Genomic DNA, 115,343 nt, shown 5'->3' on the forward strand with positions numbered 1-115,343 from the left:
CAGATGAAGATGAACGCGATCAGCGTGCTCGACGACAAATGCTCACCAAACAGCAGCACCGCCTGCAGCAATACTAGCGTTGGTGCCAGGTACTGCAGGAAGCCGATGGTGGTGTAGGGCAAGTGGCGAGTAGCGGCGTTGAAGCACACCAGCGGCACCAGCGTCACCGGGCCGGCAGCCACCAGCCACCAGGCTTGGGAGGTGGTCCAGAATTCCGGTTGTGCGCTGGTCGCGGTCTGGTTGAACAGCAACCAGGCGAAGGCGATCGGCACCAGCATCCACGTTTCCACCACCAGCCCCGGCAAGGCCTTGACCGGCGCCTGTTTGCGGATCAAGCCGTAAAAACCGAAGGTCAGCGCCAGCACCAGCGACACCCACGGCAGACTGCCGACCTGCCACACCTGCTGCGCCACGCCGATGGCCGCCAGGCCCACCGCGACCCACTGCATGCGCCGCAGACGTTCGCCGAGAATCAGCATCCCCAGCAGCACGTTGACCAGCGGGTTGATGTAGTAACCAAGGCTCGCTTCGAGCATGCGTCCGTTGTTTACCGACCACACATAGGTCAGCCAGTTGGCCGCAATCAAGGTGCCACTCAGGGCCAGAATCGCCAGGCGCTTGGGGTTGTCCAGCAGCTCGCGCAACCAGCCGGGATGCTTCCACACCATCAGCAACAAGGCGCCGAACAGTGCCGACCACAGCACGCGGTGAATGATGATCTCGACAGCGGGGACTTCGGCGATGGCTTTGAAGTAGATCGGGAACAGGCCCCAGATGATGTAGGCACTCAGGCCCAGAATGTACCCGCGACGCGGGTTGGCGGCTTGCATGCAGAATCCTTGCTTAGGCAGCTGACAAAGCAGGGATTGTAAGGAGATTTGGTGGCGAATGAGTTTTGAATTTGTGAACACTGGCCAAATGTGGGAGCGGGCTTGCTCGCGAATGCGGTGTATCAGCAGCAGAATAATTGCCTGACACACCGCCTTCGGGAGCAAGCCCCCTCCCACAATGGTTTGTGGTGAATCAGAACAGTTTCAGGGGTTCTTCATTCAGCGCCGAAAGCTGTTCGCGCAACGCCAACACCTGATCGCCCCAATAGCGTTCGGTGCCGAACCACGGAAAGCTGTGCGGGAACGCCGGGTCGTCCCAGCGCCGCGCCAGCCAGGCGCTGTAGTGCATCAGGCGCAGGGCGCGCAGCGGTTCGATCAGCGCCAGTTCACGCGGATCGAAGTCGTGGAATTCGTTGTAGCCGTCCATCAGTTCCGAGAGCTGGCCCAGGCATTCCTGACGGTCGCCGGCGAGCATCATCCAAATGTCCTGCACGGCCGGGCCCATGCGACAGTCGTCGAGGTCGACGATGTGGAACATTTCATCGCGGCACATCATGTTGCCGGGGTGGCAGTCGCCGTGCATCCGAATGTTCTGGTGCGGCGTGGCGGCGTAGACGTCTTCGACACGCTTGAGCAAGTCGCGGGCCACGGACTCGTAGGCTGGCAGCAAGCTCTTGGGGATGAAGTTGCCTTCAAGCAATGTTGCCAGCGAGGCATGGCCGAAGTTCTGCACGCCGAGTGCTTCACGGTGTTCGAACGGCTTGGTCGCGCCGACCGCATGAATGCGCCCGAGCAACTGGCCGAGGCGGTATAGCTGATCAAGGTTGCCCGGCTCCGGCGCGCGACCGCCACGACGGGGGAACAGGGTGAAGCGGAAACCCGCGTGTTCGTGCAGGGTCTGGCCGTTGTGGATCAGCGGCGCCACCACCGGGATTTCGACGTCGGCCAGTTCGAAGGTGAACTGGTGTTCTTCGAGGATGGCTTCGTTGGTCCAGCGCTGCGGGCGATAGAACTTGGCGATCAGCGGTTCGGAGTCTTCGATACCGACCTGGTAGACGCGGTTCTCATAGCTGTTGAGCGCGAGAATGCGCGCATCACTGAGAAACCCGATGCTTTCGACGGCATCGAGTACAAGGTCGGGGGTAAGGGTTTCAAACGGGTGGGCCATGCTGACTCCTGCGCGCAGCAGGCTGCCGCGTCCGGCCCAGCATGGTAGCGCAGACTGTGGAGGTTGAGGGTTTTGCCTTGAATAGTGGGCTGCCTGGAAGGGCCTCTTCGGGAGCAAGCCCCCTCCCACAGTGGATCTCCGGTGTGCCGACCATCTCATGCACTCAGCCGATCCAATGTGGGAGCGGGCTTGCTCGCGAAAGCGGTTTATCAGGCGCCGACTATTCCGCCATCCTCGCGAGTAATCGCCATCACCGAAGACCGCGGCTTGCCATTCGGCAGATGCTCGGGGAAGGTTGAACCGCCGTTTTCGCCCGGGTGCTGAATCCCGACAAACAGGGTTTTCTGGTCCGGCGAGAAGCTGATCCCGGTGACTTCGCAACCAATCGGCCCGACCATGAACCGGCGAATCTCGCCGGTCTTGGGATCGGCACAGAGCATCTGGTTGTTGCCCATCCCGGCAAAGTCCCCGGCGTTGCTCGAGTCGCCGTCAGTCAGAATCCACAAGCGCCCGGCCTTGTCGAAGCCCAGACCGTCCGGGCTGTTGAACATGTTCTGCGGGGTGATGTTCGACGAGCCGCCCTTCGGCGTGCCGGCATGCACACCCGGATTGCCGGCGACCACAAACAGATCCCAGGCAAACGTCTTCGACGCATGATCGTCGCGGTCGGTTCGCCAGCGCAGGATCTGCCCGTAGACGTTCTTCGCGCGCGGGTTAGGCCCGCCCACCGGCTGCCCGTCTTCGCCGCGCTTGGCGTTGTTGGTCAGGGTGCAATAAACCTGGCCGTCCTTCGGGCTGACCACGATCCACTCCGGGCGGTCCATGCGCGTAGCGCCGACGACACTGGCGGCGAGGCGGGCGTGGATCAGCACTTCGGCCTGATCGGCGAAACCGCTGCTGGCGTCGATGCCGTTCTTGCCGTGGGTCAGTTCGATCCACTGGCCCTGGCCCTTCGGGTGATCCGGGTTGCCGTCACCGGCGTCGAACTTGGCCACGTACAGCGTGCCGTGGTCGAGAATGTCGCGGTTGGCTTTCGGGTTGCGATGGTTGATGCGGTCGCGGCTGACGAACTTGTAGATGAACTCGCCGCGTTCGTCGTCGCCCATGTACACCACGGCGCGACCGTCATCGGTCTCGGCGAGGGCGGCGTTTTCATGCTTGAAGCGACCCAGCGCGGTGCGTTTGACCGGGGTCGATTGCGGATCGAACGGATCGATCTCGACCACCCAGCCGTGACGGTTGAGTTCGTTGGGATTCTTCGCCATGTCGAAACGCGGGTCGAACGGGTGCCAGTTGATTTCGCGACTGGCGGCCGACACGCCGTAGCGCTTTTGCGCCGGGTCGAACTGCTGCTGCGCGTTGCTGCTGCCGAAGCAGTCGGTGAAGTTCTCTTCGCAGGTCAGGTAGGTGCCCCACGGCGTCTTGCCGTTGGCGCAGTTCTGGAAGGTGCCGAGGACTTTCTTGCCGTGCTTGTCGGCGGCCGTCTTCATCAGCTCATGACCGGCCGCCGGGCCGCTGATGCGCAGCGGCGAGTTGCCATGGATGCGGCGGTTGTAGCGCGAGCCCTGGACGAACTGCCATTGGCCGTTCCTGCGCTGCACTTCGATCACCGACACCCCTTCGCAGGCCAGCGCCTTGCGCACGTCTTCGGCCGATTGCGGCATGCCGCCGTGCGGGTAGAGGTAGCGGTAGTTGGTGTATTCGTTGTTGATCGCCAGCAACGCACGGTTTCGGTCGTCGGGGAATTCGAACAGGCTCATGCCGTCGTTGTTGTCGCCGAACTGCACTTCCTGGGCGGCGGCGGTGCCATTGCCGCTTGGATCGAACGCCGGGCCGTTCTTGTGCAATGGCTGACCCCAACTGATCAGCACCGAGGACTTGTAGCCCTTGGGCAGGCTGATGACGTCGGTGGTCGCGGCGGGAATGCTCTCGAAACCGAGCAGGCGGCTGTTGCCGGCGCTGATGCCGGTGGCCAGCGCGCTGCGGCTCAGCAGGTTGCCGCCGAGGAACATGGCGGCGCCGCACAGTGCCCCGGCGCTGATGAAACCGCGACGGCTGAGGCCGACCATTTTTTCCAGATCAGTCGATTGGTTTTCTTCTAATAGGCTCACATCAGGCTCCCTGCTTGGTTTTGGCAGCAACCTTAATGGGGGGCGATGAAGCTTTTGTTGCAGAAAGTCCGTTACAGCGGCGTGCCGATCAGCACATTGGACGGCGAGAATTGCACCTGCACCGGTTGCTCGACACTCAGCTTGCGGGTGCGAAGCTGCAGCGGCTCCGCCAGAGCGCAGAGCGTCTGGCCGTTGGGCAGGGTGATGCGCACTTCGCTGGGGCCGTCCTCGGCATCGAGAATGGCTTCAATGCTGCCCTGCAGAAGATTGTGTCCAGATGTTGCAACTTGCTCCGGGGCCAGCAATTCAAGCCAGCCGGCCTTGATCAGTGCCACCACTTCGGTGCCCGGTTGCAGTTCCAGATGCACGGTGCTGTCGTGGGTGATCTGCGCGTTGATCCACAGGCCTTCGGCCAGTTCTAGGCGAATCAGGTCGTTGCGGCCCTGACCTTCGATGGCGACGACTTTGCCGTGCAACTGGTTGCGCGCGCTGGTGCGCAGCATCAGGCGCCCGAGCAGGTCCAGATCGCTGGCGTCTTCGGCGGCTTCCAGCACCTGCGCCTGCAACGCCTGCAGCTTTTGATAAAGACGCAACACCCGTTCGCCTTCGCTGGACAGTTTGGCGCCACCGCCGCCCTTGCCACCGACCGCGCGTTCCACCAGCGGTTTCTGCGCCAGGTTGTTCAACTCGTCGATTGCATCCCAAGCGGCTTTGTAACTGAGCCCGGCGCTTTTCGCGGCGCGGGTGATCGAGCCCTGTTCGGCAATGTGTTGCAGCAGGGCGATGCGCTGCGGACGGCGGACGATGTGCTGGGACAACAGGGTGGGCAGGGACATGGATGGGTGCTTTTAACGGTGGCGGTGGAAAGTGAAGTTGGCGGCTTGCACCACAAGAGTCAAGCCACACGCTGTCCCCCGGTGGGAGCGGGCTTGCTCGCGAAGGCGGTGTGTCAGTCGCCATGGATGCTGAATGTACAGGCCCCTTCGCGAGCAAGCCCGCTCCTACAATGGGATTGTGCCGATTCTCAAGTCCCCGGTTTTGGCGTGCGCGCCAGGCAATACATGTCAACCCGCGCTGCACCGGCATCTTTTAACAGTCGCGCCAGTGCCTGGGCCGTGGCGCCGGTGGTCAGCACGTCATCGATCAATGCGAAGTGCCGACCTTTCACCTCTGCGTCCGGGGCCAGGGCGAAGGCGTGACGCAAGTTGCGCTTGCGTGCCTTGGCGTCGAGATCCTGTTGGGCGCTGGTGTCGTGAATCCGCCGTAGAGCCTGTTCCTCAAAAGGCAGATCCAGCTGTTGGCTCAACCATCGCCCCAGCATTGCCGCTTGATTGAACCCACGTTGACGCAGACGTTTGCTGGCCAGTGGCACCGGCACCAACACGTCGGGTCGCGGCAAACCTTCATCGAAGCGATGTTGCAGGTATTGTCCGGCAACGTCGGCGAGCAGGTGACCAAACGGCCATTTCGCGTTGTGTTTAAAACGCGTAATCAAACTGTCCACCGGGAAGTCATAGCGCCAGGGCACGACCACCTGTTCGAACGCCGGCGGCTCTAGCAGGCACCCGCCGCAGGTCAGGCCAGTGCTGGGTAGCGGCAGGGCGCAGGTCTGGCAGTGGTCGCCGAGCCAGGGCAAATCGGTTTCGCAGGCGACGCAGATTGGCATTTCTGCTTCTGCGGGCTCATCGCACAGCAAGCAGGTCTGTACGTTTTTTAAACAGATGTAAACCTGTTGTTCGTGTCGTGGTTGACAGCGCATGACTCTTCCTTAAATATGCCGAACATCCGTGTCGCGCCTGTGGGTATTCCGTTCCCGCAGCCGCCAGCCAAGCATAACCAAGGAACTGCCCATGAGCGCCAGCACCTCTGCCACCCTGCGTCACGACTGGTCTTTAGCCGAAGTCAAAGCGCTCTTCGTACAGCCATTCAACGACTTGCTGTTCCAGGCGCAGACGGTGCACCGCGCCCATTTCAACGCCAACCGCGTGCAGGTTTCCACGCTGCTGTCGATCAAGACCGGTGCCTGCCCGGAAGATTGCAAGTACTGCCCGCAGTCCGGTCACTACAACACCGGCCTGGAAAAAGAAAAGCTGATGGAAGTGCAGAAAGTCCTCGAAGAGGCTGCCCGCGCCAAAGCCATCGGCTCGACCCGTTTCTGCATGGGCGCGGCGTGGAAGCACCCGTCGGCCAAAGACATGCCGTATGTGCTGAAGATGGTCGAAGGTGTGAAAGCCATGGGCCTGGAAACCTGCATGACCCTCGGTCGTCTCGATCAGGAGCAGACCGAGGCGCTGGCCAAGGCTGGCCTCGATTACTACAACCACAACCTCGACACTTCGCCGGAGTTCTACGGCAGCATCATCACCACCCGCACCTACAGCGAACGCTTGCAGACGCTGGCCTACGTGCGTGAGTCGGGGATGAAGATCTGCTCCGGTGGCATTCTCGGCATGGGCGAGTCGCTGGACGACCGCGCCAACCTGCTGATCCAGTTGGCCAACCTGCCGGAGCATCCGGAGTCGGTGCCGATCAACATGCTGGTGAAAGTCGCCGGCACGCCGCTGGAAAACGCCGATGACGTCGATCCGTTCGACTTCATCCGCATGCTCGCCGTGGCGCGCATCCTCATGCCGCAATCCCACGTACGCCTGTCCGCCGGCCGCGAGGCGATGAATGAGCAGATGCAGGCGTTGGCATTCCTTGCCGGTGCCAACTCGATTTTCTACGGCGACAAACTGCTGACCACCGCCAACCCGCAGGCCGACAAGGACATGCAACTGTTCGCGCGCCTGGGCATTCAACCGGAAGCGCGCGAAGAGCATTCCGACGAGGTGCATCAGGCCGCGATCGAGCAGGCGTTGGTGGAGCAGAAGAGCAGCGAGCAGTTCTATAACGCTGCGGTCTGATCTTCGCTCGAAACGCAAAACCCTGTAGGAGTGAGCCTGCTCGCGATAGCGGTCTGACATTCACCAATAATGTCGACTGATACACCGCCATCGCGAGCAGGCTCACTCCTACAGGAGATCTGTGTCACTTGAAAGTCGAGGCCTGCATGTATTTCGATCTCGCCGCACGCCTTGCTGCCCGCCGTGCCGAAAATCTCTATCGTCAGCGCCCGCTGCTCGAGTCCCCGCAGGGGCCTGAAGTGGTGGTCGACGGCCAGCCGTTGCTGGCGTTCTGTAACAACGATTACCTTGGCCTGGCCAATCATCCGCAGGTGATCGAAGCCTGGCGCGCCGGTGCCGAGCGCTGGGGCGTGGGCGGCGGCGCGTCGCATCTGGTGATCGGTCACAGCGGCCCGCATCACGCACTGGAAGACGCCCTCGCCGATCTCACCGGCCGGCCGCGCGCGCTGCTGTTCACCACCGGCTACATGGCCAACCTCGGTGCGGTCACGGCGCTGGTCGGGCAGGGCGATACGGTGCTGGAAGACCGGCTCAACCATGCGTCGTTGCTGGATGCCGGTCTGTTGTCCGGCGCGCGTTTCAATCGTTACCTGCACAACGACGCCGACAGCCTCGCCAAGCGGCTGGAGAAAGCCACCGGCAATACGCTGGTGGTGACTGACGGAGTGTTCAGCATGGACGGCGATCTCGCCGATCTGCCGGCGCTGGCGCGTGAGGCCAAGGCCAAAGGCGCGTGGTTGATGGTCGACGATGCCCATGGCTTCGGCCCGCTCGGCGCCAATGGCGGCGGGATCGTCGAGCATTTTGGTCTGAGTCAGGAGGATGTGCCGGTGCTGGTCGGCACCCTTGGCAAGGCGTTCGGTACTGCTGGCGCTTTTGTCGCTGGCAGTGAAGAGCTGATCGAAAGCCTGATCCAGTTCGCCCGGCCCTACATCTACACCACCAGCCAGCCGCCGGCGCTAGCCTGCGCGACCCTGAAAAGTCTGGAATTACTGCGCAGCGAGCATTGGCGGCGTGAGCACCTTAACCTGCTGATCCGCCAATTTCGTCGAGGGGCCGAGCAGATCGGTCTGCAACTGATGGACAGCTTCACCCCGATCCAGCCGATTCTGATCGGCGATGCCGGTCGCGCCGTGCGTCTGTCGCAGATGTTGCGCGAGCGCGGCTTGATGGTCACGGCCATCCGTCCGCCTACCGTTCCGGCGGGAAGTGCACGCCTGCGCGTGACCCTGACCGCTGCCCACAGCGAGGCGCAGGTGCAGCTATTGTTAGAAGGACTGGCCGATTGCTTTGCCCAACTGTCGTCGGAGCCAAGCCATGCGTGATCGCCTGATTCTGCTGCCCGGCTGGGGCCTCGGCGTTTCGCCGCTGGAGCCTCTGGCCGCGGCATTGCAGGGGCTCGACGAGCACCTGCATGTCGAGATCGAACCGTTGCCGGAACTCGATTCTTGCGACTTGCAGGATTGGCTCGACGAACTCGATGAGCGGATCCCTCAGAACGTGTGGCTGGGCGGCTGGTCGCTTGGCGGCATGCTTGCCGGCGAGTTGGCGGCGCGGCGTGGAGAACATTGCTGCGGACTGCTGACACTGGCGAGCAATCCTTCATTTGTCGCCCATGAACAATGGCCGAGCGCGATGGCGGCTGAGACGTTCGACGCTTTTTTGGCCGGTTGCAGCGCCGACCCGCGCATGACCCTCAAGCGTTTCTCGCTGCTGTGTGCCCAAGGCGCGCAAGATCCGCGCGGCTTGTCGCGGCTGATGCTGGGCGGGGCGCCGAATGCAGCCCCCGAGACCTTGATGGTCGGCCTGGAATTGCTCGCACAACTGGATACCCGTGAAGCGTTGCAGGCCTTTCGCGGCCCGCAGTTGCATCTGTTCACCGGGCAGGACGGCCTGGTGCCGGCAGAAGCAGCAGGGGCGTTGTTCGCGTTGTTGCCGGATATCGAAATTGGTCTGATCGAACAGGCCAGTCATGCATTTCTTCTGGAAGACCCCCATGGCGTGGCGGGTGCGATCCAGGCTTTTCTACACGAGTGCGGTGATGACTGATTTGTCTCTTGTTGCGCTGCCTGGCGGCTTGCCTGACAAGCGCCAGGTCGCGGCGTCTTTCTCACGTGCGGCGGCCAGCTACGACAGCGTTGCCGAGCTGCAGCGTGATGTCGGTTCGCAGTTGCTCGCACGCTTGCCAGCGGGTTTTGTGCCGGCGCGGTGGCTGGATCTGGGCTGCGGCACCGGGTATTTCACTCGCGCAATGGCCGAGCGATTTGTCGAGGGTCATGGTCTGGCACTGGATATCGCCGAAGGCATGCTCAATCACGCCCGTCCTTTGGGTGGTGCGCAGCATTTCATCGCTGGCGATGCGGAACGTCTGCCGTTGCAGGATTCGACCTGTGAGCTGATCTTTTCCAGCCTTGCGGTGCAGTGGTGTGCGGACTTCGAATCGGTGCTCAGTGAGGCTTTTCGTGTACTGAAACCCGGTGGGATTTTTGCGTTTGCTAGTCTTTGTGTAGGGACGTTGTACGAGTTGCGGGACAGCTGGCGGCAGGTCGATGGTCTGGTGCACGTCAACCGCTTTCGCGAGTTCGCCCGGTATGAGCAGTTGTGTGCCGCCAGTGGCTTGCGTACGGTGAGTCTGCAGAATCAGGCGCATGTGCTGCACTACCCGGATGTGCGCAGCCTGACCCATGAACTCAAGGCGCTCGGCGCGCACAATCTGAACCCTGGTCGGCCGGGGGGCTTGACCGGGCGCGCGCGGATCCTCGGCTTGATCGAGGCTTACGAGCAGTTCCGTGAGGCGCAGGGATTGCCGGCGACTTACCAGGTGGTCTACGCCGTTTTGGAGAAACCCTTATGAGCGCAGCCTATTTCATCACCGGGACTGACACCGATGTCGGCAAGACCACCGTGGCTGCCGGGTTGCTGCATGCTGCGCGCTCGGCAGGGCTGAGTACGGCGGCGGGGAAACCGGTTGCTTCGGGCTGCGAGGTCACCCCCAAGGGGTTGCGCAATGCCGATGCGCTGGCGCTGCTGGCTGAATGTTCGGTGCCGCTGACCTATCAACAGGTCAATCCGGTGGCATTCGAACCGGCTATCGCGCCGCATCTGGCAGCGCGTGAGGCCGGCGTCGCGCTGACCGTGCAATCGTTGCTGGCGCCGATGCGCGAAATTCTGGCGCTGAATGCCGATTTCACGTTGATCGAAGGGGCGGGTGGCTGGCGGGTGCCGTTGGCCGATCAGGACAATCTGTCGGATCTGGCCATCGCGTTGAAGCTGCCGGTGATTCTGGTGGTGGGTGTGCGCCTGGGCTGCATCAGCCATGCGTTGCTGACGGCCGAGGCAATTGCTCGCGATGGCCTGCAACTGGCGGGTTGGGTGGCGAATATCATCGATCCGAAGACGTCACGGCTGGAGGAGAATCTGGCGACGTTGGCCGAGCGGCTTCCGGCGCCGTGTCTGGGGCGGGTACCGAAACTGAAGTCTCTCAGCGCCGAGGCTGTGGCCGATCATCTGCAACTCGATCTGCTGGATTAATGTTTTTGGCTATGACAGGGCACTGTGCCATCAGTATTTTTGACGGGTGTTTTTCTGGCGCCTCTGCTTCAATGACCACCATTGATCCTTCCCAAGGATGAGAGCGCTATGGAAATCTCCGGTAACACAGCTTTTTATGCAGGTTTGAGCACTATTCAGACCGGGCAGAACCGTGTCGACCAGGCCGCGAGCCAGATCGCCAACAACACCATCGAGCGTTCGGTTACCAGCCAGTCTTCCGAGGCTCAGGTCGATCGTCTGCGTGGTATCGACCGCAGTCAGCAAATGGATCCGGGCAGCGCCATGGCCGAGATGGCCCAAGGCAAGTTTCAGGTAGAGCTGGGCACCAAGGTCGCGAAGGCTTCCGATGAAATGCTCGGTACGATCATCGATACGTTTGCCTGATTTTTCGCGTCTCTCGCCTGCTGAGCGCCGCGCCTTGTCGCGGCGTTTTTCTTTGTAAGTCCTTCTCCCTCAACTAATCTTTTTTTATGGCCCGTGGCTCTGTGCAGTCCATGGCGGTTTGCTGTGTCCGGCGTTTGAAAAAAGTGATGACGAACGGCAAAAGATCGACGCTTGACAAGATTTCGGCGTAAACGTATGTTTCAAACAACTGTTTGACCGTCACAACAAATCAACACGGTCGTTCATTCCCGGTTACATCAGCAGAGGTTTATCGCTATGCCTGACTACAAGGCCCCCTTGCGTGATATTCGCTTCGTTCGTGACGAACTGCTCGGCTACGAAGCGCACTATCAGAGCCTTCCGGCTTGCGCCGACGCAACGCCAGACATGGTTGACGCCATTCTCGAAGAAGGCGCCAAGTTTTGTGAGCAGGTACTGGCACCGCTGAACCGCGTGGGCGACCTCGAAGGCTGCACCTGGAGCGAGTCCGGCGTGAAGACCCCGACTGGCTTCAAAGAAGCCTACAAGCAATTCGTCGAAGGCGGCTGGCCTAGCCTGGCGCACGACGTCGAGCACGGCGGTCAAGGCCTGCCGGAGTCGCTGGGTCTGGCCGTCAGCGAAATGGTCGGTGAAGCCAACTGGTCGTGGGGCATGTACCCAGGCCTGTCGCACGGCGCGATGAACACCATCTCCGAGCACGGCACCCCTGAGCAGCAAGAAGCCTATTTGACCAAACTGGTTTCCGGCGAGTGGACCGGCACCATGTGCCTGACCGAACCGCACTGCGGCACCGACCTGGGCATGCTGCGCACCAAGGCCGAGCCTCAGGCTGATGGTTCCTACAAAGTTTCCGGTACCAAGATCTTCATCTCGGCCGGTGAACACGACATGGCCGACAACATCGTCCACATCGTACTGGCTCGTCTGCCGGACGCACCGGCTGGCACCAAAGGCATTTCCCTGTTCATCGTTCCAAAGTTCCTGCCGAACGCCGATGGCACCCTCGGTGCGCGCAACGCCGTGAGCTGCGGTTCGCTGGAACACAAGATGGGCATTCACGGCAACGCCACTTGCGTGATGAACTTCGACGGCGCGACCGGTTTCCTGATCGGCCCGGCGAACAAAGGCCTGAACTGCATGTTCACCTTCATGAACACCGCACGTCTGGGTACCGCGCTGCAAGGTCTGGCCCACGCCGAAATCGGCTTCCAGGGTGGCCTGAAATACGCTCGCGATCGTCTGCAAATGCGCTCCCTGACTGGCCCGAAAGCGCCGGACAAGGCTGCTGACCCGATCATCGTGCACCCTGACGTACGTCGCATGCTGTTGACCATGAAGGCCTTCGCCGAAGGCAACCGCGCGATGGTGTACTTCACCGCCAAGCAGGTCGACATCGTCAAATATGGCGTCGACGAAGAAGAGAAGAAGAAGGCCGACGCTCTGCTGGCGTTCATGACGCCGATCGCCAAAGCGTTCATGACCGAAGTCGGTTTCGAAGCCGCCAACCACGGCGTGCAGATCTACGGTGGCCACGGTTTCATCGCCGAGTGGGGCATGGAGCAGAACGTTCGCGACAGCCGTATTTCGATGCTGTACGAAGGCACCACCGGCATCCAGGCACTCGACCTGCTGGGCCGTAAAGTGCTGATGACCCAAGGCGAGGCTCTGAAAGGCTTCACCAAGATCGTCCACAAGTTCTGCCAGAACAACGAAGGCAACGAAGCCGTCAAAGAATTCGTTGCACCGCTGGCTGCACTGAACAAGGAATGGGGCGAGCTGACCATGAAGGTCGGTATGGCGGCCATGAAAGATCGCGAAGAAGTCGGCGCGGCCTCCGTGGACTACCTGATGTACTCCGGTTACGCCTGCCTGGCCTACTTCTGGGCCGACATGGCACGTGTGGCGGCCGAGAAGCTGGCAGAAGGCACCGGCGACGCAGCGTTCTACACCGCCAAGCTGCAAACCGCGCGCTTCTACTTCCAGCGCATCCTGCCACGTACCCGTACTCACGTGGCCACCATGCTGTCGGGCGCCAACAACCTGATGGACATGAAAGAAGAAGACTTCGCACTGGGCTACTAAGCCTCAACGCGGTCTGACGAAAACCGCTGCTCCCATGGGGCAGCGGTTTTTTTGTTTCTGAATCGCTCAGAAACCCGAGTTTTCTGCCGTTAAAGAGACTGCGTGTGATCTGGATCACATTGTGTGTGCTTAACTGGCCACATTGCAGGCACAATGCCATCTCTTTGATATGACGGGTCGGAGCTTTACCCTTGCCGCGTTCTTCTGCTGTACGTTTCAGCCATTTCCTACCCTCACTGCTGTTGTTACTTGCGGGGTTGGCGGCTGCGTACGTCAAAGACCTCAACGTATTCTTCACTTCACTGTTCAACGTGTTACCGACCCTGGTGCTGCTGTTGGGCGGCGCTTACTGTGCGGTTTACCGACGTCAGCGCGAACTGTTTCTGATGCTCACGGTGTACATCGCCTACTTTTTGCTCGACACCCAGACTGACTATTACCGCGACAATGGCAAAGTGCGCGAAGACGCCGCCGTGGTATTCCACCTTGTCTGTCTGCTGTTGCCGCTGCTGTTCGGGCTGTTCGCCGCGTGGCAGGAACGTACCCATCTGTTTCAGGACATGGTGGCGCGGTTCGCCGTGTTGCTGGCCTTCGGCAGCGTCGCCCTCGGCCTTGAGCAGAGTTATCCCCAGGCTCTGCTCATGTGGCTCTCGGAAATCCGCTGGCCGGCGCTGCATGGCGCCTGGATGAGCCTGATCCAGATGTCCTATCCGGTATTCCTCTCGGCGTTCCTGCTGCTGGCCTGGCAGTACTGGCGCAACCCGCGCCCGCTGCATGCGGCGCAACTGGTCGGCTTGCTCGGTTTGTTCTGGATGCTGCCGAAAACCTTCATCCTGCCATTCACCCTGAACATCATGTGCAGTCAGGTGATGCTGATGGTTGCGGCTGCCGTGGCGCATGAGGCCTATCAAATGGCCTTCCGCGATGAACTCACCGGTCTGCCGGGGCGCCGCGCGCTCAATGAGCGGATGCAGCGCCTGGGGCGCAACTATGTGCTGGCGATGAGCGACGTCGATCACTTCAAGAAATTCAACGACACCCACGGTCACGATGTTGGTGACCAAGTGCTGCGACTGGTCGCCAGCAAACTGTCGAAAATCAGCGGCGGAGGTAGGGCATATCGCTATGGTGGTGAGGAATTCGCCCTGGTGTTTGCGGGCAAAACCCTCGAGGAATGCATGCCGCACCTGGAAGTGATCCGCGAGTCGATTGCCTCCTACAACATCCAGTTGCGCAATCAGGAGAACCGCCCGCAGGACGACCAGCAAGGTCGCCAGCGCCGTAGCGGCAGCGGTGCTTCCAGTGTCTCGGTCACGGTCAGTATCGGCGTTGCCGAACGGGTCGAGCAGCGGACGCCGGAAGAAGTCCTCAAGTCCGCCGACCAGGCGTTGTACAGCGCCAAGGGCGCCGGGCGTAACTGCGTCATGGCGTTCGGACAGAACCGTCGCGGCGCGGTGCGCATGGACAGCGCCGCTGGCTGAATCACGCCACAACCATCACTAAAAAGCCCGCTGATTGCGGGCTTTGTTTTATCGCTGAATGCTGGTGACCAAAAATAACAAATCAGTCACCGGTTGACCCTATGTGTCGCAAAAGTTGTTGAGGTACACTCGGCCTCACGAGAACACTCTTCCACGAATCACCTGTTTAGATCTTGCGAGGTTTGCCATGGCTGACTACAAAGCGCCGCTGCGCGATATGCGCTTCGTCCTCAATGAAGTATTCGAAGTCGCCAAACTCTGGGCTGAACTGCCGGCCTTGGCCGAGACCGTCGATGCAGAAACCGTAGAAGCCATTCTCGAAGAAGCCGGCAAGGTCACCAGCAAAAGCATTGCACCCCTGAGCCGCGCAGCCGACGAAGAAGGCTGCCACTGGAAGGACGGCGCTGTCAGCACTCCGGCCGGTTTCCCACAGGCCTATCAGACTTACGCAGAGGGCGGTTGGGTCGGCGTCGGTGGCGATCCGGCCTACGGCGGCATGGGCATGCCCAAGGCTGTCTCGGCGCAGGTCGAAGAAATGGTCAACTCCGCCAGCCTGTCGTTCGGTCTGTACCCGATGCTGACCGCCGGCGCCTGCCTGTCGATCAACGCCCACGCCAGCGAGGAGCTGAAGGCCGCGTACCTGCCGAACATGTACGCCGGCGTCTGGGCCGGTTCCATGTGCCTGACCGAGCCGCACGCCGGCACCGACCTGGGGATCATTCGCACCAAGGCCGAACCGCAGGCCGACGGTTCCTACAAGGTCAGCGGCACCAAGATCTTCATCACCGGCGGTGAGCACGACCTGACCGAGAACATCATTCACCTGGTGCTGGCGAAACTGCCGGACGCCCCGGCCGGCCCGAAAGGCATTTCGCTGTTCCTGGTACCGAAGTTCATGGTCAATGCCGATGGCAGCCTGGGCGCGCGCAACCCGGCGAACTGCGGTTCGATCGAGCACAAGATGGGCATCCAGGCGTCCGCGACCTGCGTGATGAACTTCGACGAAGCCGTGGGTTATCTGGTCGGCGAGCCGAACAAGGGCTTGGCGGCGATGTTCACCATGATGAACTACGAGCGTCTGGGCGTCGGTATTCAAGGTCTGGCCAGCGGCGAGCGCTCTTATCAGAACGCCGTCGAATATGCGCGTGATCGTCTGCAGAGCCGTTCGCCGACCGGCGCGCAGAACAAGGACAAGGTTGCCGACCCGATCATCGTCCACCCGGACGTGCGTCGCATGCTGCTGACCATGAAAGCCTCGAACGAGGGCGGTCGCGCCTTCTCCACCTACGTGGCGATGCAACTCGACACCGCCAAGTTCAGCGAAGACGCGACCACCCGCAAGCGCGCAGAAGACCTGGTCGCGCTGCTGACCCCGGTGGCCAAGGCATTCCTCACGGACCTGGGCCTGGAAACCACCGTGCACGGCCAGCAGATTTTCGGCGGCCACGGCTACATCCGCGAGTGGGGTCAGGAGCAACTGGTGCGTGACGTGCGCATCACCCAGATCTACGAAGGCACCAACGGCATTCAGGCGCTGGACCTGGTCGGGCGCAAGATCGTCGGCAGCGGCGGCGCGTTCTACAAGCTGTTCGCTGACGAGATCCGCCACTTCACCGCAACGGCCAGCGCTGACCTCGGCGAATTCACCAAGCCGCTGAACGATGCCGTCAGCACCCTCGATGAACTGACTGCATGGCTGCTGGATCGGGCGAAAACCAATCCGAACGAAATCGGCGCAGCCTCGGTCGAATACTTGCAAGCGTTTGGCTACACCGCTTATGCCTACATGTGGGCACTGATGGCGAAAGCCGCGCTGGGTAAAGAAGCCCAGGACGATTTCTACGCCAGCAAGCTGGGCACCGCGCGCTTCTATTTCGCCCGTCTGCTGCCGCGTATCCACTCACTGAGTGCATCGGTAAAGGCTGGCAGCGAGTCGTTGTTCCTGCTGAACGCTGAACAGTTTTGATGATGTAACGTCATGTAAGCATTCTCTTACATGACGTGCTGCTGTTCTCCCATAGGCGCGGATTGGATCCACAGCTAATCTACAACTCATGGACGTCGCGCAGGAAGCGCAAAGCAACAACACGGACACGTAGGATTCTGCCAGGGTGGCGGAGTGAAATGGATGTCAGGGAAACAGTCTGCAAAGCCCCGCTTCGGCGGGGTTTTCTTTTGCCTGCAGAAAAGTTTTCAGGCCAGCGGATCCAGTGGCGGCGCAGCTTTAAGCGGTTTGTCCTCACGCTGAATCACCTCTTCCAGCAACGTACGCAGCAACGCCAAAGACGCCTGCTGGCGCTGCACGTCGCGGCACACCAGCCCAACCTTCAGCGGCACCCGTGGTTCGCTCAACGGCTTCCACAGCAGATCCTGTTCGTCGTATTCCCTCTGTGAGCGCCCGGGCAACACCGTCGCCAGTTTGGTGTGCGGCAGACTGTCGAGAATCCCTAGCATATTGTTCAGCTCGGCCTGTACTTGCGGGCGCCGCCCCAGGCTGGTCAGCTGCGCCTGCCAGATCTGCCGGATCTGAAATTCTTCGCCCAGCAGCAACATGGGCAATTCCGCAGCCTGGCGCATCGAGACTTTCTTGAATTCACGCAGCGGGTGATCCGCCGGGATCACCAGCGTCAGCTCGTCTTCGTACAGCAGCACGCCATGCAGCCCCGGTTGGCGCGGCGGCAGGTAGCTGATGCCGATGTCCAGAGAGCCGTTGAGCAAACGGCGCTCGATCTCCAGCCCCGTCAGTTCATAGATCTGCACCACAAGATGCGGCTGCGCCTTGCGCACCCGTTCGAGCATTTGCGGCACAAGGCTGGTGTGCACGGTTTGCAGTACGCCGATCGCCAGCGTGCGCAGGGCTTGTCCCTTGAAGTTGCCCAGCGCTTCCCGTGCCCGCTGCAGACCGTCGAGCAGCGGCAGGGCGTGGTTGTACAGCGTGTGTGCGGCGAGTGTCGGCAACAGACGTTTGCTGCTGCGTTCGAACAGGGTGACGTCGAGGTTCTGTTCAAGCTGGCGAATCTGCTGCGACAGCGCCGGTTGCGAGATCGACAGGCGCTCGGCAGCGCGGCCGACATGGCCCTCTTCGTAGACCGCGACGAAATAACGCAGTTGTTTGAAATCCATAAGTAGCGCTTATCGAAAATGCTGGTAAATCGAAATGGCCCGAAGCCGTCAGTGAGCCTAGTCTAACCGCAATCACAAGGCTTACAGGGCCAGAGAGCGCGATGAATAGCGTTTGCTTCGACAGTGTTTGCATAGGCAGTTCAAAAAACCTCAACCGAGGTTTTTTTCAATGAATCTGTTCAGTTTGCGGCGCCAGGCGCCGAGTCTTGATGACCTCGCTTTCGAGGCCGCTTCACCCCAGGCAGGCGACAGCCTGAATGCCGAGCGCCTGATGCCCAGTGTCGAACGGCCGCAGCAGGTGTTCGTTCGCGGTCAGGGCTCTTGGCTGTGGGACAGCAATGACCGCGCCTACCTCGACTTTTCCCAGGCCGGCGGTGCCAACAGCCTCGGCCACAGCCCTTCGGCACTGGTCAAAGCCATCGCCGGCCAAGCCCAGGCGCTGATCAACCCCGGTTTCAATCTGCACAATCGCGGCATGCTCAGCCTTGCCGAGCGCCTGTGCGCCAGCACCTCCAGCGATCAGGCTTACCTGCTCAACAGCGGCAGCGAGGCCTGTGAAGCGGCGATCAAACTGGCGCGCAAATGGGGCCAGCTGCATCGTGGCGGCGCCTCGCGGATCATTGTTGCCAGACAAGGCTGTCACGGCCGTAGTCTGGCGACGATTTCCGCGTCGGACAGTTGCAACCTGCACAACCGTTTCGCACCCTTGTTGCCGGGTTTCGATCGGGTGCCCTTCAACGATTTGCCGGCGCTGCATGCCGCCGTCGATGCGCAAACCGTGGCGATCATGCTCGAACCGATCCAGAGCGATGCCGGGGTGATTCCGGCCACCGAGCATTACCTAAAAGGCGTCGAGCGCTTATGCCGCGAGCTGGGCATTCTGCTGATCCTCGACGAAGTGCAGACCGGCATCGGCCGCTGCGGCACTTTGCTCGCGGAAGAGTCCTACGGTGTGCGCGCCGATATCGTCGTACTCGGCAAGGGCCTTGGTGGCGGCGTTCCTCTGGCGGCGTTATTGGCCCGAGGCAAGGCCTGCTGCTTTGATGCGGGGGAACTGGGCGGCACTCATCACGGCAATGCACTGATGACCGCGGCCGGTCTGGTGGTGCTCGACAGCGTGCAGGACCGGGCATTTCTCGAGCAGATCAAAGACCACGGCCAGCACTTGCGCGAGGGACTAGCGCGACTGGCGCACCGTTACGGACATGGCGAGTTGCGCGGGCAAGGCCTGTTCTGGGGACTGAGTCTGTCAGAGGATTCCGCCGATGCCGTAGTCAAAGCCGCCTTGCATGAAGGCCTGCTGCTCAACGCGCCGCAAGCCAACTGCCTGCGTTTCACCCCGGCACTCACCGTCAGCAAGGCCAACATCGACGAAATGCTCCTGCGCTTGACCCGCGCCTTCTCACGAGTGCGCACCGCCCAACTGCAATGCCGTAAAGGGATTGCCGTCTGAGCTGAAGTTTCCTACCCGATTTCAAGAACCGTCTCGCGGTATAACGCACGCCCCACGCCTGATTCTTTTGGCGTGGGGCGTTTTTTTGTGCCCGGGTTTTGCCAAGTGCTTTCTGGCACTTGAGAACTTATCGGACGAATGCTCTTTTAGAAGGTGCCGACAGGGAGTGCGGTGTCACCAAGACTGGCTTTGTAATATGTACCACCAGGTGGTATGTTTTTTGGAAGGGATACCGATGTCATTCAGATTGTTCAAGGCCAAAGGCTTTGCGGTACAGGCCAGCAAGGCATGGATCACGGATGAGGAATTACTGGAGGCATTCGCCGAGATGCTCGATGGACAGGCTGACAATCTTGGCGGTGGGGTCTGGAAGAAACGTCTGAATGCCAATCGCCACCGCTCGATTGTTCTGGCGAAGGGCGGTCGTTACTGGATTTATCAAGTGCTGTTCGCCAAGAAGGACCGGAGCAATATCAGTACCGCAGAGCTAAAGGATTTACGCAAATTGGCCAAGGCTTATGCGCAACTGTCGCATGAGCAGCTTCAGGGATTGCTGGCGATGAAGGAGTTTGTGGAGATTTCCCATGAGTAAGAAATACAAAAGTGAAGTTTTTCAGTCGGTACATGAGTCGGCCAAGGCTTTGCTCTCGGTCGGAGCCATCAGCAAGGCGACGATGCGTGAGTTTGACGAGTCCTGCCTGGCGACGGTGCCTGACGCGATCCCGGCGGAACAGATCAAGGCGCTGCGCGAGCGTAATAACGTCAGCCAGCCGGTATTTGCACGCTACTTGAATACCAGTGCATCGACAGTCAAGCAATGGGAGTCGGGAGATAAACATCCCAGCGGAATGGCGCTGAAACTGCTGAGCATCGTGCAGAAGCATGGGCTGCAAATTCTTGCCTGAGCCATCAATTTGGCACTGAGACTTTGATTGGCAGTGAACCCTGAAGAACGGCGCAGGTCGATTAGCTTGTATGGCTCATGTGAGCCAACCCCCATTCAGGAGCTGACCCATGGACTTCATTCGTATCATCATCGCCATTCTGTTGCCGCCACTGGGTGTGTTTCTGCAGGTCGGGTTCGGCGGGGCGTTCTGGCTGAACATTCTGCTGACGCTGTGCGGCTACATTCCCGGGATCGTGCATGCGGTGTACATCATCGCCAAGCGTTGAGTATTGCCGAGTCAGATAAAAAGCCATCGCGAGCAGGCTCACTCCTACCGGAGATTTGTGTTGTGAACACGGTCAACTGTAGGAGTGAGCCTGCTCGCGATAGAGGCATCGATATTTTGAATTGTGAATGCCGGTGTCAGTCCGCCAACCCCATCACCCGCCGATAAAACTTCCACTCCTGTTCCAGCGCATGCGCCTGGTTCACCGCCCGGCGGAAGCCATGGCGCTCCTCGGCGTAGTAATGCGCCTCGACCGGGATGCCGTTGTGCTCCAGCGCCACGACCATGTCGCGCGTCTGTTGCGGCACCACCACCGCATCCAGTTCACCCTGAAAGAAAATCACTGGCACACGGATGTTGCTCGCGTGCAGTAGCGGCGTGCGGGCGGCGTAGCGCTCGGCATCCTGTTCGGGATCGCCGATCAGCCAGTCGAGATAATCACCTTCGAATTTGTGGGTCGCCCGGGCCAGTGCCACCGGGTCGCTGACGCCGTAGAGGCTGGCGCCGGCGCGGAACACTTGCTGAAACGCCAGCGCGCACAGCGTGGTGTAACCCCCGGCGCTGCCACCGCGAATAAATGCCCGCTCGCCATCGATCAGACCTTTTTCGGCCAGATACGCCACCACCGCGCAGGCGTCCTCGACATCCACCTCACCCCAACTCAGATGCAACGCCTGACGATATTCGCGACCATAACCGCTGCTGCCGCGATAGTTGAGGTCGGCGACGGCGAAACCACGCTGCGTCCAGTACTGAATGCGCGGGTCGAGCATCGGGTAGCAGGCCGAGGTCGGGCCGCCGTGGATGAACACCACCAGTGGCGGTCGCGCTTCGTCGTTCATCGCCGGATAAAAGAAGCCGTGAGCCTCACCGCTGCCACTCGGGTAGCGCAAGGTCTGCGGACGGCTGATGCGCTCCGCCGGCAAAGGCGCCACACCGCCGGCCAGCACATTCACTTCGCGGGTAGCGCGATCAATGGCGATCACCGCCGAAGGGCTGATCGGCGAAGCGGCGATGCAGTAGATGAACTGCTGATCCAGCGCCAGATGCCGGAAGCGGCTGTAGTCGCCAGTAAAGTCCTCGCCGTCGAGCGCCAGGCGAGCAAAACCGCCTTCGCTCCAGCTCGCCAGAAACGAATCGCCCACCGGCAACCAGGTGCAGCCACCCATCTGCCACGGGGCGGGCGCATGATCGGCTTCGGCACAGGGCAGTCGATGCAAACCGTCGGACGTTTCGCGCCACGGCTGCCAGAAACCGCCGCGATCAGTCAGGCACAACAAGCGTCCTTTCGCGTCGAACCGCGGTTGCTGGATCGACTCTTCAAGGTCAGCCCCCGCCACGCAACGCGGTGCGCCAAAGCCACCCTCAGCCAGACGCTCGGCCACCATCAATCGCGTGGAGGTCCAAGGCTGATGCGGCCGACTCCACTCGATCCACGCCAACCGCGAACCGTCCGGGCTGATCACCGGTGCTGCATAGAAATCTGCACCTTCAGCCAGCAAATGCCGGGTGCCTTCAGCCAGATCAATTGCTACCAGTCGATGCTGGTCGCGCAGCTCCTCAACCGTCAGCACCTGGCCGAAAGCAAAATGCAGATCGCCATAACGACACTCGCCAGACGTCAGCGCTTCAGGCGCGCCATCCAGCGCTTGCCGATACAACTGCTGATCCGCCTCATTGACGAAAACCACTCCGTCAGGCGTCAGACAAAACGCGCCACCGCCATATTCGTACACCCGGCTACGCACACTGAAACCGTCCGGCGTCAGACATTTCGCCACGCCGTCGCGCCACTGCCAGATTCGGCACGCGGCGTCTTGCGGGCGATATTCATTCCAGAACAAACCGTGGGCGCCGAGTTGCAGCTCGGCGAAATCCATTCCGGCGGCGACGGCTTGGGCGGCGCTGAAAGGCTCAGCCCTTGGCGATGAGGCGTGAGTTTCGTTCATTACGGAAGGCCAGTTGTTCGATGGTCTGGGTGGCGGTCTCGGCTTCTTCGCGGGCCTTGAGAATCACGCCGTGATGTTCGGACTTGCTGCACACCGGGTCGGCATTGCTCGCGTCCCCCGTGAGCATGAACGCCTGACAGCGGCAGCCGCCGAAATCCTGTTCCTTCTCGTCGCACGAGCGGCACGGCTCGGGCATCCAGTCGTAACCGCGAAAGCGGTTGAAGCCGAACGAGTCGTACCAGATGTGCTGCATGCTGTGGTCGCGCACGTTGGGAAATTGTACCGGCAGCTGTCGGGCGCCATGACAGGGCAGGGCAGTGCCGTCCGGAGTAACCGTCAGAAAGATGCTGCCCCAGCCGTTCATGCAGGCTTTCGGGCGTTCTTCGTAGTAGTCCGGGGTGACGAATATCAGCTTGCACGGATGCCCTTCGGCTTCCAGTTTGGCGCGGTATTCGTTGGTGATGCGTTCGGCACGCACCAGTTGTTCCTTGGTCGGTAACAGGCCGACACGATTGAGCTGCGCCCAGCCGTAGAACTGGCAGGTGGCGAGTTCGACGAAGTCTGCTTCGAGCGCAATACACAGCTCGATGATGCGGTCGATCTTGTCGATGTTGTGCCGGTGGGTGACGAAGTTCAGCACCATCGGATAGCCGTGGGCCTTCACCGCCCGGGCCATTTCCAGCTTCTGCGCGAAGGCCTTTTTCGAGCCGGCGAGCAGGTTGTTTACCTGTTCGTCACTGGCCTGAAAACTGATCTGGATGTGATCGAGACCAGCCCTCTTAAAGTCACTGATCTTCTGCTCGGTCAGACCGATGCCGGAAGTGATCAGGTTGGTGTAGAAACCCAACTGCCGCGCTTCACGGATCAGTTCGGCGAGGTCCTGGCGCACCAGCGGCTCACCACCGGAAAAGCCCAGTTGCGCCGCGCCCATCTCCCGCGCTTCGCGGAACACCTTGATCCACTGCTCGGTGCTCAGTTCTTTGCCCTGCTCGGCGAAATCCAGCGGATTGGAGCAGTACGGGCATTGCAGCGGGCAGCGGTAAGTCAGCTCGGCGAGCAGCCACAGCGGCAGGCCGACTTCAGGTTTAGGCGGTACTTGCACCGATGCTTCAGGCAAGTTCGATCCAGTGCTGCGCACGGGCAACCTCCATGAATTGCTCGATGTCTTCACCGAGCTCAGGCACGCCGGGGAACTGCTCGTCGAGTTTGGCGATGATCGCCGCGACATCACGTTCACCGTCGATCAAACCGCCGATCAGCGCGGCGCTGTCGTTGAGCTTGATCATGCCCTCGGGGTAGAGCAGCACGTGGCCTTTTTGCGCCGGTTCATACTGGAAACGGTAGCCGGGACGCCAGGTCGGGATCTTGCTGCGATCAAAACTCATAAGGTGATTCCTTTGTGCCAGACCCGCTGCTCGGTGACGCTGTGATAGGGCGGGCGGTTCAGTTCGTAAGCCATGCTCATGGCATCGAGCATGCTCCAAAGAATGTCCAGTTTGAACTGGAGAATTTCCAGCATGCGCTCCTGACCCTCGCGGGTCTTGTAGTGCTCAAGCGTGATCGCCAGACCATGCTCGACATCGCGCCGCGCCTGACCCAGGCGAGTGCGGAAATATTCGTAACCGGCCGGGTCGATCCACGGGTAATGCTGCGGCCAGCTGTCGAGGCGCGACTGGTGGATCTGCGGCGCGAACAGTTCGGTCAACGAGCTGCTGGCGGCTTCCTGCCAACTGGCACGGCGGGCGAAGTTGACGTAGGCGTCGACGGCGAAACGCACGCCGGGCAGCACCAGTTCCTGGGAGCGCAGCTGATCCGGGTCGAGGCCGACCGCCTGACCGAGACGCAGCCAGGCTTCGATCCCGCCGTCCTCACCCGGGGCACCGTCGTGATCGAGCAGGCGTTGAATCCACTCGCGACGGATCTCGCGATCCGGGCAGTTGGCGAGGATCGCCGCGTCTTTCAGGGGGATGTTTACCTGATAGTAGAAACGGTTGGCGACCCAGCCCTGAATCTGCTCGCGGGTGGCACGACCCTCGTACATCGCCACGTGATACGGGTGGTAGATGTGGTAATAGGCGCCTTTGGCGCGCAGGGCCGCTTCGAATTCGGTGGGGGACAGCGGGGTGTCGGTCATTGCGGTTCTCCGGGGGAACAACCGTTGGAATTCTGGGTGTCTGTTCGGACGTCTTCGCGAGCAAGCCCGCTCCCACAGGGTTTGTGAACGCCACAGATCCAATGTGGGAGCGGGCTTGCTCGCGAAGAGGCCATCCGCTACAGCACAATACTCATGCCGTCATAAGCCACTTCAACATTACGCCGCGCCAGCTCCGCGCGCTCAGCCGAATCCTCATCGAGAATCGGGTTGGTGTTGTTGATGTGGATAAGCACCTTGCGCTGTTCGGGCAATTGCTCCAGCACTTCGAGCATGCCGCCGGGGCCGTTCTGCGCCAGGTGGCCCATCTCGCGACCGGTGCGGGTGCCGACGCCACGGCGCTGCATTTCATCGTCATCCCACATTGTGCCGTCAACCAGCAGGCAATCGCTGCCGGCCATGATCTCCAGCAGCGGCGCGTCGACCTTGCCCAGACCCGGGGCGTAAAACAGTTTGCCGCCGGTGTTGAGGTCTTCGACGATCAGGCCGATGTTGTCGCCCGGGTGCGGGTCGAAACGGTGCGGCGAATACGGTGGCGCGGCGCTGCGCAACGGCAGCGGGGTGAAACGCAGGTTCGGGCAGGCAGCGACGGTGAAGCTCTGGTCGAGCTCGATGCGGTTCCAGTTCAGTCCGCCGTTCCAGTGGGTGAGCATCTTGAACAGCGGGAAACCGGTGATCAAATCTTCGTGAACCATGTCCGTGCACCAGACCTGATGCGGGCAGCCTTCGCGCAGGCTGAGCAGGCCGGTGGTGTGGTCGATCTGGCTGTCCATCAGGATGATCGCGCTGATGCCGGTGTCGCGCAGGGCTCGGCCCGGTTGCATCGGGGCGAAGCTCTGCAGTTGCGCGCGGATGTCCGGCGAAGCGTTGCACAGCACCCAGTTCACGCCGTCATCGGAAATCGCGATGGACGATTGGGTACGGGCCTTGGCATTCAGGCTGCCGTCGCGAAAGCCTGCGCAATTGACGCAGTTGCAGTTCCACTGCGGAAATCCGCCACCGGCGGCCGAACCCAGAATCTGGACGAACATGAACGCTCCCATCTTTCAACGCTGAAAATAAAACGCCCCGGCGAGCCGAGGCGTTGCACTGCAAGTCTGCGTAGGCAGAACTCAGCGGCTGGCGAAGTACATGGTGACTTCGAAGCCGATACGCAGGTCGGTGTAAGCCGGTTTTGTCCAGGACATAAGGTGACTCCTCATTGGGTGGGTGGGATAGCGCTATCCATAGGTATAGTCCATGGCCGCGCCGGGATGTTCCAAATAGTTAGGCTGCTATGTTACTCAAAATTTCAGCACGATTGCCCGTGAATCTTTGAGAAAGCTCCTTGCAGCCTTGGTAATGATCATTTTGTCGCTTGCCAAGGCGCGCCGGGTACCGATTCGCTGGCCAGGCACAGCCGGCCGCCCTCGGCGTTGAGCAAGCGCTGCGCTGCCGCCAGCAATGCCGAGCGCTCCAGTTGACCAATGGCTGTGTGCAGTTGCGCCAGATAATCCGACGAGTGGCCGGCGAGCTTGGCCTGCCACAGCAACTCGGCGGCGTCTTTGCCGGACAGATGACTCTCATCGAACTGATCCGCGAGTGACTGGCGTTGCTGGTTGAAGTCCTCTTCATCGAGGTTTTCGATCAGCGCAGGAATGCCCTCGAGGAACTGCTGGATATGCCCAAGCAGTTCAACTGGCGCAGTATTTGGCGACTGCACACCGAACAGCAATCCACTCTGGCCATGCATCTGCCGCAGGGCGCTGAACACCGCGTAGCCCAATTGCAATTCGACCCGCAGACGCTGATAGAACGGGGTCTGGCACAGTTGCGCGAGCAGTCGCCACGCGGCCTCATCGGCAATCTTGTGGCTGGCGGTCGGGCAGAACAGCAGCAAGGCGTGTTCGCTGGACGCGGTGTCGATGTGGCTCCATAGATGTTGCGTGTTGATCGCAGGCGTTGCCGGCAATTGATTGTCCGGTGTGCCAGGGATGCGGCTCAGGGCCAGGCCCATGGACGATTGCGTCTGCGCGTTGAGGCCAAGAGCCAGTCCGTCCCAGCGCGAACTTGTCCACAGCAGTTTGGCGTCGTTCGACTCAACGGCTGATGGCAGACAGCGTTCAGGCAATGCCTTGAGCAAATGGCGGATCGGTATCAGCGGTGGTTCTGGCTCTGCGTTGGCGGAATCGACGTCAATTTGCGTCAGGCATTTCAGCGCGTGTTCGAGGACACTGGGCATCGGCTCCTGCAGGCCGGTCAGTTTCAGTAGCCACTGCGTACCGTTGGCACTGAACGCCAACTCGAGGCCGGCCTGCCGCGCATCTTCCTGCGTTTCCCGCAGACTGCGTTGCAGCTTGGCTTGCAGTTTTACACTGGCCACCGCTTCGGTTTGCCAGCGCAGGTAAATCGTGCCGAGATCACTGTTGTCCGGCAACGCCTGGCTGAATTGCATCGGTGAACGCTCACGCCGCCCGCGGGAGCGATCCTGAGCGAAAGTACGCAAACCACGGTGAGCGCTGGTCTGGCCGCGAATCAGGCCGGCGTTGGCCAGCGGTTCGCTGGAGCGCAGGAAAGGGTTGGCGGCAGGCAGGTGCCAATGGTCGCTGAAGTTATCCACAACACCGAGGTCGCGCAGGATCTGTTTGAGCGCAACGACGCCGTTTTCCGACAGACCGCTTTCGCGTTGTTCACTGTCGAGCCGCGCCAGTTGCAGGGCGCCGCTGATATGCTGCTGACGTTCAAGCAGGCAGGCGTATTCCTCGCGCAACGCTGCCCAGTCCTGTTGCGCGGCGAAGAAACTCAACCAGTCCAGCAGCTGTTCACGAATGGCGCTGAGGGATTCGGCGGGGGCGGTGAATTGCAGATGCAGCAACGCTTGCCCGGCGAACTGATACAGCGGCACGGCTTTCAAACCGTCCGCGAGGCGTTGTTGCTGCAAATGGGCGAGCAGCCCGCCGGGCTTGGCGCTGTTCAGCCAATGGCAGAGAAACGCCAGTGCTTCGGCGGACGAGTCGGGCAGTGCTTCGAAAGCGAACAACAGATTGCTGCTTCGCTCGCCGACCTGTTGATAACTTTTCACCGTCAACGGCAGCGGCGCAGCCTGCTGGACTTTATCCCCAACCGGCAGCGCGGCGGCGAACTGCTGCGCAAGGACGCGCAATTCCTCAACGCTCTGCGGCCCGACCAGGCTCAGCGTCATTTGCCCGGTGCGATAAAACTGCTGATGGAAATCCTTCAGTGCCTGCTGAAACGCTGGTAACTCAACTTTCAGGCTATCGCGATTCCCCGCATGAAACCCGCGCAGCGGATGTGTGGCCGGCAATCCCTCGTACAGCGCCAGTTCCTGCTGAGCCGTCGGATCTTGCGACCACGCGACGAATTCCGCGTCCAGCACTTCCCGTTCGCGCAACTGATCGTGCGGATTCATACGCGGGTGGGCGAGCATGTCAGACAGACGCTCAAGCCCGGCGCTGAAGGCCGAGGTCGGCAATTCGAAGAAGAAGTCGGTGCTGCGTTCACGGGTACTGGCATTTACTTGCCCACCGTGACTTTGCACGTAGGCCATCAGCGCCTGACTCGCAGGAAAACGCTCAGTGCCGAGAAACAGCAGATGCTCAAGGAAATGCGCCAGCCCCGGCCACTGGAGTGGCACATCATGACTACCGGCCGCCACCCGCAACGCAGCGGCGCTGCGCTTCAAGCCGGGCACCTGACGCAGGGTCACGCGCAAGCCGTTGGCCAGGGTTTCAGTGTGGGGGCGAGGGGGAGTTGGCGCAGGCATGGGCACTTCCAGAACAGTGAAGTGCCAATGCTAGCGGATTGCGTGGGGTCAGCGCTTGTTCAGCGCGTGGTAAAGTTCGGGACGACGGTCGTTGAGGTAGCGATTGGCGGCGCGGGAGTCGGCCATCAACTGGCGATCCAGCTCACCGACGATCAATGCCTCATCGAGGCCAGCCTGGGCGATACGGCTGCCGTCCGGCGCGGCGATGCTGCTTTGCCCGCAATAGTGGATCTCGCCTTCATGCCCGCAATAGTTGGCGTACGCCACGTAGCACTGGTTTTCGAAGGCGCGGGAGCGCACGGTGACATCAGCGACGAAATCGAACGGAATCATGTTCGCCGTCGGCACCACAATCAGCTCGGCGCCGGCCAGCGCCAGACGCCGCGCGTTCTCGGGAAACTCCAGGTCGTAGCAGATCAGGAAACCGAGCTTCCAGCCGTTGAGCTCGACCAGCGGAAACGCATCTTCGCCGGGGCTGAACATCGAACGATCCAGGTCGCCGAACAGATGGGTCTTGCGGTAGTTGCACAGGCGCTCGCCGTGCGCGTCGATCAACTGCACGGCGTTGTAGATCTGCCCGTCGGCCGTGCGCTCGGGGTACCCGTAAGCAATTGCCAGTCCGGCGGCTTTGGCGATTCGACCGATCTGTTGCGCCCATTCGCCGTTGTAGACCTCGGCCAAGGTGCTGACCGCTTCCTTGCCGATGTTGTAGCCGGTCAGAAACATTTCCGGCAGCACCAGCAGGTCGGCACCCTTGGCCTCCATCGCCAGTTGCTGCAGGCGATGCAGGTTGGCGGCGGGGTCCAGGGGCAGCGGTGGGCATTGGTAAAGGGCTACGCGCATCGGGGATTCCTCTTACTCGGGCAGGGCGATAGGGCCGATGTCTTTGAACACATCACCCGGGCCCGGGTTCGCTTTATGTGTCGACCCGCCGAAGTGTTTCATGATGCCCCACACCGCGTTGAGCGAGGTTTGCACCGCGCCTTCGACCCATGCCGGCGTCCACGATACGTCATCGCCGGCGATGAAAATCCCGCGCTGTTCGGCTGGCATGTCGTCCTGCATGAAGTGCGCGTACATCCGCTGGTTGTAGCGATAGTGGCCCGGCAGGGCGCCTTTGAATGCGCCGAGGAAGTGCGGGTCAGCTTCCCACGACACGGTGATCGGATCGCCGATGATCCGCGCGGCGATGTCGACTTTCGGGTAGATCTTCTTCAGCGCGTTCAACGCCAGTTCCACGCGTTTCTCGACCGGGTGCGGCAGCATCTTCAGCGCGTCGCTCATCCACGAGTACGACAGGCAGATCACGCCCGGCTTGTCGTCACCGTTATCGAACAGATAAGTGCCACGGGTCAGGCGATCGGTGAGGGTCATGCTCATCAGGTCGCGACCGGTGTCCGGATCCTTGTCCTTCCAGAATGGCCGGTCGACCATCACGAAGGTCTTCGACGATTGCATGTAGCGCGTGCGGTCCAGCGCCATCCACATCTTCTGCGAGAACAGGGTTTCGTCGCATTCGATCTGGGTGGTCAGCAGCCAGCTCTGGCAGGTGGTCAGCACGGCGGCGTATTCGCGGGTGTCGCCGTTGTTGTCGGTGACGGCGAAACGGCCGTCCGGCGCGTGGGCGATTTTCTTCACCCCGGAACGCGGCGCGCCACGGTGCAGGGATTTCAGGCTGGTGCCTTCCGGCCAGTGCACGCAGCGCTCCGGCACATGCCGCCAGATGCCTTGCGGCACTTGCTCCACACCGCCGACCACCAGATGCTGGTGATCATCGCAGTTGGTCATCACCACGCGGAAGATTTCCAGCATCGAGTTGGGGAAGTCCGAGTCCCAGCCGCCAGTGCCGAAACCGACCTGACCGAACACTTCGCGGTGATGAAACGAGAGTTTGGCGAAGGCCTTGGAGGTGGCAACGAAGTCGTAGAAGGTGCGGTCGTCCCACAGCGGAACGAGTTTGTTCCACAGTTCTTTGAGGCGTGGTACGTCGCGGTCACGGATCGCTTGCTGGATATCGGCGAACTGCGAGCCAGCCTCCAGTGCATCCGCCCAGGCGTCAGCCACTTCCTGGAACAGTGCAGGAAGATCCTTCAGGCTTTGTGCGTAATGGGTTTTGCCTTCGAGATCGATCACCGTGCTGCCGGAGGCCGGCGTCAGTGGGTTCGGGAAAGGTTTGGTCTCGAGGCCGAGCTTGTCGACGTAGTGATAGAACGCCGTGGAGGACACCGGAAAACGCATGCCGCCCAGTTCCGCGACGATGCCATCGGTGCCGTTGAACGCTTGCGAACGCAGACGGCCACCCAGTTTCGAGGCCTCGTACACCACCGGTTTCAAACCGAGCTTCATCAGTTCGTAAGCGGCCACCAGGCCAGCGATACCCGCGCCGACAATCGCCACTTCAGCGCCATGGTGCTGTTCAGGAATACTGCCGAGACCGGCCGGGTGTTCGATCCAGTCGTCGAAGGCGAACGGAAAGTCCGGGCCGAAAATGGTGACTGGTTTCTTACCGTCTGCAGGATGGCGATTGTTCTTGTTCATGGCTGACCTTGCTGGCGACCCGACGCAGGATGCGCGTCTGAGTATAGGAAAAGATGCCAGCCATTCTAGGGAGCGTAGAACACGTTAATAAGACGCAAAGTGTCGTCGTTTTGCCATTCTATTGATCAAAGTGACAATCTCCGACTTCACTTCGATCATTGTGGGAGCGAAGGCTATATTCCTTCCACTAAAGAAGGCGGCTGACAGACCGCTTTCGCGAGCAAGCCCGCTCTCACAGTGGATTTGTGTCTGGCGCAGATTCTGCGCTCAACCCGGTCAAATGTGGGAGCGGGCTTGCTCGCGAAGAGGCCCTATTTGCCAACCGAAAGGTTATTGCCATTACTCAAACCGGCTGTCCTCGATCAATCTTGCTACTCAAAATGATCGACGTCGTGGTCTTCTCCACCCCGTCCACACTGCCGATCTGATCCAGCAACTGATCCAGTTGCTCCGGCGAGTCCGTGCGCAGCCACGCCACATAATCAAATTCGCCACTCACCGCACACAACTGCTGCACCTGTGCCATCGCACTCAAGCGACGCAGCACGTCCTTGCCAGAACGCGGCTGCACCTTGATCCCGACATACGCCTGCAACCCGCCATCGACCACGCGCTGCCCCAGGCGCACGCCATAACCGGTGATCACCTTGGCCTTCTCCAGCCGCGCCAACCGCGATGTGACGGTGGTCCGCGCAATACCCAACTGCCGGGCAAGCATGGCCACGCTTTCGCGGGCGTTGATTTGCAGGGCGGCGATCAGCTGGCGGTCGATTTCGTCGAGAACAGGAGGGCGAATGTCGGGCAACGGTTGGCTCCAGAGGTGCGGGTCAATGGTTCTGCATGTTACAGGCTCGTTTGACCGGACGCTTGTGGCCGAGAGATGGGCAGATGTCGAAGCGGTTGCGGGGTGTGCAGGCATTCCTTCGTTACGTGGCTGGACGTTTCACTGTAATGATGCTGTTCACTGCTGAACGGGGCAGCGCATTATTTGCATGCAAGCATCGCGTCTTGCACCAAAGGTAACAGGGCATCAGTCGTCGCTAACAGCTCAGCCAGAAGCGTCTCGTCCACGTCCATATACCCTTCGTACTCGGCCAGATTACGCCGCTCGTGACAAAGTGCGAAAAGACGAACCTGGACTTTGTTCAGGCCGAGAGTGTGCACAAGGCACTGAAAAACCAGATAGCGACGGTCGGAGCGAAAACCTTTCAGACGCATGGCAGTCAGTGCCAAGGCATGTGCGGCGTTGTAGGCGAGGTCGAAGCGACTCGCAAAGGACAAGGCGCAACTGTGTGCATCTTTCAAACGATCTGTGGCTGATTGCAGCAGCCCTTCACATTCCTTGCGATCTAGTGGCTCGTCTTTGAGGCAGCCGCTGCGCACCAAGTTTTCCAGACTGTCATTGCTGCCCATCGGTAATCTCCGCTGGGTTGCGGCCAATCAAATCAATTTTGTCTTGTTGTTCAACGCGCACTACAAAGCTGTTGTCAGCCGCTCTCCTGGCCTGCCAGTCGACCAATGTAAAGAGCGTAGGGTTGATGGTGCGGCCAAGATATTCCTCTACGGGAAGTAGTCGTTCCATCAAGTCGCTGTAACTGAGGTTTTCGCCAATCAGCATCAGGTCGATGTCACTGCCGGCATGCTCGCTACCCTTGGCGACGGAACCGTAGATAAATGCCCATACCAATTGATCGCTCACTGGAGCCAACGCCGCACGTACCTGCTCTGCAATACCAAAAGTCTTGCGCACGATCCCCAGCAGTTCTGTATAGATGGGGCATTCGGGGTTGGCTTGATAGTGCGTCTGGTTACCCCGGCGACTCATGGTAAGAATGCCTGCACCGTGCATACGCTCCAATTCACGCATGAGGCTGCCCTTGCCGACCTGGGCCCAGCGGGATATTTCATTGGCGTAGAAGCTCTGACCCGGTTTGCCATACAACATGGCCAACACCTTCTGCTGGGTCGCGGTAAAGAGTGCATCGCTGATTGGTATAGCCGGCATGGTTGACTCTGGAGGTGTCCCAAAAAGGGAACGATAGGTCCCTTTTTGGGAACTTTCAACTCTGCTTATTTGACTGTAGATGGATTTGCTTCCTTTTTCTTGAGTCGCTTAACCCCACCGCTGATAAGCAGCAACACCTTGAGAGTATCCCGTCAAAGAAAAGCCCAATAGATAGCAAAGCGCTTCAAATCACAGCATCGGAACATTCCTACAGCCTTCGCGGAGGTCTTCCGAACATTGCGCTCGCAAAGATTGTCCCCTCAACCGATCGCCCAAGAAAAAGCCGCGCATATAGCGCGGCTTTCAAATGTGGTGGGCCCACACGGACTTGAACCGTGGACCAAAGGATTATGAGTCCTCTGCTCTAACCAACTGAGCTATAGGCCCTCAGTAGGCCGCGGATTATAGCGACGGTTTGGCGGCTGTGCTATCCGAATAATCCGATACGGTTACACGAAGAAACGTTGCGGCGAATTCATCCGGGGGTAGTGGCAGGCTGACGATGTAGCCCTGAATCTGTTCGCAGCCTTCGGCGGCGAGGAATTGTTGCTGGGCCTGGGTTTCCACGCCTTCGGCAATCACGGTGAATTGCATGCTCCGGCCCAAGGCGATGATCGCTCGGACAATCGCCGCATCGTGCGGGTCATCGGGCAGTCCGCGGACAAATGACTGGTCAATCTTGAGGATGTCCAGCGGCAGGCGTTTCAGGTAACTGAGCGAAGAATAACCGGTGCCGAAGTCGTCGATCGCCAGTTGAACGCCCAGATGTTTGAGCTGGTGCAGCACCGCCAGTGCTTCTTCGGCCTGGCTCATGATGAAGTTTTCGGTAATTTCCAGTTGCAGTAAATCCGGCTGCAGACGGTTGTCCCGGAGCAGTTGTTCGATGCGCCCGAGCAGATTCGGCTGCCGCAGTTGCGCGCCGGCCAGGTTGACCGACAGCGGGCCAAGGCTGTCGTAGATCTGATTCCACTCGAACATCTGCCGGCAGGCGGTCTCGAGCACCCAATCGCCGATCTGCAGGATCATGCCGTTCTCTTCGGCCAACGGGATGAAGTGCTCCGGCGGCACTTCGCCGAAGGTCGGGTGGCGCCAGCGGATCAGCGCTTCGGCACCGACCAGGCGATGGTCGTCGAGGCTGATTTTCGGTTGGTAGTAGAGGAACAACTCTTCGCGCTCGATGGCCCGGCGCAGTTCGTGCTCCAGTGCCACGCGCTCGCTGGCCTGGGCGGTGAGGTCACGGGTGTAGCTTTCGACGCGGTTGCGGCCCTTGGCCTTGGAGCGGTACATCGCCGCGTCGGCGTTTTTCACCAGGGTGGCGACATCACAGCCGTCCCGTGGATACAGGCTGGTACCGATGCTGGCGCTGATAAAAAACTCGTGCTCACCAGCCTGAAACGGTGCGCTAAAGCAGTTGAGCAGTTTGATTGCGATGTTGTCGGCATCGCTGACTTGTTGCAGGCCCGGCAGCAGGATGATGAACTCGTCGCCCCCCAGCCGCGCGACGGTGTCGATATCGCGCAGTTGTTCTTTCAGGCGCACGGCAATGCCCTTGAGCAGCAGGTCGCCGACCGGGTGGCCGAGGCTGTCGTTGATGTGTTTGAAACGGTCGAGATCAAGGAACAGCACGGCGCCCTGACCACCGTTTTCCTGCTGACTGTTCAGCGCGGTCAGCAGGCGGCTTTCGAACAGCGTGCGATTCGGCAGGCCGGTGAGCGGGTCATGGTGCGCTTGATAGTCGAGCTTGGCTTGCGCGTGTTTGAGGCTGGAGATGTCAGCAAATACCGCGACGAAGTGGGTGATGAACTTGTCGCGGTTGCGCACGGCGCTGATGGTCAGCCAGCTCGGGTACAGTTCGCCGTTCTTGCGCCGGTTGGAAATCTCGCCCTGCCAGTGTCCCTCGTCGGTCAACTGGTGCCACATCGCCGCGTAGAACGCGCTGTCGTGCAGGCCGGAGGCGAGCAGGCGCGGGGTGTGGCCGAGGGCTTCACTTTCGCTATAACCGGTGATTTCGGTGAACGCGCGGTTGACCGCGCTGATGTGCTGCTGGGTGTCAGTGATCAATACGCCTTCGGCAGTGCTCTCGAATACGGTGGCGGCCTGCTGCAGTTTTTCCTGCATCAAATGGCGCTCGGTGATGTCCCGGGCGATGGTCAGCATGCAGTCTTCGTCGCCGATTGGCAGGGGGCGGCTGGACACTTCGCACAGACGGATCTGCCCGTCGCTGCGACGGATATGGCAGGTAAAGTCGCGTACGAAGCCATCGCGGTGCAGCAGATCGAGCATCTGCTTGCGTTCGTTGAGGTTGACCCAGATCCCCAGGTCCAGCGCCGAGCGATCCACCGACATCGCGCTGTTGAAGCCGGTGATGCGGCTGAAGCCCTCGTTGACCTCCAGTAACAGGCCATCGCTTTGCCGCGACAACAGTAATCCATCCGGCGAGGCGTGGAAGGCCTTGGCGAACTTCTCTTCGGAAGTTTGCAGTTGCTGTTGGGTTTCCTTGAGCTGGGTGATGTCGCGCACTACGACCACCAGCGCCGGAGTGGTGTCGAGATCGAACGGCTCGGCGGAAATCAGGCCGGTGAACACATGGCCATTGTTGCGGCGAAAAGGCATCTCCAGGTTGCGGATGCTGCCGGCCTGCAAGCGCTGCAACAGTCCCGGGCCAACCCCGGGAATGCCCCAGATGTTGAGTTCAGTGGCGGTCTGGCCGACGACTTCTTCCGCTTTCAGGCCTATCTGTTCTTCAAAGGCTTCGTTGACTTCCAGCAGGCAGCCATCGGAGAGTCGCGCGATCACCAGAATGTCGGGGCATTGCTGGAATACCGAGGCGAACTTCTGTTCCGACAGGCGCAGCGCTTCTTCGGTCCGTTTGGTTTCGCTGATGTCGATCATCAAGCCGCGCATCACCGGCTCATGGCCATGTTCAATCAGACTGACAATGTCGCGTACCCACAGACAGCGCCCGTCTGCGGTGATTACCCGATAGTCGAGGGTGTGATCGCGTCCTTCACGTACCGCGTCATCACAGAAGGCCTGGGCGCGGGTCAGGTCGGCGGGGTGAATGATGTTGCGCCAGAAGCCCGGAATCAGCCAGTGCGCCTGTGGATAACCGAGCAGATCCTCGGCATGGGGCGACACATAGCTGTAGGTGAAGTCGCTTATGCGCGCTTCCCAGGCGATGGCCGACAGGCTTTCCACCAGCCCGCGGTAGTGGTATTCGCTGCTGCGCAATTCCTGTTCGAGGTCGACACGTCGGGCAATTTCCGAACTCAAGCGGCGATTGATGCGAATGACCACCGCCAGAATGATCACCAGCAGCGACAGACCGGGTAAACCATAAATCAGCAGGTCCGACCAGAATGTCCGATGGTCGAGAACGTTGCCGACCCAATGTTCCTGAATGCTGCTGATCTCGTCCGGGGTCATGTCGGCGAGGACTTTGTCCAGAATCTCCACCAGCATTTTGTTGTCACGCGGTACAGCCATCGCCAACTGGTAGCGGTACGGTGTTTCGCCGCTGACGTACAAGCCTTCGAGCTTGAGTTGGCGCAGGCTCCAGACACTGGAAGCGAGATCGCCGACAACCGCGTCGACCTGGCCGGTGGCCAATGCCTGCAAGGTCGAGCTGACATTGGGCATGGCCACCAGATTCAGATCCGGGTGATGTGTACGCAGCAGCTCATGGGGGGCGTAGTTTTCCACGACCGCAATTTTCAAACCGTACAAATCCTCTATCTTGCGTGGCTGGGCGCCGCCGACGTGGGCGAGGATGACAATGGGGAAGTCGAGGTAGGGGCGAGTGAATGACAGATAGTTTTGCCGCTCCGGGGTGGACATGATGCCCGGCAGCAGATCGATCTTGCCGTGTTTGACCTGCTCCAGTAGTTCGGTCCAGCTCGAGGGTTCGACGGGGGTGAGATTGATCGCCAGTCGCTGGCGTATCACGCCGATATAGTCGGCGGCCAGGCCCTGATAGCGGTTTTCATCATCGCGGAACTCGAAAGGCGGCCACGAAGCATCGACACCCAGGCGTAAGTCCGGGTGAGCCGCCAGCCAGCTACGTTCTTCATCGGTCAGAGTCAGCGCGTCAGCCGTTGCGGTCCAGATCATCAGTGACAGCAAGAAAAGCAAGGGCGCCAGTCTGGGCATAACCGTCTCGTTATGGCACGGGATTCATTGTTTTCGAGTGTAGACGGGGTATGCAGGGGAGGGGCGGTGAGAGGGATTTAATCTGCCCATAAACAAAACCCCCGGCCTGGGCCGGGGGTTCTGGTATCACTCGTCGAGGAAGGAGCGCAGATGCTCGCTTCGCGTCGGGTGGCGCAGCTTGCGCAGCGCCTTGGCTTCAATCTGACGGATCCGCTCACGCGTTACGTCAAACTGTTTGCCCACTTCTTCGAGTGTGTGGTCGGTGTTCATGTCGATACCGAAGCGCATGCGCAGTACCTTGGCTTCACGGGCAGTGAGGCCGGACAGCACTTCGCGGGTCGCTTCTTTCAGGCTTTCAACGGTTGCAACATCGATTGGCGACTGCATGGTCGAGTCTTCGATGAAGTCACCCAGATGAGAGTCTTCGTCATCACCGATCGGGGTTTCCATGGAGATCGGCTCTTTAGCGATCTTCAATACCTTGCGGATCTTGTCCTCAGGCATTTCCATGCGTTCGCCCAGCTCTTCCGGGGTCGGTTCGCGACCCATTTCCTGCAGCATCTGGCGGGAAATGCGGTTGAGCTTGTTGATCGTCTCGATCATGTGCACCGGAATACGGATGGTGCGGGCCTGGTCGGCGATCGAGCGAGTGATCGCCTGACGGATCCACCAGGTGGCATAAGTCGAGAACTTGTAACCACGACGGTATTCGAACTTGTCCACCGCTTTCATCAGGCCGATGTTGCCTTCCTGGATCAGATCGAGGAATTGCAGGCCGCGGTTGGTGTACTTCTTGGCGATCGAGATCACCAGACGCAAGTTGGCTTCAACCATCTCTTTCTTCGCGCGGCGGGCCTTGGCCTCACCGATCGACATGCGACGGTTGATGTCCTTGATTTCAGCGATGGTCAGACCGGTCTCGGTTTCCAGCGCGGTCAGCTTCTGCTGGCAACGAATGATATCCGGCTGTACGCGACCAATGGCTTCGGCGTATTTGCTCTTGCCTTTGGCCAAGGCGTCGGACCAGCTTTCGTCGACTTCATTGCCTGGGAACTGACGCAGGAAATCGGCGCGTGGCATACGTGCATCACGTACGCACAGTTGCATGATCGCGCGCTCTTGCTGACGCAGACGATCCAGGGCACTGCGAACACGCTCGACCAGGGCTTCGAATTGCTTCGGTACCAGTTTGATCGGCATGAACAGCTCGGCCAGGACCAGCAACTCGGCAACCGCTGCCTTGTTGTGACGACCGTGCTTTTTCAGGGCCTTGCGGGTGATTTCCATCTGATCGGCCACAGCGCCGAAACGCTGGGCAGCGATGACCGGATCCGGACCGCTTTCGGCTTCTTCTTCGTCATCCGAAGCTTCGGCGTCATCGTCGTCGGTATCGTCGTCAGCCTTGGCGGCTTTCGCGTCGATCGGCGGTGGCACTTCGGCAGCCGGCGGCGCAATGCCGTCGTCCGGGTCGATGTAACCGCTCAGAACGTCGGACAGGCGACCACCTTCGGTGGTGACGCGAGTGTACTCGGAGAGAATGTGGTCAACCGTGCCAGGGAAGTGCGCGATTGCGCTCATCACTTCACGGATGCCTTCTTCGATACGTTTGGCGATTTCGATTTCGCCTTCACGAGTCAGAAGCTCGACCGTACCCATCTCACGCATATACATGCGCACAGGGTCAGTGGTGCGACCGATATCGGTCTCCACCGCTGCCAACGCGGCGGCTGCTTCTTCCGCAGCGGCCTCGTCGGTATCGGCGTCGGCCAACATAAGGGCGTCCGCATCCGGAGCACTCTCGTGTACGGGGATCCCCATGTCGTTAATCATGCGGATGATGTCTTCCACCTGCTCCGGATCTGAAATATCCTCGGGCAGGTGGTCGTTGACCTCGGCGTAAGTCAGATACTTCTGCTCACGACCCAGTTTGATCAACTCAATAATACGAGACTGCTGTTGCGCTTTTCCGGACATAACACCCTATCCACTGAAGGTCTTGGCGGGCAAAAAACAAGCCGAGGATTATACCTGAGCTATGACCTCACGCGCCAGTTGAGGTCGGGTTTGATGCGGAAACATTGCGACTTAGAAGGTCGCGCAGTTGATTTTTCTCTTCGGCGCTCAGTTCGCTTTGACGCGCTTTCCTGAGCAACTGTTCCAGATTTCGCTCGCGTTGGCGGGCTGACAAGCTAGTAATGGTGTCGAAAAACTGTTGTTCAAGGTTTTCTCCGTCAATCAGCCACTCCTTTTCCGCCAGTGCCTTGAGCAACCGACCTTGTTCAGTGCCGTGCCATCGCGCGATCAACTGAAATGAGTTTAGCTTGGGATTCTTCTGTACGGCCTCGAGCAGCGCCACAAGTAACTGTGCGTTGGTCTGATTTTCGTCCGCAATGTGTCCGGCGTCTTCAACGCGTTTGGCCAGTTGCGGGTGGTGCAGCAATGTACGCAGGGCGGTCAGGGTTGGCGACTCGACGCCAATCGGCGTGCGTGGGCGCTGTTGATCGCGCTCACCGCCGCGCTTGCCGTTCTTGTCCCAGGGTTTCTTGTCCCATTTCTTGCCGCCGGCGCCGGGTTTCTTTGGCGTCCACTCTTGCTGCGGCACGTACATATCCTGTGCCTGCGGCTGATGGTAGTCGCTGTAGTCCGGCATTGCGTCGTAATCGATGCCCGGATCGTAGGCGGGCGGCGCTTCCTGTGGTGCGCTTTGTGCCAGCTGACTGACGGTTTCGCTGCTCAGACCGGTGATTTCGGTCAGGCGCTGACGCATCAGGATGCGCAGGTTGGCGCCCGGCACTTTGTCGATCAACGGTGCGGCGAGGGTGGCCATGTGAGCCTTGCCTTCGAGCGAGCGCGGATCGGCTTCCTCGGTCAGTTGCTGGAAGAAATAGTCTGCCAGCGGCTGCGCATGCTGATTGATGCGTGCCTTGAAAGCGTCAGTGCCTTCGGCGCGAACCAGGGTGTCCGGGTCTTCGCCTTCCGGAAGAAACAGGAAGCGCGCGCGGCGTCCATCCTGCAGGCACGGAAGCGTCGCTTCCAGGGCGCGCCATGCGGCGTTGCGTCCGGCCTGGTCGCCGTCGAAACAGAACAGAACGTTCGGCACGACGCGAAACAGGCGCTTGAGGTGTTCTTCGCTGGTCGCTGTGCCCAGGGTCGCGACGGCATTGCGCAAGCCTTGCTGGGCCAGAGCGATGACGTCCATGTAACCCTCGACGACGATGATTTCATCGAGATTGCGGTTGTTCTTGCGTGCTTCATAGAGGCCGTAGAGTTCCTGGCCTTTATGGAATACCGGGGTTTCCGGCGAGTTCAGGTATTTCGGCTTGTCGTCACCCAGTACCCGGCCGCCGAAAGCGATGATCCGGCCACGGGTATCACGGATCGGGAACATCACGCGATCGCGAAAGCGGTCATAGCGTTTGCCGGTTTCAGCGTTCTCGATCAGCAGGCCGGCGTCGATCATGGCTTTCTGCTGCAACGTGTCGCTGCTCAAATGCTTGAACAGATTGTCCCAGCCCGGCGGTGCGAAACCCAGGCCGAAGTCCCGGGCGATCTCGCCAGTCAGGCCACGGCCCTTGAGGTAATCCACGGCGGCTTTGCGTGCGGGATGGCTCTTGAGCGCCTGCCGGTAAAAATCGGCGGCGGCGGTGAGCAGCGGATACAGTGGCGAATCGGTCGGTTGCCGCGGTTTGTGCGGGCGACCGCTTTCCTCGCGGGGGATTTCCATGCCGGCGGCTTTGGCCAGGTCCTCGACGGCCTGTGGGAAATCCAGGTTGTCGTGGTCCATGAGAAAGCCGAGGGCGTTGCCGCCGGCGCCGCAGCCGAAGCAGTAATAGAACTGCTTGTCGGGGCTGACGCTGAACGACGGGGTTTTCTCTTTATGAAACGGGCAGCAGGCGGTGTAGTTCTTGCCGGCCTTTTTCAGTTGCACACGCGAGCTGACCACGTCGACGATGTCGGTGCGGTTCAGGAGGTCGTCAATAAAGCTCTGGGGAATCAGCCCGGCCATGGCGTTCTCGTCTGTGCTTGTAATGAGTCCGATGCGAAGGGCGGCCGGACGCAGGTCTTGAGTGAGGCGCACAAAATGGGCTGCTCGACCGGTGTCGTTTGCGTGATCGCTGTCGGGAAGTGTATCTGCCGAAAATCCACTGACGTTAGTGCCTATCAGTCTTCGACTATTTGAAAGTGTTGCGCTGAATCCGCTGACGGCCGATAAATGGCCTCGGATAGCTCAATAAAACGGGCACGCATGCAGGTGCCTTGGGCTGATCGTCGTGAGAGGAATCAGTGGGTGTGCTCGTCAGTAGCCTTGAAAGGCTCGTCAGAAAAGACGTGCACCGCTGGCAAAAGAGCCAGGCCTGACGCGGTGAAGCGGTTTTGTCTCGATCGCATGTGCGGCTTCGACGGTGAAGCATCAAGCGTTTTACGCAAATGCCATTAGCCCGGCTGAGGGCCGGGCTTAGGCAAGAAGCTTGCTACGATCGTCTGTGTATTAGTACAGACGAACGGCGCGGCGCTGTTCGCGCTGAACTTTCTTGGCGTGACGCTTAACAGCGGCTGCTGCTTTGCGCTTACGCTCAGAAGTTGGCTTCTCGTAAAATTCGCGGCTACGAACTTCAGCCAGTACACCGGCTTTTTCGCAGGAGCGCTTGAAACGACGCAGAGCTACGTCGAAGGGTTCGTTCTCTTTAACTTTGACGGCTGGCATCCAGAGCTACCTTCATTCATTACCGGGGTCAACATCCTCGCGGCAAAAGAGCACTTGAAGACGTCGGTTTTTAAGGGTTGCGGATGTTAACCCCTCATCGCTCGGAATGCAAAGCCTCTGATCGAAAACCGCTAGTCGGGGCATCGCATGGCGACTATTATGCGCGCCTTCGAATTCAGCCTAAACAAGGCGCAAACCCATGCTAGTACTGGGATTAGAAACTTCCTGCGACGAAACCGGCGTCGCATTATACGACAGCGAACGCGGCCTGCTGGCCGACGCGCTGTTCAGTCAGATCGACCTGCACCGCATTTATGGCGGTGTGGTGCCGGAGCTGGCCTCGCGTGACCACGTAAAGCGCATGCTGCCCTTGATTCGTCAGGTGTTGGCCGAGGCTGACTGCGTGCCGACCGAGATCGACGCGATCGCCTACACCGCGGGCCCGGGCCTGGTCGGAGCGCTGCTGGTCGGTGCCTCATGCGCGCAGGCGCTGGCGTTTGCCTGGGGTATTCCGGCACTCGGAGTGCACCATATGGAAGGCCACTTGCTGGCGCCAATGCTGGAGCCAAAACCGCCGGAATTCCCGTTCGTCGCTTTGTTGGTTTCCGGTGGTCATACGCAGCTGGTTCAGGTCGATGGCATTGGCCAATACAGCCTGCTCGGCGAGACGCTCGACGATGCTGCCGGCGAAGCGTTCGACAAGACTGCGAAAATGATGGGCCTCAATTATCCGGGCGGGCCGGAAATCGCCAAGCTGGCCGAGAAGGGCGTCGCAGGGCGTTTCACCTTCCCGCGTCCGATGTGTGATCGCCCGGGTCTGGATTTCAGCTTCAGCGGTCTGAAAACCTTTGCCCTCAACACCTGGCAGCAATGCGTCAGCGTCGGGGACGACAGCGAGCAAGCCCGTTGCGACATCGCGCTGGCGTTCCAGCAGGCCGTGGTGGAGACTTTGACCATCAAGTGCAAGCGCGCGCTGAAACATGCGGGAATGAAGCGTCTGGTGATCGCTGGCGGCGTCAGCGCCAACAAGGCGTTGCGCGCATCGCTGGAAAAGATGCTCGGCGACATGCAGGGCGAGGTGTTCTATGCCCGTCCCGAGTTCTGCACCGACAATGGCGCGATGATCGCGTTTGCCGGTTGCCAGCGTTTGCAGGCCGGTCAGCAGGAAAGTCTGGCGATCAGCGTGCAGGCGCGCTGGCCGATGGAGCAGTTGTCGGCACTGTGATGGGCGGTGTGGCTGAGGGGTATTTAAAAATGCCGTTCGCGCCCGGCAAACAGGTCGCGTAGATTGCCGCGGTGGCGCCAGACGATCAGTAGCGTCAACGCGCTCATCGGCAGTAGCGCCTCCGGTTCTTGCCACGCAAGCAAGGGCAGGGTCAGGGGCGTGGCAATCAGCGCCGCCAGCGAGCTGGTGCGGGTCAGGTAGAACGTCAGCAGCCAGGCACACACCGCCAGCAGTGCGGCGGGCGGATACAGGCCCAGCAACATGCCGGCAGCCGTGGCGACGCCTTTGCCGCCGCGAAAACGGAAATACAGCGGGAACAGGTGACCGATCACGGCGCACACGCCGATCCAGGCCTGATCCTGCAGCGAAAGGCCTATGGCCGCTGCGATCAGCACCGGTACCAAGCCTTTGCACAGATCACCCAGCAGGGTCAGGATCGCCAGTTTGCGACCGGCCAGGCGCAGCATGTTGGTGGCGCCGGCATTACCCGAGCCACTCATTCGCGGATCCGGATTTCCGGTCAGGCGGCTGAGCAAAATGGCGAAGGACAGAGAGCCGAGCAGGTAGGCGAGGATCGCCACTAACCAAAACATGCTAACCATTCCGGGCGAGGACGCCCTGATTCTAACGGCGCATTGCGCCCTTGTCGTGCAGCGGAGAAAAGTGCTTGGACAGAGTGTTTATCGAGGGCCTGGAAGTTGACACCGTGATCGGTGCCTACGACTGGGAGCGCGGCATCCGACAGTGCTTGCGTCTTGATCTGAGCTTCGCCTGGGACAATCGCCCGGCAGCGGCCGGTGACGACCTGACCCTGGCGCTCGATTACGCCAGCGTTTCCACGCGCATCCAGGCCTTTGCCGAGCAGGCGCAGTATCAACTGGTCGAGACCTTTGCCGAGCGTCTGGTCGAAGTGCTGATGGCCGAATTCAAGATCACCTGGGTTCGTCTGAAGCTGACTAAACCTGGCGCCGTGCCGGCCGCCAAGGGTGGCGTGGGTGTGGAGATCGAGCGCGGATGTCGCTGACTCAGGTGTACCTCGGGCTCGGTAGCAATATCGAGCGCGAAACCCATTTGCGCGCCGGACTCGACGCATTGGCGACGTTTCTGGTGGATATCCGCTGTTCGGCGGTGTTCGAGAGTCAGCCGGTGGGGATCAAGAGCGGGCCGTTCTACAATTTCGTGGTCTCGGCGCTGACCGATCTGCCGTTGATGGAGCTGGATCGGCGCCTGAAATTCATCGAAGCCGATAACGGTCGCTACGCGCCGGATCGCAAGGGGCTACCGCTGGATATCGACGTGCTGTTATACGGCGATCTGACCGGTAACTTCGACGGCTTGATTCTGCCGCGTGCCGAAATCCTGAAAAACGCCTTTGTGCTGTGGCCGCTGTCGCTGATTGCGCCGGATCGGGTACATCCAGGTGGGGGAAAAAGCTTCGCGACGTTGTGGGCCGAGGCGCAGATTGATCAGGTGTTGGCGCCGGTGGGATTTGAATGGCGAGGCGAGCAGCTCACGCCTTCGGATTTGCGTTGATCTGACGGACGCCTTCGCGAGCAGGCCCGCTCCCACATTTGGAATGCATTCTCCTTGTGGGAGCGGGCTTGCTCGCGAAGCTTTTCAGGCTGACGCCTCGTCTTTGTAGGCTTTTAGCGCCTTCAGTCGTTCTCGCTTCAGCGCTTCGCCCAGTTCCGGGCCTTTGAATCCCTTCTCCAGCAACGGCTGCACCGCGACTTCCCGTGCAGCCTTGGCAGCGCCGCGCAGATAATCCGCCTGTGGGTAACTGCGTTGCTCCAGGCCCTTGCGTCCACGGGCATCCATCTCGCAGGCGACGATGAATTCCTCAAAACGCTGCGGGCGGCGATACACGTCAAAGCTCTGCAGCAGCTCCAGCAAGGTCGACGCCTTCAGCTCCAGGGCGCGGTGGCCATGGGTGTGGTACTCGCCGACTAGCAACGCCAGTTCCTGGCAGTCCTTCGGTGCCTTGAAGCGTTCGTTGACCGCTTTGATCAGCTTCAGCCCGGTGTGTTCATGGGCGATATGTCGTGGCCACTCTTCTTCCGGCGTCAGGCCTTTGCCGAGGTCATGCAGCAGACAAGCCCAGCGTACCGTTAGCGGTTGTTCGTGCAGCGCTGATTGCTCCAGAACGCTGAGAGTGTGCAGGCCGGTATCGATTTCCGGGTGATGCGCTTCCGGTTGCGGTACGCCGAACAGCGCGTCGACTTCCGGCATCAATACTTTCAAGGCGCCACAGTCGCGCAGCACCTGGATGAATACCTGCGGCTGATCTTCCATCAGTGCGCGGGAGATTTCTTTCCAGCTGCGTTCGGCGGTCAGCGCCTGCAGTTCACCGGACTCACTGAGCTGGCGCATCAGTTCCAGTGTTTCTGGTGCGACAGTGAAGCCAAGACTGGCATATCGGGCAGCAAAGCGCGCAACGCGCAGCACACGGAGCGGATCTTCGGCGAATGCGGGGGAAACGTGGCGCAGGATGCGCGCTTCGAGATCGCGCTGGCCATGATACGGATCGGTCAGGTTTTGCTGGTCGTCCTCGGCGATCGCGTTGATCGTCAGATCACGGCGGATCAGGTCTTCTTCGAGGGTGACTTCGGGGCTGGCGTGAAAGGTGAAGCCGCCATAACCGCGACCGCTTTTGCGTTCGGTGCGGGCGAGGGCGTATTCCTCGCCGGTCTTGGGGTGAAGGAATACCGGAAAATCCGCTCCAACCGGGCGATAACCCTTGGCGAGCATCTCGTCTGCCGTGGCGCCGACCACCACCCAATCAATATCGGTTACCGGTAAGCCGAGCAAGCGATCGCGCACCGCACCGCCAACCTTGAAAATCTGCATAAAAAACCTCCGTTAGCCCGACAGGATAACCCTTGCGCCGGACTTTCGGAGGTCAGAGCCGCATCTAAAGATGAATCACGGCCAGGTCGAGCCGACCGTAATCGCCTTCGCTGTGTTCACTTCGCGGTGGTACATGGTGGGTTTTCATGATCTGGTCACCCTGCAGGGTTTCCAGATGAATATCGAAGCCCCACAAGCGGTGCAGATGTTTCAGTACCTCGTCGGTGGAGTCGCCCAAGGGTTTGCGGTCATGTTGCTGGTGACGCAGGGTCAGCGAGCGGTCGCCGCGCCGGTCGATGCTGTAGATCTGCACGTTGGGCTCGCGGTTGCCGAGGTTGTACTGCGCAGCCAGGGTTTCGCGGATGATCCGGTAGCCGGTTTCGTCATGGATCGCCGGTACCAGCAAATCGTCCTTCTGATCGTCATCAAGAATGCTGAACAGTTTCAGGTCACGGATCACCTTCGGTGACAGGTATTGCAGGATGAAACTCTCATCCTTGAAGCTGCTCATGGCGAACTTGATGCTCGACAGCCAGTCGGAACCGGCGATGTCCGGGAACCAGCGCCGGTCTTCCTCGGTGGGGTTTTCGCACATGCGGCGGATGTCGCGATACATCGCGAAACCCAGTGCGTAGGGGTTGATCCCGTTGTAGTAAGGACTGTCGAAGCCGGGCTGGAACACCACGCTGGTGTGCGAGGTGAGGAATTCCATCATGAAGCCGTCGGTCACCAGGCCCTCGTCGTACAGGTCGTTCATCAGCGTGTAGTGCCAGAACGTGGCCCAGCCTTCGTTCATCACCTGAGTCTGGCGCTGTGGATAAAAATACTGGGCGATCTTGCGTACGATCCGCACGATCTCCCGTTGCCACGGCTCCAGTAGCGGCGCGTGTTTCTCGATGAAGTACAGGATGTTTTCCTGAGGCTCGGCCGGGAAGCGCGCGTTGTCCTTGTCGCTGTATTTGTCCGCGCCTTTGGGGATGGTGCGCCATAGATCGTTGATCTGCTTCTGCATGTGCTCTTCGCGATCCTTCTGCCGCCGGCGTTCTTCCTCGGCGGAAATCGGATACGGGCGCTTGTAGCGGTCGACCCCGTAGTTCATCAGCGCATGGCAGGAGTCGAGCAGGTCCTCCACCGCGTCGATACCGTGGCGCTCTTCGCATTGCATGATGTACTGCTTGGCGAACACCAGGTAATCGATGATCGAGCTGGCGTCAGTCCAGGTGCGGAACAGGTAGTTGCCCTTGAAGAAACTGTTGTGCCCGTAGCACGCGTGAGCGACCACCAGCGCCTGCATGCAGATGGTGTTTTCCTCCATCAGGTAGGCGATGCACGGGTCCGAGTTGATCACGATTTCGTAGGCCAGCCCCATCTGGCCGCGGCTGTAGGATTTCTCGGTACTGAGGAAGTGTTTGCCGTAGGACCAGTGGTGATAGCCCAGTGGCATGCCGACCGAGGCATAGGCATCCATCATCTGCTCGGCGGTGATCACTTCGATCTGGTTGGGATAGGTATCCAGCGCGTAGCCGGCCGCAATCCGGGCGATTTCGCGGTCGTAGGCCTGGATCAGCTCGAACGTCCATTCGGAGCCGGTGGAGATGGGTTGGCGTTTCTGCTCTTTGGCGGTCATGTCACTAACCTGCGCTGGAAGAGTTCACGGAAGACCGGATAGATATCCCCGGCCGAGACCAGCTGCTGCTGGGCAAACGTGTCGGAAAAGGCTTCGGCAATGCGTTCGTATTCGTACCAGAGGGCCTGATGCTCGCGCGGAGTGATCTCCACATAAGTGTAGTACTGCACAAACGGCATGATCTGGTTGATCAGGATGTCGCGGCAGATTGGCGAGTCATCGTTCCAGTTGTCGCCGTCGGAAGCCTGCGCGGCATAGATGTTCCATTCGTTGCTCGGGTAGCGCTCGGCCATGATCTCCTGCATCAGCTTCAGCGCGCTGGAGACGATGGTGCCGCCGGTTTCCCGTGAATAGAAGAACTCTTCCTCGTCCACTTCCCGGGCGCTGGTGTGGTGGCGGATGAACACGACGTCGATCTTGTCGTAGTTACGCTTGAGGAACAGGTACAACAGGATGAAAAAGCGTTTGGCGATGTCTTTGGTCGCCTGGGTCATCGAGCCGGAAACGTCCATCAGGCAGAACATCACCGCTTTCGAGCTGGGGTTGGGTTGCTTGATCAGCAGGTTGTACTTGAGGTCGAAGGTGTCGAGGAACGGCACGCGATGAATGCGCGCACTGAGTTTTTCGATTTCTGCTTCGAGATCCTGAATATCGCCGAAGTTATCCGGCTCTTCACGCTTTAATCGCGCCAGTTCCTCTTTGGCCTCGCGCAGTTTGGCACGGCTGCTGCCGGACAGCGCAATGCGCCTGGCATGAGCCGAGCGCAGGGTGCGGATGATGTTGATCCGCGACGGGTTACCCTCGTTGCTGATCCCGGCGCGCACAGTCTTGAACGTGTCGGTACCACTGAGGTTGCGTTTCACCAGATTCGGCAGTTCGAGGTCTTCGAACATGAATTCGAGGAATTCTTCCTGGGTGATCTGGAAGACGAACTCGTCCATGCCCTCGCCGGAATTGCCGGCCTTGCCCGGACCGCGTCCGCCGCCACCCCCCGGTGGACGGGCGATATGTTCGCCGGCAGTGAATTCCTTGTTGCCGGGATGAACCACGGTCTGCTTGCCGCCGCGACCGTGGTGAAGCACCGGTTCGTCGATGTCGCGACCGGGAATGCTGATCTGTTCGCCGTGTTCCATATCGGTGATGGAACGCCGGCTGACCGCCTCTTCGACAGCCTTCTTGATGTGATCACGGTAACGCCGCAGGAAGCGCTGGCGATTCACCGTGCTCTTGTTCTTGCCATTGAGACGTCGGTCGATCACATAACTCATAGGAAGCCCTCCGGGCAGCTTCAAGTTGTGAGCTTCAAGCTGCAAGTAAAAGCAGGTTCCCGGGCATCTGTGGGTTACGCGCTTTGTTCTTGCAGCTGATAGCTAGAAGCTTGCAACTGCTTCACTGCGACTTCCGGACCCGCAGGTACCACTCGGACAGCAGTCGTACCTGTTTGTCGGTGTAGCCGCGTTCGACCATTCGAGTAACGAAGTCGTTGTGTTTCTGTTGATCCTCTTTGCTGGCCTTGGCATTGAAGCTGATGACTGGCAGCAGGTCTTCGGTGTTCGAGAACATTTTCTTCTCGATGACCACCCGCAGTTTTTCGTAGCTGAGCCAGGTCGGGTTCTTGCCGTTGTTGTTGGCTCGGGCGCGCAATACGAAGTTGACGATCTCGTTGCGGAAATCCTTCGGATTGCTGATGCCGGCCGGTTTCTCGATTTTCTCCAGTTCTTCGTTCAGGGCGACACGGTTGAGAATCTCGCCGGTTTCCGGGTCGCGGTATTCCTGATCCTGAATCCAGAAGTCCGCATACAGCACGTAGCGGTCGAAGATGTTTTGCCCGTATTCGCTGTAAGACTCCAGGTACGCGGTCTGGATCTCCTTGCCGATGAATTCGATATAACGCGGCGCCAGGTATTCCTTGAGGTAGCGCAGGTAGCGTTCGCGGGTCTCGGCCTGGAACTGTTCCTGTTCGATCTGCTGTTCCAGCACATACAGCAGGTGCACCGGGTTGGCGGCGATTTCATGCGGATCGAAGTTGAACACCTTGGACAGGATCTTGAATGCAAACCGGGTCGACAGGCCGTTCATGCCCTCGTCGACGCCGGCCGAGTCGCGGTACTCCTGAATCGACTTGGCCTTTGGATCGGTGTCCTTGAGGTTTTCCCCGTCGTAGACGCGCATCTTCGAATAGATGTTGGAGTTTTCCGGCTCCTTGAGGCGCGACAGCACGGTGAACTGCGCCAGCATCTTCAAGGTGTCCGGTGCGCAATGCGCCTTGGCCAGCGAACTGTTGAACAGCAACTTGTCGTAGATCTTCACCTCGTCGCTGACGCGCAGGCAGTACGGCACTTTGACGATGTAGATCCGGTCGATGAAGGCTTCGTTGTTCTTGTTGTTGCGGAAGGTGTGCCACTCCGATTCGTTGGAGTGTGCGAGCAGGATCCCGGTGAACGGAATCGCCCCCAGTCCTTCGGTACTGTTGTAGTTGCCTTCCTGGGTAGCGGTCAGCAATGGGTGCAGCACCTTGATCGGTGCCTTGAACATTTCGACGAACTCCATCAGGCCCTGGTTGGCCCGGCACAGCGCACCGGAGTAGCTGTAGGCGTCGGCGTCGTTCTGTGGGTATTCCTCGAGTTTGCGAATGTCGACCTTACCCACCAGCGCCGAGATGTCCTGGTTGTTCTCGTCGCCCGGTTCGGTTTTCGCCACGGCGATCTGATTGAGGATCGACGGGTACAACTTGACCACGCGGAACTGGCTGATGTCGCCGCCGAATTCGGCCAGGCGTTTGGTCGCCCAGGGCGACATGATGGTGTTCAGGTAGCGCCGTGGGATGCCGAAGTCTTCCTCGAGGATCGCGCCATCTTCGGTGGCGTTGAACAGACCCAAGGGCGATTCGAATACCGGCGAACCCTTGATCGCGTAGAAGGGCACCTTTTCCATCAGCTGTTTCAGCTTCTCGGCCAGGGACGATTTACCGCCACCGACGGGGCCGAGCAGATAGAGGATCTGTTTCTTCTCTTCCAGGCCTTGGGCGGCATGGCGGAAATACGAGACGATCTGGTCGATGCATTCTTCCATCCCGTGGAAGTCTTCAAAGGCCGGATAGCGACGGATCACCTTGTTGGAGAAGATGCGCGACAGCCTCGAATTGGTCGATGTGTCGAGCAGTTCCGGTTCGCCGATGGCCATCAATAGACGCTCGGCTGCGGAAACGTAGGCGCTCCGGTCTTTCTTGCACAGCTCCAGGTACTCTTGCAGCGAGAGTTCTTCCTGGCGTGTGGACTCGAAGCGTTGTTGGAAGTGGCTAAAGATACTCATGACGTCACCTCGCTCGATACGTGGAGCCGACGCCGGATCACTCAGTCGATGCTGGCAAGCAGCCGCTGTGGCCACTTGTTTACCCCCCAGAACACTTTCGCGGTCGACAACCTTGAAAGTCACTCCCGATGACCCGTGCGCCGGTGTACCGGCTCTCCCCTGTTTTGGATGGCCTGGGCTTAAGGATAGTTGGGAATTCGAGAGGTAAAGGCGAGATACGTAATTAGTTGTGGCAGACCGTTCGTCTGCCCCGCGCAGGCCCACGGCAGCCGGGGCCTGCGCGTGACAAAAAAAATTATTCGGGCGTGCCTTGCGCGGTTTCTGCAGGATAAGTCGTACGCCACAACTCGAAACCGCCGTCCATGCTGTAGACGTCGGAGAAGCCCTGGCTGATCAGATACGCGGCGGCACCCTGGCTGGAATTGCCGTGATAGCAAACGACGACAGTCGGTGCATCAAGGTCGGCGCCCTGGATAAAAGCGTGCAAGGAATGGTTGTCCAAATGCTTCGAGCCACTGATATGCAGTGCGGCAAAGGTGGCGGGATCACGGACATCAACCACGACTGCGCCTTGTTCACGCAGGGCCTGGGCCTGTTCCGGGGGGATTCGTTTGAATTCGCTCATGGCGGGTTCCTGTTGCTCGGCAGAATGCGCAGTCTAACGCGGCGCGCTGACTGGCGACGTTTCGGGGATAAGTGGTGCGACTGATGGTGCAAGGCCGCCGTGTTCATCGCACTTGCAGGACACGCGTTCGCCGCTGTCGACGTTCATCAGGGTCAGGCTGCCGCCCCAGACACAACCGGTGTCCAGTGCCGAGATGCCCGGTTCGTGGACATCGCCTTCCAGCGCAGCCCAGTGACCGAAGATGATCCGCAGGCCGCGGGTCTTGCGCTCCTTGTGCTGGAACCACGGTTTGTAGCCGGGCGGGGCGGTATCGAGGCCTTCCTTGCTCTTGAGGTCGAGCTTGCCCTCGGCGGTGCAGAAGCGCATGCGGGTGAAATAGTTGGTGATGACGCGCAGGCGGGTCACGCCCGTGAGCTCGCTGTCCCATTTCGCCGGCTCATTGCCGTACATGCCGTCCAGGTAAAGCGGAAACAGGTTGTCGTCACGCAGTGCCGCTTCGGCCTCGGCCGCGTACTTCAGGGCCTTGCGCAAGGACCACTGCGGAGGGATGCCCGCATGCACCATGGCAATTTCGCGTTGCTCGTCGTAGTGCATGAGCTTTTGCTGGCGCAGCCACTCGAGCAGATCGGCCGCGTCGGGGGCTTCAATGATCTCGCGCAGGGTATCGGACTTCTTCAGGCGCTCAATGTTGTTGGCCGCAGCGAGCAGGTGCAGGTCATGGTTACCCAGTACGCAAACCAGCGAGTCGCGCATGCCGTAGAGAAAACGCAGGGTCTCCAGCGATTGCGGGCCGCGGTTGACCAGGTCGCCGACCAGCCACAGCCGATCGAGCTTCGGGTCGAAAGCCACTTGCTTGAGCAGACATTTGAGCGGTTCGAGGCAGCCTTGCAGGTCGCCGACGGCGTACGTCGTCATCAGTGCAAGGCTCCGGGTACGGCGAGGCGGAAAGGCTTGATGATCGCGTCGAAATGCTTGCCGTCGTCGGCGACCATTTCATAAGAGCCCTGCATGGTGCCGACCTTGGTGGTCATCACTGTGCCGCTGCTGTAAGTGTGGCTCTTGCCTGTGTCGATCAGCGGTTGCTGGCCGACGACACCGGCGCCGCGCACTTCTTCGACATGCCCGTCACCGTCGGTGATCACCCAATGCCGCGACAACAGCTTGGCCGGGAGCGCGCCATTGTTTTGCACGGTGATGGTGTAGGCGAAGGCGAAGCGGTTGTGCTCGGGTTGCGATTGGTCTGCCAGATAGTGGGTGACGACACTGACATCGACCTGATAGCGAGAATCGGACATGCAAAAGGGCCTTAAGCAAAGCGGAACGCGAGGCGTAGCTGATGGGGAATCAGTCTAGGCAAGTATCGGGCAGTAAACCAGAGTGGCGTCCTGCCCGATAGCGTTCATCGCCGGTCAGTCGGCGGCGGGGGCTTGCGGGGCTTGTTCGCTGAGCTTGTCGGCCAGGCGCACGAATGCGGCCAGGTCCAGTTGCTCGGGGCGCAGGCTGCCATCGACGCCGGCGGCTTCGATCTCGGCAGCGGTCATCAATTGCTTGAGGGTGTTGCGCAGGGTCTTGCGGCGCTGGTTGAACGCTTCGCGTACCACGCGCTCGAGCAGGCGATGATCCTTGGCCGGGTGCGGCAATACGGCGTGCGGCACCAGACGGACGATGGCCGAGTCGACCTTCGGCGGCGGGTTGAACGCGCCCGGGCCGACGTTGAACAGGTGTTCCACGCGGCAATGGTACTGAACCATGATCGACAGACGACCCCAGTCACCGCCACCCGGGCCAGCGGCCAGACGTTCGACCACTTCTTTCTGCAGCATGAAGTGCATGTCGCGAATGATGCCGGCGTTATTCAGCAGGTGGAAAATCAGCGGCGTGGAGATGTTATACGGCAGGTTGCCGACCACGCGCAGGCTGTTCGGCGCGGCGTTCAGTGTATTGAAGTCGAACTTCAGCGCATCGCCCTGATGCAGGTTGAAGTTGCTCTTGCCGGCAAACTGCTGGTTGAGGATCGGGATCAGGTCCTTGTCCAGTTCCACCACGTCGAGTTGCGCGCCGGAGTTGAGCAGGCCAGCCGTCAGTGCGCCCTGGCCCGGGCCGATTTCCAGCATGCGGTCGCCGGATTTGGCGCTGATGGAGCGCAGGATGCGGTCGATGACGCCGGCATCGTGCAGGAAGTTCTGGCCAAAGCGTTTGCGCGCCTTGTGTTGGTATTGCTCGGTCATAAACGGGTCTCGGCCATCTGGTAGGCGGTTTCCAGGGCGACCTGCAGGCTGCCGGTGTCGATCTTGCCGCTGCCGGCCAGATCCAGGGCGGTGCCATGATCGACCGAGGTGCGGATGATCGGCAGGCCAAGGGTAATGTTGACCGCGGCGCCGAAGCCTTTGTACTTCAGCACGGGCAGGCCCTGGTCGTGGTACATCGCCAGCACTGCATCGCAGTGCTCCAGATATTTGGGGGTAAACAGAGTGTCGGCAGGCAGCGGGCCACGAAGGTCCATGCCCTCGCCGCGCAGGCGCTCTAATGTAGGTTCGATGATGTCGATTTCTTCATGGCCCAGGTGTCCGCCTTCACCGGCGTGCGGGTTGAGCCCGCAGACCAGGATGCGTGGCTGGGCGATGCCGAATTTGTCTTGCAGGTCGGCGTGCAGAATCCGTGTGACCCGCTCCAGCCGATCAGGGGTGATTGCATCGGCAATCTCGCGCAGCGGCAGGTGGGTGGTGACCAGCGCCACGCGCAAACCGCGAGTGGCGAGCATCATCACCACTTGTGCGGTATGGGTCAGGTCGGCGAGGAATTCCGTATGCCCGGAGAACGGGATGCCTGATTCGTTGATCACGCCTTTGTGTACCGGAGCGGTGATCATCCCGGCGAAATCGCCGTTCAGACAGCCGTTGCCGGCGCGGGTCAGGGTTTCCAGAACGAATGCAGCGTTAGCCTTGTCCAGTTGCCCGGCAACCACGGGGGCGCTGAGCGGGGTATCCCAGACGTACAGGCTGCCGGCGGGTGCCGGTACATCCGGCCAGTGATCTGGCGCCACCTCCAGCAAAGTGACGGCCAGCCCCAGCTGCGCGGCCCGCTCGAGGAGCAGGTCGCGGCTGGTGATGGCAATCAGGGGGTGTGGCTGGGCTTGCGAGGCGAGCAGCAGGCACAGGTCGGGACCGATGCCGGCTGGTTCGCCGGGTGTCAGCGCGAAACGCTTGGGTTTCACTGCGCTGCCTGGTCTGCACCAGGGAGTTTGATTTCTACGTAGGCTTCTTCACGAATCTGACGCAGCCAGTTTTGCAGCTCTTCATCGTATTTTTTGTTACGCAGAACGGTCATTGCCTGTTGCTCGCGGGCCTGCTCGGTGCTGTCGGTGGCGCGGCGGCCAAGGACTTCCAGAACGTGCCAGCCGTACTGAGTCTGGAACGGCTTGGACAGCTGACCTTGTGGGGTCTTGGCCATCACTTCGCGGAATTCCGGTACCAGTGCGTTCGGGTCGATCCAGTTCAAGTCGCCGCCGTTGAGCGCCGAACCCGGGTCTTCGGAGTAGTTCTTCGCCAGTTCAGCGAAGTCTTCGCCAGCCAGGATACGGTCGTACAGCGATTGCACCAGGGCTTTGGTCTTGGCTTCGTCGCGGATCGGGCTTGGCTTGACCAGGATGTGGCGCACGTGCACCTCATCGCGCATCTGGGTTTCACCGCCACGCTTGCCGAGCACTTTCAGGATGATGAAGCCACCTGGTGTGCGTGCCGGTTGGGTGATATCACCCACCGCCATGTTGCTCAGCTCGCGATCGAACGGAGGTGGCAGTTGAGCGGCTTTACGCCAGCCCATGTCGCCGCCTTCCAGAGCGTTGTCGCTGCCGGACTTGGCAACGGCCAGTTGACCGAAGTCAGCGCCTTGCTTGAGTTGCTGGTAAACGTCCATGGCCTGACGATAAGCGCTCTGAATCGCTTCAGAGTTGGCACTTTCCGGCGTTGGAATCAGGATGTTCGCCAGGTGCAGCTCTTCGGACAGTTGCATCTTGCCCAGGTCGGAGGCGAGGAAGTTCTTCACTTCCTGTTCCGAGACCTGGATGCGTTCTGCCACGCGGCGCTGACGCACACGGCTGATGATCATCTCGCGCTTGATCTGGTCACGGGCGTCGTCGTAGGACAAGCCGTCGTGAGCCAGAGCAGCGCGGAATTGATCCACGGTCATGTTGTTGCGCTGAGCGATAGTGCCGACCGCCTGGTTCAGCTCTTCATCGGTGATGCGGATACCAGAACGTTCGCCGATCTGCAGTTGCAGGTTTTCGACGATCAGACGCTCGAGCACCTGCTGATCCAGCACGCCGGGAGGCGGCATGCCGCCCCCGCGCTTGGCGATGGTCTGCTGAACTTCGTGGACACGCTGGTCCAGTTGGCTCTGCATGACCACGTCGTTATCAACGATCGCGACCACTTTATCGATGGACTGAACTGCGGCATTGGCCGCAGTACCCAGGAACAGCGCGCCCAGCAGCAGCGGGCGCAGACAATCAGAAAGCTTGGTCTTCACGTTGACGATAACCTTGGATGCCTTTGTCGAGGAAGGTTTCAGTCTTGGCGCCGGTAAGGCCGCCGAGTCCCTTCAGAACAATTTGGAGGAAGACGCCGTGGTCGCCTTTTTCGTTTTGCGGAGCTTCCTGACTGAATTCGTCGTAGGAAACCCAGTAACGGTTGATCAGGCGAAGTTTCCAGCAGCAGTTGTCGTACTCGAAACCACCGAAGGCTTCCAGCGTACGGTTGCGGTTGTAGTCGTACTGCCAGCGGCTGATCGCGCTCCACTGTGGAACGATCGGCCAGATGACCGAGAAGTCATGCTGCTGGATCTTGTAGTAGTCCTTCACGTAGCCAGGCTGGCCCGGGGTGCCGTAGTCGCCACCGCCCACCGTCCATTTGCCGGTGGTCTGGTCGTAGCGAACCTGGTCGTTACGATAGCGATAGCCGACGTTGACGATCTTGTTCGGGTTGTCCTCAGGCTGGTAATGGAACATCGCACTGCCGGAACGTGGGCTGCGGCTGTCCGGGTCCCAGTTGTAGTCGGCAGTGGTGCGCCAGTCGCGGTTCCAGCGGTATTCGTATTCCAGTGCGTATGGCGATACGTCGGACTGGGCATCTTTGCGATCCTTGAACGCGATGCCTGGCAGTTGTACTTCACGATCCTTGAAGTAGTAAGCCTGGCCGACGCTGATGCGCTGACGCTCGAAACCGTTGTCTTCGATCCAGCGGCTGGTCACACCCAACGACAGCTTGTTCTCGTCGCCGACGCGGTCGGAGCCGGAGAAGCGGTTGTCGCGGAACAACGACGCGTAGTTGAAGGTGTATTCACTGGTGTCGAATACTGGAATGTCTTCCTGATCAACCTTGGGTACATAGAGGTAGAACAGACGCGGTTCCAGGGTCTGGCGATAGTTCGTGCCGAAGTACGACGTGTTGCGGTCGAAATACAGGCCGCTGTCGACGCTGGCAATCGGTACGCCACGGTTCTGGTTGCTGTCGAAGGTGCCGTTGAGTTTGTTCTGCTCAGCGGTTTGATTTGCGATCTGGCCTTTGCCAATACTGTCCAGATCCAGCTGGTACTGGGTGTACTGGTATTTGAGCGATGGCTTCAGGAAACCGTAGGTCCAGTTCATCGGCAGGCTGACGCCTGGCTTCAGATTCAGACGGTCGCCGTTAGCGCGCGCCAAGCCTTGGACGTTTGTATCCAGGCGTGGCGAGATGGTGCCATCTTCATCGGTAAAGTTACCGTTTTGCAGGTCACGATCGAACCGAACAATTTCGGTCTCGTAATCGAAATTCAAACCTTCCGGGTGATACGGCAGCTGACCATTGAAGGTGATCTGCGGCAGACGGCCGTAAGGCGTGATGTTCGAAACGGTTGCCAATTGGTACTGCTGCGCATTCAGGCGAGCGGTGTAGCTGTCGCCACGATAGGTCACCGAACCTTGCTGATTCACGAAGTCCTGGCTCTTCACACCGATCTGATCGGTGGTCAGATCCTGGAAGTAGTACGGATCGCTGATCTTGGTGTAGTCAACCTGGGTATACACACGGGAGTCGAGACCACCCTTGTGTTGCCAGTTGTACATGTAGCGATTTTTTTCGTAATCAGACTGTTTGCTGCGATCGGTATCTTCATCGTTCAGATACGCCGCGCCGAACTGACCTTCGCTGGACTTGGTCAGGTAGCGGAACTCGCCTTCCATCAACAGGCCACGCTTGCTCATGTAGCGCGGATACAACGTGGCATCGTAGTTCGGTGCCAGGTTGAAGTAGTACGGGGTGACCAGCATGAAGCCGGTGTCGCTGCCGGTGCCGATGGTCGGCGGCAGGAAGCCCGACTGACGACGGTCGTCGATCGGGAAGTAGATGTACGGCGTGTACAGGATCGGAATGTCCTTGACCCGCAGTGTCACGTTGGTCGCGGTACCGAAGCCGGTGGCCGGGTTCAGGGTGATGTTGTTGCCCTTGAGCTGCCACGCGTTGCTGTTCGGTTCGCACGTGGTGTACGTGCCGTCCTTCAAGCGGATGATCGCGTTTTCGGCACGTTTGGCGTACAGCGCGTTACCGCGGATGCGCGATTTGTGCAGCACGTATTCGGCGTTGTCGACCTTGGCTTCACCGGTATCGAGCTGCACATCGGCGTGGTCGCCGACGATCAGTGCACCGTTGTCGCGAATGCGCACGTCGCCGTTGAGTTCGGCGCGGCTCTCGGCCTGGTACAGGCTGGCCTCGTCGGACTCGACCTGCATGCTGCCCTGACGCAGGACCACGTCGCCGGCCAGCGTACCCACCTGATCTTCGGTGTTGTAGCGCGAGGCTTTGGCGCCGATAAAGGTCGGTGCGTCACTTTTATTCGTCTTGTCATTCATGCCAGGACGAATCGGTTCGATATAGGAACCAGAGCAGTAAGGACCGGTCTCGGCCAATTGGGCGGCGGTGAGCTTCTCGCGCGGAACCCAGTCGAGGTGACTGTAGTCTTCGCTACGGGATTTCAGGCCGCGGCCTTTGGCTTCGGTGACCAGCACAGGCTTGGCGCCGGTGTCGGAAGTGGAACCGTTCTGGGCCGGGGCTTCGCCAGCGGCGCTGACGGCACTGCCGTCATGCACCGGACGCGGCGGCAATGCAGCTGCCGGCGTCTTGGGCGCACAAGCCCAGCCACCCGTTGCCGAGACGGCGCAGTCATACTGCTCGGCGGCGACAACGAATTGACTGGCCAGAGGTTGCATAGCCAGCAGACTGCCGGTTACCAACAACGGAAATTTTTTACGAAACGCGGGGGATTTCAATGCCATCTTATTAGTCCGGGCTTCCTGCGTGCCATCTGCCCGCGGTGTGGGCCGCACGCCTCTCGATGGTCTGAAAAAGATGCTGGATAATAAAGCATGACCCGCTTGACGGCTAGCGCCGTCGGAGACCCTTGCAATGCCTGACCAAGATGTACGCTTGCAACACCTGAAAGTTTGGCTCGATGAACAGTTGGCAATCCTTTTTGCAGATCAGGGCTGGGGCGTCGTACCCCCGGCCACGTTGACCGCGGCCAGCAGCGACGCGAGTTTCCGGCGGTATTTCCGCTGGGAAGGAGCGGGCCGCAGCTTCGTCGTGATGGATGCTCCGCCACCCCAGGAAAACTGCAAACCGTTCGTGGATATCGCCTTTTTGCTGGCGAAATCCGGAATTAATGTGCCGAAAATTTATGCAGAAGACCTCGAACGCGGATTTCTTTTGCTCAATGACCTGGGCAACAAGACCTATCTCGACGTAATCGACAGTGAAAATGCCGACGCTTTGTTCAGCGATGCCTTGCAATCTCTGCTGGCTTTTCAGCAATTGCCGATGGTCGCACCACTGCCGAGTTACGACGTGGCACTGCTGCGCCGCGAGCTGGAACTGTTCCCCGAGTGGTACGTGAAGCGCGAACTCGGCATCGAGTTTGATGCAGCACAGCAGCAACAGTGGCAAGCCGTCAGCGATCTGCTGATTGACAGCGCCCTGGCCCAGCCGAAAGTGTTGGTGCACCGCGACTACATGCCGCGCAATCTGATGCTCAGCGCACCGAATCCCGGTGTGCTCGACTTTCAGGACGCGGTCTACGGCCCGGTCACCTACGACGTCACCTGCCTGTTCAAGGATGCCTTCCTCAGTTGGCCTGAAGAGCGTGTGCGTGGCTGGCTGGAAAGTTACTGGCAGCAAGCCGCTGCGCTGAACATCCCGGTGCAGGCCGATTTCGAAGACTTCCTGCGCGCCAGCGACCTGATGGGCGTACAGCGTCACCTGAAAGTCATCGGCATCTTCGCTCGCATCTGCCATCGCGATGGCAAGCCGCGCTATCTGGCCGACGTGCCGCGTTTCTTCGCCTATATAGAAGCGGTGATCGCTCGTCGTCCTGAACTGGCGGATCTGCAGGCGTTGCTCGCCAGTCTGCGTGGCGGAGTGACTGCATGAAGGCCATGATTCTGGCGGCAGGCAAAGGCGAGCGCATGCGCCCGCTGACCCTGACCACCCCCAAACCGCTGGTGCGTGCCGGCGGCGTACCGTTGATCGAATATCACCTGCGCGCGCTGGCAGCGGCCGGTTTCAGCGAGATCGTGATCAACCATGCCTGGCTCGGTCAGCAGATCGAGGATTACCTGGGCGACGGTTCGCAGTTCGGCGTGAGCATCCAGTATTCGCCGGAAGGCGAGCCGCTGGAGACCGGCGGCGGGATTTTTCGCGCCTTGCCGTTGCTCGGTGATGATGCGTTTCTGGTGGTCAACGGTGACATCTGGACCGATTACGACTTCAGCGTGCTGCATCAACCGATCAATGGTCTGGCGCATCTCGTACTGGCGGACAACCCGGCTCATCATCCCACGGGCGATTTCACCCTGACTGACGGTCGGGTGAGCGATGGCCAGGCGGGTGCGCAAACCCTGACCTACAGCGGCATCGCCGTGCTCCATCCGCAGTTGTTCGATGGCTGCGCGGACGGCGCGTTCAAGCTCGCACCATTGCTGCGCAAAGCCATGGCCGATGGACAGGTCACGGGCGAGCGTCTGAAAGGCCATTGGGTGGATGTCGGTACGCATGAGCGTCTGGCCGAAGCTGAAGCATTGATAGAAGCGAGTCGTTGATATGTTGTGGCCAGGGACTCTGATTGGAGCCGGAGCAGGTTTTGCGATTGCCAGCATTCCGGGGGCCATGCTTGGGGCATTGTTGGGACAGGCGCTGGATCGGCGTCTGCACTTGCAGAGCTGGGGGCACTTGCGGGAAAAACTCGGCGGCCGGCCGATGTTGCGCAACGACGAATTGCTGTTCGTGTTGCTCGGGCGTCTGGCCAAGAGTGACGGGCGGGTGACGGACGGTCATATCCAGCAGGCGCGCAATGAAATGAACGCCCTGGAAATGAGCGAACCGGCGCGGCGGCGGGCGATTGCCGCGTTCAATCGCGGCAAGTCCGGCGGCGACCGCCTGCGCGGTTATCTGCGACGCCTGAGTGCTCAGCCGCATGCCGCCGAAGGCGTGTTGCGCGCCTGCTGGCGGATGGTCTGGGCCGACGGTCGCGCGGGCGTCAGTGAGCGTGAATTATTGGCGCAGTGGGGCAAGTGGCTGGGGTGGACAACGCACCAGATCCAGGCACTGGCCAATGATTACGAGCCGAACAAACGGCCGATTGTCAGTGCGGCGATGAGTTATCAGGAAGCGATGCGCCTGCTCGGCGTGTCGGCGACCAGCGAGCCGGCGCAGATCAAGCGCGCCTATCGACGACTGCTCAGCCGTCATCACCCGGACAAGATCGCCGGCAGCGGCGCGACGCCGGAGCAGGTGCGTGACGCGACCGAGAAAACCCGCGAGCTGCACAACGCGTTTACCCTGATTCGGGCGCGACGGGATTTTCGCTGATCGTTAGAGTTGAGTTGTTGATGAGGGCCTCTTCGCGAGCAGGCTCGCTCCCACACTGATCGCATTCCTACAGATGGAATGCATTCAAATGTGGGAGCGAGCCTGCTCGCGAATGGGGCGACTCGGTCTATCAGTCAGTCTTCTGCGGATTCAACCAGCCACGCACCCGCCGGAACAACTGTTCCTGCTCAGCCTTTTTATCCGGCAACGCCTTGAGCGCCACCTGGCTGAACGCTGAAGTCTTCAAGCGCTTGCTGGCCTGCATGCGCTCAAGCGCCGCGGTGCGATCCAGCGCCTTGTCCATGTAGAAAATATCCGCCGTCGGCAACTTCAGGGTCGGCGTCAGCTCGGCCAGTGGCGGCTTGGCCTTGCTTGGTGTTTGCGCATCGACCATCACCAGCTTCTCGACCTGCGAACTCTGCCGCTCGCTGAGGAAACGCGCCGCCCAGTAGGCGCCCGTGCCGTGACCGAGGACGACGACCCGGCGTGCGCTTTGTTGCTCGGCGTAGGCAATCGCCGCGTCGATCCGCGCGAAGATGCGCTCGGCATCCGCCTTGGACTGTTCTTCAGTCGTTTCGGCAACCACCTGATCCGCCACTTCCGCTTCACCGCCCGCTGCCTGTTCGATCGGTTGCGCGGTGGTGGAATCCTTGCTGCCACTTTCCGGGGCTTTCGGCGCGGCGGCGGGCGCAATCACCCGCGGGGCGATGACATCGCTTTGCAGATCCGGCAGGGTGATGCTCAGGCTGCTCCACTCGACGTCGGGCAATTTGTTGCGCAGCGGGCCGATCACTTGCGGCCAGTCAGCGGTTTCGCCGGCGCCCGGGACGATAATCACCGCACCTTTCGGGTCGGCGGTGTTGGCCGGTTTCCACAGGGCGAGGAAAGTGTCGGCGCCGGCCTGCAGTTGCTGCTGTTCTTGCGCCGGGACTTTGCGTTCGAGTGCCGCGGCTTCTTCCTGACTACGCTCAAGCAGTGGCTGGCGTTCGGCCGGTTTTTCGGTGGCCGGTTGCTCGGCGGTGGAGGCGGGCGCCGGATCGGCGGCCTCGACGGAAAACGCACAAGGCAGGATCAGCGACAGGCACAATGCTGGCATTGCCAGGCGGTAGACAGAGGGCATCGGTTATTCCAGGCCAGAAAAGTATCCCGGCAGCCTAATGGGTTGGTCAGAATTTGTCAGTGTACGAGACTTCAATGATGCGTTTTTGCTGCCTGTGGGTTATCGGCTGGTTGTGTTTTCCCTTGATGGGCTGGGCGGCGTCTGCGCCGGCCGCGCACGCGGCGCTGTTGACGCCCGGCGAGCAGCAATGGCTGGCGCAGCACCGAGAGCTGCGCGTCGGTCTGGTGTTGCAGGCACCGTACGCGCAGTACGACCGGCGTCTGCAGCGCTTGTCCGGGGCCAATGTCGAATTGATGAAGTCACTGGCCAAAACCCTGAATGTCGATCTGAGCTGGCGCAATTTTCAGGATCTGACGCAACTGGAGGAGGCCGCTCGCGAAGGTGAAATCGACATCGCCCCGGGCCTGACCCAGACCCCGGAGGCACTGCGCCTGTGGCTGTTTTCCGATCCTTACATGCGTGTGCCGCAACTGGTGGTCAGCGACCAGAAGAGCGGCGGCGTGGTCGAGCTGGAAAAGCTCGACAGCCTGTCCCGCGTCGCCGTGCGCATGCCCAGCGTCACCGCCGATTATTTGCGCAGTAATTATCCGCACCTGAATCTGCAAGGCGTGCCGTTGGAGCGTCAGGCGTTGCAACTGTTGTTGACTCAGCAAGCGTCCTACGCCGTGGTGGACGAAGCGCAACTCGGGCGATTGTCCGCCGAGCCGGAGTTCGCCGGGCTGGTGGTGGTCGGCGATATCGGCTTGCCGCAGCTGTTGCGAGTCGCCACGCGTCGCGACTGGCCACAGTTGGCCGGGATTATCGAAAGCGCCTTGCGGGCGATCCCGGCCAAGGAGCTGGAGCGCCTGCACAACCAATGGCTGCAACCCAAGTACCCGCGGCTCACCGAATCGCCGGGGTTCTGGCAGAACCTCAGTCTGCTGTTTGCCGTTTTGCTGCTCAGTTGTGTGGCCATCGTGGTCTGGCAGCGACGCCAGCAACATAGCCTCGAACAGCGCTTGCTGGCGGCCCGGGAAGATATTGCCCTGCGCGCGGCCAGCGAAGAAGCCTTGCGCCTGACCCAGTTTTCCATCGATCAAAGCACCGTCGGCATTCTCTGGGTCAACTGGGACAGCCATGTGCGCTACGCGAACCGCGCGGCGGAACACATGCTCGGTTATCCACAGGGCGCGCTGATCGAGCGGCCGCTGATCGACTTCGAACCCGGTCTGCACATGGACCGCTGGCTCAACCTGTGGAAACGCGCGCGGGCCAGTGAAGAAGGGCCGCTGAGCTTTGAAACCAGTTGCGTGCGCGCTGATGGCAGCATCCTGCCGGCGGACGTCTCGCTGAGTTTCCTGCGCTTTCGCGACAGCGAGTATCTGGTGGTTTACCTCACCGACGTCACCGAGCGTCGTCGTGCCTTGGCCGCGTTGCAGGAAAGTGAAGCGCGCCTGCAAGGCATCGCCGCCAACGTGCCGGGGCTGGTGTTCCGTCTGGAGCGGGCGGCGGTGACCGGGCAGATTGATTTCGCCTACATCAGTGAGGGCAGCGAGAGTCTGGTCGGTTACGCGCCGGCCGCCATCGCGCACCGTGACATGGGCTTGCGCAGTCTGGTGCATCCCGACGACAGGGCCAGTTACCACCAGACCCAGGATCAGGCGCTGGACACCGACAGTGACTGGTCGTGGCAGGGCCGCATCCTCACTCGCCAGGGCGAACAGCGCTGGGCCGAGATCAAGGCGATCACCCGCCAACTGGAGGATGGCGCCTATGTCTGGGACGGTATCGTCTGGGACATCAGCGAAAGCAAGCGCATTGAACTGGAGCTGGCCGCGTCCCGCGAGCAACTGCGCGAATTGTCGGCGCACCTGGAAAGCGTGCGCGAAGAAGAGAAGGCGCGAATCGCCCGCGAAGTGCACGATGAGCTGGGGCAGATGCTCACGGTGCTGAAACTGGAAACCTCGATGTGCGAGCTGGCCTATGCGCAGCTCGACCCGGGGCTGAACGAGCGCTTGAACAGCATGAAACGCCTGATCGCCCAGTTGTTCCAGTTGGTGCGCGATGTGGCGACGGCGCTGCGCCCGCCGATCCTCGATGCCGGGATCGCCTCGGCGATCGAGTGGCAGGCGCGGCGCTTCGAGGCGCGTACGCAGATTCCGTGTCTGGTGCAGGTGCCGGACAATCTGCCGGCGCTCAGCGATGCCAAGGCCATTGGCCTGTTCCGTATCCTGCAGGAGGCGCTGACCAACGTCATGCGCCATGCCCAGGCGCATACTGTGGAGCTGACGCTGGTGCTGGAAGGCGATGAGTTGTGTCTGACGGTCAGCGATGATGGCGTAGGCTTTGTCGCCACTGCGGATCGGCCGACTTCCTTTGGCCTGGTCGGCATCCGCGAGCGGGTGCTGATCATGGGCGGGCGGTTGCTGCTTGAGAGTGAACCGGGGGAGGGCACCAGTCTGCATGTGTGGGTGCCGGTGAGTGAGGTTTGAAGGTTTGTGGTGTTTGAGCTGACGCTATCGCGAGCAGGCTCGCTCCCACATTGGAATGCACTTCCCTGTGGGAGCGAGCCTGCTCGCGAATGACCCTGGCGCTGAATAAGAATAATGGAGAAGAACTTGATCCGTGTATTGGTAGCCGAAGACCACACCATCGTCCGTGAAGGCATCAAGCAATTGATCGGCCTGGCCAAGGATCTGCAAGTGGTGGGGGAGGCGAGTAATGGCGAACAACTCCTCGAAACCCTGCGCAGCGTGCCATGTGAAGTGGTGTTGCTGGACATCTCGATGCCCGGGGTCAATGGACTGGAAGCGATTCCGCGGATTCGCGCGCTGAACAATCCGCCGGCGATTCTGGTGTTGTCGATGCACGACGAAGCACAAATGGCTGCCCGTGCGCTGAAGGTCGGCGCCGCTGGCTATGCGACCAAGGACAGTGATCCGGCGCTGTTGCTGACGGCAATTCGCAAGGTCGCAGCAGGCGGGCGTTACATCGACCCGGAGCTGGCCGACCGGATGGTCTTCGAGGTCGGCCTGACTGACACGCGTCCGTTGCATTCGCTGTTGTCCGAACGCGAGTTCTCGGTGTTCGAGCGCCTGGCCCAAGGCGCCAACGTCAACGACATCGCCCAGCAACTGGCCCTGAGCAGCAAGACCATCAGCACCCATAAGGCGCGGCTGATGCAAAAGCTCAACATCACCTCGCTGGCCGAGCTGGTGAAATATGCGATGGAACATAAACTCCTCTAAGCACACCGTATTTCTACTGTGGGAGCGGGCTTGCTCGCGAATGCGGTGGGTCATCCAATCATTCAGTGACTGACACACCGCGTTCGCGAGCAAGCCCGCTCCCACAGGGAATCTCCATCTGGCCTGCAATTGCGGGCATATCCATTAGCGACAGCCGCTTTTGCCTGTTCTTGCGGCTCGCCGCTTGTCGATTCCGCTGCGTTTGCCAAAACGCGCCATCCTTGTAGGGCAATCCCTACCCCCAACCTTCCATCCGGCTGAGGCGATTCTCTCCTGCGCCCCGATTTGCGTGGCTGGCGCCAGCCACTAGGCTTGTTCCACAGCAGTTACCAATAACAAAGGTGTGGGTATGAGCCAGGTCGATTCAAACGCAGGGGCCAGTGACGTGCTGGTCAGCTTTCGTGGAGTGCAGAAGAGCTACGACGGCGAGAACCTGATCGTCAAAGACCTCAACCTGGACATTCGCAAAGGCGAGTTCCTGACCCTGCTCGGGCCGTCCGGCTCGGGCAAGACCACCAGCCTGATGATGCTCGCCGGGTTCGAAACCCCGACCGCCGGCGAAATCCTCCTGGCCGGCCGTGCGATCAACAACGTGCCGCCGCACAAGCGCGACATCGGCATGGTATTCCAGAACTACGCGCTGTTCCCGCACATGACCGTGGCCGAGAACCTGGCCTTCCCGCTGACCGTCCGTGGCTTGAACAAGAGTGACGTCAGCGACAAGGTCAAGAAAGTCCTGAGCATGGTCCAGCTCGACGCGTTCGCGTCGCGCTATCCGGCGCAACTCTCCGGCGGTCAGCAGCAGCGTGTGGCGCTGGCTCGGGCACTGGTGTTCGAACCGCAATTGGTGCTGATGGACGAACCGCTGGGCGCACTCGACAAGCAATTGCGCGAACACATGCAGATGGAGATCAAGCACCTGCACCAGCGCCTCGGCGTGACCGTGGTCTACGTGACCCACGACCAGGGTGAAGCCTTGACCATGTCCGACCGCGTCGCCGTGTTTCATCAAGGCGAAATCCAGCAGATCGCCCCGCCGCGCACCCTCTACGAAGAGCCGAAAAACACCTTCGTCGCCAACTTCATCGGCGAGAACAACCGCCTCAACGGCCGTCTGCTCAGTCAGAACGGCGAGCGCTGCGTGGTCGAGCTGGGCCGTGGCGAGAAGGTCGAGGCGCTGGCGGTCAACGTCGGCCAGACCGGCGAACCCGTGACCCTGTCGATTCGCCCGGAGCGCGTGAGCCTCAACGGTTCGAGCGACCAATGCGTCAACCGCTTCTCAGGGAGGGTGGCGGAATTCATCTATCTGGGCGACCACGTCCGGGTGCGCCTGGAAGTCTGCGGCAAGACCGACTTCTTCGTGAAACAACCGATTGCCGAGCTCGATCCAGCGCTCGCGGTCGGGGACGTGGTACCGCTTGGCTGGCAGGTCGAGCACGTTCGTGCGCTCGACCCGCTGTTAGAGGCGAACTGATCGCCCCCCGCAATACCAACACCAACCCTGCACGTGGAGAGAACAATAAATGTTGAGATCCCTGAAGTTGACAGCCCTGACCCTGGGCCTGATGGGTGCGGCACACGCGATGGCCGCCGGCCCTGATCTGACTGTGGTGTCGTTTGGCGGGGCGAACAAGGCCGCCCAGGAAAAAGCGTTCTACGCACCGTGGCAGGCGGCGGGCAACGGCAAGATCGTTGCTGGCGAGTACAACGGCGAAATGGCCAAAGTCAAAGCCATGGTCGATACCAAGAGTGTGTCTTGGGATCTGGTGGAAGTTGAATCCCCGGAGCTGGCCCGTGGCTGTGATGAAGACATGTTCGAACAACTCGACCCGGCGCTGTTCGGCAAGACCGAAGACTATGTAAAAGGCGCGATCCAGCCGTGCGGCGTGGGCTTCTTCGTCTGGTCGACCGTGCTGGCATACAACGCCGACAAGCTCAAAGCGCCACCCGCCAGTTGGGCAGATTTCTGGGACACCAAGAAATTCCCGGGCAAGCGCGGCCTGCGTAAAGGCGCCAAGTACACTCTGGAATTCGCGTTGATGGCTGACGGTGTTGCGCCAAAAGACGTTTACAAAGTATTGGCCGGCAAGGACGGTCAGGATCGCGCCTTCAAGAAACTCGACGAACTCAAGCCTTACATCCAGTGGTGGGAGGCGGGCGCCCAACCGCCGCAATACCTCGCTTCCGGTGACGTGGTCATGAGCTCGGCCTACAACGGTCGCATCGCGGCCGTGCAGAAAGAATCCAACCTCAAGGTCGTCTGGAACGGCGGCATCTACGACTTCGACGCGTGGGCCATCCCGAAAGGTCTGGACAAGACCCGCGCCGATGCTGCGAAGAAGTTCATTGCCTACTCGGTTCAGCCGCAGCAACAGAAGACCTACTCGGAAAACATCGCCTACGGCCCGGCCAACACGCAAGCGGTACCGCTGCTGAGCAAGGACGTACTGAAAGACATGCCGACCACCCCGGAAAACATCGCCAACCAGGTGCAGATCGACGTCAGCTTCTGGGCTGACAACGGCGAGCAACTGGAGCAGCGCTTCAATTCCTGGGCTGCGAAGTAACCATCGCTCCCACTATGAGGGCTCCTGTGGCGAGGGAGCTTGCTCCCGCTTGAGTGCGCAGCACTCACAAAATTGGCACTGCCAACACAATTTTGGGGCCGCTTCGCAGCCCAGCGCGAGCAAGCTCGCTCGCCACAGGGAATCGCCATCCTCAGGCATGGTGTTTCAACACAACAGAGGTGGTTCGCCACCTCTGTAACGATCAAAGATTTGCGGAGTACGTCATGGCCATCGCCGTTCCCTTGAACGAGGGCACCAGCCCCACCTTGAAGCAGAAGCTCAAGCGCGCCGAGCGGGTCAACCGCTGGAAGGCTCAGGCGTTGATTGCGCCGCTGGTGTTGTTTCTGTTGCTGGTGTTCCTGGTGCCGATTGTGGCGCTGCTCTATAAAAGCGTCGGCAACCCGGAAGTGGTCGGCGGCATGCCGCGCACCGTGGCCGCCATCGCCAGTTGGGACGGCCGTGGCCTGCCCGCCGAACCGGTTTATAAAGCCGCCGGCGAAGACCTCGCCGAAGCCCGCAAAAACCAGACCTTGGGCGATCTGTCCAAGCGCTTGAACATGGAGTTGGCCGGCTATCGCAGCCTGCTGACCAAAACCGCCCGCGCGCTGCCTTTCGCCAGCGAGCCGGCCTCTTATAAAGAAGCCCTCGAAGCGCTCGACGAGCGTTGGGGCGATCCGGCCTACTGGCAAGCGGTGCGCCGCAATACCAGCAACATCACGCCTTACTACCTGCTGGCGGCAGTCGATCACCGCATCGACGACCTTGGTGAAGTGGCGCCGGCCACCCCGGATCAGGCGATCTACCTCGACATTTTTGCCCGGACTTTCTGGATGGGGCTGGTCATCACCGTGATCTGCCTGTTCCTCGCCTATCCACTGGCCTACCTGCTGGCAAACCTGCCCTCGCGGCAGAGCAACCTGCTGATGATTCTGGTGCTGCTGCCGTTCTGGACTTCGATTCTGGTGCGGGTCGCGGCGTGGATCGTGTTGCTGCAATCGGGCGGGCTGATCAACAGCGCGCTGATGGCCATGGGCATCATCGATAAGCCGCTGGAGCTGGTGTTCAACCGCACCGGGGTCTACATCTCGATGGTGCACATTCTGCTGCCGTTCATGATTCTGCCGATTTACAGCGTGATGAAAGGCATCTCGCCGACCTACATGCGCGCCGCGATCTCGCTGGGCTGCCATCCGTTCGCCAGTTTCTGGCGGGTGTACTTCCCGCAAACCTACGCCGGTGTCGGCGCCGGTTGCCTGTTGGTGTTCATCCTCGCCATCGGCTACTACATCACCCCGGCGCTGCTCGGCAGCCCGAACGATCAAATGGTCAGTTACTTCGTCGCGTTCTACACCAACACCAGCATCAACTGGGGCATGGCCACTGCGCTGGGCGGCCTGTTGCTGCTGGCGACCGTGGTGCTGTATCTGATCTACAGCTGGCTGGTGGGCGCCAGTCGCCTGCGCCTGAGCTAAGGGGAATTTGAAATGCTGAGTCCTTACATGTCGCCCATCGAACGGGTGTGGTTCTACAGCTTGCGGATTCTCTGCGGCCTGATCCTGCTGTTCCTGATTCTGCCGGTGCTGGTGATCGTGCCGCTGTCGTTCAACTCCGGCAGTTTCCTGGTGTATCCGCTGCAGGGCTTTTCCCTGCACTGGTATCAGGACTTCTTCGCCTCGGCGGAATGGATGCGTTCGCTGAAGAACAGCATCATCGTCGCCCCTGCGGCGACCGTGCTGGCGATGGTCTTCGGCACCCTGGCCGCCATCGGCCTGACACGTGGCGATTTCCCCGGCAAGGCGCTGGTGATGGCGCTGGTGATTTCGCCGATGGTGGTGCCGGTGGTGATCATTGGTGTGGCGAGTTATCTGTTCTTCGCGCCGCTCGGCCTGGGCAACAGCTTCTTCTCGCTGATCGTGGTGCACGCGGTGCTGGGTGTGCCGTTCGTGATCATCACCGTGTCGGCGACGTTGCAGGGTTTCAATCAGAATCTGGTGCGGGCGGCGGCCAGCCTCGGCGCATCGCCGTTGACCACGTTCCGCCGGGTGACGCTGCCGCTGATTGCGCCGGGAGTGATTTCCGGGGCGTTGTTTGCTTTCGCCACATCGTTCGATGAAGTGGTGGTGACGCTGTTCCTCGCCGGCCCCGAGCAAGCGACGCTGCCACGGCAGATGTTCAGCGGGATTCGCGAGAACCTCAGTCCGACGATTGCTGCTGCGGCAACTTTGTTGATCGCCTTCTCCGTCATCCTGCTGTTAACCCTTGAATGGCTGCGCGGTCGTAGCGAGAAACTTCGCACTGCCCAAGTCTGAAGCTGTACACGATAAAAACTGTGGGAGGGGGCTTGCTCCCGAATGCGGTGGATCAGTTGAAGTAGATGTCGACTGACCCACCGCTTTCGGGAGCAAGCCCCCTCCAACAAGGGATTTGTGTTGTATGCGAAGTTTTGTCTCATTCATGGGGTGAATAGCAGACAACCCGGATCCCTCAACTACGCTTGTGCTCAGCTCCCACATCTATAAGAGGCTGCGCACGATGAGTCTGTCCCAGTTCAAAATCGCTCACAAACTGATCACCGGCGCCGGGGCCATCGAGCAACTGGCGGCGGAACTCACGCGACTGGATATCGACAATCCGCTGATCGTCACCGATGCCGCGCTGGTCAAGTCCGGCACCGTAGAGCTGGCGCTGTGCCAATTGGGCGGGCGCGAGTACGAGATTTTCGACCGGGTGCTGCCGGACCCGGAAATCGCCATCGTCGAAGATTGCATGCGCGTGTATCGCGAGGGCGGGCACGACGGCTTGATCGGTCTCGGCGGCGGCAGTGCCATCGACATCGCCAAGAGCGTTGCCGCGTACGCCGGCTATCACGGCGCGCTGGAAGACCTGTTCGGCGTCGATCAGGTACCGCGCAAAGGTCCGCCGCTGATCGCCATCCCGACCACCGCCGGCACCGGCTCGGAAGTGACCAACGTCGCCATCCTCTCCGACAAGGTTGCACAACTGAAGAAAGGCATCGTCAGCGATTATCTGCTGCCGGACGTGGCGCTGGTCAGTCCGCAAATGACCCTGACCTGCCCGCGCAGCGTCACCGCCGCCAGTGGCGTCGATGCGCTGGTGCATGCCATCGAATCCTATCTGTCGGTCAACGCTTCGCCGATCACCGACTCGCTGGCGCTCGGCGCAATCAAGTTGATCGCCAGGGCGCTGCCCAAGGCCTACGCCAATGGCGGCAATCTGCAAGCCCGGGAAGACATGGCCACCGCCAGCCTGATGGCCGGCATGGCGTTCGGCAATGCCGGGGTCGGCGCGGTGCATGCGTTGGCCTATCCGTTGGGCGGGCGTTTCAACATTGCCCATGGCGTCAGTAACGCCTTGTTGCTGCCGTATGTCATGACCTGGAACAAGATGGCCTGCGTCGAGCGCATGCAGGATATCGCCGAAGCCATGGGGGTGAAGACCGCTCATCTGAGCGCCACTGAGGCGGCGGACAAAGCCGTGCAGGCCATGACCGAGTTGTGCGCGGCGGTGGAAATTCCGGCCGGGCTGCGCAGTTTCGGTGTGCCGCAAGAGGCGATCCCGGCCATGGCCGTGGAGGCCGCGGGAATCGAGCGTTTGATGCGCAACAACTCGCGCAAGCTCAGCGCTGCGGATATCGAGAAGATCTACCGAGCGGCGTACTGATCATCGCGGTCACGGTGCGCGCACGGAAACTTGAGGTATACAATGCGCGCCATCGTGATTTAGCTCAGAAAAGGTGCGTCATGCAGCCCTTCGTAATTGCTCCGTCGATTCTCTCCGCCGACTTCGCCCGCCTCGGCGAAGAAGTGGACAATGTTCTGGCCGCCGGTGCCGACTTCGTCCACTTCGATGTCATGGACAACCACTACGTGCCGAACCTGACCATTGGCCCGATGGTCTGCGCAGCATTGCGCAAGTACGGCATCACCGCGCCGATCGACGCGCACCTGATGGTCAGCCCGGTGGATCGCATCGTCGGCGACTTCATCGAGGCCGGTGCGACGTACATCACTTTCCACCCGGAAGCCACGCTGCACGTCGATCGTTCGCTGCAACTGATCCGTGAAGGCGGCTGCAAATCCGGGCTGGTGTTCAACCCGGCGACCCCGCTGGACGTGCTCAAGTACGTGATCGACAAGGTCGACATGGTCTTGCTGATGAGCGTCAACCCGGGCTTCGGCGGGCAGAAGTTCATCCCCGGCACCCTCGATAAACTGCGCGAAGCGCGGGCGATCATCGATGCCTCGGGCCGCGACATCCGTCTGGAAATCGACGGCGGCGTCAACGTTAACAATATCCGTGAAATCGCCGCGGCCGGTGCTGACACCTTCGTCGCTGGCTCTGCGATCTTCAATGCGCCGAACTATCAGGAAGTCATCGACAAGATGCGCTCCGAACTGGCGCTGGCGCGCCCATGAGCGGTTTTGAGCAGCTGTTCCCGGGGCAACTGCCACGGTTGGTGATGTTCGATCTGGATGGCACGTTGATCGACTCGGTTCCCGACCTGGCGGCCGCGGTGGACACCATGCTGCTCTCCCTCGGCCGCAAGCCTGCCGGCATCGAGGCGGTGCGCGAGTGGGTCGGCAACGGCGCACCGGTGCTGGTGCGCCGGGCGCTGGCCGGTGGCATCGATCATTCGGCGGTGGACGACGTCGAGGCCGAGCACGCGCTGGAAGTGTTCATGGAAGCCTACGGCGCGAGTCATGAGCTGACCGTGGTCTATCCCGGCGTGCGCGACACCCTCAAGTGGTTGCACAAGCAGGGCGTGGCCATGGCGCTGATCACCAACAAGCCGGAGCGTTTCGTCGCACCGCTGCTGGATCAGATGAAGATCGGCCGCTACTTCAAATGGATCATCGGCGGCGACACCCTGCCGCAGAAGAAGCCTGATCCGGCCGCGCTGTTCTTCGTGATGAAAATGGCCAACATCCCGGCCTCGCAATCGCTGTTCGTCGGCGACTCGCGCAGTGACGTGCAGGCGGCGAAAGCGGCGGGGGTCAAGTGTGTGGCGCTGAGCTACGGCTATAACCACGGTCGACCGATTGCCGAGGAATCCCCGGCACTGGTGATCGACGATCTGCGCAAGCTAATTCCCGGTTGCCTCGGTACTGCCGCTGAGATAACGTTGCCCGACGCTTCTCAATCTCCTTCTGGAAACGCCATCGTGGTGGTCACCCGCAAACTCTGGATGAAAGTCATCAAGGCCCTGGCCCGCTGGCGTTGGCGCGCCTGACTGGTTCCTGGCCGGCTTGCCGGCGCGTTTGCATACCTGACTGTTAGCACCTCACACCACGAGGCACCTCATGATCCGCGAAGAATTCCTGCGCTTGGCCGCTGACGGCTACAACCGCATTCCGTTGGCCTGCGAAACCCTGGCCGACTTCGACACGCCGCTGTCGATCTACCTGAAACTGGCCGACCAGCCCAACTCCTATCTGCTCGAATCGGTGCAGGGTGGCGAGAAATGGGGCCGTTATTCGATCATCGGCCTGCCGTGCCGCACCGTGTTGCGGGTGCACGACCATCACGTGAGCATCACCGTCGATGGCGTCGAGACCGAAAGCCATGACGTCGAAGACCCGCTGGCCTTCGTCGAAACCTTCAAGGCCCGCTACAACGTGCCGACCATCGCCGGTCTGCCGCGTTTCAACGGTGGTCTGGTCGGCTACTTCGGTTACGACTGCGTGCGCTATGTCGAGAAACGTCTGGGCAAATGCCCGAACCCGGATCCACTGGGCGTGCCGGACATTCTGCTGATGGTCTCTGATGCGGTGGTGGTGTTCGACAACCTCGCCGGCAAGATGCACGCGATTGTCCTCGCTGACCCGGCGCAAGCCGATGCTTACGAGCAGGGGCAGGCGCAATTGCAGGAACTGCTGGAGAAACTGCGCCAGCCGATCACCCCGCGCCGTGGCCTGGATTTCAGCAAGCAACAAGCGGCTGATCCGGTGTTTCGCTCCAGTTTCACCCAGAGCGACTACGAAAAAGCCGTCGACACCATCAAGGAATACATCCTCGCGGGCGACTGCATGCAGGTCGTGCCGTCGCAGCGCATGTCGATCGACTTCAAGGCGGCGCCGATCGATCTGTATCGTGCCCTGCGTTGCTTCAACCCGACGCCGTACATGTACTTCTTCAACTTCGGCGACTTCCACGTCGTCGGCAGTTCGCCGGAAGTGCTGGTGCGGGTCGAAGACAACCTGATCACCGTGCGCCCGATTGCCGGCACTCGTCCACGCGGAGCTACCGAAGAGGCGGATCTGGCGCTGGAAGAGGATCTGCTGTCGGACGACAAAGAGATCGCCGAGCACCTGATGCTGATCGACCTCGGTCGTAACGACACTGGCCGGGTTTCGGAAATCGGTTCGGTGAAGCTCACCGAGAAAATGGTCATCGAGCGTTATTCCAACGTGATGCACATCGTCTCCAACGTCACCGGCCAGTTGAAGGCCGGGCTGACCGCGATGGACGCGCTGCGGGCGATTCTGCCGGCGGGCACCTTGTCCGGCGCGCCGAAGATCCGTGCGATGGAAATCATCGACGAACTGGAGCCGGTCAAGCGTGGCGTGTATGGCGGTGCGGTCGGTTATTTCGCCTGGAACGGCAACATGGACACCGCGATTGCGATTCGTACCGCGGTGATCAAGAACGGCGAGCTGCACGTGCAGGCCGGTGGCGGCATCGTTGCCGACTCGGTGCCGGCGCTGGAATGGGAAGAAACCCTGAACAAGCGCCGCGCAATGTTCCGTGCTGTGGCCCTGGCCGAGCAGACCCCGGAAAGCTGAGTTCACACAGTCCCCCTGTGGGAGCGAGCTTGCTCGCGAATACGGCCTGACATTCAAAATGGATGTCGGCTGATACACCGCTTTCGCGAGCAAGCCCGCTCCCACATTGTGTTGTGATCAGCCATAAAAAAACGCGGCGCCTGTGAGGGCGCCGCGTTTTTTATGCCAGCAGATCAGAAATCGAGGCTGACCCCGACGTTCACCCCCTGCTGGGTAAAGTCATCATCCTTGCGCACGTTGTAGCTGGCGCGCAACGCCAAATCCTGCGTGAGCTTGTGACTCACGCCCAGGTTCAGACGATTGAGGTTGGTCTGCGGCTCGTAGCCTTCGAGGGTAAAGCGATTACCTGGCAGGCTGTTGAGGTTGATGGTCAGATCCTGGCGGTCGTCGTTGTACTCACGCTCGTGAGCGAATTCGCCGAACACTTCGGTCTGCGCCGTGATCTGGTACTTGCCTTGAATACCCAGGCCCAGACGTCGCGAGTTGCGTGACTGGTCATCGAAGGTCAGCGCTGTGGCGTCCGCGCCTTTTTCCGAATAACCATCGACTTCAGTCTTGCCGAAGTCGGCGCTGACAAACGGCGACAGGTGCCACGGACTGCTGGCCTGCTGCGCAATGTCGTAGCCGATGCGGCCGCTGATCGCCAGTACATAGCCGTCGGTGTCGCCTTTCTCCCCGCGCTCGTTGACCCCGAGCTGGAATTTACGCTTGAGGCTGTCGTAGTCGAGTTTCCCGGCGGTCATCGCCAGGTCGCCCCACCAGCGATCTTGCTGGTACTGGGCGAACGCGGTGCCCATGTAGGAGTTGAGTTTGTATTCGGAGTCAGCGTCGCCGGCTTCGAGTTTCTGGTGGTAGAGACCCGCGGCCAGACCGACCCGCCAGGCTTCGTTGACGCGATAGCTGCCGCCGATGTTCAGGTTATAGCCATTGCCATCGGCACTGGCTGCGCTGTGCTGGCCGTCGAAATCCTGATGTTGGCCGCCACCGGCGACAATCGCCCGCCATTGACCGATGCCCTGCCAGTTTTCCCAATCGGCCAGCCATTGATTGCGCAGTTCATCCTGGTGCGCGCGCAAGGCGCCTTGAGCCATTTCCGGCAGCAGGGTCAGTTCCCACGGGGCGGCCAGCAGCGAGTAGGCGTAGTCGGCGATCAGGCGTTGGCCGGCTTCGGTAGGGTGCACCGAGTCGTTGTAGATCAACTTGGTCGGATCCGGCGTGGCGCTGTTGATGCCGTATCGGGCGTTCTCGGTGCAGCTGTTGCCGCTGAAGCAGGTGGCGGTCAGGTTCTGGTCGGTGGCGAGACCGAACTGCGCCGGGTTGGCGAACACTTCCTTGAGCAGCACTGGAATGTTGAGCGGGATGATTTCAGCGTTGATGCCCTGCAACTGGCTGACCAGTTCGGTGTTGAACTGCGCGCTGAGCTGGGAGGTGAAACCCTGCAGCGGCGAGCCGTTGATCGCCGGGGTCAGGCCGATGTCCGGCAGTAGCCAGACCATGATGTATTTGGCTCCGGCGCCTTGCAGTGTGCGTACGCTGTCGGCCAGGCGATCGGCTGCCGAGCTGGCCTGATCGAGGCTGAGCACGCGACCTTGAAGGAAGTCGTTGCCGCCACCGGACAGGTAATACAGCGCGTTCGGATCGGCACGGAAGCCGTTCGACGGCAGGTAACCGGCGCGGGTGCGTTCACCGGTGGCCGACTCCGTGGTGATCGAGTCGAGAATCTGGTCAGTGCGATAGCCGCCGACCGCCCAGTTGTTGCCATCGGGCAGACCTTCGCTGGCGCGTACCGCCGAGGATGAAGAGGCGGTCTGGTTCGGATTGAAACCCAGCTTGCCGCCAATGATCTGGGTGGCATTAAGATCTCGGTTTTCCCCGGTTCCATCCTTGTACAGCGGGCCGGTGCGGTTGGTGTAGCGCTGGGTGGCGCCGGCAGGGCCGCCCGGGTCGCTGAAGGTCCCGGCATCGTTCAGACTGTCGCCGAACACGATGAAGTTGGAATAGGGCGCGGGTGCTGCGTAAGCCTGGGCGCAAGCCATGGCGAGCAGGCATCCGGCAAGCGGTACAAACAACGTCTGTTTGATCATGAGCAAGTCCGTTTATTTATTGTTGTAGTGAACAAAACGACAGTACCAAAAACTTCCGGCCTTTTGCCATCGGTCGCGAACACCCCTGTTGTTTTGCCCCCCGTCAGCCCCGCCATATTGCACGCTCTGCCCAGCTAAGTTACTGTGCCGGAACGTATGAACGAGACCTTCCCCGTGTTGATCGTCAGCAAACTTCTGGATCAAGTCATCAAGGCACACGCCCGTTGGCGTTGGCGCGCCTGAATCTTTTCTGCCGGCCCGGCCGGATCTGTATCGCTTTGCCTTCCTTGCCCGTTTGAAATACCGCTGTGCCGACGCCACCTGTGCGCGTCCGACATCGTGCAGCGCCCTGCGGGCAAGTCATTCGAAGGCTGTCTCCAAGTCAGAATTCAAGAGGTTCGAAACGCCATGTTGCTGATGATCGACAACTACGACTCCTTTACTTACAACGTTGTGCAATACCTCGGCGAGCTGGGGGCCGAGGTCAAGGTCGTGCGCAACGACGAACTGACCATCGCTGAAATCGAAGCGCTCAACCCGGAGCGCATCGTGGTCTCGCCAGGCCCATGCACGCCGACTGAAGCCGGCATTTCCATCGAAGCCATCAAACATTTCGCCGGCAAACTGCCGATCCTTGGCGTCTGCCTCGGCCATCAGTCCATCGGTCAGGCCTTCGGCGGCGATGTCGTGCGTGCCCGTCAGGTAATGCACGGTAAGACTAGCCCGGTATTCCACGAGGACAAGGGCGTTTTTGCCGGTCTGAATCATCCGCTGACGGTTACCCGCTACCACTCGCTGATCGTCAAACACGATACTTTGCCCGAGTGCCTGGAGCTGACCGCGTGGACGCAGCACGACGACGGCTCGGTCGATGAAATCATGGGCTTGCGTCACAAGACCCTGAACATTGAGGGCGTACAGTTCCACCCTGAGTCGATCCTGACTGAACAGGGCCATGAACTGTTTGCCAACTTCCTCAAACAAACCGGCGGCACGCGCTAAGGACTCCCATGAACATCAAGACAGCCCTGAGCCGTATCGTCGAACACCTCGACCTCAGCACCGAAGAAATGCGCGACGTGATGCGCGAAATCATGACCGGTCAATGCACCGAGGCGCAGATTGGCGCGTTCATGATGGCGATGCGCATGAAGAGCGAGAGCATCGACGAAATCGTCGGCGCGGTTTCCGTGATGCGTGAGCTGGCCGATCAGGTCGAACTCAAGACCCTCGACGGCGTGGTCGATGTGGTCGGCACCGGCGGTGACGGTGCGAACATTTTCAACGTATCGACGGCCTCCGCGTTCGTCGTCGCGGCGGCGGGTTGCACCGTGGCCAAGCACGGCAACCGTGCAGTGTCGGGCAAAAGCGGCAGCGCCGACCTGCTGGAAGCAGCCGGCATCTACCTGAACCTGACGCCGGTACAGGTCGCCCGCTGCATCGATAACGTCGGCATCGGTTTCATGTTTGCCCAAACCCACCACAAAGCCATGAAGTACGCCGCCGGCCCGCGCCGCGATCTCGGCCTGCGTACGCTGTTCAACATGCTCGGCCCGCTTACGAATCCGGCCGGTGTCAAACATCAGGTGGTGGGCGTGTTTACTCCTGCGCTGTGCCGGCCATTGGCCGAAGTCTTGCAGCGCCTGGGCAGCAAGCACGTACTGGTGGTGCATTCGAAGGACGGTCTGGACGAGTTCAGTCTTGCCGCGCCGACTTTTGTGGCTGAGCTGAAGAACAACGAAATCACCGAATATTGGGTCGAGCCGGAAGATCTGGGCATGAAGAGCCAGAGCCTGCACGGTCTGTCGGTCGAAGGCCCGGAAGCTTCGCTGGCGCTGATCCGCGATGCGCTGGGCAAGCGCAAGACCGAAAACGGCCAGAAGGCTGCCGAAATGATTGTGCTCAATGCCGGTGCGGCGCTGTACGCGGCTGACCTGGCGACCAGTCTCAAAGAAGGCGTGGCACTTGCGCACGATGCTCTGCACACCGGTCTTGCTCGGGAAAAGCTCGAGGAGTTGGGTGCCTTTACCGCGGTATTCAAAGTGGAGAATGAGGGATGAGTGTACCGACGGTTCTGGAAAACATTCTGGCGCGCAAAGTCCAGGAAGTCGCCGAGCGCAGCGCTCGCGTCAGCCTGAGCGAGCTGGAAAGTCTGGCCAAGGCGGCCGACGCACCCCGTGGTTTTGCCCAGGCCCTGCTGGCGCAGGCCAAGACGAAGCAACCGGCGGTGATCGCCGAAATCAAAAAGGCTTCGCCGAGCAAAGGTGTGATCCGCGAAAACTTCGTGCCTGCCGATATCGCCAAGAGCTACGAGAAGGGCGGGGCGACCTGTCTTTCCGTGCTGACCGATATCGACTACTTCCAGGGCGCTGATCTCTACCTGCAACAGGCCCGCGCCGCGTGCAAATTGCCGGTGATCCGCAAGGACTTCATGATCGATCCGTACCAGATCGTCGAAGCCCGTGCGCTGGGCGCCGACTGCGTGCTGCTGATCGTCTCCGCACTGGACGACGTGAAAATGGCCGAGCTGGCCTCGGTTGCCAAAGGCGTCGGTCTCGATGTGCTGGTTGAAGTGCACGATGGCGATGAGCTGGAACGCGCATTGAAAACCCTCGACACGCCACTGGTCGGGGTCAACAACCGTAACCTGCACACCTTCGACGTCAGCCTGGAAACCACCCTCGACCTGCTGCCGCGCATCCCGCGCGATCGTCTGGTGATCACCGAGAGCGGCATTCTCAACCGTGCCGATGTCGAGCTGATGGAAATCAGCGACGTCTACGCATTCCTGGTCGGCGAAGCGTTCATGCGCGCGGAAAGCCCGGGTGTTGAATTGCAGCGCCTGTTCTTCCCGGAGCGTGGTGTGCCGGTCAGTGGTTCGACCCTCGACTGACTCAGTCAGACCGAGTAAACGCCATCGCGAGCAGGCTCACTCCTACACTTGGAATGCGTTCCCCCTGTAGGAGTGAGCCTGCTCGCGATGACGACATAAGTTTCACCTCAGACTGAACGTCCTACGGAAACCTTATGATCCCTGCCTCCCTCACCATCGAAGCCGGCCTGCAAGCCGAGCAAGACTTGTTGGCCTCGATCTGTGCCGGCGATGCCGAATTCGGCCTGCTGTTCTGGCAACCCAGTGATCGCGCCTTGGTCATGCCGCGTCGCCTCAATCGTCTGCCCGGTTTCGAGCATGCCTGCGAAGTCTCCGCTGCTGCCGGTTGGCCGGTATTGCTGCGGGAAACCGGTGGCGAACCGGTCCCGCAATCCGCTTCAACCATCAACATCGCGTTGGTCTACGCCCCGCCCCGCAGCGAGGGTGATTTGAACCGCATCGAAACCGGCTACCGGCGTCTGTGCGATCCGATCTGCGAGTTGCTGGATGAGTTGGGCGGCACGTCGTCGTTGGGCGAAATCGCCGGCGCGTTCTGCGACGGTCGTTTCAATGTCAATCTCGACGGCCGCAAGATGGTCGGCACCGCTCAGCGCTGGCGCCAGAGTCAGGGCGGTCAGCGTCCGGTGGGGCTGGTGCATGGGGCGATGCTGATGGATAACGAGCGCGAGTCGATGGTCGCGGCGGTCAATCGCTTCAACGAGGCTTGCGGTCTGGAGCAGCGGGTACGGGCCGAAAGCCACATCGCCCTGCATGAGAAGTTCGTCGCGCCAACGGCTTTGGCGCGTCTTGATGAGCTGTTTCGACTGATGCTGGCGCAGCTCTACAGCGCCTGAGTAGCGCGCTTAGCGCGTGCCGAAGACCACCATGGTCTTGCCTTTCACATCGACCAGATTGCGTTCTTCAAGATCCTTGAGCACGCGACCGACCATCTCCCGCGAACAACCGACAATCCGCCCGATTTCCTGACGCGTCACCTTGATCTGCATGCCGTCCGGGTGGGTCATCGCATCAGGTTGCTTGCACAACTCCAGCAGGCAACGGGCCACGCGACCGGTGACATCGAAGAACGCCAGGTCGCCGACCTTGCGCGTGGTATTGCGCAGGCGTTGTGCGATTTGTCCGCTGAGAACGTAAAGAATGTCTGGATCCTGCTGCGACAATTCGCGGAACTTCACGTAGCTGATTTCGGCGATTTCACATTCAACCTTGGCCCGCACCCAGGCACTGCGCTCCTGCTCCTGACCCGCTTGTTCGAACAGGCCCAGCTCCCCGAAGAAATCCCCGGCGTTGAGGTAGGCGATGATCATTTCGCGACCGTCGTCATCTTCGATGAGGATCGTCACCGAGCCCTTGATGATGAAGTACAGCGTGTCCGAGCGATCGCCGGCGCAGATGATGTTGCTCTTGGCCGCATGGCGACGGCGCTGACAATGCATCAACAGCTTGTCGAGGTTCTTGATTTTGGGTGTGGGGGTAATAGCAACCATGGTTGTATCCCGAAAAGACTGCACGGTGATGTTTGATTTTTTATGAGGCGCTGAAGGCGGTCGCTACACAGGCTGACAATTGGCGCCAGCGAATTGGCGCCAGCTTACCAGACACTTCGTCGAAAATTCGAGAAATTACCTACACCGCAGAGGCATCCGTCCTAGGAACGCCAGGCGCTGTCAGAGCAAGGGCCTGTGCTAAGCTGGCGACCCTTTTTTCTACAGTGGAGTCTTGGCGATGAAGGCACGCATCCAATGGGCTGGCGAAGCCATGTTCCTCGGCGAATCCGGTAGCGGTCATGTCGTGGTCATGGACGGTCCGCCGGACGCCGGTGGTCGTAATCTGGGTGTTCGCCCGATGGAAATGCTCCTGCTGGGCGTTGGCGGTTGCAGCAACTTCGACGTGGTCAGCATCCTGAAGAAGTCGCGTCAGGCGGTTGAAAGCTGCGAAGCGTTCCTCGAAGCCGAACGCGCGACCGAAGATCCGAAGGTGTTCACCAAGATCCACATGCACTTCGTGGTCAAGGGTCGGGGCCTGAAAGAAGCCCAGGTCAAGCGCGCCATCGAGCTGTCTGCCGAGAAGTATTGCTCGGCTTCGATCATGCTCGGCGCGGCCGGCGTGGCGATCACTCACGATTATGAAATCGTCGAACTCGGCTGAGCCGACATTCAACTATCATAAAAGCAGTGCAGACTCTGGCGATCCCTCGCTGACGTCTGCATAATGCGCCACTTTTTTCAGGGCAGTGATCGGTCAGCCGACGGGTCATCCGCCTGAACAGATAACCAAAATCGCCATCGCGAAGAGGTGTTAACCGTCCTACGCAGGTGCGTTGTTCGCACTTGACGGGCATGCTTGATCACGCGGCCGGGCCGCATACATAGAGAGTTTTTAACGGTGAAAAGCAAACTCAAGCTCCACGGGTTCAATAACCTGACAAAGACCTTGAGCTTCAACATCTATGACATCTGCTACGCGGAAACCCCGCAAGACCAGCAGGCTTACGTCGAGTACATCAATCAAGAGTACAACGCCGAACGCCTGACGCAGATTCTCACGGAAGTTGTCGAAATCATTGGTGCCAACATTCTGAACATTGCCAGTCAGAATTATGAGCCTCAGGGTGCCAGCGTCACGATTCTGATCTCGGAAGAGCCGGTGACCCCGACTGACAGCCAGATCGAAGAGTCCCCGGGTCCATTGCCCGAAATCATCCTTGCCCACCTCGACAAGAGTCACATCACGGTGCATACCTATCCGGAAATCCATCCGGACGCCGGTATCGCGACGTTCCGTGTGGACATCGACGTGTCGACCTGTGGTGTCATTTCACCGCTTAAAGCGCTCAACTTCCTCATTCACCAGTTCGATTCGGACATCGTGACCGTGGATTACCGTGTGCGCGGCTTCACCCGTGACGTTGAAGGCAACAAGCACTTCATCGACCACGAGATCAACTCGATCCAGAACTACCTTTCCGAAGACACTCGCGACGCGTACCAGATGACCGACGTGAACGTGTACCAGGAAAACCTGTTCCACACGAAAATGCTGCTGAAGAACTTCGAACTGGACAACTACCTGTTCGGCGACGCCACCAGCAATCTGTCGTCCGAGCAGCGCGCTCAGGTGACCGAGCGTGTGAAACACGAAATGCTGGAAATCTTCTACGCGCGCAACATGCCGACGTAAGATTCCCGGGCACAAAAAAGGCGACTACCGTGCGGTAGTCGCCTTTTTTATTACCGAAACAGAACCCTGTGGGAGCGAGCTTGCTCGCGAAGGGGCCCTGCCAGACAACACTGAAGTCAGATCCTGTAGGTACTCTTGGTCATCACCTTCGCCAACAGACTCATCCCGAACTTCACCGGCGCCGGAAAGCGGAAACCACCCGCATCCAGTGCACTCTCCGCATGATGTTCTTCATCAATGCGCATCTGCTCCAGAATCGCCCGGGACTTCTCGTCCTCGGCCGGTAATTGCTCCAGGTGCTCGTTCAAGTGCTTGCACACCTGGTGCTCGGTGGCCGCGACGAAACCGAGGCTGACCTTGTCACTGATCAGGCCGGCCACAGCGCCGATGCCGAACGACATCCCGTAGAACAACGGATTGAGCACGCTGGTATGGCTGCCCAGTTGATGGATGCGCTGTTCGCACCACACCAGATGGTCGATTTCTTCTTCGGCGGCGTGTTCCATGGCGGCACGTACCTGCGGCAACTTGGCGGTCAGCGCCTGCCCCTGGTACAGCGCCTGGGCGCAGACTTCACCGGTGTGGTTGATGCGCATCAGGCCGGCGACGTGGCGGGTGTCTTCGTCGCTCATCTGCACATCCGGCTGCACGATGGCGGGTGACGGGCGGTACGGCTGGCCACTGAAGGGCAGCAGGGTGCGCATCGCGGCATCGGCTTGCAGCAGAAGACGGTCAATCGGCGAGTAGTGACGTTGGGTAGTCATGCTGACCTCCGGGAAAAATCTCGACGGCCAGTTTAACCGAATCGGCCGGGGAAGGTTTGCGCTGGGTCATTGCCATGCAGAGAGCACGGTGGTGTTTGTGTGGGAGCGGGCTTGCTCGCGAAGACGTCAGCACATTCAAAGTATCAGTGCCAGACAATCCGCTTTCGCGAGCAAGCCCGCTCCCACAGGGTCTGATGCAGTGAATCAGCCCGGTGGCCAGTTCATCTGACGCTGACCGAGTACGTGCATATGAATGTGATAGACGGTTTGACCACCTTGTTCATTGCAGTTCATCACTACCCGGAAGCCTTCCTCGCAGCCCAGCTCCAGTGCCAGACGCTGGGCAGTGAACAGGATGTGCCCGGCCAATGCCTTGTCGTCTTCGGTCAGGTCATTGAGGGTACGCACCGGTTTCTTCGGGATCACCAGAAAATGCACCGGTGCCTGAGGAGCGATGTCGTGGAACGCCAGAACCTGGTCGTCCTCGTAAATGATCTTGGCCGGGATCTCCCGGTTGATGATCTTGGTGAACAGAGTATCCACTGCTGTTTTCTCCGTTGTGGGGGCTGGCCTGAGTGTACGCATGGGGAATGCCCCCGCCCAGTGTTTTGCCGTAGGACAGTTCAGCGCGGGCAGTAAGCCTTGTTGACCATGCCGACAAGGGTGCGATTGAGCCAGCGCGAGCCGAGGCGTGGCAGGAAGGCGAACCAGCGATTGCGCCTCCCGGGAATGATGATGGCGCGGTTTTTTTCCAGTGCACGCACGGTGTACAGCGCGACTTCCTCGGGACTCATCAGCAGCTTGCTGTCCTTGAGTTTGTCGCTGTTGAGCTGCGCCGTGCGGAAAAATGCGGTGCGGGTCGGGCCGGGGCAAAGCACCGAAACCTTGACCGCGCTCTGTTTGAGCTCGACCCGCAGGGCTTCGGAGAAGTGCAATACGTAGGCTTTGCTGGCGTAATAAGTGCTCATCCACGGACCGGGATTGAACGCCGCCACCGAGGCAACGTTGAGAATCTGCCCGCCGCCCTGCAGCGCCATGCTGTTGCCAATGGCGTGGCACAGGCGGGTGAGTGCGAGGATGTTGACTTCGATCAGGTCCTGCTCGGTCATCCAGTCCTGGGCGAGGAATGGGCCGCAGGTGCCGATGCCAGCGCAATTGACCAGCAGATCGATCTGCCGGTCGCCTTCTTCCAGTTCCAGCAGGAACCCGGACAAGCGCAATGGCTCGCCGAGGTCGCAGGCGCGGAACAACACCTCCACGCCAAAGCGCTGGGTCAGTTCGATCGCGATACTTTCCAGCTGATCACGCTGGCGGGCCACCAGAATCAGGCTGCGGCCGCGCCGGGCCAGAGCTTCAGCCAGGGCCAGGCCGATGCCGCTGGAGGCGCCAGTGATCAGTGCGTAACGGGTCATGCAATTCTCCATCGCAACAGCTCCGCGCCAGCGACGCAGGTGTCACGGCGGGGAGCGCTGTTCATTCTTTCGCAGAGTCTACAGGGGCCGGGGCCGCTTCGGCTGCATCGTCCACGGAATTCGCCGGTTCAGTCTCGACCTCGACTTCATCGGTGGTGACCGAGCCGCTTTCGTAGCTGCTCTCAAGGTTGCTTTCGTATTCCTGCTGAATGGCCGAGATGCCGCCGAGCATGCCGCCGGCAAATACCAGGGCGAAGAACACGATCCACAACGAGCACAACACTTTGACCGCGGTACTGTTGGGTGGCGGTGGCGGGCCGTAGCGGTTGGCGCCAGTGTTGCCCGGTACGACCATGATCACCAGCGGGAAGAAGCTGCCCACGAACGGCACCAGGTTCAGCAGCCACAGCCAGCCGGACCATCCGATATCGTGCAGGCGCTGCACGCTGAACAGGATGCTGACAATGATGAAGCCGAGGAACAGGAAGAACGCGAATATCCCGCCGATGATCAGACCGGTGGTGGAGTCGCCGCTGACCAGTCCGAGCGCGAGCAGAGCGAATATGCCAACGATCGGCAGGGTTACCAGGCTCAGTACCATCGTCCAGGCCAAAAACCGCAGGCGACCGATCCGGCCTTCAACGCTGAAAGGCTTGAGCACAGCGAAGGCCGGCAGGTTCTCGCCAACGTCGGCGCGTGGTGGTGCGTAGGGGGAGGCTGGTTCTGCAATGACGGGCTGATGTTCGTGCACGTCCGCAAGATTCAGCTCGATTGCCGTTTCCGCCTCGATCCGCGCGTCGATCCCGGTTTTGCTCAGTGCTTGCAGATAAGTCTGCGCATCACTGTGAGTCAGGTCGCGCTTGAGGGCGACGGTGCTGCCGTTGAACAGGCGCTCGATGGCAGCGACATCGCTTTTGAACAGGGCCGCCAGATTGAGCTTGGCGGTGGTGAGATCGACGCCGGGCTGCAGAGCACCGTCGAAAACGATCTTGTAACGAGGTTCGCTCATGGTCGGGGCATCCTTGTCGCGAATCAATTGAAAGTCAGCAAGTGTAAGGCCAGTGGGTCGATCACTGGCCTGATTTTTCTCAGCGCGGCCAGCGTTTGGGCAATTGCGCCGCGCGTTCCAGCGCCTGACGATATTCCGCGTCGAGCCGGGCGATCAACTGGTCGACGCTCGGCAGGTCGTCAATCTGGCCTACGCCCTGGCCGGCCGACCACACAGTCTTCCAGGCCTTGGCTTCGTCGTTGATCGGCTTGAGCTTGTCACCGAAGTTGACTTCGCCCTTGCCTTGCAGCGCGGCCATGTCGAAACCTGCCGCCTCCAGGCTTTGGCGCATGAAGCTGGCCGGTACGCCAGAGACGGCAGGAGTATGAATGATGTCCGCCGCTTTGGCCGTCAGCAGCATGTCCTTGTAGGCGTCAGGCGCATGACTTTCGGTGGTGCCGATAAATCGCGTACCGAAGTAGGCCAGATCCGCGCCGAGCAGTTGTGCGGCCAGGATGTCATGGCCGTGGTTCAGACATCCTGCAAGCAGCAGGGTTTTATCGAAGAACTCGCGGATCTCGGCGATCAGCGCAAACGGGCTCCAGGTGCCGGCATGGCCCCCGGCGCCCGCCGCAACAGCGATCAAGCCGTCGACTCCGGCTTCGGCGGCCTTCTCGGCATGCCGGCGCGTGGTCACATCGTGGAACACCAGACCGCCGTAGCTGTGCACGGCATCGACCAGTTCCTTCACCGCACCGAGGCTGGTGATGACAATCGGCACCTTGTGTTCGACGCAGATGTCCAGGTCCGCCTGCAGGCGCGGATTGCTGTTGTGAACGATCAGGTTCACGGCATACGGCGCCGGGTTGTCCAGCGTCGCCAGTCCCGCTTCGATCTCCTCCAGCCAGGCCTTGAAACCGCTGCTTTCACGTTGGTTCAGCGCCGGGAAACTGCCGACCACGCCGTTACGGCAGCAGGCGAGTACCAGCTCCGGGTTGGAGATCAGGAACATCGGCGCTGCCACTACCGGCAGGCGCAGACGTTGTTCGAGCAGAGCGGGCAGCGACATTGGAAATCCCCCGAGGTGTTATGCCTGTATAGAAGTTAGAACGGCTTGACCACGACCAGAATTACGATAGCCAGCAATATCAGAACCGGCACTTCATTGAACCAGCGATAAAAGACATGGCTGCGGGTGTTCTCGCCACGGGCGAAGCGTTTTACCTGCGCACCGCACATGTGGTGGTAACCGATCAGCAAGACCACCAGGGTCAGCTTGGCGTGAATCCAGCCGCCCATGCTGAAGATGCCCGGATTGAGGTAGATCAGCCAGCCGCCGAAGATCAGCGTGGCGATCATCGCCGGGCCCATGATGCCGCGATATAGCTTGCGCTCCATGACGCTGAAGCGTTCCTTGCTGATCGCGTCTTCACTTTGCGCGTGATAAACGAACAGCCGGGGAAGATAGAACAGCCCGGCAAACCAGCACACGACACTGACGATGTGAAACGCTTTGATCCACAGATAGAGCATTTTTAGTTATTCCCAGGTTCACGGTAGCCGGGATAGTAGAGGCTTGAGCGTCCGCACGTCACCTTGATGGTTGTCGCAGGGGCGCGCGGCCCCTATTATCGACGGCTTTCCAGTGGGTTCGTTGAGGGCAGGTTTATGGTCAAGGTCGGTATCGTCGGCGGCACGGGTTACACCGGTGTCGAACTGCTGCGTCTGTTGGCACAGCATCCGCAGGCAGAAGTGGTGGTAATCACTTCCCGATCCGAGGCCGGTCTGGCCGTGGCTGACATGTACCCGAACCTGCGCGGCCACTACGACGGTCTGGCGTTCAGCGTTCCCGATATCAAGACCCTTGGCGCTTGTGATGTGGTGTTCTTCGCCACTCCGCACGGTGTTGCCCATGCCCTGGCCGGTGAATTGCTGGCGGCGGGCACCAAGGTCATCGACCTGTCAGCGGATTTCCGTCTGCAGGACGCTGAAGAATGGGCCAAGTGGTACGGCCAGCCACACGGTGCGCCGGAATTGCTGGACGAGGCGGTCTACGGTCTGCCGGAAGTCAATCGCGAGCAGATCAAGAAGGCTCGTCTGATCGCCGTTCCCGGCTGCTATCCAACCGCTACACAGTTGGGTTTCCTGCCGCTGCTTGAGGTGGGTCTGGCTGACACTTCGCGTCTGATCGCTGACTGCAAATCCGGCGTCAGCGGTGCCGGTCGCGGCGCGTCTGTAGGCTCGCTGTACTCCGAGACGTCGGAAAGCATGAAGGCTTACGCGGTGAAAGGTCACCGTCATCTGCCGGAAATTCGCCAAGGTCTGCGTCGCGCTGCCGGTAAGGACGTTGGTCTGACCTTTGTGCCGCACCTGACGCCGATGATCCGTGGCATTCACTCCACGCTCTATGCGACCGTGGTCGATCGTTCGGTGGATCTGCAGGCGCTGTTTGAAAAGCGTTATGCCAACGAACCGTTTGTCGATGTGATGCCGGCCGGCAGCCATCCGGAAACCCGCAGCGTACGTGGCGCCAATGTCTGCCGCATTGCAGTACATCGTCCGCAGGATGGTGATTTGGTGGTGGTGCTGTCGGTGATCGACAACCTGGTCAAAGGCGCGTCGGGTCAGGCGGTGCAGAACATGAATATCCTGTTCGGCCTGGATGAGCGCTTCGGCCTGTCCCACGCCGGCATGCTGCCGTAACACTTTCGGCAACACAGCAATAAGGCCCGTCAAACGGGCCTTTTTGCATTCTGGGCAGTTGGTCGGGTTTATTGATATACCGTAACAATAGTTGACCGATTTTCTAGGACAAGCGGATAATGCGCGTCATCACGCATTATGGCGGCGTAACGCCGGGAGATAGTCAGCATGAGCGTCGAATCCTTCACCCCCACGGCTTTGCAATTCACCCAAGGTGCTGCGCACAAGGTGAAGAGCCTGGTCGATGAAGAGGGGAATGATCGCTTGAAGCTGCGCGTATTCGTTACGGGCGGCGGTTGTTCGGGGTTTCAGTACGGCTTCACCTTCGATGAGGATGTGGCCGAGGACGACACCATCGTCGAGCGCGAAGGCGTGAGTCTGGTGGTCGATCCGATGAGTTTCCAGTACCTGGCGGGTGCCGAAGTGGACTACCAGGAAGGTCTGGAAGGTTCGCGCTTTGTGATCAAGAACCCGAACGCCACCACGACCTGTGGTTGCGGCTCTTCGTTCTCGATCTGATCGCACCTCGCTACACACAACAAAACGCCGCAGAGCCTTACGGTTCTGCGGCGTTTTTTTGTTGTCGGCGTTTTGTTCAGTTGGGGTAAATGGCGCCGAGTACCCGCAGGCCTTTGGCGCCGGTGACGCTCGGACGGTTGGCGGCAATGCCTTCGAGGCAGCAATGGGCCAGCCAGGCGAAGGCCATTGCCTCGACCCAGTCCGGATCGACGCCGTGAGTGGCGGTGCTGGCCACGGTAGCGTTTGGCAACAGGTCGGCCAGACGCTTCATCAGCGTGACGTTGTGAGCGCCGCCGCCGCAGACCAGCATTTCCCGGGTATCGGCTTGAGCGGTTTGCAGCGACTCGACAATGGTCAGCGCCGTCAGTTCGAGCAGCGTTGCCTGGACGTTTTCAGGGGCGAAGCTCGGTAGCTCTGAGAGATGGTGTTCCAGCCAAGGCAGGTTGAACACTTCCCGGCCAGTACTCTTTGGACCTTTGGTCACGAAGAACGGATCGCTGAGCAGCGCTTTCAGCAAGACTGGCTCGACGGTGCCGGTGGCTGCCCACTGGCCGTTGCGATCATAGTTCTCGCCGCGTTGCTGATGAATCCAGGCATCCATCAGCACATTCCCGGGGCCGCAGTCGAAACCGGCTACAGGCCTGGTCGGCTCAATCAGACTCAGATTGCTGAAACCGCCGACATTCAAGACTGCACGGTTACCGCTACGCTCCTCGAACAAAGCTTCATGGAAGGCAGGCACCAGCGGCGCACCCTGGCCGCCAGCAGCCACATCACGGCTGCGGAAGTCACTGATCACGGTGATGCCGGTCAGCTCGGTCAGTAGTGCGGGATTGCCGATCTGCACGGTGAAGCCGCGAGCGGGCTCATGGCGAATGGTCTGACCGTGGCTGCCGATTGCGCGAATGGCTTCAGGTTTGAGTTGCTGCTGATCGAGGAGGGTGTTGATGCCCTGTGCGGCGAGTTTTACCCAGTGCTGCTGGGCGAGCGCCGAGCGGGCGATCTCGTCAGGGCCGCTGACGCACAGGCCAAGCAGCTCGGTGCGCAGGGATTCGGGCATGGGGATGTAGTGCGTGGCGATCAGTCTGATCGCCGAGGTCTGCTCGATCAGGGCGATGTCCAGCCCGTCGAGACTGGTGCCGGACATCACGCCGATATAAAGAGCCATGGCTTAGCGCTTGCTCGAAGCCAGCATGGTGGCCTTCTCTTGGTCCATACGGGCCATCAACGGCTGGCTCTGTGCAAGGAAGCGTGCGCGCTCGGATTTGGCGATCGGATCAGCCATCGGCAGCTTCTGGCCCAGCGGGTCGACGTGAACGCCGTTGACCTGGAACTCATAGTGCAAGTGCGGTCCGGTGGACAGGCCGGTGGTACCGATATAGCCGATTACCTGGCCCTGCTTGACGGTGCCGCCGGTTTTCACGCCTTTGGCGAAACCTTGCATGTGGCCGTAGAGCGTACGGTAGGTGTTGCCGTGCTGAATGATCACCGTGTTGCCGTAGCCACCGCGGCGACCAGCCAGCAGCACTTTACCGTCGCCGGCAGCCTTGATTGGCGTACCGCGTGGAGCTGCGTAATCGACGCCTTTGTGGGCGCGGATCTTGTTGAGGATCGGGTGTTTGCGGCCCATGGAGAATTTAGAACTGATGCGGGCGAAGTCCACCGGGGTACGGATGAACGCCTTGCGCATGCTGTTGCCATCGGCGGTGTAATAGCTGCTGTTGCCTTGTTTATTGGTGTAACGCACGGCGGTGTAGGTCTTGCCGCGGTTGGTGAAGCGCGCAGACAGGATCGGGCCGGTGCCCACTGCCTTGCCGTTGACCACTTTCTGCTCGTAGATCACGTCGAATTCGTCACCCTGGCGGATGTCCTGCGCAAAGTCGACGTCGTAGCCGAATACGCTGGCCATATCCATGGTCAGGCTATGGGACAGGCCTGCGCGGGCAGCGGATTGTGACAGTGAGCTATTGATCACGCCGTGCACGTAAGCCGTGCGAACGGTAGGTTTAGCGGTGACGCGGTTGAACGCATAGCCCTTGTCGTTCTTGGTCAGGGTGATGGTTTCTACGTCGTTGACCTTGCTGTGCAGGCTGGTCAGTTGGCCTTGCGGGTTCAGTTCGAACTCGAGCTTCTGGCCGTGCTTGAGCTGGCTGAACTGTTTGGCTTGTTTATCACTGGCCAGGACTTCATGCACGGCGGCGGCTGGCAGGCCGACTTTCTCGAATAATGTAGAGAGCGTATCGCCCTTTGAGACGATGACTTCGCGATGTCCCGGGGCTTTCGGTTTTTCCGCAGTCGGAGCAGGTGCAGGTGCGGCCTCAGCGGTTTTCGGGGTGTCTTCGGTGCTGTTTTCGATCTGGGCGAAAGGTGAGGCTACTGGCTCATTTGTGGCTTGAACCGCGTCAGCAGCGTCTTGATCTTGTGTCAGTTGTTCAGCAGGACTTTCCAGTTCAAGGCTCAGGGTCGTCTTTTTGGCTTCAACATCACTGGAAGGGAATACCAGGAGCGCCAGGCTGAGAAGGGCGGCGATTCCACTTGCGGCAAGCAGGTGGGTCTTCGGGTAAAGCGGTGGCGCTTTAGACGGTTCAGTGGTCATAAGTAATTTTGACTTTGAAAAAAGATGAATTGGAAAAGATGAATGACATGATGAAGATGAAATAACTGTATAAAATATAACCAAATCATCCCCGAAGCAAGTCTACAGACAGCCTGTCTGCAGATTGGTGTCCGTGCGCCGGGCAAAACTTGTAATTGGTGCACGATCTTGTATGGTTGGTTCCCTTTGAATCTGAGCCTTGCGGGTCTGTTATGAAGTCGGTTGAAGAGCAGCTAGCGCTGATTAAACGTGGTGCGGAAGAACTATTGGTCGAGTCCGAGCTGATCGAGAAGCTCAAGCGCGGCCAGCCGCTGCGTATCAAGGCTGGTTTCGATCCAACCGCCCCGGATCTGCACTTGGGTCACACCGTGCTTATTAATAAGCTGCGCCAGTTCCAGGAATTGGGGCATCAGGTGATCTTCCTGATTGGTGACTTCACCGGCATGATCGGTGATCCAAGCGGCAAGAGCGCTACGCGTCCTCCTTTGACTCGCGAGCAGGTTTTGGAAAACGCCGAGACCTACAAGTCTCAGGTATTCAAGATTCTTGATCCGGCGAAAACCGAAGTTGCGTTCAACTCCACCTGGATGGATCAGATGGGGCCGGCGGACTTCATTCGTCTGACTTCGCAATACACCGTCGCGCGTATGCTTGAGCGTGATGACTTCGATAAGCGTTACACCACCAACCAACCGATCGCCATTCACGAGTTTCTCTATCCGCTGGTTCAGGGTTATGACTCGGTTGCTCTGCGCGCGGATGTCGAGTTGGGCGGTACCGATCAGAAGTTCAACTTGCTGATGGGGCGTGAGCTGCAGCGTGGATATGGCCAGGAAGCTCAATGCATTCTGACCATGCCACTGCTAGAAGGTCTGGATGGCGTGAAGAAGATGTCCAAGTCGTTGGGCAACTACGTCGGTATCCAGGAAGCGCCAGGTGTGATGTACGGCAAGCTGGTCTCGATCCCGGATGCGTTGATGTGGCGTTACTTTGAGCTGCTCAGCTTCCGTTCGATGGATGAGATCGAAGCCTTCCGTGCGGATGTAGAGGCTGGGGCTAACCCGCGCGATATCAAGATCAAGCTGGCAGAAGAGATTGTCGCTCGCTTCCACGGTGAGGAGGCTGCCGCCAATGCGCATCGCGCTGCTGGTAACCGTATGAAGGATGGTGAACTGCCGGATGATCTGCCGGAGATTGAGCTGGCTTCTGCTGAAGATATGCCGATTGCGGCCGTCCTTAATAAGGCAGGCCTGGTGAAGAACTCGGCGGCTGCGCGTGATCTGTTGGCTTCCGGCGGTGTGCGTGTGGATGGTGAGGTGGTTGATCGCTCCTTTATATATGTACTGGGTGCGACCCACGTTTGTCAGGCGGGCAAGAAGGCATTTGCACGCATCACGCTGAAATCTGAATAAAGTTGGATCTAGGGGTTGACGGCGAATTTTAGAAGTCTATAATTCGCCCCACTTCCGGCGCAGTCGAAACGGAAAACTCCTTGAGATTCAATGAGTTAAGCAGTTTTCGACAGCGGCTTGCTTCAGTTCATCGAAGCCTGGAAGGAGTTGAAAGAGCGGTGATGTTTGGCTCTTTTGACGGTTCGATCTTCTCGGTCGAAAGCGGAGAAAAAGAGGTGTTGACAGCAGCGTGTAACGCTGTAGAATTCGCCTCCCGCTAACGAGAGATCGGAAGCGCAAGTGGTTGAAGTTGTTGAAGAAATCTTCGAAAACTTCTGAAAATAATCACTTGACAGCAAATGAGGCTGCTGTAGAATGCGCGCCTCGGTTGAGACAAAAGATCTTAACCAACCGCTCTTTAACAACTGAATCAAGCAATTCGTGTGGGTGCTTGTGGAGTCAGACTGATAGTCAACAAGATTATCAGCATCACAAGTTACTCCGCGAGAAATCAAAGATGTAACCAACGATTGCTGAGCCAAGTTTAGGGTTTCTTAAAAACCCAAAGATGTTTGAACTGAAGAGTTTGATCATGGCTCAGATTGAACGCTGGCGGCAGGCCTAACACATGCAAGTCGAGCGGATGAAAGGAGCTTGCTCCTGGATTCAGCGGCGGACGGGTGAGTAATGCCTAGGAATCTGCCTGGTAGTGGGGGACAACGTTTCGAAAGGAACGCTAATACCGCATACGTCCTACGGGAGAAAGCAGGGGACCTTCGGGCCTTGCGCTATCAGATGAGCCTAGGTCGGATTAGCTAGTTGGTGAGGTAATGGCTCACCAAGGCGACGATCCGTAACTGGTCTGAGAGGATGATCAGTCACACTGGAACTGAGACACGGTCCAGACTCCTACGGGAGGCAGCAGTGGGGAATATTGGACAATGGGCGAAAGCCTGATCCAGCCATGCCGCGTGTGTGAAGAAGGTCTTCGGATTGTAAAGCACTTTAAGTTGGGAGGAAGGGCAGTAAATTAATACTTTGCTGTTTTGACGTTACCGACAGAATAAGCACCGGCTAACTCTGTGCCAGCAGCCGCGGTAATACAGAGGGTGCAAGCGTTAATCGGAATTACTGGGCGTAAAGCGCGCGTAGGTGGTTTGTTAAGTTGGATGTGAAATCCCCGGGCTCAACCTGGGAACTGCATCCAAAACTGGCAAGCTAGAGTATGGTAGAGGGTGGTGGAATTTCCTGTGTAGCGGTGAAATGCGTAGATATAGGAAGGAACACCAGTGGCGAAGGCGACCACCTGGACTGATACTGACACTGAGGTGCGAAAGCGTGGGGAGCAAACAGGATTAGATACCCTGGTAGTCCACGCCGTAAACGATGTCAACTAGCCGTTGGGAGCCTTGAGCTCTTAGTGGCGCAGCTAACGCATTAAGTTGACCGCCTGGGGAGTACGGCCGCAAGGTTAAAACTCAAATGAATTGACGGGGGCCCGCACAAGCGGTGGAGCATGTGGTTTAATTCGAAGCAACGCGAAGAACCTTACCAGGCCTTGACATCCAATGAACTTTCCAGAGATGGATTGGTGCCTTCGGGAACATTGAGACAGGTGCTGCATGGCTGTCGTCAGCTCGTGTCGTGAGATGTTGGGTTAAGTCCCGTAACGAGCGCAACCCTTGTCCTTAGTTACCAGCACGTTATGGTGGGCACTCTAAGGAGACTGCCGGTGACAAACCGGAGGAAGGTGGGGATGACGTCAAGTCATCATGGCCCTTACGGCCTGGGCTACACACGTGCTACAATGGTCGGTACAGAGGGTTGCCAAGCCGCGAGGTGGAGCTAATCCCACAAAACCGATCGTAGTCCGGATCGCAGTCTGCAACTCGACTGCGTGAAGTCGGAATCGCTAGTAATCGCGAATCAGAATGTCGCGGTGAATACGTTCCCGGGCCTTGTACACACCGCCCGTCACACCATGGGAGTGGGTTGCACCAGAAGTAGCTAGTCTAACCTTCGGGAGGACGGTTACCACGGTGTGATTCATGACTGGGGTGAAGTCGTAACAAGGTAGCCGTAGGGGAACCTGCGGCTGGATCACCTCCTTAATCGACGACATCAGCTGCTCCATAAGTTCCCACACGAATTGCTTGATTCATTGAAGAAGACGATAGAAGCAGCTTTAAGCTCCAAGCTGATAGCTCTTAGCTAATCAGTTACGCGCTCGAAATTGGGTCTGTAGCTCAGTTGGTTAGAGCGCACCCCTGATAAGGGTGAGGTCGGCAGTTCGAATCTGCCCAGACCCACCAATTTTGTATGGGGCCATAGCTCAGCTGGGAGAGCGCCTGCCTTGCACGCAGGAGGTCAGCGGTTCGATCCCGCTTGGCTCCACCATTAACTGCTTCTGCTTGTTAGAGTTTAGAAATGAATATTCCGGTGTGAATATTGATTTCTAGTCTTTGATTAGATCGTTCTTTAAAAATTTGGGTATGTGATAGAAAGATAGACTGAACGTTACTTTCACTGGTAACGGATCAGGCTAAGGTAAAATTTGTGAGTGACTCTTAAGAGTTTTGCGAATTTTCGGCGAATGTCGTCTTCACAGTATAACCAGATTGCTTGGGGTTATATGGTCAAGTGAAGAAGCGCATACGGTGGATGCCTTGGCAGTCAGAGGCGATGAAAGACGTGGTAGCCTGCGAAAAGCTTCGGGGAGTCGGCAAACAGACTTTGATCCGGAGATGTCTGAATGGGGGAACCCAGCCATCATAAGATGGTTATCTTGTACTGAATACATAGGTGCAAGAGGCGAACCAGGGGAACTGAAACATCTAAGTACCCTGAGGAAAAGAAATCAACCGAGATTCCCTTAGTAGTGGCGAGCGAACGGGGACTAGCCCTTAAGTGGCTTTGAGATTAGCGGAACGCTCTGGAAAGTGCGGCCATAGTGGGTGATAGCCCTGTACGCGAAAATCTCTTGGTCATGAAATCGAGTAGGACGGAGCACGAGAAACTTTGTCTGAATATGGGGGGACCATCCTCCAAGGCTAAATACTACTGACTGACCGATAGTGAACTAGTACCGTGAGGGAAAGGCGAAAAGAACCCCGGAGAGGGGAGTGAAATAGATCCTGAAACCGTATGCGTACAAGCAGTGGGAGCCCACTTTGTTGGGTGACTGCGTACCTTTTGTATAATGGGTCAGCGACTTATTTTCAGTGGCGAGCTTAACCGAATAGGGGAGGCGTAGCGAAAGCGAGTCTTAATAGGGCGTCTAGTCGCTGGGAATAGACCCGAAACCGGGCGATCTATCCATGGGCAGGTTGAAGGTTAGGTAACACTGACTGGAGGACCGAACCGACTACCGTTGAAAAGTTAGCGGATGACCTGTGGATCGGAGTGAAAGGCTAATCAAGCTCGGAGATAGCTGGTTCTCCTCGAAAGCTATTTAGGTAGCGCCTCATGTATCACTGTAGGGGGTAGAGCACTGTTTCGGCTAGGGGGTCATCCCGACTTACCAAACCGATGCAAACTCCGAATACCTACAAGTGCCGAGCATGGGAGACACACGGCGGGTGCTAACGTCCGTCGTGAAAAGGGAAACAACCCAGACCGTCAGCTAAGGTCCCAAAGTTATGGTTAAGTGGGAAACGATGTGGGAAGGCTTAGACAGCTAGGAGGTTGGCTTAGAAGCAGCCACCCTTTAAAGAAAGCGTAATAGCTCACTAGTCGAGTCGGCCTGCGCGGAAGATGTAACGGGGCTCAAACCATACACCGAAGCTACGGGTATCACGTAAGTGATGCGGTAGAGGAGCGTTCTGTAAGCCTGTGAAGGTGAGTTGAGAAGCTTGCTGGAGGTATCAGAAGTGCGAATGCTGACATGAGTAACGACAATGGGTGTGAAAAACACCCACGCCGAAAGACCAAGGTTTCCTGCGCAACGTTAATCGACGCAGGGTTAGTCGGTCCCTAAGGCGAGGCTGAAAAGCGTAGTCGATGGAAAACAGGTTAATATTCCTGTACTTCTGGTTATTGCGATGGAGGGACGGAGAAGGCTAGGCCAGCTTGGCGTTGGTTGTCCAAGTTTAAGGTGGTAGGCTGAGATCTTAGGTAAATCCGGGATCTTAAGGCCGAGAGCTGATGACGAGTTACCCTTTGGGTGACGAAGTGGTTGATGCCATGCTTCCAAGAAAAGCTTCTAAGCTTCAGGTAACCAGGAACCGTACCCCAAACCGACACAGGTGGTTGGGTAGAGAATACCAAGGCGCTTGAGAGAACTCGGGTGAAGGAACTAGGCAAAATGGCACCGTAACTTCGGGAGAAGGTGCGCCGGTGAGGGTGAAGGACTTGCTCCGTAAGCTCATGCCGGTCGAAGATACCAGGCCGCTGCGACTGTTTATTAAAAACACAGCACTCTGCAAACACGAAAGTGGACGTATAGGGTGTGACGCCTGCCCGGTGCCGGAAGGTTAATTGATGGGGTTAGCTAACGCGAAGCTCTTGATCGAAGCCCCGGTAAACGGCGGCCGTAACTATAACGGTCCTAAGGTAGCGAAATTCCTTGTCGGGTAAGTTCCGACCTGCACGAATGGCGTAACGATGGCGGCGCTGTCTCCACCCGAGACTCAGTGAAATTGAAATCGCTGTGAAGATGCAGTGTATCCGCGGCTAGACGGAAAGACCCCGTGAACCTTTACTATAGCTTTGCACTGGACTTTGAATTTGCTTGTGTAGGATAGGTGGGAGGCTTTGAAGCGTGGACGCCAGTTCGCGTGGAGCCATCCTTGAAATACCACCCTGGCAACTTTGAGGTTCTAACTCAGGTCCGTTATCCGGATCGAGGACAGTGTATGGTGGGTAGTTTGACTGGGGCGGTCTCCTCCTAAAGAGTAACGGAGGAGTACGAAGGTGCGCTCAGACCGGTCGGAAATCGGTCGTAGAGTATAAAGGCAAAAGCGCGCTTGACTGCGAGACAGACACGTCGAGCAGGTACGAAAGTAGGTCTTAGTGATCCGGTGGTTCTGTATGGAAGGGCCATCGCTCAACGGATAAAAGGTACTCCGGGGATAACAGGCTGATACCGCCCAAGAGTTCATATCGACGGCGGTGTTTGGCACCTCGATGTCGGCTCATCACATCCTGGGGCTGAAGCCGGTCCCAAGGGTATGGCTGTTCGCCATTTAAAGTGGTACGCGAGCTGGGTTTAGAACGTCGTGAGACAGTTCGGTCCCTATCTGCCGTGGACGTTTGAGATTTGAGAGGGGCTGCTCCTAGTACGAGAGGACCGGAGTGGACGAACCTCTGGTGTTCCGGTTGTCACGCCAGTGGCATTGCCGGGTAGCTATGTTCGGGAAAGATAACCGCTGAAAGCATCTAAGCGGGAAACTTGCCTCAAGATGAGATCTCACTGGAACCTTGAGTTCCCTGAAGGGCCGTCGAAGACTACGACGTTGATAGGTTGGGTGTGTAAGCGCTGTGAGGCGTTGAGCTAACCAATACTAATTGCCCGTGAGGCTTGACCATATAACACCCAAGCAATTTGACTACTCGAGAGAGCATCAGATTGCGGTGTGTGAAGACGCAATGAACCGAAAGTTCGCGATGCTCACAAACACCTGTATCACATACCCGATTTGCTGAAGCGAGGCCAACAGGTCACGAGTCAGTACCCGAATTTCTTGACGACCATAGAGCGTTGGAACCACCTGATCCCATCCCGAACTCAGAAGTGAAACGATGCATCGCCGATGGTAGTGTGGGGTTTCCCCATGTGAGAGTAGGTCATCGTCAAGATTAAATTCCGAAACCCCAATTGCGAAAGCAGTTGGGGTTTTGTTTTGCCCGCAGGAAAGTGGTTTGCTTGATTTCTATGCAATCGCCCGGCTCATGGCTATTATTCGGGCCTCATTGTGAGGCGAGACCTGCATGCTGACGTTGTTGAATCTTTTGAAGGATGGTCGATTCCATTCTGGCGAGGCTCTCGGGCTTGCCTTGGGTATCAGTCGGAGTGCGGTATGGAAGCAGCTCCAGCATCTTGAGGCTGAACTCGGGTTGTCCATTAACAAAGTGCGGGGCAGAGGCTATCAGCTGGCTGCGCCCTTGACGCTGCTCGATCCTCTCAAAATTGGTGCCTTGGCACCGGTTTGGCCAATTACAGTCTTTGATTCCATTGACTCCACCAATGCAGAAGCGCTACGCGCGATCAATCAAGGTCGAGTGGCGCCGTTCCTGGTATTGGCAGAACGGCAGATTTCTGGTCGTGGCCGCAGGGGACGTAAGTGGGTAAGCCCCTTTGCTGAAAATCTCTATTACAGCCTTGTCCTGCGCATCGAAGGTGGCATGCGCCAGCTTGAGGGCTTGAGTCTGGTGGTCGGTTTGGCGGTTATGCATACCCTGCGAAAGCTGGGCGTGTCGGGCGCTGGATTGAAGTGGCCAAACGACTTGCTGGTTGGAAACAAGAAAATCGCCGGTATCCTCCTCGAGCTTGTAGGTGATCCAGCAGATGTATGCCATGTGGTGTTGGGTATAGGCATCAATGTAAACATGCAGATTGCTGATGAGGTTGACCAGCAATGGACATCGATACGGCTGGAGACAGGCAAAAGCTGTGATCGCAACGTCTTGGTGGCTGAGCTGAGCGAGCAACTGCGCGGCTATATCCAGCGCCATCAGGCCGATGGCTTTTCGGCGCTCCAGGAGGAGTGGGAGAAGGGTCATATGTGGCAGGGTCGACCGGTTTCTTTGATTGCCGGCGTTAGTCATATAGAAGGTGTAGTGCTCGGCATTGATGGTCAAGGTGCGCTGCGCTTGATGGTGGATGGCGTGGAAAAAGTATTTAGTGGTGGTGAGCTCAGCCTGAGGTTGCGTGATGATTCTTGAGCTCGACTGTGGGAACAGCTTTATCAAGTGGCGCGTATTGAGTACTGCGGCTGGAGGTCTTTTCGCGGAAGGCGTGGTCGACTCGGATCAAGCGCTGGTGGATAGCCTGCGTGCATTTGACGGCCTATTGCTGCGCAAATGTCGCTTGGTCAGTGTCAGAACCGGTGAAGAAACAGCCGCACTCAGTCGGATTCTTGAGCAGACGTTCGGCGTCTCGGTCGTGTGTGCCAAGGCGGCCAGTGAAATGTCTGGTGTCAGGAATGGCTATGACGACTACGAGCGTTTGGGGCTGGATCGCTGGTTGGCGATGCTTGGTGGTTTTCACCTGGCTGCAGGCGCCTGTCTGATTCTGGATTTCGGCACTGCTGTGACGGCGGATTTTATTAATGCTGAAGGGGAGCATCTCGGCGGTTTTATTTGCCCTGGAATGCCATTGATGCGTAATCAGTTGCGCACTCACACCCGGAATATCCGTTACGGAGATTTGGCCGCTGAGCGAGCCTTGACGAGTCATGCCCCGGGGCGGAGCACTGTCGAGGCGGTGGAGCGTGGATGCTCCTTGATGTTGAGAGGATTTGTCCTGACCCAAATGGAAATGGCTCGATCCTATTGGGGGGAGGGCTTCACCGTCTTTATTACAGGCGGCGACGCTGGATTGGTTGCGGACGTCGTGCCTGATGCTCGGATTGTCCCTGACCTGGTGTTTGTAGGGCTGGCCATGGCGTGTCCTTTATCTTGAGGTTTGTATGCGTTGGTTGTTCCTGCTGCTTGTTGTACTCAATGTGTTCTATTACGTCTGGCATCAGCAGGAAGCGCCCTTGCGTGCAAAAGATGTCACGCCTCTCAGCATGTACCGTGGATCTCAGCAGGACATTCGCTTGCTGAGCGAAGCTGGTGGTGACTCCCGAGAAGTGCCGGGCGCGCGCCGCGCCGGACAGGATTGTCTGTTCTTGGGCGGTTTGAGTCGCGAGGAGGGCGTTTCCGGACTGCAGCAGCGGCTGGTGGCCATGAATGTGAAGGCTCAACCATTGCAAAAGGATCTCCCTGAGCCTGGTTACTGGTTGCGCATTGCGCCCGAAAGCCAGCGTTTATTGGGGGATGTGCAGTTGCAGAACCTTTCCAAGGAATTCAATGAGTTAAAACATAAAATAATGCTGTGTGAAGGGGTTGCACCGCTGGAATAGTTTGCATAGAATGGCGCCCGCTCCACAGCGAACACCTAAACAGGTTGTCAAAGCGGAGCAGTGTCAACGCAGCTAACCTCAGGTTTTTAATGAGAAAATGCTTGACAGAAGGTCGGCATAGTATAGAATGCCGGCTCGCTTAGGAGGGGTTCCCGAGCGGCCAAAGGGATCAGACTGTAAATCTGACGTCTACGACTTCGAAGGTTCGAATCCTTCCCCCTCCACCATTTTTAGCGTGAGCTGCAAGCTCCGCGGGTATAGTTTAGTGGTAGAACCTCAGCCTTCCAAGCTGATGATGCGGGTTCGATTCCCGCTACCCGCTCCAAGTTTGCAGGTTGTGCAAAGTGTTACGCTCTTGTAGCTCAGTTGGTAGAGCACACCCTTGGTAAGGGTGAGGTCAGCGGTTCAAATCCGCTCAAGAGCTCCATATAACAAGGCAGATATGAAAATATCTGCCTTTGTTTTAATGGTAGATATCGTTCGTCTAATTCTTCTGTTGAGGGTGTTATCGATGGCTAAGGAAAAATTTGATCGTTCCCTGCCCCACGTCAACGTAGGGACCATTGGTCACGTTGACCACGGTAAAACCACTCTGACCGCTGCTCTGACCCGCGTCTGCTCCGAAGTTTTCGGTTCGGCCGTAGTTGAATTCGACAAGATCGACAGCGCTCCAGAAGAAAAAGCTCGCGGTATCACCATCAACACCGCACACGTTGAGTACAACTCGCTGATCCGTCACTACGCTCACGTTGACTGCCCAGGTCACGCTGACTATGTGAAGAACATGATCACCGGTGCTGCTCAAATGGACGGCGCTATCCTGGTTTGCTCGGCCGCTGATGGTCCGATGCCACAAACCCGTGAGCACATCCTGCTGTCCCGTCAGGTAGGCGTTCCGTACATCGTGGTTTTCCTGAACAAGGCTGACCTGGTAGACGACGCTGAGCTGCTGGAACTGGTTGAGATGGAAGTTCGCGACCTGCTGTCCACCTACGACTTCCCGGGCGATGACACTCCAATCATCATCGGTTCGGCTCGTATGGCGCTGGAAGGCAAAGACGATAACGAGATGGGCACCACTGCCGTCAAGAAACTGGTTGAGACTCTGGACAGCTACATCCCAGAACCAGTTCGTATGATCGACAAGCCATTCCTGATGCCAATCGAAGACGTATTCTCGATCTCGGGTCGTGGTACTGTTGTGACTGGTCGTATCGAGCGCGGTATCGTTCGCGTTCAAGATGCACTGGAAATCGTTGGTCTGCGCGACACCACCACCACCACCTGCACCGGTGTTGAAATGTTCCGCAAACTGCTCGACGAAGGTCGTGCTGGCGAGAACTGCGGCGTTCTGCTGCGTGGTACCAAGCGTGACGACGTTGAGCGTGGTCAGGTTCTGGTCAAACCAGGTTCGGTTAAGCCGCACACCAAGTTCACCGCAGAAGTTTACGTTCTGAGCAAGGAAGAAGGCGGTCGTCACACTCCGTTCTTCAAAGGCTACCGTCCACAGTTCTACTTCCGTACTACTGACGTGACTGGTAACTGCGAGCTGCCAGAAGGCGTTGAAATGGTAATGCCGGGTGACAACATTCAGATGACTGTTACCCTGATCAAAACCATCGCGATGGAAGACGGTCTGCGTTTCGCTATCCGTGAAGGCGGTCGTACCGTCGGCGCTGGCGTCGTAGCTAAAATCATCGAATAAGCGGTTGTAATGTATTTTTCGGGCCGGCATAATGGTCGGCCTGATTTTGTTTTAGGTCAGTAGCTCAATTGGCAGAGCGACGGTCTCCAAAACCGTAGGTTGGGGGTTCGATTCCCTCCTGACCTGCCAGATTCACTCGGTGTGTCTGGCTTTCTTTTCACAGGATCTTCATAGATGACTCCTAAGGCTGAAGCTCAAGGCTCTCGCTTCGATCTGCTCAAGTGGCTTGTAGTAGTTGCTTTGGTGATTGTTGGCGTTGTTGGCAATCAGTATTACGCTGCTTCGCCGATCCTGTACCGTGTACTCGCTTTGCTCGTAATTGCTGCTGTAGCTGCCTTTGTAGGCCTGCAGACAGCAAAGGGCAAGTCGTTCTTTGTACTGGTTAAGGAAGCTCGCACCGAGATTCGTAAAGTCGTATGGCCAACTCGCCAGGAAACCACGCAGACAACGTTGATCGTTGTTGCTGTGGTTATCGTTATGGCGTTGCTGTTGTGGGGTGTTGACTCCCTGCTCGGCTGGCTTGTTTCCTTGATTGTCGGCTAAGGGTGTCCCGTGGCTAAGCGTTGGTACGTTGTGCATGCTTACTCGGGTTACGAGAAGCATGTCATGCGCTCGCTGATTGAGCGCGTAAAGCTGGCTGGCATGGAAGATGGCTTCGGCGAAATTCTGGTTCCCACTGAAGAAGTGGTTGAAATGCGTAATGGCCAGAAGCGCAAAAGCGAACGCAAGTTCTTCCCAGGTTATGTGCTGGTACAGATGGATATGAACGAGGGTACTTGGCACTTGGTCAAGGATACTCCTCGGGTGATGGGCTTTATTGGCGGTACCGCCGACAAGCCCGCTCCAATCACCGACAAAGAGGCGGAAGCCATTCTGCGTCGCGTGGCCGATGGTAGCGATAAGCCGAAGCCGAAGACTCTGTTTGAGCCAGGTGAGGTGGTTCGTGTTACTGACGGGCCATTCGCTGACTTTAACGGCACTGTCGAAGAAGTTAACTACGAAAAGAGCCGTGTCCAGGTGGCAGTGCTTATTTTCGGTCGCTCTACTCCGGTAGAGTTGGAGTTCAGTCAGGTCGAAAAGGTCTAGCTGAACAAGCATCCCAACCCCGCAGCCCTAGGCTGTGGGGTTTTGTCGTCACTGGGATAAACGCGCAAGTAACCGGGGAGCCTTTCGAGGCGTTCGAACCCGTAATTGGAGTGCCTCATGGCCAAGAAGATTACCGCTTACATCAAGCTGCAAGTGAAGGCCGCTCAGGCTAACCCAAGTCCACCTGTTGGTCCTGCTCTGGGTCAGCACGGCGTGAACATCATGGAATTCTGCAAGGCTTTCAACGCCCGTACTCAGGGTCTTGAAGCAGGTCTGCCGACTCCAGTGATCATCACTGTCTACAGCGACCGTAGCTTCACTTTCGAAACCAAATCCACCCCTGCTTCGGTTCTGCTGAAGAAGGCGGCCGGTCTGACCAGCGGTTCCGCTCGTCCGAACACCGTTAAGGTTGGCACTGTTACCCGTGCTCAGCTGGAAGAAATCGCGAAAACCAAAAACGCGGATCTGACTGCAGCTGATATGGATGCAGCCGTGCGTACTATCGCCGGTTCTGCTCGTAGCATGGGCCTTAACGTGGAGGGTGTGTAATGGCTAAGCTGACCAAGCGTCAAAAGGCTATCGCCGGCAAAATCGAAGCAGGCAAGGCCTACAACATTGTAGACGCTGCTGCTCTGCTGGCTGAGCTGTCGACTGTCAAGTTCAGCGAGTCGTTCGACGTTGCTGTAAACCTGGGTGTAGACCCGCGTAAATCCGACCAGGTTGTTCGTAGCGCTACTGTGCTGCCACACGGCACTGGCAAGACCGTTCGCGTTGCTGTGTTCACCCAGGGTCCAGCTGCTGAGGCCGCTCTGGCTGCCGGCGCTGACCGTGTAGGTATGGACGACCTGGCTGCCGAAATGAAAGGCGGCGACCTGAACTATGACGTAGTGATCGCATCCCCGGATGCCATGCGCGTTGTAGGTCAACTGGGTCAGATCCTCGGTCCACGTGGCCTGATGCCTAACCCGAAAGTCGGCACCGTAACTCCAGACGTAGCCACCGCGGTTAAAAACGCCAAGGCTGGTCAGGTTCGTTATCGCACCGACAAAAACGGCATCATCCACACCTCCGTTGGCAAGATCGGCTTTGATGCCGTCAAGCTGAAGGAAAACGTTGAAGCCCTGATCGCTGATCTGAAGCGTATCAAGCCAGCTTCCTCGAAAGGTATTTACGTCAAGCGCGTTACCCTGAGCACCACTATGGGCCCAGGTCTGGTTATCGACCAGAGCTCGCTGGACGCGTAAGACAAAGGTTGGTGCGATTATTCGCGCCAATTGAAAGATTGGGGTCCCTGCCTGGCGGGGGCTATCCAAGACCGTAGGCGGCGCAAGCCTTAAACCACAAGCCTACGCAGATGGTGCTCCCGGTTCCTTACCGAATCAGACACCAAAACGACATTCGGTTTCGATCGAGTGAAACGGTAACAAGCAGGAGTTAAACCCGTGGCAATTAATCTCGAAGACAAGAAGGCCATCGTCGCTGAAGTCAACGAGGCTGCCAAAGTCGCTCTGTCCGCTGTCGTGGTTGATGCACGTGGCGTAACAGTAGGCGCAATGACCGGACTCCGTAAAGAGGCTCGTGAAGCTGGCGTTTACGTACGTGTTGTACGTAACACCCTGCTCAAGCGCGCTGTTGCTGACACTGAATACAGTGTTCTCAACGACGTGTTCACCGGCCCGACCCTGATTGCATTCTCGAACGAACATCCGGGCGCTGCTGCCCGTATCTTCAAAGAGTTTGCCAAGGGTCAGGACAAGTTCGAGATCAAGGCAGCTGCGTTCGAGGGCAAGTTCCTCGCAGCTAATCAGATCGACGTACTGGCAACTCTGCCGACCCGTGACGAAGCAATTTCTCAGCTGATGAGCGTGATTCAAGGCGCTACCAGCAAATTGGCTCGTACTCTGGCGGCAATTCGCGACCAGAAAGAAGCTGCTGCAGCCTAAGGCTCGTCAACTTCTCGCGTTTTTTGTTTATTTCGATGGTCGCGTAGGCCGTCCCCCAATTCAGGAATTGAGTCATGTCTCTGACTAACGAACAAATCATCGAAGCAATCGGCCAGAAATCCGTAGTGGAAATCGTTGAGCTGATCAAAGCGATGGAAGAAACCTTCGGCGTTACCGCTGCTGCCGCTTCGGCTGGTCCAGCTGCTGCTGCCGCTGTTGTTGAAGAGCAAACCGAGTTCAACGTTGTTCTGCTGGAAGCTGGCGAGAAGAAGGTTAACGTGATCAAGGCAGTTCGTGAACTGACTGGTCTGGGCCTGAAAGAAGCCAAAGAGAAAGTAGACGGCGCTCCTCAGGTTGTAGCTGAAGGCGTTTCGAAAGAAGCTGCTGAAGACGCTAAGAAGAAGCTGGAAGAAGCAGGCGCTAAAGTCGAACTGAAATAAGTATCGACTTTGCTCCTCCAGCCCGAGCGTCAAGCGACAGGCTGATGGCTGGTGGCTCTTGCCACCGGCCTTTTTCCGTTATTGGCAGCCGACTGGGTCGGTGCTGATAAAGGTGCTGTAACCACCCGATGCGGTGGCGCAAACCATGGGGTTTGCACGATTTTCTGGCTGCTCCCGTCGGGAGGGGCCAAACAAGCAGGTGACCAAGCTGGGGAACGCTGATGGCTTACTCATATACTGAGAAAAAACGTATCCGCAAGGACTTTAGCAAGTTGCCGGACGTCATGGATGTGCCGTACCTCCTGGCCATCCAGCTGGATTCGTATCGTGAATTCTTGCAAGCGGGAGCGACTAAAGATCAGTTCCGCGACGTGGGCCTGCATGCGGCCTTCAAATCCGTTTTCCCGATCATCAGCTACTCCGGCAATGCTGCGCTGGAGTACGTCGGTTATCGCCTGGGCGAACCGGCATTTGATGTCAAAGAATGCGTATTGCGCGGTGTAACTTTCGCCGTACCTTTGCGGGTAAAAGTGCGCCTGATCATTTTCGACAAAGAATCGTCGAACAAAGCGATCAAGGACATCAAAGAGCAAGAAGTCTACATGGGCGAAATCCCATTGATGACTGAGAACGGTACCTTCGTAATCAACGGTACCGAGCGTGTTATCGTTTCCCAGCTGCACCGTTCCCCGGGCGTGTTCTTCGACCACGACCGCGGCAAGACGCACAGCTCCGGTAAACTGCTTTACTCCGCGCGCATCATCCCTTACCGCGGTTCGTGGCTGGACTTTGAGTTCGACCCGAAAGACTGCGTGTTCGTGCGTATCGACCGTCGTCGCAAGCTGCCGGCTTCGGTACTGCTGCGCGCGCTCGGCTACACCACCGAAGAAGTGCTGGACGCGTTCTACACCACCAACGTATTCCACGTTAAAGGCGAAGGCCTGAGCCTGGAACTGGTGCCTCAGCGTCTGCGCGGTGAAGTGGCTGTCCTCGATATCCAGGACGATAAAGGCAAGGTTATTGTCGAGCAGGGCCGTCGTATTACTGCCCGCCACATCAACCAGCTGGAAAAAGCCGGGATCAAAGAGCTGGACGTGCCTCTGGACTACGTCCTGGGTCGCACCACCGCCAAGGTCATCGTGCATCCGGCCACCGGCGAAATCCTGGCAGAGTGCAACACCGAACTGTCGACTGAAGTCCTGGCGAAAATCGCCAAGGCCGGCGTCGTTCGTATCGAAACTCTGTACACCAACGACATCGACTGCGGTCCGTTCGTCTCCGACACGCTGAAGATCGACTCCACCAGCAACCAATTGGAAGCGCTGGTCGAGATCTATCGCATGATGCGTCCAGGCGAGCCGCCAACCAAAGACGCTGCCGAAACCCTGTTCAACAACCTGTTCTTCAGCCCTGAGCGCTATGACCTGTCTGCGGTCGGCCGGATGAAGTTCAACCGTCGTATCGGTCGTACCGAGATCGAAGGTTCGGGCGTGCTGTGCAAGGAAGACATCGTCGCGGTACTGAAGACTCTGGTCGATATCCGTAACGGTAAAGGCATCGTCGATGACATCGACCACCTGGGTAACCGTCGTGTTCGCTGCGTAGGCGAAATGGCCGAGAACCAGTTCCGCGTTGGCCTGGTACGTGTTGAGCGTGCGGTCAAAGAGCGTCTGTCGATGGCTGAAAGCGAAGGCCTGATGCCGCAAGACCTGATCAACGCCAAGCCAGTGGCTGCGGCGGTGAAAGAGTTCTTCGGTTCCAGCCAGCTCTCGCAGTTCATGGACCAGAACAACCCGCTGTCCGAGATCACCCACAAGCGTCGTGTCTCTGCACTCGGCCCTGGCGGTCTGACTCGTGAGCGCGCAGGCTTTGAAGTCCGTGACGTACATCCGACTCACTACGGTCGTGTCTGCCCGATTGAAACGCCGGAAGGTCCGAACATCGGTCTGATCAACTCCCTGGCTGCTTATGCCCGCACCAACCAGTACGGCTTCCTGGAAAGCCCGTACCGCGTGGTGAAAGAGGGTGTGGTCACTGACGAGATCGTGTTCCTGTCCGCCATTGAAGAAGCCGATCACGTGATCGCGCAGGCTTCGGCGACCATGAACGACCAGAAAGTCCTGATCGACGAGCTGGTAGCCGTACGTCACCTGAACGAATTCACCGTCAAGGCGCCGGAAGACGTCACCCTGATGGACGTATCGCCGAAGCAGGTAGTTTCGGTTGCAGCGTCGCTGATTCCGTTCCTCGAGCACGACGACGCCAACCGTGCGTTGATGGGTTCGAACATGCAGCGTCAAGCTGTACCAACCCTGCGCGCTGACAAGCCGCTGGTAGGTACCGGCATGGAGCGTAACGTGGCTCGCGACTCTGGCGTTTGCGTCGTGGCTCGTCGTGGCGGCGTGATCGACTCTGTTGATGCCAGCCGTATCGTGGTTCGTGTTGCCGATGACGAAGTTGAAACCGGTGAAGCTGGTGTCGACATCTACAACCTGACCAAATACACCCGCTCGAACCAGAACACCTGCATCAACCAGCGTCCGCTGGTGAGAAAGGGCGATCGCGTTCAGCGTAGCGACATCATGGCCGACGGCCCGTCCACCGACATGGGTGAACTGGCACTGGGTCAGAACATGCGCATCGCGTTCATGGCATGGAACGGCTTCAACTTCGAAGACTCCATCTGCCTGTCCGAGCGTGTGGTTCAGGAAGACCGCTTCACCACGATCCACATTCAGGAACTGACCTGTGTGGCCCGTGACACCAAGCTTGGCCCAGAGGAAATCACTGCAGACATCCCGAACGTGGGTGAAGCTGCACTGAACAAGCTGGACGAAGCCGGTATCGTTTACGTAGGTGCTGAAGTCGGCGCAGGCGACATCCTGGTAGGTAAGGTCACTCCGAAAGGCGAGACCCAACTGACTCCGGAAGAAAAACTGCTGCGTGCGATCTTCGGTGAAAAAGCCAGCGACGTTAAAGACACCTCCCTGCGTGTACCTACCGGTACCAAAGGTACTGTCATCGACGTACAGGTCTTCACCCGCGACGGCGTTGAGCGTGATGCTCGTGCACTGTCGATCGAGAAGTCCCAGCTGGACGAGATCCGCAAGGATCTGAACGAAGAGTTCCGTATCGTTGAAGGCGCGACCTTCGAACGTCTGCGCTCCGCTCTGGTAGGCCACAAGGCTGAAGGCGGCGCCGGTCTGAAGAAAGGTCAGGACATCACCGACGAAGTTCTCGACGGTCTTGAGCATGGTCAGTGGTTCAAGCTGCGCATGGCTGAAGATGCTCTGAATGAGCAGCTCGAGAAGGCTCAGGCCTACATCGTTGATCGCCGCCGTCTGCTGGACGACAAGTTCGAAGACAAGAAGCGCAAACTGCAGCAGGGCGATGACCTGGCTCCAGGCGTGCTGAAAATCGTCAAGGTTTACCTGGCAATCCGTCGTCGCATCCAGCCGGGCGACAAGATGGCCGGTCGTCACGGTAACAAAGGTGTGGTCTCCGTGATCATGCCGGTTGAAGACATGCCGCACGATGCCAATGGCACCCCGGTCGACGTCGTTCTCAACCCGCTGGGCGTACCTTCGCGTATGAACGTTGGTCAGATCCTTGAAACCCACCTGGGCCTCGCGGCCAAAGGTCTGGGCGAGAAGATCAACCGGATGGTCGAAGAGCAGCGTAAAGTCGCTGAACTGCGCACCTTCCTGGACGAGATCTACAACCAGATCGGCGGTCGTAACGAAGATCTGGACAGCTTCTCCGATCAGGAAATCCTGGATCTGGCGAAGAACCTGCGTGGCGGCGTTCCAATGGCCACTCCAGTGTTCGACGGTGCCAAGGAAAGCGAAATCAAGGCCATGCTGAAACTGGCAGACCTGCCGGAAAGCGGCCAGATGCAGCTGACTGACGGCCGTACCGGCAACAAGTTCGAGCGTCCAGTTACCGTTGGCTACATGTACATGCTGAAGCTGAACCACTTGGTAGACGACAAGATGCACGCGCGTTCTACCGGTTCGTACAGCCTGGTTACTCAGCAGCCGCTGGGTGGTAAGGCACAGTTCGGTGGTCAGCGTTTCGGGGAGATGGAGGTCTGGGCACTGGAAGCATACGGTGCTGCATACACTCTGCAAGAAATGCTCACAGTGAAGTCGGACGATGTGAACGGCCGTACCAAGATGTACAAAAACATCGTGGATGGCGATCACCGTATGGAGCCGGGCATGCCCGAGTCCTTCAACGTGTTGATCAAGGAAATTCGTTCCCTCGGCATCGATATCGATCTGGAAACCGAATAACACGTGACGCGATCGAGAGCGGGGCAGGATTGCCCGCTCTCTGCTCCGCCAGGAGGAAAGGCCTTGAAAGACCTACTGAATTTGCTGAAAAACCAGGGTCAAGTCGAAGAGTTCGACGCCATCCGTATCGGATTGGCCTCGCCTGAGATGATCCGCTCGTGGTCGTTCGGTGAAGTTAAAAAGCCGGAAACCATCAACTACCGTACGTTCAAACCTGAGCGTGACGGTCTGTTCTGCGCCAAGATCTTTGGCCCGGTAAAGGATTACGAGTGCCTGTGCGGTAAGTACAAGCGCTTGAAGCACCGTGGTGTGATCTGCGAGAAGTGCGGCGTTGAAGTTGCACTGGCCAAGGTTCGTCGTGAGCGCATGGCGCACATCGAACTGGCTTCGCCGGTCGCCCACATCTGGTTCCTGAAATCGCTGCCGTCCCGTATCGGCCTGCTGATGGACATGACCCTGCGTGATATCGAACGCGTTCTCTACTTCGAGAGCTATGTCGTTATCGACCCGGGCATGACCACCCTTGAAAAAGGTCAGCTGCTGAACGATGAGCAGTACTTCGAAGCGCTGGAAGAGTTCGGTGACGACTTCGACGCCCGCATGGGTGCAGAAGCTGTCCGTGAACTGCTGCACGCTATCGACCTGGAGCACGAGATTGGCCGTCTGCGCGAAGAGATTCCGCAAACCAACTCGGAAACCAAGATCAAGAAGCTGTCCAAGCGTCTGAAGTTGATGGAAGCCTTCCAGGGTTCCGGCAACCTGCCAGAGTGGATGGTGCTGACCGTTCTGCCGGTTCTGCCGCCAGATCTGCGTCCACTGGTCCCGCTGGATGGCGGTCGCTTCGCGACTTCCGACCTCAACGATCTGTATCGTCGAGTGATCAACCGTAACAACCGTTTGAAGCGCCTGCTGGATCTGTCCGCTCCGGACATCATCGTGCGCAACGAAAAGCGTATGTTGCAGGAAGCTGTCGATGCACTGCTCGACAACGGTCGTCGTGGCCGCGCTATCACCGGTTCGAACAAGCGTCCTCTGAAATCCCTGGCTGACATGATCAAGGGTAAGCAAGGTCGTTTCCGTCAGAACTTACTCGGTAAGCGTGTTGACTACTCCGGTCGTTCGGTAATTACCGTAGGTCCGACCCTGCGTCTGCACCAGTGCGGTCTGCCGAAGAAGATGGCTCTCGAGCTGTTCAAACCGTTCATTTTCGGCAAGCTGGAAATGCGTGGTCTCGCGACCACCATCAAAGCGGCCAAGAAAATGGTCGAGCGCGAACTGCCAGAGGTTTGGGACGTTCTCGCTGAAGTGATTCGCGAACACCCGGTTCTTCTCAACCGTGCGCCGACCCTTCACCGTCTGGGTATCCAGGCGTTTGAACCGGTACTGATCGAAGGTAAGGCTATCCAGCTGCACCCTCTGGTCTGCGCCGCGTACAACGCCGACTTCGACGGCGACCAAATGGCCGTGCACGTACCGCTGACGCTGGAAGCCCAGCTCGAAGCGCGTGCGTTGATGATGTCGACCAACAACATTCTGTCGCCAGCCAACGGTGAGCCAATCATCGTTCCGTCGCAGGACGTTGTATTGGGTCTGTACTACATGACTCGTGAAGCGATCAACGCCAAGGGCGAAGGTCGAGTATTCGCGGATCTGCAGGAAGTTGACCGTGTGTTCCGTGCCGGCGAAGCCGCACTGCACGCCAAGGTCAAGGTTCGTATCAACGAAACCGTCAACGACCGTGACGGCAACAGCGTGAGCGGTACCCGTATCGTCGACACCACTGTCGGCCGTGCGCTGCTGTTCCAGGTTGTGCCAAAAGGTCTGTCGTACGACGTCGTCAACCTGCCGATGAAGAAAAAGGCGATCTCCAAGCTGATCAACCAGTGCTACCGCGTGGTTGGTCTGAAAGAGACCGTGATTTTCGCTGACCAGTTGATGTACACCGGTTTCGCTTACTCGACCATCTCCGGCGTTTCCATCGGTGTTAACGACTTCGTTATCCCGGACGAAAAAGCCCGCATCATCGGTGCAGCCACCGACGAAGTGAAAGAGATCGAGAGCCAGTACGCCTCCGGCCTGGTAACCCAGGGCGAGAAGTACAACAAAGTGATCGACCTTTGGTCGAAGGCGAACGACGAAGTTTCCAAGGCGATGATGGCCAACCTCTCCAAAGAGAAAGTCATCGACCGTCACGGCAATGAAGTCGACCAAGAGTCCTTCAACTCGATGTACATGATGGCCGACTCGGGTGCGCGGGGTTCCGCAGCACAGATTCGTCAGCTGGCCGGTATGCGTGGTCTGATGGCCAAGCCGGACGGTTCCATCATTGAAACGCCGATTACTGCGAACTTCCGTGAAGGTCTGAGCGTACTCCAGTACTTCATCTCGACTCACGGTGCTCGTAAAGGTCTGGCGGATACCGCATTGAAAACCGCGAACTCCGGTTACCTGACTCGTCGTCTGGTAGACGTGGCGCAGGATCTGGTTGTAACCGAGATCGATTGCGGCACCGAACACGGTCTGCTGATGACTCCGCACATTGAAGGCGGTGACGTTGTAGAGCCGTTGGGTGAGCGCGTATTGGGTCGTGTTATTGCCCGTGACGTATTCAAGCCAGGCACCGAGGACGTCATCGTTCCTGCCGGTACTCTGGTAGACGAGAAGTGGGTCGAGTTCATCGAGCTGAACAGCATCGACGAAGTGATCGTGCGTTCGCCGATCAGCTGCGAAACCCGCTATGGCATTTGCGCCAAGTGCTACGGCCGTGATCTGGCGCGTGGTCACCAAGTGAACATCGGTGAAGCGGTCGGCGTTATCGCTGCCCAGTCCATCGGTGAGCCGGGTACCCAGCTGACGATGCGTACGTTCCACATCGGTGGTGCGGCAAGCCGTACTTCCGCTGCCGACAGCGTTCAGGTGAAGAATGGCGGTACTGTCCGTCTGCACAACCTGAAACACGTTGAGCGTGTGGATGGCCATCTGGTTGCTGTGTCCCGTTCCGGTGAGCTGGCAATCGCTGATGACTTCGGTCGTGAGCGCGAGCGTTACAAGCTGCCGTACGGTGCCGTGATTTCGGTTAAAGAAGGTGACAAGGTCGACGCTGGCGCAATCGTGGCCAAGTGGGATCCGCACACTCACCCGATCGTTACCGAAATGAAAGGTACCGTGACCTACGTGGGCATGGAAGAAGGCATCACGATCAAGCGTCAGACTGACGAATTGACCGGTATGACCAACATTGAAGTACTCGACGCGAAAGATCGTCCAGCTGCGGGCAAGGAAATCCGTCCAGCAGTGAAGATGGTCGACGACAACGGCAAGGATCTGTTGCTGCCAGGCACTGACGTTATCGCTCAGTACTTCCTGCCAGCCAACGCCCTGGTCGGTGTTGCTGACGGTGCGAAGATTGCGATCGGTGATGTTATCGCTCGTATCCCGCAAGAAACTTCGAAGACTCGCGACATCACCGGTGGTCTGCCGCGTGTTGCCGACCTGTTCGAAGCTCGTCGTCCGAAGGAAGCGTCGATTCTGGCTGAAGTCAGCGGCACCATCGCGTTCGGTAAAGAGACCAAGGGCAAGCGCCGTCTGGTCATTACCCCGAACGACGGTAGCGATCCGTACGAAGAGCTGATTCCGAAGTGGCGTCACCTGAACGTGTTCGAAGGCGAACAGGTAAACCGCGGCGAAGTTATCTCCGACGGTCCAAGCGATCCGCACGACATCCTGCGTCTGCTGGGTGTGAGCGCGCTGGCCAAGTACATCGTGAACGAGATCCAGGACGTTTACCGTCTGCAAGGCGTGAAGATCAACGACAAGCACATCGAGACCATCCTGCGTCAGATGCTGCGTAAAGTTGAGATCTCCGAGTCCGGCGATTCCAGCTTCATCAAGGGCGACCAGATGGAACTGACTCACGTTCTGGTAGAGAACGAGCGTCTGAGCGCGGAAGACAAGTTTGTCTCCAAGTTCACCCGCGTTCTGCTGGGTATCACCAAGGCGTCGTTGTCCACCGAATCGTTCATCTCGGCGGCTTCCTTCCAGGAAACCACTCGCGTACTGACCGAAGCGGCAGTCACCGGCAAGCGCGATTACCTGCGCGGCCTGAAAGAAAACGTGGTTGTGGGTCGTCTGATCCCGGCCGGTACCGGTCTGGCTTATCACAGCGAGCGCAAGCGTCGCCGTGATGCAGACAAGCCGTTGCGCGTAAGCGCCAGTGAAGTGGAAGCTGCACTGACCGAAGCGCTGAACTCGAGCGGTAACTGAGTTCTGCGGTAAATAAGCTGAGGCCCTGATCGCTCCGTTCGTCGAATCGAGACAAATTGTCAAGGTTCGACGGGCGGGGAGGTCGGGGCCTTGCCTTGACTGGGGGCAAGATCCTCTTTAGACTCTTGATCCCCTAAATTTGGCGGGAATCCGTTCCTGCCATTTTGCTTTTCTTGCAAGACAATAGCGTCGCAAGACAACAGTGGAGCTAGTAGATGGCAACTATCAACCAGCTGGTACGTCAGC

General features: G+C 59.1%; 96 protein-coding genes, 7 tRNA genes and 3 rRNA genes (2 of these 106 only partly in view). 60 read left to right on the forward strand and 46 right to left on the reverse strand.

What is annotated here, in order from left to right; genetic code table 11:
• The 5 genes from rarD to JFU48_RS09705 form a co-directional block, all read right to left on the reverse strand.
• On the reverse strand, positions 1-830 hold the 5' portion of the coding sequence (rarD, locus tag JFU48_RS09685; RefSeq protein ID WP_003228916.1) for an EamA family transporter RarD. It extends 58 nt beyond the left edge of the window; the window shows 830 of its 888 coding nt (coding positions 1-830); it begins with the start codon at positions 828-830; its stop codon lies off the left edge, out of view.
• A 193-nt stretch (positions 831-1,023) separates the two neighbouring features.
• On the reverse strand, positions 1,024-1,998 hold the full coding sequence (locus tag JFU48_RS09690; RefSeq protein ID WP_027610685.1) for a serine/threonine protein kinase: 975 nt from the start codon (positions 1,996-1,998) through the stop codon (positions 1,024-1,026).
• 209 nt (positions 1,999-2,207) lie between these two features.
• Positions 2,208-4,109: an alkaline phosphatase PhoX gene (locus JFU48_RS09695; RefSeq protein WP_201136411.1), complete on the reverse strand. Its 1,902-nt coding sequence runs from the start codon at positions 4,107-4,109 to the stop codon at positions 2,208-2,210.
• Between the two features lie 71 nt (positions 4,110-4,180).
• Positions 4,181-4,945: a TOBE domain-containing protein gene (locus tag JFU48_RS09700; protein ID WP_201136412.1), complete on the reverse strand. Its 765-nt coding sequence runs from the start codon at positions 4,943-4,945 to the stop codon at positions 4,181-4,183.
• Between the two features lie 188 nt (positions 4,946-5,133).
• Complete coding sequence (locus JFU48_RS09705) at positions 5,134-5,868, reverse strand: ComF family protein (protein WP_201136413.1); 735 nt, start codon at positions 5,866-5,868, stop codon at positions 5,134-5,136.
• A 91-nt stretch (positions 5,869-5,959) separates the two neighbouring features.
• Here JFU48_RS09705 and bioB point away from each other — a divergent pair, with 91 nt between their 5' ends.
• The 9 genes from bioB (at position 5,960) to JFU48_RS09750 (ending at position 16,480) form a co-directional block, all read left to right on the forward strand.
• A complete protein-coding gene (gene bioB, locus JFU48_RS09710) occupies positions 5,960-7,015 on the forward strand; it encodes a biotin synthase BioB (protein WP_103486447.1) in 1,056 nt (351 codons plus the stop codon).
• 146 nt (positions 7,016-7,161) lie between these two features.
• Positions 7,162-8,340 (forward strand): 8-amino-7-oxononanoate synthase, encoded by a 1,179-nt coding sequence (gene bioF, locus JFU48_RS09715; protein ID WP_201136414.1) that lies wholly within the window; start codon positions 7,162-7,164, stop codon positions 8,338-8,340.
• Positions 8,333-9,064: an alpha/beta fold hydrolase gene (locus tag JFU48_RS09720; RefSeq protein WP_201136415.1), complete on the forward strand. Its 732-nt coding sequence runs from the start codon at positions 8,333-8,335 to the stop codon at positions 9,062-9,064. Before bioF ends, JFU48_RS09720 begins: the two co-directional genes overlap by 8 nt.
• On the forward strand, positions 9,057-9,869 hold the full coding sequence (gene bioC / locus JFU48_RS09725; RefSeq protein ID WP_003228902.1) for a malonyl-ACP O-methyltransferase BioC: 813 nt from the start codon (positions 9,057-9,059) through the stop codon (positions 9,867-9,869). Before JFU48_RS09720 ends, bioC begins: the two co-directional genes overlap by 8 nt.
• Positions 9,866-10,546, forward strand: coding sequence for a dethiobiotin synthase (gene bioD, locus JFU48_RS09730; protein ID WP_003228900.1), 681 nt, complete (start codon positions 9,866-9,868; stop codon positions 10,544-10,546). The genes bioC and bioD overlap by 4 nt, the downstream gene beginning before the upstream one ends.
• 108 nt (positions 10,547-10,654) lie before the next feature.
• Positions 10,655-10,951: a hypothetical protein gene (locus JFU48_RS09735; protein ID WP_003228898.1), complete on the forward strand. Its 297-nt coding sequence runs from the start codon at positions 10,655-10,657 to the stop codon at positions 10,949-10,951.
• A gap of 276 nt (positions 10,952-11,227) precedes the next feature.
• Positions 11,228-13,033: a phenylacyl-CoA dehydrogenase gene (locus JFU48_RS09740; protein WP_103486450.1), complete on the forward strand. Its 1,806-nt coding sequence runs from the start codon at positions 11,228-11,230 to the stop codon at positions 13,031-13,033.
• Between the two features lie 191 nt (positions 13,034-13,224).
• Positions 13,225-14,514, forward strand: coding sequence for a GGDEF domain-containing protein (locus tag JFU48_RS09745; RefSeq protein ID WP_003228895.1), 1,290 nt, complete (start codon positions 13,225-13,227; stop codon positions 14,512-14,514).
• A 187-nt stretch (positions 14,515-14,701) separates the two neighbouring features.
• A complete protein-coding gene (locus JFU48_RS09750) occupies positions 14,702-16,480 on the forward strand; it encodes an acyl-CoA dehydrogenase C-terminal domain-containing protein (RefSeq protein ID WP_201136416.1) in 1,779 nt (592 codons plus the stop codon).
• A 227-nt stretch (positions 16,481-16,707) separates the two neighbouring features.
• Here JFU48_RS09750 and JFU48_RS09755 read toward each other — a convergent pair whose 3' ends face one another.
• Positions 16,708-17,637, reverse strand: a complete 930-nt coding sequence (locus JFU48_RS09755; RefSeq protein ID WP_045122656.1) for a LysR family transcriptional regulator — start codon at positions 17,635-17,637, stop codon at positions 16,708-16,710.
• Positions 17,638-17,806: 169 nt separating this feature from the next.
• Between JFU48_RS09755 and JFU48_RS09760 the strand changes: the two genes are divergently transcribed.
• The 4 genes from JFU48_RS09760 (at position 17,807) to JFU48_RS09775 (ending at position 20,263) form a co-directional block, all read left to right on the forward strand.
• Positions 17,807-19,090: an aspartate aminotransferase family protein gene (locus JFU48_RS09760; protein WP_103486452.1), complete on the forward strand. Its 1,284-nt coding sequence runs from the start codon at positions 17,807-17,809 to the stop codon at positions 19,088-19,090.
• A 235-nt stretch (positions 19,091-19,325) separates the two neighbouring features.
• Entirely contained in the window at positions 19,326-19,682 is a 357-nt protein-coding gene (locus tag JFU48_RS09765) for a type II toxin-antitoxin system RelE/ParE family toxin (RefSeq protein ID WP_201136417.1), read from the forward strand.
• The gene (locus tag JFU48_RS09770; protein ID WP_201136418.1) at positions 19,675-19,995 is read left to right on the forward strand and encodes a helix-turn-helix domain-containing protein; all 321 of its coding nucleotides are present in this window, start codon (positions 19,675-19,677) and stop codon (positions 19,993-19,995) included. Before JFU48_RS09765 ends, JFU48_RS09770 begins: the two co-directional genes overlap by 8 nt.
• Positions 19,996-20,104: 109 nt before the next feature.
• Positions 20,105-20,263: a YqaE/Pmp3 family membrane protein gene (locus tag JFU48_RS09775; RefSeq protein WP_003228885.1), complete on the forward strand. Its 159-nt coding sequence runs from the start codon at positions 20,105-20,107 to the stop codon at positions 20,261-20,263.
• A gap of 136 nt (positions 20,264-20,399) precedes the next feature.
• On the opposite strand, the gene JFU48_RS09780 is transcribed toward JFU48_RS09775, so the two are convergent.
• The 17 genes from JFU48_RS09780 to rpsU all read right to left on the reverse strand — a co-directional run bounded on the left by JFU48_RS09780 (position 20,400) and on the right by rpsU (position 41,523).
• Positions 20,400-22,211, reverse strand: coding sequence for a S9 family peptidase (locus JFU48_RS09780; RefSeq protein WP_201136419.1), 1,812 nt, complete (start codon positions 22,209-22,211; stop codon positions 20,400-20,402).
• Positions 22,177-23,349 carry a pyrroloquinoline quinone biosynthesis protein PqqE gene (gene pqqE, locus JFU48_RS09785; protein WP_103486455.1) on the reverse strand — a complete coding sequence of 391 codons (1,173 nt, stop codon included), beginning with the start codon at positions 23,347-23,349 and terminating at the stop codon, positions 22,177-22,179. The genes JFU48_RS09780 and pqqE overlap by 35 nt, the downstream gene beginning before the upstream one ends.
• Positions 23,321-23,596: a pyrroloquinoline quinone biosynthesis peptide chaperone PqqD gene (gene pqqD / locus JFU48_RS09790; protein WP_003228880.1), complete on the reverse strand. Its 276-nt coding sequence runs from the start codon at positions 23,594-23,596 to the stop codon at positions 23,321-23,323. Before pqqD ends, pqqE begins: the two co-directional genes overlap by 29 nt.
• On the reverse strand, positions 23,593-24,345 hold the full coding sequence (pqqC, locus tag JFU48_RS09795; RefSeq protein ID WP_003228879.1) for a pyrroloquinoline-quinone synthase PqqC: 753 nt from the start codon (positions 24,343-24,345) through the stop codon (positions 23,593-23,595). The genes pqqD and pqqC overlap by 4 nt, the downstream gene beginning before the upstream one ends.
• 137 nt (positions 24,346-24,482) lie before the next feature.
• Positions 24,483-25,394 carry a pyrroloquinoline quinone biosynthesis protein PqqB gene (gene pqqB, locus JFU48_RS09800; protein WP_201136420.1) on the reverse strand — a complete coding sequence of 304 codons (912 nt, stop codon included), beginning with the start codon at positions 25,392-25,394 and terminating at the stop codon, positions 24,483-24,485.
• Between the two features lie 81 nt (positions 25,395-25,475).
• Positions 25,476-25,550: a pyrroloquinoline quinone precursor peptide PqqA gene (pqqA, locus tag JFU48_RS09805; RefSeq protein WP_003422658.1), complete on the reverse strand. Its 75-nt coding sequence runs from the start codon at positions 25,548-25,550 to the stop codon at positions 25,476-25,478.
• Positions 25,551-25,708: 158 nt separating this feature from the next.
• The gene (gene pqqF, locus JFU48_RS09810) at positions 25,709-28,126 is read right to left on the reverse strand and encodes a pyrroloquinoline quinone biosynthesis protein PqqF (protein WP_201136421.1); all 2,418 of its coding nucleotides are present in this window, start codon (positions 28,124-28,126) and stop codon (positions 25,709-25,711) included.
• Between the two features lie 48 nt (positions 28,127-28,174).
• The gene (locus tag JFU48_RS09815) at positions 28,175-28,969 is read right to left on the reverse strand and encodes a carbon-nitrogen hydrolase family protein (protein WP_201136422.1); all 795 of its coding nucleotides are present in this window, start codon (positions 28,967-28,969) and stop codon (positions 28,175-28,177) included.
• Positions 28,970-28,981: 12 nt separating this feature from the next.
• Positions 28,982-30,664: a flavin monoamine oxidase family protein gene (locus JFU48_RS09820; RefSeq protein ID WP_201136423.1), complete on the reverse strand. Its 1,683-nt coding sequence runs from the start codon at positions 30,662-30,664 to the stop codon at positions 28,982-28,984.
• A gap of 343 nt (positions 30,665-31,007) precedes the next feature.
• Complete coding sequence (locus tag JFU48_RS09825; protein WP_042561399.1) at positions 31,008-31,469, reverse strand: Lrp/AsnC family transcriptional regulator; 462 nt, start codon at positions 31,467-31,469, stop codon at positions 31,008-31,010.
• Positions 31,470-31,648: 179 nt separating this feature from the next.
• Entirely contained in the window at positions 31,649-32,077 is a 429-nt protein-coding gene (locus JFU48_RS09830) for a hypothetical protein (protein ID WP_201136424.1), read from the reverse strand.
• Complete coding sequence (locus tag JFU48_RS09835; protein WP_003228868.1) at positions 32,064-32,669, reverse strand: nucleotidyltransferase domain-containing protein; 606 nt, start codon at positions 32,667-32,669, stop codon at positions 32,064-32,066. The genes JFU48_RS09830 and JFU48_RS09835 overlap by 14 nt, the downstream gene beginning before the upstream one ends.
• 310 nt (positions 32,670-32,979) lie before the next feature.
• A tRNA-Ile gene (locus JFU48_RS09840) sits at positions 32,980-33,056 on the reverse strand.
• A gap of 15 nt (positions 33,057-33,071) precedes the next feature.
• Complete coding sequence (locus tag JFU48_RS09845) at positions 33,072-36,818, reverse strand: bifunctional diguanylate cyclase/phosphodiesterase (protein WP_201136425.1); 3,747 nt, start codon at positions 36,816-36,818, stop codon at positions 33,072-33,074.
• A gap of 126 nt (positions 36,819-36,944) precedes the next feature.
• A complete protein-coding gene (gene rpoD, locus JFU48_RS09850; protein ID WP_003228865.1) occupies positions 36,945-38,792 on the reverse strand; it encodes an RNA polymerase sigma factor RpoD in 1,848 nt (615 codons plus the stop codon).
• 67 nt (positions 38,793-38,859) lie between these two features.
• Positions 38,860-40,824 (reverse strand): DNA primase, encoded by a 1,965-nt coding sequence (gene dnaG, locus JFU48_RS09855; RefSeq protein ID WP_103485904.1) that lies wholly within the window; start codon positions 40,822-40,824, stop codon positions 38,860-38,862.
• 483 nt (positions 40,825-41,307) lie between these two features.
• The gene (rpsU, locus tag JFU48_RS09860; RefSeq protein ID WP_002551877.1) at positions 41,308-41,523 is read right to left on the reverse strand and encodes a 30S ribosomal protein S21; all 216 of its coding nucleotides are present in this window, start codon (positions 41,521-41,523) and stop codon (positions 41,308-41,310) included.
• Positions 41,524-41,722: 199 nt separating this feature from the next.
• On the opposite strand from rpsU, the gene tsaD reads away from it, so the two are divergent.
• Complete coding sequence (tsaD, locus tag JFU48_RS09865; RefSeq protein WP_201136426.1) at positions 41,723-42,748, forward strand: tRNA (adenosine(37)-N6)-threonylcarbamoyltransferase complex transferase subunit TsaD; 1,026 nt, start codon at positions 41,723-41,725, stop codon at positions 42,746-42,748.
• A gap of 23 nt (positions 42,749-42,771) precedes the next feature.
• On the opposite strand, the gene plsY is transcribed toward tsaD, so the two are convergent.
• A complete protein-coding gene (gene plsY, locus JFU48_RS09870) occupies positions 42,772-43,341 on the reverse strand; it encodes a glycerol-3-phosphate 1-O-acyltransferase PlsY (RefSeq protein WP_103485902.1) in 570 nt (189 codons plus the stop codon).
• A 74-nt stretch (positions 43,342-43,415) separates the two neighbouring features.
• On the opposite strand from plsY, the gene folB reads away from it, so the two are divergent.
• Both folB and folK read left to right on the forward strand, forming a co-directional pair.
• On the forward strand, positions 43,416-43,772 hold the full coding sequence (folB, locus tag JFU48_RS09875; RefSeq protein ID WP_103521083.1) for a dihydroneopterin aldolase: 357 nt from the start codon (positions 43,416-43,418) through the stop codon (positions 43,770-43,772).
• Positions 43,763-44,281 carry a 2-amino-4-hydroxy-6-hydroxymethyldihydropteridine diphosphokinase gene (folK, locus tag JFU48_RS09880; protein WP_201136427.1) on the forward strand — a complete coding sequence of 173 codons (519 nt, stop codon included), beginning with the start codon at positions 43,763-43,765 and terminating at the stop codon, positions 44,279-44,281. The genes folB and folK overlap by 10 nt, the downstream gene beginning before the upstream one ends.
• Positions 44,282-44,365: 84 nt before the next feature.
• Here folK and JFU48_RS09885 read toward each other — a convergent pair whose 3' ends face one another.
• The 11 genes from JFU48_RS09885 to JFU48_RS09935 all read right to left on the reverse strand — a co-directional run bounded on the left by JFU48_RS09885 (position 44,366) and on the right by JFU48_RS09935 (position 58,465).
• Positions 44,366-45,595, reverse strand: coding sequence for a multifunctional CCA addition/repair protein (locus JFU48_RS09885; protein WP_103521081.1), 1,230 nt, complete (start codon positions 45,593-45,595; stop codon positions 44,366-44,368).
• Between the two features lie 64 nt (positions 45,596-45,659).
• Positions 45,660-47,222, reverse strand: coding sequence for a SpoVR family protein (locus JFU48_RS09890; protein WP_003228850.1), 1,563 nt, complete (start codon positions 47,220-47,222; stop codon positions 45,660-45,662).
• Positions 47,219-48,490 carry a YeaH/YhbH family protein gene (locus tag JFU48_RS09895; protein ID WP_201136428.1) on the reverse strand — a complete coding sequence of 424 codons (1,272 nt, stop codon included), beginning with the start codon at positions 48,488-48,490 and terminating at the stop codon, positions 47,219-47,221. Before JFU48_RS09895 ends, JFU48_RS09890 begins: the two co-directional genes overlap by 4 nt.
• 121 nt (positions 48,491-48,611) lie before the next feature.
• Positions 48,612-50,534: a PrkA family serine protein kinase gene (locus tag JFU48_RS09900; RefSeq protein ID WP_003228848.1), complete on the reverse strand. Its 1,923-nt coding sequence runs from the start codon at positions 50,532-50,534 to the stop codon at positions 48,612-48,614.
• A gap of 295 nt (positions 50,535-50,829) precedes the next feature.
• Positions 50,830-51,159 carry a thiosulfate sulfurtransferase GlpE gene (gene glpE, locus JFU48_RS09905; protein ID WP_003228847.1) on the reverse strand — a complete coding sequence of 110 codons (330 nt, stop codon included), beginning with the start codon at positions 51,157-51,159 and terminating at the stop codon, positions 50,830-50,832.
• 33 nt (positions 51,160-51,192) lie between these two features.
• Positions 51,193-52,074 carry a symmetrical bis(5'-nucleosyl)-tetraphosphatase gene (locus tag JFU48_RS09910; RefSeq protein WP_103485899.1) on the reverse strand — a complete coding sequence of 294 codons (882 nt, stop codon included), beginning with the start codon at positions 52,072-52,074 and terminating at the stop codon, positions 51,193-51,195.
• Positions 52,074-52,454: a Co2+/Mg2+ efflux protein ApaG gene (apaG, locus tag JFU48_RS09915; RefSeq protein ID WP_003228843.1), complete on the reverse strand. Its 381-nt coding sequence runs from the start codon at positions 52,452-52,454 to the stop codon at positions 52,074-52,076. Before apaG ends, JFU48_RS09910 begins: the two co-directional genes overlap by 1 nt.
• 114 nt (positions 52,455-52,568) lie before the next feature.
• Positions 52,569-53,387 (reverse strand): 16S rRNA (adenine(1518)-N(6)/adenine(1519)-N(6))-dimethyltransferase RsmA, encoded by an 819-nt coding sequence (gene rsmA / locus JFU48_RS09920; RefSeq protein WP_003228841.1) that lies wholly within the window; start codon positions 53,385-53,387, stop codon positions 52,569-52,571.
• On the reverse strand, positions 53,384-54,373 hold the full coding sequence (gene pdxA, locus JFU48_RS09925) for a 4-hydroxythreonine-4-phosphate dehydrogenase PdxA (protein ID WP_103485898.1): 990 nt from the start codon (positions 54,371-54,373) through the stop codon (positions 53,384-53,386). Before pdxA ends, rsmA begins: the two co-directional genes overlap by 4 nt.
• Positions 54,370-55,686 carry a peptidylprolyl isomerase SurA gene (gene surA / locus JFU48_RS09930; RefSeq protein WP_103520823.1) on the reverse strand — a complete coding sequence of 439 codons (1,317 nt, stop codon included), beginning with the start codon at positions 55,684-55,686 and terminating at the stop codon, positions 54,370-54,372. Before surA ends, pdxA begins: the two co-directional genes overlap by 4 nt.
• Positions 55,667-58,465 (reverse strand): LPS-assembly protein LptD, encoded by a 2,799-nt coding sequence (locus tag JFU48_RS09935; RefSeq protein ID WP_003228834.1) that lies wholly within the window; start codon positions 58,463-58,465, stop codon positions 55,667-55,669. Before JFU48_RS09935 ends, surA begins: the two co-directional genes overlap by 20 nt.
• A 130-nt stretch (positions 58,466-58,595) precedes the next feature.
• Between JFU48_RS09935 and JFU48_RS09940 the strand changes: the two genes are divergently transcribed.
• From JFU48_RS09940 to JFU48_RS09950, 3 genes are read left to right on the forward strand one after another with little or no spacing between them, the layout of a single operon-like run.
• On the forward strand, positions 58,596-59,615 hold the full coding sequence (locus JFU48_RS09940; protein ID WP_003228833.1) for an aminoglycoside phosphotransferase family protein: 1,020 nt from the start codon (positions 58,596-58,598) through the stop codon (positions 59,613-59,615).
• A complete protein-coding gene (gene murU / locus JFU48_RS09945) occupies positions 59,612-60,283 on the forward strand; it encodes an N-acetylmuramate alpha-1-phosphate uridylyltransferase MurU (RefSeq protein WP_201136429.1) in 672 nt (223 codons plus the stop codon). Before JFU48_RS09940 ends, murU begins: the two co-directional genes overlap by 4 nt.
• A gap of 1 nt (position 60,284) precedes the next feature.
• A complete protein-coding gene (locus JFU48_RS09950; RefSeq protein ID WP_103485894.1) occupies positions 60,285-61,052 on the forward strand; it encodes a TerB family tellurite resistance protein in 768 nt (255 codons plus the stop codon).
• Between the two features lie 130 nt (positions 61,053-61,182).
• Here JFU48_RS09950 and JFU48_RS09955 read toward each other — a convergent pair whose 3' ends face one another.
• Positions 61,183-62,172 carry an alpha/beta hydrolase family protein gene (locus JFU48_RS09955; protein ID WP_003228824.1) on the reverse strand — a complete coding sequence of 330 codons (990 nt, stop codon included), beginning with the start codon at positions 62,170-62,172 and terminating at the stop codon, positions 61,183-61,185.
• A 74-nt stretch (positions 62,173-62,246) separates the two neighbouring features.
• Between JFU48_RS09955 and JFU48_RS09960 the strand changes: the two genes are divergently transcribed.
• From JFU48_RS09960 to trpE, 10 genes are all read left to right on the forward strand, one after another.
• Positions 62,247-64,643, forward strand: coding sequence for a PAS domain-containing sensor histidine kinase (locus tag JFU48_RS09960; protein WP_201136430.1), 2,397 nt, complete (start codon positions 62,247-62,249; stop codon positions 64,641-64,643).
• A 114-nt stretch (positions 64,644-64,757) separates the two neighbouring features.
• Positions 64,758-65,399, forward strand: coding sequence for a response regulator (locus JFU48_RS09965; RefSeq protein WP_201136431.1), 642 nt, complete (start codon positions 64,758-64,760; stop codon positions 65,397-65,399).
• Positions 65,400-65,748: 349 nt separating this feature from the next.
• Positions 65,749-66,873 carry an ABC transporter ATP-binding protein gene (locus tag JFU48_RS09970; protein WP_201136432.1) on the forward strand — a complete coding sequence of 375 codons (1,125 nt, stop codon included), beginning with the start codon at positions 65,749-65,751 and terminating at the stop codon, positions 66,871-66,873.
• 49 nt (positions 66,874-66,922) lie between these two features.
• Positions 66,923-67,966 (forward strand): ABC transporter substrate-binding protein, encoded by a 1,044-nt coding sequence (locus JFU48_RS09975; protein WP_103485889.1) that lies wholly within the window; start codon positions 66,923-66,925, stop codon positions 67,964-67,966.
• 224 nt (positions 67,967-68,190) lie between these two features.
• Complete coding sequence (locus tag JFU48_RS09980) at positions 68,191-69,438, forward strand: ABC transporter permease (RefSeq protein ID WP_003228813.1); 1,248 nt, start codon at positions 68,191-68,193, stop codon at positions 69,436-69,438.
• Positions 69,439-69,450: 12 nt separating this feature from the next.
• On the forward strand, positions 69,451-70,275 hold the full coding sequence (locus JFU48_RS09985) for an ABC transporter permease (RefSeq protein ID WP_003228811.1): 825 nt from the start codon (positions 69,451-69,453) through the stop codon (positions 70,273-70,275).
• Positions 70,276-70,498: 223 nt separating this feature from the next.
• Positions 70,499-71,647, forward strand: a complete 1,149-nt coding sequence (locus JFU48_RS09990) for an iron-containing alcohol dehydrogenase (RefSeq protein ID WP_201136433.1) — start codon at positions 70,499-70,501, stop codon at positions 71,645-71,647.
• A gap of 80 nt (positions 71,648-71,727) precedes the next feature.
• On the forward strand, positions 71,728-72,402 hold the full coding sequence (gene rpe, locus JFU48_RS09995; protein WP_003228808.1) for a ribulose-phosphate 3-epimerase: 675 nt from the start codon (positions 71,728-71,730) through the stop codon (positions 72,400-72,402).
• Positions 72,399-73,217, forward strand: coding sequence for a phosphoglycolate phosphatase (locus JFU48_RS10000; RefSeq protein ID WP_103484973.1), 819 nt, complete (start codon positions 72,399-72,401; stop codon positions 73,215-73,217). The genes rpe and JFU48_RS10000 overlap by 4 nt, the downstream gene beginning before the upstream one ends.
• A gap of 70 nt (positions 73,218-73,287) precedes the next feature.
• A complete protein-coding gene (gene trpE / locus JFU48_RS10005; RefSeq protein WP_003228804.1) occupies positions 73,288-74,769 on the forward strand; it encodes an anthranilate synthase component I in 1,482 nt (493 codons plus the stop codon).
• 173 nt (positions 74,770-74,942) lie between these two features.
• On the opposite strand, the gene estP is transcribed toward trpE, so the two are convergent.
• Complete coding sequence (estP, locus tag JFU48_RS10010; RefSeq protein ID WP_103484975.1) at positions 74,943-76,853, reverse strand: esterase EstP; 1,911 nt, start codon at positions 76,851-76,853, stop codon at positions 74,943-74,945.
• A 408-nt stretch (positions 76,854-77,261) separates the two neighbouring features.
• Between estP and JFU48_RS10015 the strand changes: the two genes are divergently transcribed.
• The 4 genes from JFU48_RS10015 to JFU48_RS10030 all read left to right on the forward strand — a co-directional run bounded on the left by JFU48_RS10015 (position 77,262) and on the right by JFU48_RS10030 (position 80,579).
• Positions 77,262-77,855: an aminodeoxychorismate/anthranilate synthase component II gene (locus JFU48_RS10015; RefSeq protein ID WP_003228801.1), complete on the forward strand. Its 594-nt coding sequence runs from the start codon at positions 77,262-77,264 to the stop codon at positions 77,853-77,855.
• Positions 77,856-77,863: 8 nt separating this feature from the next.
• Positions 77,864-78,913, forward strand: a complete 1,050-nt coding sequence (gene trpD, locus JFU48_RS10020; RefSeq protein ID WP_003228800.1) for an anthranilate phosphoribosyltransferase — start codon at positions 77,864-77,866, stop codon at positions 78,911-78,913.
• Entirely contained in the window at positions 78,910-79,746 is an 837-nt protein-coding gene (gene trpC, locus JFU48_RS10025) for an indole-3-glycerol phosphate synthase TrpC (protein ID WP_103484976.1), read from the forward strand. The genes trpD and trpC overlap by 4 nt, the downstream gene beginning before the upstream one ends.
• A 134-nt stretch (positions 79,747-79,880) precedes the next feature.
• Positions 79,881-80,579: a lipoate--protein ligase family protein gene (locus JFU48_RS10030; RefSeq protein WP_201136434.1), complete on the forward strand. Its 699-nt coding sequence runs from the start codon at positions 79,881-79,883 to the stop codon at positions 80,577-80,579.
• A gap of 9 nt (positions 80,580-80,588) precedes the next feature.
• Here the strand turns inward: JFU48_RS10030 and crp are convergent, their stop codons facing one another.
• A complete protein-coding gene (gene crp, locus JFU48_RS10035) occupies positions 80,589-81,233 on the reverse strand; it encodes a cAMP-activated global transcriptional regulator CRP (RefSeq protein ID WP_003228797.1) in 645 nt (214 codons plus the stop codon).
• Between the two features lie 238 nt (positions 81,234-81,471).
• Between crp and JFU48_RS10040 the strand changes: the two genes are divergently transcribed.
• Together JFU48_RS10040 and speD are read left to right on the forward strand one after the other, a co-directional pair.
• Entirely contained in the window at positions 81,472-81,894 is a 423-nt protein-coding gene (locus JFU48_RS10040) for an OsmC family protein (protein WP_003228794.1), read from the forward strand.
• A gap of 237 nt (positions 81,895-82,131) precedes the next feature.
• On the forward strand, positions 82,132-82,926 hold the full coding sequence (speD, locus tag JFU48_RS10045) for an adenosylmethionine decarboxylase (RefSeq protein ID WP_003228791.1): 795 nt from the start codon (positions 82,132-82,134) through the stop codon (positions 82,924-82,926).
• Between the two features lie 116 nt (positions 82,927-83,042).
• On the opposite strand, the gene coq7 is transcribed toward speD, so the two are convergent.
• From coq7 to hemJ, 6 genes are all read right to left on the reverse strand, one after another.
• On the reverse strand, positions 83,043-83,690 hold the full coding sequence (gene coq7, locus JFU48_RS10050) for a 2-polyprenyl-3-methyl-6-methoxy-1,4-benzoquinone monooxygenase (protein WP_027610738.1): 648 nt from the start codon (positions 83,688-83,690) through the stop codon (positions 83,043-83,045).
• A gap of 204 nt (positions 83,691-83,894) precedes the next feature.
• Entirely contained in the window at positions 83,895-84,233 is a 339-nt protein-coding gene (locus JFU48_RS10055) for a histidine triad nucleotide-binding protein (RefSeq protein WP_127647765.1), read from the reverse strand.
• Positions 84,234-84,313: 80 nt separating this feature from the next.
• Positions 84,314-85,102 (reverse strand): SDR family NAD(P)-dependent oxidoreductase, encoded by a 789-nt coding sequence (locus tag JFU48_RS10060; RefSeq protein WP_045122654.1) that lies wholly within the window; start codon positions 85,100-85,102, stop codon positions 84,314-84,316.
• 61 nt (positions 85,103-85,163) lie between these two features.
• The gene (locus tag JFU48_RS10065; protein WP_201136435.1) at positions 85,164-86,111 is read right to left on the reverse strand and encodes a DUF805 domain-containing protein; all 948 of its coding nucleotides are present in this window, start codon (positions 86,109-86,111) and stop codon (positions 85,164-85,166) included.
• 79 nt (positions 86,112-86,190) lie between these two features.
• On the reverse strand, positions 86,191-87,159 hold the full coding sequence (locus JFU48_RS10070; RefSeq protein WP_201136436.1) for an NAD(P)H-dependent flavin oxidoreductase: 969 nt from the start codon (positions 87,157-87,159) through the stop codon (positions 86,191-86,193).
• Positions 87,160-87,194: 35 nt separating this feature from the next.
• A complete protein-coding gene (hemJ, locus tag JFU48_RS10075) occupies positions 87,195-87,623 on the reverse strand; it encodes a protoporphyrinogen oxidase HemJ (RefSeq protein ID WP_098965883.1) in 429 nt (142 codons plus the stop codon).
• Positions 87,624-87,758: 135 nt separating this feature from the next.
• On the opposite strand from hemJ, the gene argC reads away from it, so the two are divergent.
• Complete coding sequence (gene argC / locus JFU48_RS10080) at positions 87,759-88,793, forward strand: N-acetyl-gamma-glutamyl-phosphate reductase (protein ID WP_201136437.1); 1,035 nt, start codon at positions 87,759-87,761, stop codon at positions 88,791-88,793.
• A 168-nt stretch (positions 88,794-88,961) separates the two neighbouring features.
• Entirely contained in the window at positions 88,962-89,312 is a 351-nt protein-coding gene (gene erpA / locus JFU48_RS10085) for an iron-sulfur cluster insertion protein ErpA (RefSeq protein ID WP_003228776.1), read from the forward strand.
• A 76-nt stretch (positions 89,313-89,388) separates the two neighbouring features.
• On the opposite strand, the gene JFU48_RS10090 is transcribed toward erpA, so the two are convergent.
• Entirely contained in the window at positions 89,389-90,480 is a 1,092-nt protein-coding gene (locus tag JFU48_RS10090; RefSeq protein WP_201136438.1) for an anhydro-N-acetylmuramic acid kinase, read from the reverse strand.
• Positions 90,481-90,483: 3 nt separating this feature from the next.
• Complete coding sequence (locus tag JFU48_RS10095) at positions 90,484-91,908, reverse strand: peptidoglycan DD-metalloendopeptidase family protein (RefSeq protein ID WP_201136439.1); 1,425 nt, start codon at positions 91,906-91,908, stop codon at positions 90,484-90,486.
• Between the two features lie 212 nt (positions 91,909-92,120).
• Here JFU48_RS10095 and tyrS point away from each other — a divergent pair, with 212 nt between their 5' ends.
• The 23 genes from tyrS to rpsL all read left to right on the forward strand — a co-directional run.
• The gene (tyrS, locus tag JFU48_RS10100) at positions 92,121-93,320 is read left to right on the forward strand and encodes a tyrosine--tRNA ligase (protein WP_201136440.1); all 1,200 of its coding nucleotides are present in this window, start codon (positions 92,121-92,123) and stop codon (positions 93,318-93,320) included.
• A gap of 553 nt (positions 93,321-93,873) precedes the next feature.
• A 16S ribosomal RNA gene (locus JFU48_RS10105) occupies positions 93,874-95,410 on the forward strand.
• 124 nt (positions 95,411-95,534) lie between these two features.
• Positions 95,535-95,611 (forward strand) — tRNA-Ile (locus JFU48_RS10110).
• Between the two features lie 9 nt (positions 95,612-95,620).
• Positions 95,621-95,696: transfer RNA gene (locus JFU48_RS10115), tRNA-Ala, on the forward strand.
• 237 nt (positions 95,697-95,933) lie between these two features.
• Positions 95,934-98,825 (forward strand): 23S ribosomal RNA (locus JFU48_RS10120).
• A 154-nt stretch (positions 98,826-98,979) separates the two neighbouring features.
• A 5S ribosomal RNA gene (gene rrf / locus JFU48_RS10125) occupies positions 98,980-99,095 on the forward strand.
• Together the 16S, 23S and 5S rRNA genes with 2 tRNA genes alongside form the textbook arrangement of a ribosomal RNA operon.
• Before the next feature lie 132 nt (positions 99,096-99,227).
• A complete protein-coding gene (gene birA / locus JFU48_RS10130) occupies positions 99,228-100,181 on the forward strand; it encodes a bifunctional biotin--[acetyl-CoA-carboxylase] ligase/biotin operon repressor BirA (RefSeq protein ID WP_201136441.1) in 954 nt (317 codons plus the stop codon).
• The gene (locus JFU48_RS10135; protein WP_201136442.1) at positions 100,171-100,920 is read left to right on the forward strand and encodes a pantothenate kinase; all 750 of its coding nucleotides are present in this window, start codon (positions 100,171-100,173) and stop codon (positions 100,918-100,920) included. Before birA ends, JFU48_RS10135 begins: the two co-directional genes overlap by 11 nt.
• A 7-nt stretch (positions 100,921-100,927) precedes the next feature.
• Positions 100,928-101,365 carry a hypothetical protein gene (locus tag JFU48_RS10140; protein ID WP_003228761.1) on the forward strand — a complete coding sequence of 146 codons (438 nt, stop codon included), beginning with the start codon at positions 100,928-100,930 and terminating at the stop codon, positions 101,363-101,365.
• A 142-nt stretch (positions 101,366-101,507) separates the two neighbouring features.
• Positions 101,508-101,592: transfer RNA gene (locus JFU48_RS10145), tRNA-Tyr, on the forward strand.
• A gap of 24 nt (positions 101,593-101,616) precedes the next feature.
• Positions 101,617-101,690: transfer RNA gene (locus tag JFU48_RS10150), tRNA-Gly, on the forward strand.
• A 26-nt stretch (positions 101,691-101,716) separates the two neighbouring features.
• Positions 101,717-101,792 (forward strand) — tRNA-Thr (locus tag JFU48_RS10155).
• Between the two features lie 84 nt (positions 101,793-101,876).
• Positions 101,877-103,070 (forward strand): elongation factor Tu, encoded by a 1,194-nt coding sequence (tuf, locus tag JFU48_RS10160; protein WP_024164425.1) that lies wholly within the window; start codon positions 101,877-101,879, stop codon positions 103,068-103,070.
• A gap of 53 nt (positions 103,071-103,123) precedes the next feature.
• Positions 103,124-103,199 (forward strand) — tRNA-Trp (locus JFU48_RS10165).
• A gap of 45 nt (positions 103,200-103,244) precedes the next feature.
• On the forward strand, positions 103,245-103,613 hold the full coding sequence (gene secE, locus JFU48_RS10170; protein ID WP_003228759.1) for a preprotein translocase subunit SecE: 369 nt from the start codon (positions 103,245-103,247) through the stop codon (positions 103,611-103,613).
• A gap of 9 nt (positions 103,614-103,622) precedes the next feature.
• The gene (gene nusG, locus JFU48_RS10175) at positions 103,623-104,156 is read left to right on the forward strand and encodes a transcription termination/antitermination protein NusG (protein ID WP_025113545.1); all 534 of its coding nucleotides are present in this window, start codon (positions 103,623-103,625) and stop codon (positions 104,154-104,156) included.
• Between the two features lie 117 nt (positions 104,157-104,273).
• Complete coding sequence (gene rplK, locus JFU48_RS10180; RefSeq protein ID WP_003228756.1) at positions 104,274-104,705, forward strand: 50S ribosomal protein L11; 432 nt, start codon at positions 104,274-104,276, stop codon at positions 104,703-104,705.
• A complete protein-coding gene (gene rplA / locus JFU48_RS10185; RefSeq protein WP_003228754.1) occupies positions 104,705-105,400 on the forward strand; it encodes a 50S ribosomal protein L1 in 696 nt (231 codons plus the stop codon). The genes rplK and rplA overlap by 1 nt, the downstream gene beginning before the upstream one ends.
• Before the next feature lie 198 nt (positions 105,401-105,598).
• Positions 105,599-106,099, forward strand: a complete 501-nt coding sequence (gene rplJ, locus JFU48_RS10190; protein ID WP_003228752.1) for a 50S ribosomal protein L10 — start codon at positions 105,599-105,601, stop codon at positions 106,097-106,099.
• Between the two features lie 74 nt (positions 106,100-106,173).
• Positions 106,174-106,539, forward strand: coding sequence for a 50S ribosomal protein L7/L12 (gene rplL / locus JFU48_RS10195; protein WP_003228750.1), 366 nt, complete (start codon positions 106,174-106,176; stop codon positions 106,537-106,539).
• 221 nt (positions 106,540-106,760) lie between these two features.
• The gene (gene rpoB, locus JFU48_RS10200; RefSeq protein ID WP_003228748.1) at positions 106,761-110,834 is read left to right on the forward strand and encodes a DNA-directed RNA polymerase subunit beta; all 4,074 of its coding nucleotides are present in this window, start codon (positions 106,761-106,763) and stop codon (positions 110,832-110,834) included.
• Positions 110,835-110,897: 63 nt separating this feature from the next.
• Entirely contained in the window at positions 110,898-115,097 is a 4,200-nt protein-coding gene (gene rpoC / locus JFU48_RS10205; RefSeq protein WP_003228747.1) for a DNA-directed RNA polymerase subunit beta', read from the forward strand.
• A 215-nt stretch (positions 115,098-115,312) separates the two neighbouring features.
• Positions 115,313-115,343, forward strand: the 5' portion of a protein-coding gene (rpsL, locus tag JFU48_RS10210; RefSeq protein ID WP_003186084.1) for a 30S ribosomal protein S12. 341 nt of this gene lie beyond the right edge of the window; only the first 31 of its 372 coding nucleotides appear in the window; its start codon is at positions 115,313-115,315; its stop codon lies off the right edge, out of view.

This window comes from Pseudomonas sp. TH49 (assembly GCF_016650625.1).
GTDB lineage: Bacteria > Pseudomonadota > Gammaproteobacteria > Pseudomonadales > Pseudomonadaceae > Aquipseudomonas > Aquipseudomonas fluorescens_H.

Excerpts from the sequence above, each read along its gene's own strand:
- coq7 (WP_027610738.1), bottom strand. The coding sequence starts at position 83,690 with ATGACTACCCAACGTCACTACTCGCCGATTGACCGTCTTCTGCTGCAA.
- bioF (WP_201136414.1), top strand. The coding sequence starts at position 7,162 with ATGTATTTCGATCTCGCCGCACGCCTTGCTGCCCGCCGTGCCGAAAAT.
- JFU48_RS10140 (WP_003228761.1), top strand. The coding sequence starts at position 100,928 with ATGCGTTGGTTGTTCCTGCTGCTTGTTGTACTCAATGTGTTCTATTAC.
- pqqF (WP_201136421.1), bottom strand. The coding sequence starts at position 28,126 with ATGCCTGCGCCAACTCCCCCTCGCCCCCACACTGAAACCCTGGCCAAC.
- JFU48_RS09740 (WP_103486450.1), top strand. The coding sequence starts at position 11,228 with ATGCCTGACTACAAGGCCCCCTTGCGTGATATTCGCTTCGTTCGTGAC.
- JFU48_RS09985 (WP_003228811.1), top strand. The coding sequence starts at position 69,451 with ATGCTGAGTCCTTACATGTCGCCCATCGAACGGGTGTGGTTCTACAGC.
- trpC (WP_103484976.1), top strand. The coding sequence starts at position 78,910 with ATGAGTGTACCGACGGTTCTGGAAAACATTCTGGCGCGCAAAGTCCAG.
- JFU48_RS09940 (WP_003228833.1), top strand. The coding sequence starts at position 58,596 with ATGCCTGACCAAGATGTACGCTTGCAACACCTGAAAGTTTGGCTCGAT.
- rpoB (WP_003228748.1), top strand. The coding sequence starts at position 106,761 with ATGGCTTACTCATATACTGAGAAAAAACGTATCCGCAAGGACTTTAGC.
- trpE (WP_003228804.1), top strand. The coding sequence starts at position 73,288 with ATGATCCGCGAAGAATTCCTGCGCTTGGCCGCTGACGGCTACAACCGC.
- JFU48_RS09910 (WP_103485899.1), bottom strand. The coding sequence starts at position 52,074 with ATGACGACGTACGCCGTCGGCGACCTGCAAGGCTGCCTCGAACCGCTC.
- bioD (WP_003228900.1), top strand. The coding sequence starts at position 9,866 with ATGAGCGCAGCCTATTTCATCACCGGGACTGACACCGATGTCGGCAAG.
- JFU48_RS10060 (WP_045122654.1), bottom strand. The coding sequence starts at position 85,102 with ATGACCCGTTACGCACTGATCACTGGCGCCTCCAGCGGCATCGGCCTG.
- JFU48_RS09820 (WP_201136423.1), bottom strand. The coding sequence starts at position 30,664 with ATGAACAAGAACAATCGCCATCCTGCAGACGGTAAGAAACCAGTCACC.
- JFU48_RS09835 (WP_003228868.1), bottom strand. The coding sequence starts at position 32,669 with ATGCCGGCTATACCAATCAGCGATGCACTCTTTACCGCGACCCAGCAG.
- JFU48_RS09760 (WP_103486452.1), top strand. The coding sequence starts at position 17,807 with ATGAATCTGTTCAGTTTGCGGCGCCAGGCGCCGAGTCTTGATGACCTC.
- JFU48_RS10040 (WP_003228794.1), top strand. The coding sequence starts at position 81,472 with ATGAAGGCACGCATCCAATGGGCTGGCGAAGCCATGTTCCTCGGCGAA.
- murU (WP_201136429.1), top strand. The coding sequence starts at position 59,612 with ATGAAGGCCATGATTCTGGCGGCAGGCAAAGGCGAGCGCATGCGCCCG.
- crp (WP_003228797.1), bottom strand. The coding sequence starts at position 81,233 with ATGGTTGCTATTACCCCCACACCCAAAATCAAGAACCTCGACAAGCTG.
- tuf (WP_024164425.1), top strand. The coding sequence starts at position 101,877 with ATGGCTAAGGAAAAATTTGATCGTTCCCTGCCCCACGTCAACGTAGGG.
- pqqB (WP_201136420.1), bottom strand. The coding sequence starts at position 25,394 with ATGTTCGTCCAGATTCTGGGTTCGGCCGCCGGTGGCGGATTTCCGCAG.
- apaG (WP_003228843.1), bottom strand. The coding sequence starts at position 52,454 with ATGTCCGATTCTCGCTATCAGGTCGATGTCAGTGTCGTCACCCACTAT.
- erpA (WP_003228776.1), top strand. The coding sequence starts at position 88,962 with ATGAGCGTCGAATCCTTCACCCCCACGGCTTTGCAATTCACCCAAGGT.
- rpoD (WP_003228865.1), bottom strand. The coding sequence starts at position 38,792 with ATGTCCGGAAAAGCGCAACAGCAGTCTCGTATTATTGAGTTGATCAAA.
- rplK (WP_003228756.1), top strand. The coding sequence starts at position 104,274 with ATGGCCAAGAAGATTACCGCTTACATCAAGCTGCAAGTGAAGGCCGCT.
- rplA (WP_003228754.1), top strand. The coding sequence starts at position 104,705 with ATGGCTAAGCTGACCAAGCGTCAAAAGGCTATCGCCGGCAAAATCGAA.
- JFU48_RS09705 (WP_201136413.1), bottom strand. The coding sequence starts at position 5,868 with ATGCGCTGTCAACCACGACACGAACAACAGGTTTACATCTGTTTAAAA.
- JFU48_RS09720 (WP_201136415.1), top strand. The coding sequence starts at position 8,333 with ATGCGTGATCGCCTGATTCTGCTGCCCGGCTGGGGCCTCGGCGTTTCG.
- JFU48_RS09900 (WP_003228848.1), bottom strand. The coding sequence starts at position 50,534 with ATGAGTATCTTTAGCCACTTCCAACAACGCTTCGAGTCCACACGCCAG.
- JFU48_RS09970 (WP_201136432.1), top strand. The coding sequence starts at position 65,749 with ATGAGCCAGGTCGATTCAAACGCAGGGGCCAGTGACGTGCTGGTCAGC.
- JFU48_RS09755 (WP_045122656.1), bottom strand. The coding sequence starts at position 17,637 with ATGGATTTCAAACAACTGCGTTATTTCGTCGCGGTCTACGAAGAGGGC.
- JFU48_RS09750 (WP_201136416.1), top strand. The coding sequence starts at position 14,702 with ATGGCTGACTACAAAGCGCCGCTGCGCGATATGCGCTTCGTCCTCAAT.
- secE (WP_003228759.1), top strand. The coding sequence starts at position 103,245 with ATGACTCCTAAGGCTGAAGCTCAAGGCTCTCGCTTCGATCTGCTCAAG.
- JFU48_RS09815 (WP_201136422.1), bottom strand. The coding sequence starts at position 28,969 with ATGCGCGTAGCCCTTTACCAATGCCCACCGCTGCCCCTGGACCCCGCC.
- JFU48_RS10030 (WP_201136434.1), top strand. The coding sequence starts at position 79,881 with ATGATCCCTGCCTCCCTCACCATCGAAGCCGGCCTGCAAGCCGAGCAA.
- JFU48_RS09885 (WP_103521081.1), bottom strand. The coding sequence starts at position 45,595 with ATGCAGATTTTCAAGGTTGGCGGTGCGGTGCGCGATCGCTTGCTCGGC.
- JFU48_RS10090 (WP_201136438.1), bottom strand. The coding sequence starts at position 90,480 with ATGGCTCTTTATATCGGCGTGATGTCCGGCACCAGTCTCGACGGGCTG.
- JFU48_RS09890 (WP_003228850.1), bottom strand. The coding sequence starts at position 47,222 with ATGACCGCCAAAGAGCAGAAACGCCAACCCATCTCCACCGGCTCCGAA.
- JFU48_RS09735 (WP_003228898.1), top strand. The coding sequence starts at position 10,655 with ATGGAAATCTCCGGTAACACAGCTTTTTATGCAGGTTTGAGCACTATT.
- JFU48_RS09775 (WP_003228885.1), top strand. The coding sequence starts at position 20,105 with ATGGACTTCATTCGTATCATCATCGCCATTCTGTTGCCGCCACTGGGT.
- tyrS (WP_201136440.1), top strand. The coding sequence starts at position 92,121 with ATGAAGTCGGTTGAAGAGCAGCTAGCGCTGATTAAACGTGGTGCGGAA.
- JFU48_RS10000 (WP_103484973.1), top strand. The coding sequence starts at position 72,399 with ATGAGCGGTTTTGAGCAGCTGTTCCCGGGGCAACTGCCACGGTTGGTG.
- argC (WP_201136437.1), top strand. The coding sequence starts at position 87,759 with ATGGTCAAGGTCGGTATCGTCGGCGGCACGGGTTACACCGGTGTCGAA.
- trpD (WP_003228800.1), top strand. The coding sequence starts at position 77,864 with ATGAACATCAAGACAGCCCTGAGCCGTATCGTCGAACACCTCGACCTC.
- JFU48_RS09690 (WP_027610685.1), bottom strand. The coding sequence starts at position 1,998 with ATGGCCCACCCGTTTGAAACCCTTACCCCCGACCTTGTACTCGATGCC.
- rplL (WP_003228750.1), top strand. The coding sequence starts at position 106,174 with ATGTCTCTGACTAACGAACAAATCATCGAAGCAATCGGCCAGAAATCC.
- pqqD (WP_003228880.1), bottom strand. The coding sequence starts at position 23,596 with ATGAGTTTTGATCGCAGCAAGATCCCGACCTGGCGTCCCGGCTACCGT.
- JFU48_RS09975 (WP_103485889.1), top strand. The coding sequence starts at position 66,923 with ATGTTGAGATCCCTGAAGTTGACAGCCCTGACCCTGGGCCTGATGGGT.
- JFU48_RS09895 (WP_201136428.1), bottom strand. The coding sequence starts at position 48,490 with ATGAGTTATGTGATCGACCGACGTCTCAATGGCAAGAACAAGAGCACG.
- rsmA (WP_003228841.1), bottom strand. The coding sequence starts at position 53,387 with ATGACCGAGCAATACCAACACAAGGCGCGCAAACGCTTTGGCCAGAAC.
- JFU48_RS09960 (WP_201136430.1), top strand. The coding sequence starts at position 62,247 with ATGATGCGTTTTTGCTGCCTGTGGGTTATCGGCTGGTTGTGTTTTCCC.
- JFU48_RS10135 (WP_201136442.1), top strand. The coding sequence starts at position 100,171 with ATGATTCTTGAGCTCGACTGTGGGAACAGCTTTATCAAGTGGCGCGTA.
- JFU48_RS10065 (WP_201136435.1), bottom strand. The coding sequence starts at position 86,111 with ATGAGCGAACCTCGTTACAAGATCGTTTTCGACGGTGCTCTGCAGCCC.
- dnaG (WP_103485904.1), bottom strand. The coding sequence starts at position 40,824 with ATGGCCGGGCTGATTCCCCAGAGCTTTATTGACGACCTCCTGAACCGC.
- JFU48_RS09765 (WP_201136417.1), top strand. The coding sequence starts at position 19,326 with ATGTCATTCAGATTGTTCAAGGCCAAAGGCTTTGCGGTACAGGCCAGC.
- JFU48_RS09845 (WP_201136425.1), bottom strand. The coding sequence starts at position 36,818 with ATGCCCAGACTGGCGCCCTTGCTTTTCTTGCTGTCACTGATGATCTGG.
- tsaD (WP_201136426.1), top strand. The coding sequence starts at position 41,723 with ATGCTAGTACTGGGATTAGAAACTTCCTGCGACGAAACCGGCGTCGCA.
- rpe (WP_003228808.1), top strand. The coding sequence starts at position 71,728 with ATGCAGCCCTTCGTAATTGCTCCGTCGATTCTCTCCGCCGACTTCGCC.
- bioB (WP_103486447.1), top strand. The coding sequence starts at position 5,960 with ATGAGCGCCAGCACCTCTGCCACCCTGCGTCACGACTGGTCTTTAGCC.
- estP (WP_103484975.1), bottom strand. The coding sequence starts at position 76,853 with ATGATCAAACAGACGTTGTTTGTACCGCTTGCCGGATGCCTGCTCGCC.
- hemJ (WP_098965883.1), bottom strand. The coding sequence starts at position 87,623 with ATGCTCTATCTGTGGATCAAAGCGTTTCACATCGTCAGTGTCGTGTGC.
- JFU48_RS09965 (WP_201136431.1), top strand. The coding sequence starts at position 64,758 with ATGGAGAAGAACTTGATCCGTGTATTGGTAGCCGAAGACCACACCATC.
- JFU48_RS09990 (WP_201136433.1), top strand. The coding sequence starts at position 70,499 with ATGAGTCTGTCCCAGTTCAAAATCGCTCACAAACTGATCACCGGCGCC.
- JFU48_RS09935 (WP_003228834.1), bottom strand. The coding sequence starts at position 58,465 with ATGGCATTGAAATCCCCCGCGTTTCGTAAAAAATTTCCGTTGTTGGTA.
- JFU48_RS09955 (WP_003228824.1), bottom strand. The coding sequence starts at position 62,172 with ATGCCCTCTGTCTACCGCCTGGCAATGCCAGCATTGTGCCTGTCGCTG.
- bioC (WP_003228902.1), top strand. The coding sequence starts at position 9,057 with ATGACTGATTTGTCTCTTGTTGCGCTGCCTGGCGGCTTGCCTGACAAG.
- glpE (WP_003228847.1), bottom strand. The coding sequence starts at position 51,159 with ATGAGCGAATTCAAACGAATCCCCCCGGAACAGGCCCAGGCCCTGCGT.
- JFU48_RS10070 (WP_201136436.1), bottom strand. The coding sequence starts at position 87,159 with ATGTCGCTGCCCGCTCTGCTCGAACAACGTCTGCGCCTGCCGGTAGTG.
- plsY (WP_103485902.1), bottom strand. The coding sequence starts at position 43,341 with ATGTTTTGGTTAGTGGCGATCCTCGCCTACCTGCTCGGCTCTCTGTCC.
- JFU48_RS09700 (WP_201136412.1), bottom strand. The coding sequence starts at position 4,945 with ATGTCCCTGCCCACCCTGTTGTCCCAGCACATCGTCCGCCGTCCGCAG.
- rpsU (WP_002551877.1), bottom strand. The coding sequence starts at position 41,523 with ATGCCAGCCGTCAAAGTTAAAGAGAACGAACCCTTCGACGTAGCTCTG.
- JFU48_RS09830 (WP_201136424.1), bottom strand. The coding sequence starts at position 32,077 with ATGGGCAGCAATGACAGTCTGGAAAACTTGGTGCGCAGCGGCTGCCTC.
- JFU48_RS09770 (WP_201136418.1), top strand. The coding sequence starts at position 19,675 with ATGAGTAAGAAATACAAAAGTGAAGTTTTTCAGTCGGTACATGAGTCG.
- folK (WP_201136427.1), top strand. The coding sequence starts at position 43,763 with ATGTCGCTGACTCAGGTGTACCTCGGGCTCGGTAGCAATATCGAGCGC.
- JFU48_RS10095 (WP_201136439.1), bottom strand. The coding sequence starts at position 91,908 with ATGACCACTGAACCGTCTAAAGCGCCACCGCTTTACCCGAAGACCCAC.
- JFU48_RS09780 (WP_201136419.1), bottom strand. The coding sequence starts at position 22,211 with ATGAACGAAACTCACGCCTCATCGCCAAGGGCTGAGCCTTTCAGCGCC.
- JFU48_RS10015 (WP_003228801.1), top strand. The coding sequence starts at position 77,262 with ATGTTGCTGATGATCGACAACTACGACTCCTTTACTTACAACGTTGTG.
- JFU48_RS09980 (WP_003228813.1), top strand. The coding sequence starts at position 68,191 with ATGGCCATCGCCGTTCCCTTGAACGAGGGCACCAGCCCCACCTTGAAG.
- JFU48_RS09950 (WP_103485894.1), top strand. The coding sequence starts at position 60,285 with ATGTTGTGGCCAGGGACTCTGATTGGAGCCGGAGCAGGTTTTGCGATT.
- pqqC (WP_003228879.1), bottom strand. The coding sequence starts at position 24,345 with ATGACCGACACCCCGCTGTCCCCCACCGAATTCGAAGCGGCCCTGCGC.
- birA (WP_201136441.1), top strand. The coding sequence starts at position 99,228 with ATGCTGACGTTGTTGAATCTTTTGAAGGATGGTCGATTCCATTCTGGC.